We start from the raw sequence: 107,612 nt of genomic DNA, 5'->3' as shown, positions 1-107,612 counted from the left end.
TGGCGCATATCGCGCTCGTTGATCATCTGTCGCCGCGACAGTTCCCGTGCACGCCCGACCTTTCCAAGCATGGCGACTTCAGCATCCATCGTCGCCACCAGCGACTCCGGGCTTGCCAGCGCCTGCTCCACCTCCGCCGCGACCTTGGAGTACTCAATCGCGCTTTGGGCCATCAGCACATTGGCATCGGCTTGCGCGATGTTCCCTTTGGCCAGCAGGCTGTTGTACTCGGACATGTTGCCGAGGTGCTTACCCATGGCCTCGGCCAATGGGCCCTCCATGGCCCCAGCAGCTTCCTCTGCCTGGCGATGATATCGGGCAATCTCGTCTGCGCGACGCTTTGCGTCTGCGTCTGCCTTGTCCCGTGCGCCCTTGTCGATGTTCCCGGTCGAACGATAGCCAACTCGATCTGACTTTAGGGCCGAGTCGGGCATCCTCTGCCCGTTCTCGAGCAACGTCACCTGCGGCCCATACCGGCGCGTCAACTCGCGCTGGATCCGCAAACGCTCGGCCAGCAGCCGCTCGGCCTCTTTGTCCCTCTCAGGCGATGGTGCTTCAACCGAAAGCAGCAGGCGCCGCCGCGCGAAGAGGTCACCCATTTGCTCATTCAGTGCGTCTTCGGTCGCGCCGCTCAATGCCGTCGGGGTGGCCCCTTCTAGAGCCTGCAGCTCTGCGTACTTCGAGATCAGATTGACAATTTGAACCGCGCCTTCTGCCATCTGACCAGTTAATTCTGCGGCCCACTTGGTTACAGTGGCGAAGGCGTTTCGCGTTTGCTGTGACGCCATGAACTCCGTCAGGTTGTTCAACGTTGGCAGCAACTCTTCCGCCACGCTGACCTTCAGCCCCATCATCGCCAGATCCGCCTGTTGTGTCATCTCGCGCAGGCGATTCGTTGCCTTCGTAGTTTTACTGTCGATGATCGCGCCCGCCGCATCCGCAGCCTCACCCCATTGTCTGAAGCCGGCACTGTTGTTACGGAGGAGCGGTATCAACATGGACGAGTCGCTGGCAATGGCCTCCATGTAGAAGGTCAGCTCAGATTGAGAGAGATTCGCTCTCTCAAGGCTCTTGAAGTAGAGTCCAAGCGCATCGGGGCCAGACAACTTCCGCATCTGCTCAGCGGTTACACCGGTCCGCCTGGCGATGTTGTCGAAGAAGTCCTTCATGGCGCCGCCGCCCGTCTGGACGTAGTCGCCGATCTTGTCCTGCACGTCCTTCAAGATATCGGCGAGCTTCTCGTGGCTGATCCCAACTACGTTCGCCCCCGCAGCCATTCGCTGAAACGATTCTGAGCTGGTGCCTGACAGGGTGGCCAGACGATCGTACTGGATGCTCAGTTCCGCTACTTGGCGGGACCAAGCAACGGCCGTAGCGGTGGTACTTGTCAGACCCGAAGATATCGCAAGGCCGATGGCAGTCCCTGCCTTTCTGGCGACAGCCTGCATCCGATCCATAGACTGCGAGAACTGTCGCTCTGCCTTTCCGGTGTCCTTAACGAAAGAACCCGTCTTCATCAGCAAATCAACGGTGAGGGTGTAGAGAGACATATCGGCTCCAGAAACGAGAAAGCCCCGCGCAAGGCGGGGCTTTTGATTGGGTGCCGATTGATCGGCTATTCACCCATGGTCTTAGAATGATGGCGTTCTGCCTGAATCACGCGGGCCAGTGCGACTAAGAAGACGCCGAATGCAATAGCACCGACACCCATGGTCCCCTGGGTGAGCATTAGCAGTCCGGCTATCGCTGCCAACATTCCAAGAACGGCCAGCACGATGTACATCGCTTCCCCTCGATTGTGATAACGAGGAGGATGATGCCATCGTTCCAGACAGAGGTCAGGCTGGCACGTCCTCAAACTCCATGTATCCGCTGAAGTACTGCCGGCTGATGTTCTCCGCCGACGGCAGCTGTGTCGGATAGCCGTAGAGCGCCGAGCGCGCCGCCAGCAGCGGGTCGAACGCCTTGCTGACCATGTCCCGGTACTGCGGCACAACGCAGGAGCGCCTGCGTCCCGCGATCGCTGCCGCCACCGTCTCCCAATCGGACCCGCCAAGTCCACCGCCGCGCACTGCAGCAGTGGTCCGACCCGACAGGGTGCACGTCAGCCGGCGGTACAGAGGTCCAGGAACCGTGTTGACCTGGCCGCCCTTGGTGCGGGTGTGCACGCTGGTGTCGATTGTGGACACCGCCCAACCGTCGCTGATACCCACCTCGACTGCCCGGAAGATCGCAATTTCGCCCACGTCGACGTTCGTGGCAGTTGTGTAGATCTCGACGGACACCGTTGATACCAAGGCGCTGGCCTTCGGGAAGAGCCAGGCGCAGACACTGCCGTCTGGCAGTCGCACGGTGGTGGCACTCGCGCCGGCGGCGCTCACCTGGACGCCGGGCGGAATGTTGAGGCCGAGAATCGCGATGATCCCCGGCACAACAGCTTCGGCCAGGGTGATCGTGATCGCCAGCGAACTGGTGCGGCGGATCCGAGACGCCCTGCCAGGCTTTCCGTCGAACAGCGCCGAGCCGTGGTCCGCACTGAGCCACGTGCCACCAGTGAGGGTCACCGTCGTGACAGCCGGCATGCCATATCCAATCAACACGTCATCATCCCCACACCGTCAGCACCACGTCCCCCGTGGCAGGGTTGCGCTCTACACGGCGCACCAGCACCGGCTTGCCGTCGTCAAGACCGTAACGTCCGTAAGTGATCCGGCCGATCTGTCCAGGCAGCGGCGCCAGGTCCTGATCACCACGCACCGCCAGCTGATAGAAGTGCCGCTGCACCCCATACAGGGCGAGGACGCGATCAATCTCCTGTTGCGCGTCGGCCGCATGCCAGAACAACGAGATGACCGGGTCAGCAGCCTCTGCCCGCTGGTAGTGGGCGTGCAGCGGACCAGCGCCATACACCTGTCCCCGGTAGAGGCCGGTCAGCTCATCGCGCCGGGATTGCGGCACGTCGACAACGTCGGTGACCAGGTCCGATGCGCCCAGCGCCTGGCCGTTGGGTCGGTAGGCCATGCGTCGAGTCAGGTTCGGAGCATCATCGGGCACCATGACCAGATCAGCCGCCAGATCATCCTCCGACAAGTCGAAGGCGAACGCGCCGGCATAGGTCTCGGGCGCGGTAACGCGGGCGAAGCGCAGCAACCCGGATGGATCCTGATAGCAGCCGGCGCCGTAGCTGGGTAGCAGCGCATTCAGCGCAGCGCGGCCGGTGATGGCTGTTCCTGCGTAGTAGCCGACGCCCATGTAACCCGTGGCTTGGTCGATATCCGCACAGTCGCTGGCTGACCACGCCGCTTTCCCCAACCGGACCATCACGTCCGCCACTGCCTGCTCCAACCGCGCCGGCAGCATGCCCGCGCCAATGCTGGACGCATCCACCACCACCGGCGCTACGGGCGGCGACTTCATCAGCAGCTGCTGCCCATCCGGCGCTTGGGTGTAGGTTCCTGCCTCCATCAGGTCGCCGCGGTCCATCACGGCATCCACGTATACCCGTCCGTCAGCAACGAACATCGAGGTGCCGTCCGAGTTGGCTCCCATTGCCGGAATACTGGCCACCGCACCGATAACGACGGGCTGTGGCTTCCATGCCAGTGACGCCACATTCGGCAGGAACACGCCCCGGTTGATGGTTTCTTCCAGGTAGTCGTGCGCATCACGCAGGTGCAGCGTCTTGGTGCCGTCGTCGTTGATCTCGATCTGCTCGATCGCGCAACGGAAGGCCGGGACCGCGTCGGCCCGCATCCCGTTTTCGGGCGCAAGCAGGATCTGCACCGAGCTGCCAGAGGCACCAGTGCCCGCCATCCCGTCCAGCAAACCTTCCGCATCGACCACGACGCACTCGGCGGCCGCGGCCTGGGACACCGGGTCACCGCCCCACGGCCAGAAGGCCAGCTCCTGGATCAGGTTGACGCCCTCGGCCACCAATCCCTCGTAGCGAACGTTCGCCGGGCTATCGCCGGGGGCAGACAGCCAGTCCACGTCGGCCAAGCGCGCGGTGCTGGCGGTAGAGCTGGGAAGCCGCCAACCGGCTGCAGCCGCGTCGCTTCGCGGCCCCCACTGCCCAGCGTTGACCGCAAGGCACAGCCCACCGGCCTTGGTGGCGGCAAGCGACGCGGCGAAGAACAGCGGCCCGGACAGCTGCAGCTCGCGCACCAGGATCTGCGCGCCGTTGAGGTAGAGCCGCAGCTGGCGAGGGGTCGAGAACACCACCTGCAGCCCGACAATGTCGCCGTGGGTCGCTGTCGGCAGGCCAGTGGCGATCGCACCGCCCGCCTGCAGCAGGCGCCCGGCCGCGAGATCCCAGCCGATGCTGGCGAGGTCCGCACCCAGCGCCTTGTTCAGCGCTGCGGGGCCGGTGGCGAAGCCTACGAGGGCTGCAACGGCGTCATCGCCCCACACGGCAAACTCCACGCCCACCGTGCCGGCATCAAGGCCGAAGTCGGAGCGCGCGTGGCTGGCCAGCGTGGTGGCGCCGGTGGCGGCCAGGGTAAGCCCGCCATCTCGCGCAGCGAGTAACGGGCCAATGGGCGTGGCGGCGAACCGCCCGAAAGTGTCGGTCATGGTCATCCCAGTCCATCGAACCAGTCCTGCGCCTCGTCCTCATCGGACCGTGGCACGAGAGCGTCGAGGTAGTGCTGAAAGGAGCGCTTTGTCCCGCCTTGGCTGTGCGAGGCGGTTATATACGCGGCGAAGGCAGCGGGCTTGATGTACAGGCTCACAGGGTCGATGGGGTTCCGCTTGTGGAACTCCCACCATTCCAGGAACTCGCGGCGCGACATAGTGGCCCGCAGGTCCGACACCGTCCGGTGCAGGTGACCGGCGAGGACCTTCCAGAACCAGTCCTCGCCGCGCTGCCTTAGCCGTTTCCCGCGTCGGCCTGTGCCTGGGCAGCTTCGTCACCGAAACCGGAGTGCTTCATGGCCACGCGCTGCAGCTCAGCGGCAACGAGCGGTTTGAGCTGGGCGGCCTGCTCCACGTTCATTACCGGCTTGCCGTCCTCGTCGCAGATGGTCGCTGCGATCAGCTTGGCGCGGTCGCCTTCACCCCACAGCTTGCGGAACTCCGCATCCGGCAGCTCGCGGACATGGAACTGCGCCTTGGCTCCGTTGGGCAGGGTGATCGTGTCGGCGTGCACGTCCTTGGACGCGAACATGCCCAGGTTGGTGAACGACTGCAGGACGCTCAGGGGCTGCTGCGACTGGGTTTGGGGGGTGTCATTGGTCTTGCTCATTGGCCGTTTCCTCGAATGGCGACAGGGCGCGCGGGCCGCGCACGGCTAACACGCGGAGGATCCGCGCGCCCCGTCAGAGAGATGGCCCGCCGAAGCGGGCCTGGGTGTGCGCCGTTGCCGCAGCCTTACGGCGTCGGGCGGTGCGTGGTGACGGCGCCGGAGCCGCGGATGGTGATCGTCGCCTTCCAGACGTCGTTGTCCTGGCTGGTCACGGCGAAGTTCTGCACGAAGCCGTCGAACTGCTTGGACAGCACGTCAGTGGGCGGGGTGATCTTCCCGGCGATTGCGGCCGGCTTCGCCGCTCCTTCGGTTTCCGACTTCGGCGCGGTCACCAGCCAGTTCACGACGGCGCCGGTCTCGTGCAGTTCTTCCAGCTTCTCGTGGTCGACGCTGTCGTAGATGATCTCGATGCTGGTGCTGCCGGTCTGCTTGCGGCCAGCGACGAACTGATCCCAGTCGTCGTCGTAGTCGGAAATATCGATCTCCGATGCCTGGCCATCGGGGAAGCCGACCGAACGAAGGCGGGTCACCTTGATGACCTCGGCCGCGCCGATGGCGACGAACAGCTGCGAGTGCTTCGACTTGATTACCTGTCCCATAGAGATTTCCTTGTGTTGCGCCCGTCGCCGGGCATGAAAAAGGCCCCTTGCGGGGCCGGTGGATTGCCGTTGTGGATCAGCGCAGTTGCAGGAGCCTGGCGTCGAAGGAGATGCCAAAGGCGTCCGTGCCGTCGCTGTCAGGCGTCGGGTTGTAGGACTCGATGCTGCCTACGCGCTCGATCGCATCGCGGATGGCGACGGCCGCGCCGTTGGCCTGAGTCAGGGCTTCTCCCCACACAGTCAATCGGACTCGCCAGCCGTCGGCCGGCGGCACCTCGGACAGCATCGCGGTGGGCGAACCGCCGACCACCTCCCATGTCGCGTAGGGCAGCGTCGCATCCTGCGGCGCAGTACCTGGCCACAGCCTGATGGGATCGCCGAGCACCAGGCGGACGCCTGCTGCGTCCTGCAGCAGGGATTGGATCAGGGGAACCATCATTTCCAGCCCCCCTTCTTCAGTTGCCTGTCCAGTGCTGACCAGGTCTCGTTGATGATCACCTGCGCCGCCTCCGGGCCCTTAGCCTCACCTGCTGGCGTGAGGAATGGCTCGGCCCTCATTTTCCTGGTGCCGAACTCCTTGAACCGCCAGTAGTAGGCCCAGCCCGCCTCCTCGTAGACCTTCCCTACTCGGCCGCGGCGGCGGTTGCGCTTGGTGTTGGCGTACTTGCGGCGGCGACCGGTCTTAACCCCAACCGTGAAGTACTCGCCGCCTTGGCCTACACCTGCCCGCTGCCGGCTTTTGGTGTTGGCCCGGCGGGTGACGATCTGCGAGACCATGAACCCCGATGATCTCGGAGCCCGCCGCCGGGCGTCGTCGCGAATGACGTTGCCGCCCTTGCGCATACCGGCTTGCACGGCTCGCCCTTGAATCGCCTTGGGTGCCTCCCGCAGTGAACGCAGGAGGCCGTCCAGGCCGTCGATCTTCACCTGCTCAGCCATCGGACACCCCAGCATCGACCATCAGCGTGATATGCCCACGTGCTGACGCATCCGGCAGCACCGCGCGAATCGCGTACACATGCCCGTCGAACACCACACGCATGGTCGGCACTACCCCGGGCAGGTAGGGGATCTCGATGCGTGCAGTCACCTGCCCATGCTCGGCGGAGGCAGCAGTGAACTCTCGACCCGAAAGCGGAACCACCTCTGCCGGCACGTCAGCCCGCCATCTATGCCATTGCTTCACGTCCCCGCCAAGCGGATCACGCACCGGGCCGTAATCCTGCAGCTCGATGCGATGCCGGTACTTGCCCGCCCGCCTCACGGCAGCACCCGTCGGTAGGGGAACATCAGCCGGTCAAGCGTCGGGTTCTCGGCCAGTTGCGAGCCGGCCACCACTGCCTCGCGGTTGGCGTACAGGTCACCCAGCAACAACAGCACGGCCGCGCGCAGCGGCCCCGGAAGCGGGCCAGGTGTCGTCGTGAACTTAACGGGATAGGCGCCCGGTTCACTGTCGAGCGTGGCCGGCTCGATCGGCAGCGGAGAGCGGCCCTCGCCAACCGGGGTCCACTCATAGGTCGCTGCTGCCAACGCATACCCCGTGGTGCGCTCCACCGACTCACGCGAGGCGGTGACGAAGGCGCCGATCAGCGCGTCGTCCGCATCGTGGATAACTACCAGGTGCGCCTTCGCTTCGCTCAGCGACACGGGTTCCTCTGCCGCCGGGGTCAACGTGCGCAGCATGGGTCATTCCTCCGGCGTGGCCGACTTGATGGCATTGGGGTGGGGGTCGATCAGCCCGCCAAGGCGCAGCGCCTCAACGTGTGCCGCGTTGACCTGGATCACCTGGCCAACCTTCCCGAGGTGGTTGTTACTGAGCACCAGCGCCGGCACGGTTTCGCCCTCCGGCGGAGCCGGTACTTCATCCGATGGCGGCAGGTCGTTGTCCGCCTCCACGGTTTCGGGCCTCTGGCTGTCTCCGCCCTCGTCCGTCTCCGGCTCACTGACGGCATCTGCCGCGTCAGCGTCGTGGCTTTCGGCGTCCGTCTGCTCGCCCTGGCCAGCCGCTGCGTCCACTACCGCAGCGGGCGCTTCCCGCGCGTCGGCCGGACCGCTGGTCGCCTGCGCGGAGGTGTTCTTCTGCTTTGCCATGATCGTCTCCGAGGGACGCCCGCGCTGGAGCGTCCCTCCGTTCGTGGGCCGAGGCGGTTAAGCCGCAGCGCCGTGCTTGAAGGTCTTCACCGCGCCGCCCACGTCAACCAGGTTGCCGCCAGAGCGCATCCAGGCCATAAAGCCGACCTGGCCCTTCTTCACGTAGGCCGAGTCGTTGAAGCGGAACAGGGTCACGGCCATCACGTCGCGGATCTTGTAGTAGCTGAAGTCGCCGAACGCGATCGAGGTGGCGCCCGCGGCCGGAGCCGGAGCGTGCTGGTTGATCTGGATATCGCGGTTCAGCAGACGATCCGGCGCACCGCCCGGATTGCCCTGCTCGTAACCCGGCACGAAGATAGGCCGGCCCTGGTCGTCCTTCACCTTGCGGATCAGCTTCAGCATGTCGTCGTGGAACATCCACTTGGCCAGCTGGCGATACGCCGGATCGACGCTGTGCTCCAGATCGACCAGGTCGTCGTAGGTGATGATCGGCAGCGCCGAAACCGCACCGATCTTGCCCACGGCCGCTGCGGTGAAAGCGCCCATCGGCTGACCCACGCCGGTGCCGACGGTGTAGTTGCGATTGGTGACACGGCCCAGGCGGGTCTGCAGACGCTTTTCGATGAACCCGGCGATATCGGCGGTGCTGTCCTGCAGCAGCTCCCACGGCACGGTCACCACCTTGGAGCTGAACTTGTAGACCTGCAGACCCTTGGTGCCGAAGGCCACGTCCTGATCGGTCGCCGACTGGTTCTCGGCGACCAGCTCACCCTCTTCCGAGGTGCCATCGCTGGTCGGGTACTGCATCGGCTCGCCGCCGGCCGTGCTGAATACGTCGGCGACCTGGCGCATACCGCCGAACGCCTTCAGGGCGTCCAGGATCTGCTTGGCCAGCGTGGTCGGCACGGTGTAGCCGCCCTGTTCCGGGTTGACGGCCGGGTTGCCCGACATGGCGGCGTTGACCTGCTTCCAGTCCTCTGCGCTCAGGGCGCTGTCACCGGCACGTGCCCAGCGGTCGAACAGGCGCATCTCGTTGGACAGCTCCCGGCCGCCGCGGTTGGAGGCGTCGTGTTCACGCACGCCCTGCTCGCGCAGTGCCTCGTCGGCTGTCAGGTCCATGACCTTCTGATGACGCTCGATCGCCGCGTCGATGCGCTCGATCTCGGCGATGTTGTCGTCGTACTTGGCCTGGTTCTCCGGCGTCCACTTGTTGCTGTCACCGGTGCTGGTGTCCAGCAGGTTGCGGGTTTCCTTTGCCAGCGCGGTGCGGCGCTCCCGCTCGGCCTGAATGTTGAAGGGCATTGGTGATTTCCTCGTGTCGAAAAAAAACCGCCTTTCGGCGGTCGGGATGAACTGCGGGCGGGAGTCGCTTACGCAGCGGAGCGTTCCAGCAGCGCCAGACGGCGCGACAGGTTGGCCTTGTGGGCGGCGGCGGCGCCGTCGTCGGGGTCGGGGGTACGGTTGGCCAGCGCGGCAGGCGCGTTGTCGTAGGCGGACAGGTCCCAGGTGTTGGATGCCTTCTTCTTGCCCACGATCTCCACCACCTCGTCTGCGAAGCCGTGTTCCTTGGCTTCGTCGGCCGTGAACCAGGTCTCTTCGTCCATCCACTGGACGATCTGCGCCTGATCCTTCCCAGTACGGCGGGTGTAGTCGCCGGCAAGGCCGGCATCGATCTTGGCCAGCAGTTCACCGGTCTTGGTCATGTCGGCCTTGTTGCCGACCGTGATGGTCCATGCGTTGTGGATCATGAACGCACCACCTTGGCTGATCTCGACCTTGTCGCACGCCATGCAGACCCCGGTCATAGCCGAGGCAGCCAAGCCATCGATGTGGGCGATGACAGTTGCCTTGTGCTGGGCGATGGCGGTCATCATCGATCGGGCCGCAAACACGTCACCACCGGGCGAGTCGATGCGCAGATGGATCACGTCCGCGTCGATTCCGGCCATGGCCTGGGCAAACATCGTCTCGTCAATATCGCCCCACCACCCGCCGATGACGCCGTGCAGGTAGATGGTCGCCTCCTTACCTTCGGTCTCCGCCCGGATGGGCTTGGACTGGCCGGCGTTGTTCTTGGCCAGCTGCAGCAACTTAGGAATCGGCATCTTCAGGGTTCCTTTCAGGGTCGTCGCTGTCCGGCTTCGCCGGTGGCGCGGGGTCTTTCGGTTGGTAGAGCTTGTCGCCGCCCTCGATGGGAGGCAGGTTCTTGAGGCGGCGGACTTCGTTGACGACCATCCAGCCTTGGGTGCCAGGGCCACCCAACGCCTTGCTGAAGTACTCGGCCTGCGTCTTCGAGTCGCCGGCCATGAACATGTCCACGTTGTGCTCAACGAAGTAGCGCGGCGTGCGGAACAGCTTGCGGTTCAACTCGTCCTTGATCCGCTTCAGGTGCGGGCCCAGCGTGTACTTCACGAAGCCGATGCCCATGCTCTCGATGCCACTGCCCCAGCTGGTCGACTTGGTGGTTTCACCGATCATGTGGGGCGGCACACCGAAGGCGCGGGCTACGTCGATCACCTGCCACTGACGCGACTCCAGCAGCTGCTGGTCGACCGCTGACATGGTCAGTTCGTGAACCTCCAGCCCCTCGGTCAGGACCAAGGGGATCCGACGGTTGCCCTGCACCCCGCCGTACTTCTTGACCCAGGCGTCGCGGAAATCATCCTGCTGCTCCTTGGTCATCTTGTTTGGCGTTCGGATGGCCACTTCGGGCTTGCCACCCTCGCTGAAGAACTTGCCGGCGTGCTCGTCACCCTGGATGGCGATGCCGATGCCGTTCCGCGCGCCCCACTGGATCACCGACATGCCGTGCACGCTGTTGAAACCGAAGCCGGGGAAGTGGAGCACATCGTCCTGGTCAACGGTGAAGTAACCGTCCGCGTCGTGGAACGTGTACTGCAGGCGCGTCGGCTCCCGCGGGCTGGTTTTCTCCTGCTTGAGGATCATCACCCTGTCGCGTGGCCAGGGGATCAACCCGGTCGCCACCCCGGCACGGTTGCGCGTCACGTACACCACGCCATCACCGCGCAGCAGCATCTGGCCGACGATGAACTCCCAGCCGGTGGCGCTCGACCAGCCGGAGGAGAACTGCTCGTTCAGCAGCCACCAGTAGTCATGCTCCGCCCGCTTGCGATGGCCGTCCACCCGCTCGAATACAGGCAGCGGCAGCTGTGCGATCGCGCCGGCCAGCAGCGAAACGGCAGCGAACACCGCCGAAACCCGCATCGCCGATTCCGGGCTGACCACGGCTCCGGAGGCCGTCGTCGGGTTCCCGAACACCTCGAACATGCGCATGTCGGAGGACTGGATCACCTCGCCGTTGACCAGGTTGCTGATCGTCGGCTCGATACGGTCGCGGGCATCGGCCCGCCGGTTCTTCTCGAATAGTCCGAACATCAGTCGATCACCACGAAGCCTTGTTGGGTTGTGCCGGTGTCCCGCGCCTGCATGGCGCGGCCCATGGCCATTATCAGCGCCACCGCGCCGTCGATCTTGCTTTCCATCTTTTCCTTGCGGGGATAGACGTGTTCCTTGGCATCCACGCGCGCCACTACGTTGCCCATCATCCAGGTCATGGCCGCGTTGCCGTCGTGCCACAGGCGCCGCGACAGGATGAGCGCCTCCACTTCTTTCATGGGCTCGGACAGATTGCGCACTGACTGCGCCATCTCCACGGTCGGCAGCCCTTCCTGTTCAAGGCGCGTCATCAGGTACGCCGCTTGGGCCGGGTCAAAGGCAATGTCCCGCACGTCGACGCCCTGTGCCGCAAGCTCTTTCAGCTCCTCTTCGATGAACGCGTAGTCCGTCATGTTCCCCGGCGTGGACACGATCAGCTCGTCCAGCAGGAACTGCTGGTACTTCTCGCTTTCCTCCACGGCCGCCTCCGGCACGTAGAACCGGGGAATGACGTAGTAGCTATCGCCCTTCTCGAACAGCAGCACTACGGCAGCCACGTCCAGCTTGGATGCCAGATCGACGCCGACCCAGCACGGACAGCCCGCAAAGTCGGACACCTCAAACCGTCGCTTCTGCCGCTGCCAGGCCAGCATGTTCATCCATGCCAGCTTGGCGCCGACCCAGTCGTTCAGGTGCTTGGTACGGAACGCGCTTTGCTTGCTGGCCGACCGCTTTGCCTTGGCGAGCTGGTCGAGCAGGAACTGCTCGAACACGGAAACGCCGTAGTTCGGGTTGGCCTTGCGCAGGCTCGCCGGATCGTCCCAGCGGTCGCCCTCGTCTATGCAGTAAATCGCCGCGAACACTGTCTCATCGGTCACCTCGCCGCGCAGGATCCGGATGGCATCGCCTGGCATCTCGAAGCATGGGCCGGAGAGGTTGGTGCCTGCCGTGGTGATGATTGACAGCAGGGGCTGCTCGCGCGCGCCCATGCCGGTTTCCATGGCGTCGACCATGTGGTCATCGTCATGTTCGTGGTACTCGTCCACCAGCGCCGCGTGCGGGCTCGAGCCATCGCCGGGCTTGCCGATCATCGTCTCAAACTTGGACATGTCCTCCATGACGAACAGCGGCCCCGGGTTCTTCGGGTTGCCCGCCTGTTCGATACCGAAGCGGGCGCGCAGGGCCGGCAGTTTCTGGACCATCTGCCAGGCCGGGCGGAACACCTCGTACGCCTGTTTCTCGCTGGTAGCGCCCGAATAGACCTCCGCGCCCGCCTCGCCGTCAGCGCAGAACAGGTACAGCCCACGAGCAGCCAGTCGCAACGACTTGCCGTTCTTGCGCGGGATCTCCTCGTATGCGCGGCGGAAGCGCCGGTGCCCGGTCTTCTTGTGGACCCAGCCGAACAGATTGCACTCGATGAAGTGCTGCCAGGGCTCCAGCACCAGCAGGCGCTTCTGCGCCGCCCACTTTCCTTTCGTGTGCGGCATCTTCTCCATGAACCGCACCGCGCGGTCCGCCTTCTCTGCGTCGTACTTGTAGGGCCAGACGGCCCCCTTGCGCTTCAGGTCATCCAAGAACCGCTGGCACGCCAGACGGATGAACTCGCCGGCCGGGATCTTTCCTGACGTGACGCCCTTGGCGTATGCCTTGGCTGATTCGCTCGGCGTCATGGATCAGAACTCGTCGAATGGGTTGCCCTCCGGGGTCTTTTCGGTCCCCAGCTTCTGACGGTCAGCCGGGGTCAGGCCCAGGCGCGCCAGGCAGCCGATCAGGTGGGAGTACTTGGCCGCAACGAACTCGCCGCGGTTGGCACGGAACTCGGAAAGCAGCGATGACGCCACCTCCATGATGAAACGGTCGGCGCTGGTCAGAACGCCAGGCAGGGCGCACTTCTCCAGCTCCTTCCAGACTACTGCGACCTCGGTCGGTAGGTGTGCCGGTGCCTTGCCCAATGGAGCATTCGCCTTGGGCGCTTCCTTCTTGTAGCGCTGCGGATCCTTCCTGGTCGCGCCCTTCAGCTCGGCCAGTTCCCTCGGCTGTCGATGGCGAGCCATCGGACCTCCCATTTCTGAAATTCAAATTCTGCGGACGCGAGAGGAAAGGGGGGCGCGCGTATCGAGCGGGGAAGGCCCTCAACTTTGACCCTCCCCCCTCCCTTTCCGTTCAGCATTCGGTGGATAACTCGCCGCTCGTTCAGCTCCGCCGGGCTGGCGGGCATCCCTGCCGAACCCGCCGTTCTCCCGTGCAGTCTTAGCGCTATGGCACGGTCGGCACAGCGGCTGCAGGTTGGTGTCGGCGTTGTTGCCGTCGTCCCCGTTGATGTGGTCGACCTCAGTGGCCGCCCGCACCCTGCCCTGCTCAGCACAACATCTGCACAGCGGCTCACGAGCCAGCACTACCGCACGGATCCGGCGCCACAACGAGGAATTGGTGGGCAGCGCGCGGCGCGCCTGTCTCTTGCGAACCTGGGCGCTGGTCTCCTTGTAGGGGCGCCAGCCAGCCGCACGGTGCTGGGGTGGCCGGGTTGGCATCAGTAGGACTTCCCGTCCAGATCGACACGCTCAGGCTCGGCACCTTCATCCTGCACCGGTGCACCGGCCTCCTCGCCCAGCAGCTGCGCCACTGCCTGCACCAGCAGCCCCACGTGTATTGCCAGCTCGGCGATCTGCTTGCCCTGCTGCTCGATGATCCCGACCAGTCGGTCGATGCGGCTGTCGGTGCTGCCCTCAATCGTCCCTGCCAGCGCAGTCGCAACAGCAGCGCGCGCTACCTCTTCAATCCATGCAGCGTCCATCACCAACCCTCGTCGTTCGCAGTACCAGGCCGCGGCGTATCCACCGCTCGACCCGCTCCCAGTCCGGTTCCATGTCCGTGGTCCGGGCAAACCACACCACAGCAGCCAGATACCACCGCAGCCACCAGCGCGGGCGCACCGATGCAGTCACTGTCGCGTGCATCAGAACTCCTCCACTTCCCAGCCACTGCCATCGCGCTTACGCCGCACCTTCACCGCAATGAAGCGGAACGGGTACATGGCCGCGGCAATCTTGATCTTGGCCCTGGCATCGTCCTGCCAGTGCCCTTTCACCTCGTGGCACTCCATGACGCCGTCGGCAGCCATGACTGCAAAGTCCGGGGTGTAGAACGTGTTGTCCGCCAGGCGCAGCTTCATGCCCTCGAACCGGTGCCATTGGACCTTGCCCACAGCCTGCAGCGCGCGCAGCCGCTCGGCATACGCCGCCTCGGTCTTGTTCATCTCGCCCGCCTTCAACCGGCCCAGCGCCAGCATCCGGCGGTTCATGGCGTCACCGGTAGCCGGTCAGCTGCGATCACGGCTTGGCAGGCCCGGACGTGGTCGTCGGCGTCTCGTCCGATTTGAACAAGAGCGCCCGCGACCTCTGCTCGTAGTTGGGCTGCTTGGTCACGTTCGATGGTGCCGGCGACAGCTTCGGACAGGCGAGCGGTATTGCAGGTAGCGAGGTCGTCGCGCAGCTGGAGGCTGCCAGCGCGCACGCCAGCAACAACAGCAACAGGGACGGTCGCTGCCGCAGTACGGTCCTCTTCATACTTCGCTCCGATCTGAGCCAGCTCCCGGCCCATGGCTTGTTCCGTTGCACGAGCGCTCTCCTCGGCCCGTACTTGGCTAGTGAGCTCCTTCACTTTCACCCTGCCCGCGTCAACGTCCGCGGTACGGTCACGCCACTCCCACCCGCACCAACAGGAAACCAGCAGGCTTGTCAGCCACACCGTGGCGAGGAACTGGGCGCGGCTCACGGCTGACTAGTCCATGGCTGCACGGCGAGATGCAAATTCAGCTCGATCTCCATACAAGGCCGATGAGTGACCAACGATTTATTCCGGTGGAATGACATGTGTGCTTTGATCTCCAATGTTGCATCTGCCGCATAGACACCAACTGCTTCGGCAGATGGGTCTGCGATAAGCTCTTGCAGATCCGCGTCATAGAGGGTCACGTTGTGGCGGGCTCGGCCCTGGCGCGCTGCACGGGTCCTCGGCTTCACTCGAACCTCCACGTCCCTAAAGACAGCAATAAAAAAGCCCGCACAAGGCGGGCTTACTGCTATCACATTGTCAATGTCGCTACGAAGTCGGCTTGCTAGCGAACTTAACCTTGACCTTTACCGTCCCCTTTGTGCCAACGGTAAAATCCATGGGAAATTCCTTCGCAGTGGACTTCAGCGAAACTCCGGCGCTTTCATCCATCTCGATCTCGACTTCTTCAGCACCTTGCTCCGCGCATGTTCGGATCAAATCCTCTGCGCAACGCGCTTGTTCCGCCGCTACAGGGCTGCCACGAGATGCCATTAGCTTTCCTGCGAGGTAGTACAGGCCGTACGCAGCCAAAACTGCGGTAGGAACCATCCCACCTCCCAAGACGCCAACAACACGCCTTAAGCCCTCTTCCGTTGTCAAGTCAAACGAGTTTTCTAGGATCTTGTGCGCGCCAACCATGCATCCCTCTGCTGCCCCTGTGTGAAGGCCGCAGTGAAGCATAAATCTCATACGCCGAGAAGCCGAATTTCGCTTCGCCACGGAATCAACAATTCAGGAACAGCGACGACAGCTGCTGCCCGATCAGTAGCTAGGACATTAGTCGCTCACGCCGACCCTGATCGTGTCGCTGTCAGGGTCGAACGGCGGCGGCTCTAGGCTGGCCGCGCGCATGAGCCCCTCAAGCCTATAGATATGGCGGATCAGGCGAAGCTCCCTGGCTTCCATGCGGCCAACCCGTTCGCCCAGCCGGGTCACTTCCTCGCGCATCAGCTGGATCACGTTGACCTCGGCCCCTTCCCTGGCTGTCTCTACGAACTGCTTGCGCCACCACAGCGCGACGCCACCAGCGCCGACCATCAGACCGCCAATGGCCGTGCCAATGGCCTGCCAGTCCACGTCGACCCCGATCATGGCACCACCGTCCCGCCGGCCTTGCGGTACACGGCCAGCAGGTCGACAAGTTTCTGTTCGTGCTGGCCGTAGCCAGCGCCCGGCAGGCTCGCCCAGATGTTGCTGACCGCCTTGATTGCCTCCGGGATCTTGCCCGCCTGGATTAGTGGCAGCGCGCGACGCTCCCGGATCTGCTGCAGCGCGATCAGATCCTGGCTCAGCGGAGAGAAATCCTTCAGGCCGAGCGTCTTCTTGTAGGCGTAGTAGTAGCGGCGCAGCAGCTGATAGCGGCCGGCAGCGGTGGACTGGATCTTGAGCTTGGGCAGATCCACCAGCACGCGCGGATGGTCGGCGTAGCTCTTGAACAACTGCCCGCCAACGATCACGTCATAGCCGCGGTCCTTGGTGGCCTGCTTGCCGTTGTCCGTACCTTCGGACCAAGCCAGCATGTCAAGAAAGGCCACGACGTTCACGCCGCCAGCCTGTTGGGGAGTGATCTGCGCCATGGGCTTTCCCAAAAAAAAGACCCCGGAGATCCGGGGTCAGAATGATTAAAAATTCGAGTCTCGCCTTACTCTGCGAGCGCGGAGAGGGTCCTCATCTCGGAACCGTCTCTTGTCTGCTCTACCACCAAATGAATCCCGCCGCGACCATCGATAATTCTCACCTCGGGCGCGTCGTCGCCGGCAACTTCTTCAAAAGCCTCCGCGATGCCCCGATAGGGTGCCTTCGCAATCTTCTCGACATCGAACCAAAGGTACAGCTCTTCATAGGTCACGTGGCTCACGCCATGCAGCCAAGCCTTTTCGATACGGCTAAGCAGTGCAGAACGGTGTCTCTTTTCCTTTGGCAACGGCATTAGATCACCTCAAAAAATTTGAGGCTCTAGATTAAACAAAAAATCTAATTTAAACAAGATTTTTTGATTTATCTCTGCTGCCCACAGAAAAAGCCCCCGAAACGCCCCGGATGCTTCTATGTCATCGTGCCGGAATTAAACCCCTTGCAGGTGGCACCTGTCAAGCTGTCTCGCGCGCGCGTTAGGCAGCCAAAGCAATGCCTGCAAGCATCCCGTGAATCCGGTCCTCCCCGCGCCGCGCCAGCTCCAAGTAAGCCTTCACGTGCATCATTGGCTCCCCCGCGTTGGCTAGAAGCAGCTGGGCCGTCTCGTACCGCTCGTTCTTCACCCTGCCCCTTCCGCAGAACCGCGCGCGCAGGACGCAGGCCATTGCCTTGCTGTCTCGTGCAATCACGGTAACTAGGTCCTCGACGCGCTGGGCTCGAGTGTCTACGGTCATCGGTTTGAATCCCTGAGCCTGGCCCGGCAGGTCCCCTTGGTAGTCGATCAATGCCTGTAGGACGTTGCACGACTGGTGCCCTAGGTAGTCGCAGTCCCGGTGTAGAGCAAACTGCACCCCCCAATACTCGAGTTCCGCCCGCACGTAGGCCCCGAAGGTATCAACCTGCATGACATTGCTCCCAGCTGGCCGTCAGGTACTGCACCCGCCCGCCGCGCGCCTTGAATTCCTCCACCGTTTCAGCCGAACCAGTTGCGACCGGCCTGGCCTTCACCCGCTTCGGGCGGGAAACCGTGTTGTGGTCCATCCGACGCTCGCGTGGCGCACGCTGGGGGTTGATCCTGGGCGCCATGGCCTTCGTCTTCTTCATGCTGCCGCCCTCAGTTCGTTGATGTAGGTCTGGTTTGCGATCAGCTCGTCGTCGGAGCCGTATGTCTCGTGGAACGTCCGCGAGCCATCCATCAGGCTCGGGCCGTAGATCTGGCGCATCGTCGCGAAGGTGTTCCCCTCCATCGGATGCCGCATGTGGTGCCACTTGCAGAGCGCGTAGCCGAGCAGGTGGCCGCGCCGCAGGTTCCCGCTCTTGGCGTGGTTGTAGTCGCAGCCGTAGACCACCAGCTCCGGCTCCAGCAACTCCTGCAACTGCAGCGCTAGGCAGGCCATGCACGGGCCGGTCTTGGCCAACTCGATGCGGGCACCCTCTTCCCTCGTCGGTGGCGGTGCCTTCGACCACATCAGCGCAGCTCCGGGATCGGGCCGGCATAGCGGGTGATAGGTATCTGGCGCATGCCGTCCCGCCACACCGTCATCCCGCGCGAGGCGTACATCACCAGCGGCTTCACCCCGTAGCCATACGCCAGATACCAACCGGCCACGGCCACTGGCTCGCTGACCAGGCGCACTTCCAGGTCGAAGTGATCGGGGCTAGTCATGCGGCCTTGCCTGCAAGCAGCTCCGCGATTTCCATCAGACGCGCACGCGTCCTGGAATCGGCGGTCGGCGAGGCCTCAACGGTTCCAGCCAGCAGCGCCACCGGATTGAACGCGGGCGTAGCTGGAGGCAGCGCAAGGTGTTCCGCCACCTGCTCGTGCGTCAGCTGGCCAGCGGCCACGGCCTGCAGCAATACCCCATCCCGGCCAGACGCGTCGGCGCCAAGGGACAGCTGATAGGTCGCCGTGCGATGTGCAGCGCGCGCTTCCTTCACCAACCGGGCGTACACCTCCAGGAACGCCGGGCGGGCCGCGATCTTGTCGCCCGCCAGCACCAGCGGCAGTGCCGCAGCCCACGCATCGCGCGTTTGCTCGGTCCAGACCACGGTTGCGCCTTCGTCCGCGGCACGTATCGCATTGGCCCAAGCCTCATTTGGCGCCGGGTGTCCGTCCTCGATGCGCTCAAGAACTGCGGCCAGCGACAGACGGCCTTTCAACTCCCGGCGACACGCTGCCAGCGCGCGCTCCAGCATCGGCAGCGGGTACTGCGCCAGATCCGACACCATGAACACGGCCGCGCTCGGGCTGATCCGGTCGCCGATAACTTCGGCCGTGGCAACCAGCAGCTCAACAAGCCGATCCTGCTCAAAGTCACTGAGCATTGCTGGCTCCCTTGATCTTCCGCAGCAGCGCCTTGGCTTCGTCGGCCGCGTTGGCGTTGGACTGCGTCTGGTCCTGCTGCTGGGCGCTGGCCTGCGTCATCTGACGGCCGGTGGCCCACTGCGTGCGGTATGCCTCGCACTTCGTCAGCAGCGCGCCCAGGTCGTGCATGTTCTGCACCACGTAGCGCTCGTTGACGGTCAGGAACCACGCGGCGACCAGCGGCGCCTCGCTATGGCCCAGCCGCTGCACGATCTGCCGGACGTTGCTGTTCACCTTTGCGTTGCGCACCGGGGCCACACCGTGGCGGGTGCGGTAGGCGCTGGCATAGGCCCCCCAGGTGGCCCGACAGGCAGCCTGCAGGTCGGTCTCGGAATCCACCACCGGCGGCGCGGCCATCAGGCCCGCCGGAAATGGCGGTTCTCCTGACGGTTCCTTGAGGGTTATATGACGGTTAGGCGGCACGGGGCGCACCCCCAGAGCTGCGCCCGGTGCATCCCCTCCTGCACGGGGCGCATCCCCTCCTGCAGCGGGCGCACCACCTGCAGGGGGCGCATCTCCTGCGCCCGGTGCAGCCCCTGCTTTTCCTGCCTTTCGCCCAGCCTTCGACGGCGCAGCAGCTTTGTCGAAGTTGACGGGGGTCACCTTGTAGACCGTGCTGCTGTTGAAGCGGCGGTCACGAGTAAGCAGACCCACAGCCTCCAGATGATCCATTGCCGTGCGCACAGCGCGCGCCGACATGCAGCAGCGCGCGGCGATGGTGCCCACCGCCGGCCAGCACACACCGTCGTCGTTCGCCTGATCAGCCAGCGAGATCAGCACAGCCTTCTGCGTGACGCTCAGGCCCTGCAGCGGCCAGCATTGCGACATGATGATGGTCGACATGTCAGAGCCCCAGCGTCATGTTTTCGCCCGGCGCCACTGGCCACCAGGTGCAGGCGCTGCGGCCCGAGACGGAGCAGGGCTTTTTCGGGCCACGCCAAACACGGCCGGTTTCTGCCAGCTCGGGCAGCCGGCGTGCGAGCACGTAACGACACATGCCGGTCTGTTGGGCCAGTTCATTGCTGGTGAGGCCGGGATGGCGCTTCACGGCGGACGCTGCTGCGGCCTGCTGGTCACCCTGCAAGCCGGATTGAACGACGTACTGTGCGGCCTCGTGACTGGTGCTGAGGTCGGTTGCTCGGGCCGGATGATTCATCGACGCGCCCTCCCCTTGGCAGCAGCGCGCGACACGTTGCGGATCAGCCGGTGCGCCATGGTGATCAGCGAGTTGGCCTCTTCCACCATCAGCTTCGCTTCGTCGCTGTCGATGTGGCGATCGGTCATCGCCTCCACAGCGGTGCCGGACAAGCGCCCTACCCGCGTGGTGATCTCCAGCAACTTCGTCTGGATGGCGCCAATCTCGTCCGACCAGCCGCCCTCCGGTGGCGGCGGCACGGTAGCCACCGCCATGCCGAACTGGCCTGCCAGCGCCTGCATCCAATCCAGGGCGTAGTCGCTGCCGCCCGCCTTCTCCTGCATCCACTCGGTCAGCAGTTCGGCGATTTCCAGCGTTACCGATTCGCCCTCCAGCCCGCGCAACTTCGCGCGCAGCGTCTCCGGGTGCATGGACTTGCCGCGGCGGTCGGCTAGGAAAGCGGCCGCGTCCACGACACCGCCGGGCGTCTTGCGCACGGAGTTGTAGAGAACGTCGAGCCAGTTGAGAGCGGATGTGCGGCAGGTCATGGGTCACCTTGGGAGGGACGGTTTTTCAAGGTTTCGGGCTGTGCTCGGGTGGCGCAGGATTGGCGCCATGGAGATCAACAACTCAGGGACGACGGCCGGAAGTCACTTGCTCGAAAAGCGCGGGCCGCAGAGTGCGGGCGGCAGCCAGCCCAGCATTGAAGATCAGTGCGATATCCTCGCCAGCGAGGTCGTGCTGCACCGCGTATTCGCGGATGCGCGACAGGTGGTGCTCCCGCACCTGCTCGGGGGTCTGGTCAGACATTGGGGTTCTCCATGGAGACGGAACAAATCGAAACTCGCGGCGCGGACGGCCGCAGGGTGTGGGTCATCAAGCACTTCACTCGCATCGACACTTCGGACTTGGACGGGCCAAGCTGGGTCGAGGGGATGGCAAGGCACACACTCGGAGACGGCAGCGCCGTCAATGCCGACGCAGACGGATTTGAAGTGGTTGCTACTGGCGAGCGCCTGGTTCGGCTGTAGCCCATCACGCCACCTCAATCGGGGCTATGCGGTCTGCATCGGGATCGTCGTTTGCCGGCTTGGCCGGCTCCTGCTGTTCGGGGTGCCCAAGCAGCTTCATTACCTGCGGCAAGGCTGGGATAGGCGCGTCATCCCCCCAATCGGCCACTTGAGCGGCTGGCAGGTCCAGCACCTTCGCCAAGTGCGCCGTGCTGGTCATACCCAAGCGGTCGAGCAGCGCGCGTTTGGTGACAGCGAATGTGCCGACAACGTTCCCGGACCCGTAGCTGAACTGCTCCGGCTTCATGGCTGCCAGCCGAAACGCGGCGTCCGCGCGTGGCGAACGGGTTCGGCCAGCACGGATTTCCCTGATCGCGTTGGGCGTGACGCCCATCCCGCGCGCCAGCTGATCAACAGTGGCGCCAGCGCTCAATAACCCTTCGATATGAGATTTCCAGTCCATGGACCACGAAGCTACAGGATTCTGTAGATTCAATCAACAGCATTCTGTTACAGATTTCTGTGAGCATGCAGGGATGCAGACGATCGGTGACCGAGTAAAGGAAGCCCGTGCCCAAAAGGGGATCTCTCGATCCGCCCTGGCGACGGCATCGGGGGTGGGCTACAGCACGATTTCCGAGCTGGAGCGCGGCGGTATGCAAACAAGCACTAAGCTGCGGGTTCTGGCCGATGCCCTCGGCGTCTCCCTCGCGTGGCTGGAAACCGGCAAGGGCTCGATGCACGGCAGCGTAGAAGAGCGCCCTATCTCATACGTCGCGGAGATTGAGACACCACCTGGCTATGTTCGCTTCGACTTGTTCGAAGGGGGTGCGGGGATGGGTGCAGGGATGGTCAACCAAGACTACCCGGAGGTCGTAAAGACCATTGAAGTCGCCGAATGGGAGGTCCGCCGCAAGCTCGGCTACCTGCCACAGCCTGGCAGGATCCAGATCATCACCGGCCGCGGCCCGTCTATGCGCCCCAAGCTGGAGGACGGCGATATCGTCTGGATCGACACCAGCTGCGACTACTTCGATGGTGACGATTACTACCTCATCAACATTGGTGGCGAGACTCAGATCAAGATGCTCCAGAAGCGCGGTGATGGCCTCTACGTGGTGAGCGTCAACACTGATTTCCCGCCTTTCAGACCAGACTCGGACGACCTATCGGTCTTGGGAAAAGCCCTGATACATGCAGGCCTACGGAAATTCTGAGCATAAAAAAGCCCCTGACAAGCAGGGGCTTTTTTATGAACGAAGTATGAACCAAAGCTGAGAATCTTTTTAAAATAAGTCTTGCATTTCAAGAGCGCTTGACTTAGGGCTTATCTCGTGGTTAACTTCCTGAACTGGAACGCAAAGCGCTCAAACAACCATGGGTCGTCTGAGCGTTCTAGGCTAGCACTAGGTTAGAGACGCCACATCTTTAACCTTAAAACAACTCGTCGAATGCCTAATAGAGTTGTTGGAACCAATCTCGTAAAGCAACTGTAAGCCTAATTCTTGAGGATTGCAAATCTAAAGATGAATGCTCGTTGTGGGTTCTCGCTAGCGAATGGGCAAAACCTGAAACACCCATCGTCTATAGAGGAGAACCCAAATGACGAAACGCAGTGCAAAGAAGAAGCGCAGTAGGAAAAATAGCAACCGCACCAACTTGGCCCGTCCGAGCCGATTCTGGTCGAGCAAGAGGCCAAGGGCAACGAAGCATGCAACCCCCAAGGCCTGGTGGCGTTCGCTATGGGACAAGATTCCCTGGCGCTTTGCTGGCTTCAGGCTAGCGGAGTGGCTGTGGAGCAATCTAGCCAAGGTCTGGGACTGGCTGAGGGATCTGATTTCTTCATAAGTCCCCAGAGCAAAAGACAGGCTGCTGTACGGCAGCCTGTCCTAAAGCGTGCGTAGCCAAGAAATCGACGGTCCGCCGTAGATCTTTGCTATTTGAAATTTACAGCATTCTGTTGACTTGATTTACAGTATTCTGTAGTTTCTCTAATGCGCTTTGATCATCCCTCACGCCTTGGGGGAAACGGCGCAGGAGATCAAACATGGCCAGCCTGTCCCTCGGCGCATTCAAACAACTGCAACCCACCGCCACGTCGATGCCAGACGTCAGCACCGGCATCGTCGCCCTCAGCGTTGGCTGCGTCAGCATCCACCTCGGCCCGGAAGAGGCCGACCAGCTGGCCGTAGGGCTCCAGCGCGCAGCGCAGCAACTGCGCTCCGAAAGCCAACGCGCCGCCGCATGAACGCCGTCATCGCCAAGCACTCCCAGGCACAGCGCGCCGCTGCCACCGCAGGCATCGTCGCCCGCGCCGGTAAGCGCTGGGGCCTTCTCCCCTATCAGGTCGTCGTCGCAGCAAGCGTCGCCGCCAATGCCGTTCTGCGGCACGGCCACAGCGCTGCAGGCGCCGTCGCTGCTATCCGCAGCGCAGCGCGCGCCCAAGACGGAGCAGCCTGATGCGCCACCTGCCCCTGCCCTTCTACTGCGCCGTCATCGTCGGCCTACTGCTGGCGCTGCTCGCGCGCGCCATCTACACCGGTGCCGAATCGTTCGTTCTGGTCTTCCTGGCCGGCACCGTCCACTTCATCTGGTGCGGCATGCGCGACCTGTGGCGCAACTGGCCGGCCTTCCGCCACGAAATGCGGCGGCGCACGGCAGAACGACAGCGCGCGCCGATGCCGGCCGACGACACCCACTGACCCCCTGCCCTGCGCTCTCCCCCTGCAGCGCAGGGAACCCGCGCCGGCCGGGTTCCAACAGCCGGCAACCCATCCCAGGAGTCCAGCGTGCGTAACCAGCTCGACATCTTCGATCACGACCCAGCCCGCATGGCAGCGGCCAACCGCGCCGCCGCGTCAGGTCCTGTCCGCCAACTCCTCGTAATTGGAGTAATCGTACTGTTCAACACCGCCATATGCGCGAAAGCGGTTCGCAAAGTCGATGGCCAAGCCGAGGAATACAGCCAGGTACTTACGGAAAAGTTCTATGTCCTTCTCGTTCCCGGTATACGAAAAACTCGGCAATCCGCTCAAGTTTGGGATCGGCGAACTAACCACCATCGGCAGGAGATCTTTGCTCATCTGGTTGATGGTTCGGTTGTAACCAACCAATGTGGCGAGGTCATCGCCGATTTCGTCTCGAAGATTTGGAATTCGATCGAGTACCTGCTCTGTGCCAGGCAAAAACGAGCCACCCGCTGCCCGCAGCGCTCGAACAAAAGAGTCGACACGGTACTTGGGAGCTGTGCCCTGAGAATCCATGCCCACCCGTCTTTCGCATCGCTTTATTTGAATCGCAAGTTGGACCGGGAGCTCAGAGACTTCGTGCAACAGCAGTCTGACGACAATTCGCGCGTTCGCTTCGCGATTGTCCACCGCCTCTTGATGCTGCTGAGCTGCGATCCGGGTCGCTTCCTCCGCGATCTCAGCCGCTCGCTTGGAGGTGCGGTAAGCGAGCATCGCTACCACGGTCGTAGCCACTGCTGCTCCGACACCGACACCTACCGCGGCCCAGTCGGCCACGTTCCCCCAGTCCACCGCGAGCGGGCACATCGCCATCGCGTAATCCCCCTGTCCATGTTGAAGCCGATTCTGCCATGACCTGCATCCATCCAAACGAGAGCTTGGCCGCCTCGACCGACAGCCAGGCGGTGGGCAATGCCTAGGCGCCTATTCCTGCAGCTTGTCTATGGCAGCGCGCGCGGTGACCTGAGCATGTTCGAGAGCTTCCTCCCAGCTATCGAATCGGCCATCACAAAGAACCCACGGGTCAGTCGCAGCAAGCCCAATACGGTACTCGGCCGCGTATCCGCCTTGAACGGAAAAGCGACCCTTGGCGCTGTACGTCGTTCCTTTGTACACGGCCGAACTCGATCGGCCCATTTCCTTCAGCGACATCCTTGCCTCTCGCACATTCATGGAGAAGGGAGAGTAGCTGCACGCAGCAGCTATTGCCAAGAACGCGAGGGACTTCATTGAACTACTACAGCGAATGGGATGCCTACGCCGCGCAGTGGATCCGCAACCTCATCGATGCCGGCCTGATCCCGCCCGGCCACGTCGACACCAGGAGCATCACCGATGTTCAACCATCAGACCTCGCCGGATATCGGCAATGCCACTTCTTCGCCGGCATCGCCGGTTGGTCCCTTGCAGCTCGACTTGCTGGGTGGCCCGACGACCGCGAGCTCTGGACCGGCAGCGCCCCGTGCCAGCCGTTCTCCGTCGCGGGCAAAGGAAAAGCCCAGGATGACGATCGGCACCTGTGGCCCCACTTCCTTCGCCTCATCCGTGCCCGACGGCCCGCTGTCGTCATGGGAGAACAGGTTGCGGCGGCGGTTGGCAAGAACTGGCTCGACGGAGTGTCTGCTGACCTGGAAGCAGAGGACTACGCCTGCCGGGCGGTCGTTGTCCCAGCTTGTGCCGTCGACGCGCCCCATCGCCGGGATCGACTCTGGTTTGTGGCCCACGCCAATGGCGCACGAACCGCGGCTGGGCTATCAGCGTCGGCGTGGGGACACGAAGGGCTCGCAGGAATCGCTGACCACGGTGGTGGTGAACGTGTCTGCGCCGCTGGACGACCCCCGTATTGCGGGCCTGTGGCCGACGCCGACCGCCTCGCTCGCCGACAAGGGCGTGCGATCAACGGAGGGCGCGATCAGGGAGGCAGCGCGGAACCATGGGCCGGATCTGGCTGCGGTGTCGCAGGCAGCAGTCGCGCTATACCCAACGCCACGAGCGTCGGCCAACGAGAACCGGACGACCAAAATCCCGCCCTCGCAGCTGGACGGTCGGCACGGCCTGTACCTGTCGAGCGTGGCCATTGGGATGGAGCCTGCTGGCTCATCGGCCACGACGGAAAATTCCGGCGCGTTGAATCCAGCATTCGTCTGCTGGCTCATGGGGTTCTGGCCCGAGTGGGACGCCTGCGCGCCTACGGCAACGCCATCGTCCCGCAAGTCGCCGCGGAAGTGATCGCCGCCTACATGGACGGCTACCCGGATCCAGACGAGCAGCTGCGCGCTGCGCTGGCCACGAACTGAAGGATTAGAGCATGACCGCACCACTGCCCATTTCCCCGGCCACGGCTGTCGAGGCCACCAAGGCATCGTCGCCTGTCGCCGCAGTTGTCTCTGCGATGCGGCGTGTCGATCCAGCCACCGCTGTTGACGGGCGCCAGGTGCGCGCTTGGGCTGACACCCTTCTGAAAGAGCTCTACACCGCTCAGCCAGTGCGCTGGGAGTGCCGCAACAAGGACGATCACCGGCCTGGCTGCTGGATGCAGGCCGACGCAGGGCACGTCTATGCCGCCCATCAGCGTGGGCTCGTTGTCCGGGCACTGTTCGAAACGCCGCGCGTAATCCAGCCCGAGAAGGTCCATGACTTCCAGCGACGAGTGTGCACGCGCTGCGGGATGAGCGAGGACTGGGCAGGGCCGGATTGCTTCCCACCTGACAACAAGCCCGACCCGCGCAAACTGCTGCCTGTCCACCCGAGCTGGTTCCTTGAGCCGCTGCAGTGGATCCGGGACGCCGGGCCCGCTCCGGTTAGCACGCACGAGCGCCGCCGCAGGGCCACCGAAGCCACTTTCCTGATCGAGCAGCTCGAAGCCCACATCGAGGAGTGCAACAAGCCATGACCCAGGAACATATCAGCCACCCGGAAGGGTTGCCGAACTGCGCCGCCGGCCACCGCGCGCGCCACATCCACGACAAGCGCTACGCCTCCGCCGGCGGAGGCCACCTGGTCGAGTGCGCCTGCAGGTCGACCAGCAAGCATGCCGATCCCGAGAAGGCCATTGCGGCGTGGCGCCGGCTCAACCGCCCCGAGCGCAGCGCGCGCCCGGCCGCGGTGCCCGCGGCGGCCGACAACGTCCTGCAGTTCCAGCTCGGCCTCGCCGAGCGCAAACCCAAGACCCAGCGCGCGGCGCTGGCGTCGACCTGAAGGAGGAAGCCATGGCTACCGAGCCGCTCGTTTTCATCAAGATGCCCGAGGTCAAGCGCCGCACGGGGTTGGGCAAGACCACGATCTACGACCGGATCAGCGCTGGCACCTTCCCTGCGCCTGTGCCGCTCGGTGGCAACGCAGTAGGCTGGATCGAGGCTGAGGTGGACGCCTGGCAGGCTGCCCGGGTGGCGGAGCGGAATGGAATTGAAGCCGCCAAGGCTGCATAGGATGGGGGTATAGGTGGGGGTATCGCTCTCGCGCCCCACCACTAACCACTAGCCCCATCAACAACTTACTTTCACATTGCGGTAGGGCCCACCCCACCATCTGTATGGCCTGTCGAGGCCGCAAGAAGCCGGATCTCCCGTCAATGGAGTTCCGGCTTTTTTGTGCCTGCACGTCGCGCAGGACGCGTGGCGCATAATCGGGATGACACCTCCACACTGCAGCCCCACCCCGCGACCGCCAGAAGGATCTGCCATGAAAGCTGCTTTCACGATTTCCGTACTCCTTACCGCCCTCGCCGCAACCCCAGCCACGCACGCCGCGGCACCGGCCATCGCGCCCCCCGGCACCGCCACGCTGGAAGCCCTGCTGGCCTGCAAGGCCGGCTCGGACTTCAGCGAGGCCGACGCCATCGATGCACTGCAGGCCGCTGGCCTGGCCAGGAAACCGGGTGGCACCTTCGAGCCGGAGGACAAGCCGGTCGCCCTGCTCGGCGGTACCGTCACCAGTGCCGATGTGAACGTGGCCGAGGGCGAGAAGAGCCTCTTCGTCTACTTGAACGGCGTTGACGCCACGCATCTGGCCAAAGCGTGGTCAGTGAACACGGTCAACGAACACGCCAACACGGAGGAACCTTCATACGTGAAGACCATCGACAAGCGCCACACCCTGCACGTGATCGCAGGCGATGACTACGAAGGCTATTCCGCTGCCGTGAAGTGCCAGATCTCGCGATAACGGGTGAAGCCCGCTACAGCCAACGCCGCACACGTTGGCGGAACATCGGATACACGTCGGGGAAGCGGGCCAGCAACGCCCGCTCTTCCGGCATGATCTGCAACCAGGTGATGTAGAGCACGAACAACGGCACAGCCAGCAACGCGATCGTGTTCTGCAGGTACAACATTGCGCCAGTGAGGATCGTTGCCTGGCCCAGGTACATCGGATTGCGCGTGTAACGGTACATGCCGCGCGTGACCAGCGCGCTTGATGCCGAAGGGCGCAGCGGATTGACCGTGGTGCGCGCCCGCTGGAACGCAAGCTTCGGCAGCAGGTTCAGCGCCACACCGATCCCAATCACCCCGCCTGACATCAGCGCCCGCATCGGCAGTGGCAAGACCGCCTCCGGCCACAGTCGGCTCCCAAGCCAGCCGATCCCCGCGCACAGCAGCATCACCAGCGGCGGCGGGATCCGGGTCTCAAGCCACGTCATCGCAGTCCCTGCATAACTCCATTCACCCCAGTGTCACACGGAACCGGCTGAATCGCTTGGATGGCAGCGCCTGAGCGCCCCAAACCGACCGCCCGGTATCTTCCGCTTTGACATGCCGACCGCTAGAGTGGCGCCACCGCGCAGGAGGATCGTATGGCAACCACGGGCTTGGGCTTCATCGGCCGCACGACCCTCATCATCACTGTGCTGCTCACCCTGGGCGGCTGCGCCACGTTGCGCCAGTTCGGGCCGTCGGTGCAGGTGGCCTCGGTCACGCCCGGTCAGTACATCGCGCTCAAGCGCGGTGACATCCTCACTTCCGGCAAGCTCAGCGCGGCGACCACGGAGACCTTGCGGGTGGCCGGCCTCGATGAAGGCGTATGCGCCAAACCGGGCCTGCCCTGCATCGAGGCGATGGAAAGCAGCATCGTGGTGCGCGAGGAAGACAAACGCTCCAGCCTGGCCGAGTTGTGGCTGCAGTATGCGATGACCCTGCCGGCGCCGAAGCGTGAGTACTCGGCATCCGGCCGCGCCAAGAGCGCGATCACCGAGCTGGATGCCGATTTCCAACCGCGCCTGGATGCGTGGATGCAGGTCGCGCGCCAGGCCTATGCGTATCTGTTCTTCACCGAGCGCACCGCCAACCAGCGCGGCTTCGAAGATCGCCAGACCCAGGTGCGCGACTACTACAACCTGGCCGTGCAGGAAGCCTCGGTACAGCTGTACGACGCCTATGCCACGGGCCGCGTGCACGGCCAGGCCAACCACTTCCAGCTGGGCCGCTGGACCTTCGTGCTGGCCCCTTCAGGCGAAGCATCACCGCTGGATACGCGTACCCCTACCGAACTGGTACCGGCGGCCTCGCTGTCGTTCACTGGCACGCTGCGCAGCGTGCATCGCCGCGATGGCTTCGGTGCCGAGCTGGTGGCGGTGATGAACGATCCGGCTGGCAGCACGGCCACCCCGCCTTCGGCAGCGACGCCCGCCGCGCAGGCAAGCACCTCGGCCGCGCAGAGCTGGAGCGAGATGCCCTCCCCTTCGATGACGGTGCTGCTGCGCTTCTCGGGAAAGAACCTGTGGGAAGTGCTGCACGACGACGAGCCGGAGCTGGAGATCCACGATCCCTACCAGGTCACGGAAGTCACCCTGCATGGCCAACAGGTTCCGCTGGCCGCGAACTTCACCGCCGGCTATGCGTTGTGGCTGGCCCGTTCCAACTTCAGCCACCAGTCGCTGCGCTCGCTTTTCGGTGGCAAGGGCGGCATCGACACGCCGCACCTGTACATGATGCAGCCCTACGATCCGAACCGCCGCGTGCTGCTGATGATCCATGGCCTGGCCAGCAGCCCGGAAGCCTGGGTGAACGTCGCCAACGAACTGATGCGCGACGACGAGATCCGCCAGGACTTCCAGGTCTGGCAGTTCTACTACCCGACCAACATGCCCATCGCGATGAGCCACGATGCGATGCGTCATACGCTGTCCGAAGTGCTCAAGCATTTCGACCCCAGCGGCAAGGCGCAGGCTTCGCATGACATGGTGCTGGTCGGGCACAGCATGGGTGGCGTGATCGCGCGGCTGATGATCTCCTCTTCCGGCGATCATCTGGTCGACACCCTGCTGGAGACTGCGCAGATGACGCCGGCACAGCGTGAACTGCTGCGTACCAAGGGCGCGCCGGTGCTGACTTTCCTGCCGGAACCGGAAGTATCGCGCGTGGTATTCATCGCCACGCCACACCGCGGCACCGACGTGGCGGGCACCCGCCTGGGCCGCTGGATCGGTCGCCTGGTGCGGTTGCCGCTGACCGTGCTGGAAGACGTCGCCACCATCGCCAACGACGGCCAGATCGACCGCAATGATGGCAAGCACGGTTACCAGATGAACAGCATCCAGAATCTGGACAAGGACGATCCTTTCGTCCGCGCGGTGGCCGACCTGCCGATGTCGCCGAAGGTGCACTACCACTCGATCATCGCGCGCGCCAAGGCCGATGGGCCGCTGGAAAAGACCGACGACGGGCTGGTGCCCTACTGGAGCTCGCACCTGCCGCACGCGGATTCGGAGAAGGTGATCGTATCCGGGCACAGCGTGCAGGAAGCCACGCCGGCCATCGTCGAACTGCGGCGGATCCTGCATGAAGACATGCAGCAGCATTCGGCCACGGTGAAGTAGCTGCGCGCGGCTGAGGGAAAACCCTCATCGCCTGTACGCATCAGCCCTTCTATGCTGGATTCCACCACCCCACTGGAGGTCCGCATGAACACGCAAGAGCCCAGCCGCCAGCCCAGCCCCGACCCGGCCGAGCGCGATGCCTTCTTCCCGTCGCCCTACTCGCTGTCGCAGTTCACATCGCCCAAGAGCAACCTGTCCGGTGCCGACTATCCGGACGCACGCCGCGATGGCCGCTGGAAGGTGCTGATGATCGCTGCGGACGAACGCTATCTGCCCACTGCCAACGGCCACCTGTTCTCCACCGGCAACCATCCGGTGGAAACCCTGCTGCCGATGTACCACCTGGACAAGGCCGGCTTCGACATCGATGTGGCCACGCTGTCGGGCAACGCCGCCAAGTTCGAGTGGTGGGCGTTCCCGCGTGAGGACACGGAGATCGGTGGACTGTACGAACGTTACGAGTCGCGCTTCCGCCAGCCGCTGCCGTTGGATGAGGTGGTGGCAGGCCTCGATGCCGCATCGGATTATGCCGCCGTGTTCATTCCCGGTGGCCATGGCGCCCTTATCGGACTGCCGCAGAGTCGCGCGGTAAAGGCAGCCCTGCACTGGGCGATGGCCGAGCAACGTCACATCATCACCCTTTGCCACGGCCCGGCCGCATTGCTGGCCGCAGGCGTGGACGAGGCCGATGGTGGTTCGCTGTTCCGCGGCTACCGCATCTGTGCCTTCCCCGATGCGATGGACCGGCAGACGCCGGAGATCGGCTACATGCCCGGGCAGCTGCCGTGGTTCTTCGGTGAGCGCCTGGCGCAGCAGGGCGTGCAGATCGTCAATGACGGCATCGATGGCAGCGTGCTGCAGGATCGCCTGCTGCTGACCGGCGACAGCCCGCTGGCCGGTAATGCGCTGGGCAAGCTGGCCGCACGCACGCTGCTCGACGCCTTGGCCAGCCGCTGACCCGGATGAGCGAACTGGTGCAGGCGTTGCTGGAACTGGAACGCGCCCGCTCACTGAGTGCGGTGGGCGCCGTACTACGCAGCATCTCTGCACCGCTCGGCTACGACCGCGTGCTGGTGTTCGCCACCGGCACGGGGTTGGAGCGCGGTACACAGCGCGTGTACTGGATCGAGGGCGACTGGTTCGGCGACGGCAGCAGTACCGACCTCGCGCGCTACCTGCACGCCTGCCCGGTCAATCGCCACGTACTGGACAGTGACGCGCCGTTCTTCTGGAGCAAGCGCCAGGGTGTTCGCGGCGAACGCTATCAGGTGGTGAAACAGCCACGTGGTGAAGGCCTGCACGGTCTGCAGGTGCCGGTGTTCGGCACCACCGGTCTGGAAGGCGCGATCAGTTTTGCCGGGACAGCGATCGATGCATCGGCCAGCGCGCGACTGCAGCTGGAAGCTGCTGCAGCTGCAGCATTCCGTGCCGCGCGCCATCTGGCCGAATCGCCTGCCGAGCTTTCGGGAAGCGCACTGAGCAACCGCGAGCGCGAAGTGCTGCGCTGGGTCGCCGCTGGCCGTCGCCAAGCTGAGATCGCGGCCACGCTTGGGCTTTCCACGCGCACCGTGGAGAACCACCTGCGCCACGCGCGGCAACGGCTGGGTGTGGCGACCACCGCGCAGGCAGTGCGTGCTGCCAGCCGTCGCGGCGAGATCGAAGACTGATCACGGCGAGACACTTCCGGCGGCCTGGTTCGCGTGTTACACACGCCATGCGCATGTGCGCGATTGCAGAAGCAAGGATGATGCTTATGAAACTGCAACTGGCCGCGATGGCCGCATTGATGTTGGCATTGGGTAGTGTGGTACCGGCAACCGGCCACGCGGCCGGGTCCCCCGGATCGACGACCGATTGCGTACCCGTAAGGCTTGGGCCCAACCTCGTGCATCAGCGCTGCACCGTCACCCGCACTCTGGCAGACGGCACCGTTCTCACGTCGGTGTACTGGATAGACGAGAACGGTCAGTGGTACCTCCCGGCAGACTGATCTGCATCGGACACCGACTACGACTCCAAGGAGTGTGATCAATGACGCTGCACAATCGAATGACCGCTTTTTCTTTCGCTGCAGTAGTTGCACTTGCCGCCCTGGTGCCCTCGCCGCCGGCGAATGCAGCCGAAGAGGTCGGCCTGCAGGAGGAGTGCGTGCCCTTCCGCATCAGCGGCAACGTGTTCCACCAGCGTTGCACGCTGTACGTGGTCCATGACGACGGCACCCGCGTAGTCAGTGACCACTACAACCGCGACGAGAACGGGATGATCTACGACCCCTGATCGGGCAAGGGGCATCTGCCGGGCGGAGCGTCCAGCGCCCGTCCGGCATCTCCCAGTCGCCCATCCCGGCATACCGCTGCCCTCGCCTTCCATGGCATGCTTCATGAAACCGTTTTCATGGAATGGAGGGATTCCACGATGTTGTCGCGTTTCCGTCGCCCCGCGCTGTGTGCGCTGCTGGTGCTTGCGCTGCCTGCCGTCGCCTGGGCTGCTGCACCGGCGCCACTGAAAGTAATGTCCTTCAACGTACGCACCCCGGCCGATACCGAAGCGGGCAAGCGCTGGCCCGACCGCCGCGATGCCATGGTCAAGGTCATCCTCGATGCGCACCCGGCTGTGATCGGCACCCAGGAACTGGTGAAGGAGCAGGCCGACTACCTGTCCGAACACCTGCCCGGCTACCGCTGGTTCGGCGAAGGCCGCCGTGGTGGCAGCGGTGACGAACACATGGGCGTGTTCTACGACAGCAAGGTGCTGGCCATCGAGGAGTCCGGCAACTTCTGGTTGTCCGATACACCCGACGCACCCGGCAGCATCACCTGGGGCAACCTGTACCCGCGCATGGTCACCTGGGCCCTGTTCCGCCGCCTGGACGATGGCCGTCGTTTCTATTTCATGAATACCCACCTGCCCTACCGCGACGAGGATGAACCGCGCCGGGTGAAGGGTGCCGAGCTGATCGGCAAGCGCGTGGAAGCCCTGCCGGCCGATCTGCCGGTGGTCCTGACGGGTGACTTCAACAGCGAGCCCGGTGGTGACACCTACAAGGCATTCACCCGCCTGCTGCAGGACACCCGTACCCAGGTGAAGGTTCCGCAGGGGCCACGCCTGACCTTCCACGATTTCACCGGCAAGGCCACCGTGCAGCTGGACTGGGTGCTGGTGCGTGGCTTCCATGCACGCAGCTTCCTGACCGATGACCGTCGCATCGATGGCGTGCTGCCGTCGGATCATTTCCCGCTGGTGGTCGAGCTGGACTGGCCGAAGCACTGAACCTGTACGGCAGCCGCAGCTACGGCGGCGGCTGTCGCGACATCAGCCGGTACAGCGCCTGATGCTGGTTGCGTGCCTGGCAGATGCGGGCACCGACCGCCAGAAACACGGAGATGCCGATCAGGCCCAGCCCCAGCATCTGGTCCGGCAGGCGCATGAAGCCGATCGCAGCCGCCATGGTAGCCAACACCATCAGCACTACGACCGCTACCGACAGCCCTGCGCCAGGCGGTCCCGGATCACCAAACAGCATGCGCTGGGTATCACGTTTGTCGTCGCTCATCGCCATCCCTCCCGGAATCTGCCCCACTAGTTACACCGCAGGCCCCGGTTCTGGCAGAGTCAGAAACGTCATGACTGTGACAACGTCCACAGCAAGCGACGCGCTACCCTTCCTCCATTCCCGATCTGCGGAGGACGTCATGGCGCACCAGAGCCGTCTGGCCGGATTCATCATCGACTGCCAGGACACGCCCGCAGACGAAGGCGCACGCTTCTGGGCGGCCGCACTCGGTCTGCAGGCGCAGCCGTCGTATGGCGAAGATGGCGCCGAGTACGCCGACCTGCAGGGCGCACCCGCGGGCCTGAACGTGGAAGTGCAACGTGTCGCTCACCCCTCACGGGTGCACTTGGACATCGAGAGCGACGACATCGATGCCGAGGCAGATCGACTGGAAAAACTCGGCGCGCGCCGGATCGGCTTCGTCAAACGCTGGTGGGTGATGGAAGCACCCACCGGCCATCGCTTCTGCATCGTGCGCATGCGCGAGCGCGACACACCGGCCAATCACTGGCCCTGACAGAAGAAAGGGACGGAAGCCAGTGCTTCCGTCCCCTGCGGTTACTGCACCTGCGCCACGCTCGGCGGCTGCGGTGATTGCCCCCAGCCACCCAGTGCCTTGTACACGCCCACCACGCTGACATTGACCTCGGACTCAGCCGCCGCCAACGCATCGTCGGCCGCCAGCTGCGTGCGCTGCGCATCCAACAGGGTCAGGAAGTCTTCCGAGCCCTCGCGGTAGCGGATCTGCGCCAGCGACTCAGCCCGGCGTGCCGCCTGCGCCTGCTCGACCACGATCGCCAGCCGCGCCTGCTGCTTGGAATAGCGGGTCAGCGCGTTCTCGGTGTCTTCCAGCGCCAGCAGCACGGCCTGCTCATACTGCGCAGCCACACCCTCGGCTTCAGCCTTGCTGGCACGCAGGCGTGCACGCACGGTGCCGAAGTCGAACGCGGCCCAGCTCAGCGACGGCGTCAGCGACCAGGCCTTGTTGTTGCCATTGACCAGGCCACTGGCGTCGCCGCCAAGGAAGCCGACGAAACCGGACAGTGACAGCCGCGGGAACAGGTCCGCAGTGGCCACGCCCACCCGCGCGGTGGCAGCGGCCAGGCGACGCTCGGCCACGCGCACGTCGGCGCGTTGGCGCAGCAGCTCGCGGGTATCGCCCAGCGGCAGGGCCTTGGCAAATGCCGGCACGTCGTGCGGCGCAAGCATGGCGGTCAGCGTTTCCGGACGCTGGCCCAGCAGAACCGCCAGGCGATTGCGCGACTGCGTTTCGGCCACTTCCAGCAGCGGGATATCGGCCTCGATCGCCTTCAGCCGCGCGCGACTGCTCTGCACGTCCAGCTCGCTGCCGGCGCCCAGCTCCCAGCGCGCCTCCGTCAGCTTCTGCGTATCGCGCAGGTTGACCAGGGTGTGCTGGGCCACCGCGATGCGCTTCTGCGTACCGCGCAGCTCGAAGTAGTTGCGTGCCACTTCGGCGGCGACCAGTACCTGCGCATCGGCCAGGTTGGCCTGCTCGGCGTCCAGGTCGGCGCGCGCGGCTTCTGCTGCACGCCGCTTGCGGCCGAACAGATCCAGCTCCCAGCCGGCATCGAAGCCGAGCTGGTAGCTTTCACTGAACACCCGCTGCCCACCCAGCTGCGGATCGGGTTGCTTGCGGCGGTCGTAGCTGCCGCCCGCGGTGATGTGCGGCGCCTGGTCGAGGCGGCTTTCGACGAACACCGCGCGGGCCTGGCTGACGCGGGCCACGGCCACGCGCAGGTCCAGGTTGTCCGACAGTGCGCCGTGCACCAGTTCTTCCAGCACCGGATCATCGAACTGCGCCCACCAGCTGGCCACCGGCGAGGTAGTGCTGAACACCGGCTGCTGCGCCCCCTGCAGCACCACCGGTTCCTGCACCGGCGCCTTGTAGTTCGGACCGACGCTGACACAGCCCGCCAGCACCAGGCTGGAGACGGCCATCGCCAACGTGCGGATCACCATGGCAGCACCTCGCCCAGGTAGGTGAAGCTGCCGCTGGCACCGGATTCACCGATGAGTGCCATTTCCACGCTGGAACGCGCGCCTTCGCTGATTTCGATCTCGCCGTTGCCGCCGTTCATGTCGGTCTTCACGTAACCCGGATGCACGGTATTGACCTTGATCGGCGTGTTGCGCAGTTCGTAGGCCAGGCTCAGGGTCCAGCTGTTCACCGCGGCCTTGGAGGCGTTGTACGCCGGAATCTTGAAGTCATAGATGCCCGAGGAGGGATCCGCGTGCAGGGTCTGCGAGCCGAGCATGCTGGACACATTGACGATGCGGCCGGACTTGGCCTGCTTGACCAGCGGCAGGAATGCCTGGGTCACCGCCACCAGCGCATACACGTTGGTGTCGAAGGTGCGCTTCCAGGTCTCGAGCGATTGCTCCGACGGCGCCTGCGCGGGATTCTCGATCATGATGCCGGCATTGTTGACCAGGATGTCGAGGCGGCCATGGCGCTGGCGTACCTGCTCGACTGCTTCGGCGATGCTGGCCGCGTCGGTCACGTCCAGTTGCAGGGCTTCGACCGGCAGGCCTTCAGCCTGCAGCTTCAGCGCCAGCTCAACGGCGGTCTCACGCTTGCGACCGGCCAGCAGCGTGTGCACGCCCGCCTGGGCCAGCTGGCGCACGGTTTCCAGGCCGATGCCACGGGTGGCGCCGGTGACCAGCGCGATCTTGTTCTGATGGGTATTCATGGATGCATGCCTTGTGAGGGGGAAGCCGCCGCCGGGCATTGACCGGCGACGACGGGGTTCCATGTCAGTGGTGGATGGTCGGCTCGCCGTGCTGCACCAGCTGGCCACCACCGTTGCGGGTGACGAACTTGCGCAGGGCCACGTAGAACACCGGGGTGAGGAACAGGCCGAACAGGGTCACGCCCAGCATGCCGGCGAACACGGTGATACCGGTCACCGAGCGCACCTCGGCACCTGCACCGTGCGACAGCACCAGCGGCACGGTGCCGGCGATGAACGCGATGGAGGTCATCACGATCGGGCGCAGGCGCAGGCGGCAGGCTTCCAGCGCAGCTTCAACGATTCCCTTGCCGCCCATCTCCAGTTCTCTGGCGAACTCGACGATCAGGATCGCGTTCTTGCACGCCAGGCCCATCAGCACCACCAGGCCGACCTGCACGAACACGTTGTTGTCACCGCCGGTCAGCCAGACGCCGAACAGCGCGGACAGCAGGGTCATCGGCACGATCAGGATCACCGCCAGCGGCAGCGACCAGCTCTCGTACAGCGCGGCCAGCACCAGGAAGGCCAGCATGATCGCCACCGGGAACACGATGAAGGCGGCTTTGCCCTGGGTCGCCTGCTGGTAGCTCAGGTCGGTCCATTCGGTGGTCATGCCCACCGGCAGCACCTTGCCGGCGATCTCGGTCAGCTTGGTCATCGCCTCGGCCGAGGACAGCAAACGCGGGTCGGCTTCACCGGCCAGGTCCGCTGCCGGGTAGCCATTGAAGCGCAGCACCGGGTCCGGGCCGAAGGTCTGCTTGATGGTGACCATCGAACCGATCGGCACCATCTCGCCGCGGTCGTTGCGGGTACGCAGCTTGCCGATGTCCTCGACCGTCTCGCGGAACGGACCGTCTGCCTGGGCGATCACCTGCCAGGTACGGCCGAACTGGTTGAAGTCGTTGACGTAGGCCGAACCCAGGTAGGTCTGCAGGGTGTCGAACAGTTCGGTGAGCTGCACGCCCTGTGCCTTGGCCTTGACGCGGTCGACCTCGGCATCCAGCTGCGGCACGTTGGCCTGGTAGCTGGAAATCGGGAAGGCCATGCCCGGCGTCTGCGCCACGGTGCCCTGCATCGCCTGCACCGCATTCTGCAGCGCGCCGTAGCCCAGGTTGCCGCGGTCCTCGATGAACATCTGGTAGCCGTTGCCGTTGCCCAGGCCGAGGATCGGCGGCGGCATCATCGCGAAGGCGAAGCCTTCCTGCAGGCCGGCGATCTTCTGGTTGATCTCGGCATTGATCTGCGCAGCGGTACGGCCATGACGCTCGGCGAAGGGCTTGAGCGGAATGAACGCCACACCGGTATTGGGCGTATTGGTGAACTGCAGCGCGTTCAGGCCCGGGAACGAGATGGTGTGGGCCACGCCATCGGTTTCCTGGGCGATCTTGGCCACCTTGAGCAGCATTTCATCGGTACGCGCGATCGACGAACCTTCCGGCAGCTTCACGCCGGCGATCAGGTACAGCTTGTCCTGGGTCGGGATGAAGCCCGGCGGCACCAGCTTGAAGATCACGCCGGTACCGACCAGCAGGATCGCGTAGACCACGAACACCGCGCCACGTCGGCCGAGGATGCGGGCCACGCCACGCTCGTACTTCTCCGAGCTGGACTTGAAGAAGCGGTTGAACGGACGGAACACCCAGCCGAACAGGCGGTCGATCAGGCGGCTCGGGCCATCCTTCGGTGCGCCGTGGGCCTTCAGCAGGCGCGCGGCCAGGGCCGGCGACAAGGTCAGCGAGTTGATCGCCGAGATCACCGTGGAGATGGCGATGGTGACCGCGAACTGCTTGTAGAACTGGCCGGTGACACCGGACAGGAACGCCATCGGCACGAACACGGCACACAGCACCAGCGCGATCGCCACGATCGGGCCGGACACTTCGCGCATGGCCTGGTGGGCCGCGGCGGTGGGCGACAGGCCTTCCTCGATGTTGCGCTCGACGTTCTCCACCACCACGATCGCGTCGTCGACCACGATGCCGATCGCCAGCACCAGGCCGAACAGGCTCAGCGTATTGATCGAGAAGCCCAGCAGGTACAGCGCGGCGAAGGTACCCACCACCGACACCGGCACGGCGATCAACGGGATGATCGAGGCACGCCAGGTCTGCAGGAACAGGATCACCACCAGCACCACCAGCGCGATCGCTTCCAGCAGCGTGGAGACCACGGCCTTGATCGAGTCCCGCACGAAGATGGTGGTGTCATACACCGCTTCGTACTTCACGTCGGCCGGCATGGTCTTCTGCATCTCGTCCATCGTCGAGATGACCTGGTCACGGATTTCCAGCGCGTTCGCACCCGGCGACTGGAAGATGCCGATACCGACCGCGTTCTTGCCGTCCAGCTGCGAGCGCAGGGTGTAGTCACCGGCACCCAGTTCAAGGCGGGCCACGTCGGCCAGGCGCACGATCTCGCCATCGGTGCCGCTCTTGAGCACGATGTCGCCGAATTCCTTTTCGGTCTTCAGCCGGCCCTGGGCATTGATCAGGGTCAGGAACTTGCTGTCCGGCAGCGGTTCGGCGCCGAGCTGGCCGGCCGACACCTGCACGTTCTGCTCGCGCATGGCGCGCACCACGTCGCTGGCGGTCAGGCCGCGCGAAGCCACCTTGTCCGGATCCAGCCAGGCGCGCATGGCGTAGTCGCCACCACCGAAGATCTGCGCATCACCGACGCCCGGAATGCGCGCCAGCGCATCCTTGACGTGCAGGCGGGCGTAGTTGCGCAGGTACAGGGTGTCGTACTTGCCTTGCGGGGAGGTCAGGTGCACCACCATCAGGAAGGTCGGCGACTGCTTCTGCGTGGTCACGCCCTGCCGGCGCACGTCCTCGGGCAGGCGCGCCTGCGCCTGCGCCACGCGGTTCTGCACCTTCACCGCCGCTGCGTCCGGGTCGGTGCCCGGGCGGAAGGTGACGGTCATCTGCAGCACGCCGTCGGAACCGGCGACCGACTTCAGGTACATCATGCCTTCGACGCCGTTGATGGCTTCTTCAAGCGGCGTGGCGACGGTCTCGGCGATGACCTTGGGGTTGGCGCCCGGATAGACCGTGCGCACGACCACCGACGGCGGCACCACTTCCGGGTACTCGCTGATCGGCAGGATTGGAATCGTGATCAGGCCTGCGGCGAAGATCACGATCGACAGCACCGCCGCGAAGATCGGCCTGTCGATGAAGAAACGGGAAAAGTCCATGGAGGAATTCCTGGGAAAGGCATTCGGCGGGCAACAGCCACCCTGCCCCTCGCCGAAATGACGAAGGCAGGGAAGGCTGCCGCTGGCGCCGGCAGCTAAGCGGGGACGCGGATCAGTGCTTCAGGGCGGCGGTGGCATCGCGGCCCGGTGCCGGCGCCGGCTGTGGCTGCATCGCCACCGCCTTGGCCTGCACCGGCATGCCCGGCATGAAGACCTTCTGCACGCCGTCGATGATCACCTTGTCGCCCGCAGCCAGGCCGTGTTCGACAATGCGCAGGCCATCAGCGGTGCGACCGAGCTGGATGTCGCGGCGCTGGGCCTTGCCATCCTTGTCGACCACGTAGACGTACTTGCGGTCCTGGTCGGTCAGCACGGCCTTGTCATCGATCAGCAGCGCCTGGAACTGGCCGCTGCCGAGCAGCTGCACGCGGGCGAACAGGCCCGGCGTGAACTGGCGGTCGGCGTTGTCCAGCAGTGCGCGGACGCGGATGGTGCCGGTGCTGCGGGCGACCTGGTTGTCGAGGAAGTCGACCTTGCCTGAGTGCGGGTAGCCCTCTTCGCCGGACAGGCCAACCTTCACCGGCAGTTCGCTGTCACGCTCGCTCGGGCGCTCGCCCTTGCGTGCCATCTGGGCGTAGCGCAGGAAGGTGCTTTCGTCGGCATCGAAGTAGACAAAGACGGTATCCAGCGAGACCAGCGTGGTCAGCACGCTGGCACTGTCGCCGGCGGTGACCAGGTTGCCGGCGGTGACCATCGCGCGGCCGGCACGGCCGTCGATCGGTGCACGCACCTTGGTGAACTCCAGGTTGAGCCGGGCCGCGTCCAGCGCAGCCTGCGCGGCCTGCACGGCGGCACCGGACTGGTCGGCGGCCGCGCGACGCTGTTCGGCGGTCTCGGTGGAGATCGCCTGCTGCTCGGACAGTCGCTTGGCGCGCTCGGACTCGCTGCGGGCCAGCGTGGCCTGGGTGCGGGCGCGGGCCAGCTCGGCAGCCGCTCGATCGTACTCGGCCTGGTAGCTGCGCGCGTCGATGGTGAAGAGCACTTCGCCCTTCTTCACTTCCTGGCCTTCGACGTAGTTGACCTTGTCGATGTAGCCGGACACGCGCGGGCGCAGTTCAACGCTCTGCACCGCTTCGACGCGGCCGCTGAACTCGTCCCACTGGCTGACCTGCTTGACCAGTACCGGCGCGGCGCTGACCTGCGGCGGCGGCGGTGCACCGGCTTCTTCGGCGTGGCCGCCGCTGCAGGCCGCAAGCACGGCTGCGGCGAGGATCGACACGCCGACCATCGCAATGCGATGGCCGAAACGATGTGGGGTGGTATTGGGGGAAGTCATGGCATGCATCCGTACGGAGGGGTGGTACAGCTATATGAGAACGTGTTGCAAAAACCGGCGGCGTATCCTGCGACCTCAACCATGGTCGAGGTCAAGCAACGCCTGCGGTATCGCGCCACAAAGGGGGAACTTCCAGGTGCAGCAGGCCGCGCGGCAGTTCGGCATCGCTGCTGTCACAGCGGACGATGGCACGGTTGTCGCGGCAACCATCCAGCAGCGACACAACGCGACGACCCACCAGCAGCGAGCTGGGCCACTCGATGCAGGCATTGGCCGCATTGGCCGGGGTGCACACCGGGCTGCAGACTTCCAGCATCTGCGCGCGCACGCCCAGCGCCTGCGCTTCCTGGTGCACGACCTGCGCGTACATGCGCAGCGCGGCGGTGGTGATCGAGGTCTCGCCGTAGCCCGCCCATGGCTTGGCGTTGGCCGGGCTGCCGATCATCACGTAGCGGCGCGCATGCACGTTGTCCTGCAGCAGCGGCAGCAGGTGACGCACCGCGTGCACGTGCGGCATCAGATCGGCCTGCATCGCGCCCATCAGTTCGTCACCGTTGCGGTCGACCACGCGACCGCGGCGGTACGGTCCACCCATTGCGGCGATCACCGCCGCCAACGGGCGCGGGCGCTGCGCGATGCGTTCGGCCAGCGCGCGCGCCGATCCGTCGTCGCTGAGCGACCCCAGCAGCGTCTCCAGGCCCGGCTCGTCAGCGAACTGCTCGTGCAGCGCCGCCAGCCGGCCCGGATCGCGGCCGACAACCAGTACCGGGCTGCCGGCCTCCAGCAGCGCGCCAACCACACCCTGGCCGACGGCACCGGTGCCGCCCAGGACCAGGACTTCAGGCGTCAGCATCCCATTCACGGGACATTTCCTCCCAAATCCGGGATAGTCCCGATTCGGCGCAGGCGGTCACCCTTGTGAGGGGCCAGGCGGATGGCACCGCCACGCTGCTGACGCATGGGCGCGGTAAACTCACGAAAGTCCTTGTGTACCAAGGAACTCGGACGGGCTTCGACGGTCATCGCCAGGTCCAGGGTGTTCTGGCCGGCGTTCCGGAGTCGGGCAAGAATGTTGCGCAGGCTCATGGCGGACGGGCTCCAATTAACGAATGGCGCCACGATAGACCTCAAACCTTTACTTGATTAGTCCTGATTAAGGGGAATAATCATCCCGCTCCCGGTCCAATCGTTCTGTCACGATTGTCCCATCCCCGACGTCCAGGATCCCCGACCATGTCCCACGATCTCAACGAGACGCTGATCTTCGTCAAAGTGGTCGAGCAAGGCAGCTTCATTGCCGCTGCCAAATCGCTCGGCCTGCCCAAGACCACGGTCAGCCGCAAAGTGCAGGAGCTGGAAACGCGCCTGGGCGCGCGCCTGCTGCACCGGACCACGCGCCGCCTCGGCCTGACCGAAGCCGGTTCGATCTACCACGAACATTGCCAGCGCATCGCGCGCGAACTGGAAGAGGCCGAGAGCGCGGTGAGCCAGCTGCAGTCCGGCCCGCGCGGCTGGCTGCGCTTCACCGTGCCCTATTCGATCGGCATCACCTGGATCGCCCCGCTGCTGGGCCAGTTCCATGCGCAGTATCCGGAGATCCGCCTGGACATGCACATGGGCAACGAGAAGCTGGACCTGATTGCAGGTGAAGCGGACCTTGCGCTGCGCGTGGGGGCCCTGCCCGATTCCAATCTGGTCGCACGCAAGCTCGGCAGCCTGCGCACGCAGGTGTTCGCCAGCCCGGCCTACATCGAGCGCTATGGCGAGCCGCTGCATCCGGAGGAGCTGCAGTTCCATCGCATCCTGGCGATGCGCAAGCCGTACCACACCGGCAATTCGCCGCGCTTCACCTGGCAGCTGGGCGAGAACGGCGGCGAGCTGCGTGACTTCCCGGTCACCCCGCTGATGACCGCCAACGACATGTCTGCGTTGAATGGTGCATTGGTCTGTGGCGAAGGCCTGCTGCTGACCGGCGACGTGATGGCCAAGCCGTTCGTTGAATCGGGCATGGTGCGCCGCGTGCTGGCCGGCTGGACCGGCCCGGAAGTGGACTTCAACGCCGTGTTCGCCGGCGGCCGCCTGGTCTCGCCAAAGGTGCGTGCGTTCGTCGACTTCCTGGTCGAAAAGCTCAACTTCGACGCCAATTACATGCTGGCGCAGTGCCCGGGTGCGAAGCTGGCGCAGCAGCAGAAGGAAAAGGAAGACGCCGCACTGGAAAGCAGCGGCAAGCGGATCCTGGAGAAGGTGGCCGCTTCGGCGGCGTAGCCTGCAACAAGAGCGCCTACCCATCTCCTGGTAGTTGCCGACCTTGGTCGGCATGGCTTACAGAGGGATGCGCTATCGGCGTGCCGAGCAACGCTCGGCACCCACAAAAATGCCGCCTGCAAGGGCGGCATTTTCGTTCCGGCCGATGGCCGGACCGGCTCAAGCAGTAACGCTACGCGTTATTGCTTGAGCGGAATCACCCGGATCTCGACGCGGCGGTTCTTGGCGCGGCCGGCGTCGGTGCTGTTGTCGGCAATCGGGTACGACTTGCCGGCGCCCAGCGTTTCGATGCGCACGCTCTGCACGCCCTGGCCGATCAGGTACTGCGCGACCGAGTCGGCACGTTCCTTCGACAGGCGGTTGTTGACCGCATCGCTGCCGATGCTGTCGGTGTGGCCGACCACTTCGATCATGGTCTGGTTGTAGTCACGCAGGGTGCCTGCCACGCCATTGAGCGCGCCGTAGAACTGCGGCTTCAGGGTCGACTTGCCGAAGTCGAAAGTGATGCCGTCCGGCAGGTTCAGCATGATGTTGTCGCCCTGGCGCTGCACATCGATGCCGGTGTTGGCAGTGCGCTCGCGCAGTGCGCGTTCCTGGCGATCCTGGTACTGGCCGACGGCGGCGCCGCTGAGCGCACCGATACCGGCGCCGATCAGGGCATGCTGGCGGCGCTCGGTGGCGCTGTCGCCGGTCAGCAGGCCGGCTGCCACGCCGATGGCGGTACCGATCAGGGCGTTACGGCCAGTACGGTTCTGCTGCTCGGTGGGGTTGCCGTACTGGTCACTCTGTACGTAGGAGCCGCCGGTGGCGCAGGCCGACAGGACGGCCGCGCTCATCAGGGCCAGTGCGACGTTGCGGATGGTGTTGCGGATCATGAGGTTCTCCTTGGTTTCCGGTCGGCCGGCGGCCTGCGGGCGCAAAGAGAATAAACAGCCCGATGCGATGCCGGAATGATGATCGGGCACACCGACAGGGCCGCGTTCAGCTAACTGACCAGATCGCCCAGGTCGCCCTGTACCCCGCCCCCCGACTGGCGGTACGCCGCCAATGCGGCGTCGCGGCCCGCAGCCAGGTCCACCAGCGGCGTAGGCGGATAGCCCGGGGCATGTGCCGCCAGCAGCAGCGGATGCTGCCAGGGCGCAAACCGGGCCTTCACCGGCAGCGCGGCCAGTTCGGGCACCCAGCGGCTGATGTACCGTGCCTGCGGATCGAACTTCTCGGCCTGGGTCACGGGGTTGAACACACGGAAGTACGGTGCCGCGTCGGCACCGGTCCCGGCCACCCACTGCCAGCCCATGGTGTTGTTGGCCAGGTCGGCATCGACCAGGGTGTCCCAGAACCAGCGTGCGCCATGCAGCCAGTGCGCGCGCAGGTGCTTGCACAGGTAACTGGCCACGATCATCCGCACCCGGTTGTGCATGTAGCCGGTGTGCCACAGCTCGCGAAGGCCGGCATCGACGATCGGCACGCCGGTGTTGCCGCGCTGCCAGTCGTGCAGCTGCGCGTCACTGGGCGTTGCCCATGGGAAGCGATCGAAACGCGGGTTGAGGTTGTCGGTGGGCGTCTTCGGGAAGTGATGCAGCAGGTGGTAGGCGAAGTCACGCCAGCCCAGCTGGCGCAGGTAGCCGTCGATGTCGGCGTCGGTGCCAGCACTACGCAGCCCTTCCAGCGCATGGGCAATCCGCCAGGGTGCGATTTCGCCGAAATGCAGGTGCGGCGACAGCCGCGAGGTCCCGACACGGTCCGGCAGGTCACGCTGCTCGCGATACCCGCGCAGGGCACCGTCTTCAAAGACGGACAGTGCTTCCAGCGCACCGGCTTCACCCGGCTGCCAGTGCTCCCAGAAGCCGGTATCCCAGTCCAGCGTCGGCGCCAGCTGGAGATCATCCAATGCCAGGCTGTCGGCCGCGTGCGGCGCCAGTGCTTCCGGTGCGGCCTGCAGTGCCGGCAGGCGCCAATGACTGAGTACATTGCGCCAGTACGGGGTGAATACCTTGTACGGCTGGCCCTGCTGGGTGGCGATGTCCCAAGGCTCGAACAACAGGCTGCCATTGCAGCTCTGCGCATCGATGCCCTGCTCGCGCAGCATGCGCTTGATGGTGGCGTCGCGTGGCTGGGTGGCCGGTTCGTACTTGCGGTTCCAGTACACCGCCTCGGCGCCGGTCTGCGCGATCAGCAACTGCAGGGCCGGCAGGCTGTCACCACTGCGCAGCACCAGCGAGGAACCGCGCGTGCGCAGGTCCGCATCCAGCGCGGCCAGTGAACGGTGGCGCCACGCATCGGAGGCGGCACCCGGCGCCCACTCACCTTCTTCGTGCGGCGCATGGATGTAGACCGGCACCACGTCGTGACCGGCATCCAGCGCGGCCTGCAGGGCCGGATTGTCCTGCAGCCGCAGATCACGGCGGAACCATACCAACGCTACCGACACAGGTACCGCCTTCGTTGTGGAAGGCGCACATGATAGCCAGCGGTGGTGAAGGGGATGCGCGCAGACGCCGTCTGCTAGGCTGCACGGCCGCTACCCGTTGGACTCTGACATGGATGATCTGCACGCCTCATTCGCCCGCTTCGGGCTGCTGCATGCGCAGCACGAGCGTGACTGGCAGGGCCCGTTCCCGCTGCCCCCGGTGCTGGCGCGCTTCTACGCGCAGATCGGGCCGCTGGGCGAAGAGATCAATGCCAGGGTTGGCCGCGCCGGCATCACCGTTCCCGGCCTTGATGTCTGGATACCGTCACTGCAGCGCCTGTGGAGCCAGCAGGCCGGCTATCGATGGCATGGCGTCAGCGGCGAACGGATCAACGACTGGCCATCGAACTGGCTGGTGATTGCCGATCGCGGCGCTGATCCGTTCATCCTCGACCTGGACGACGGCCGTGTGCTGTTCAGCCACCACGGCGCCGGCCTGCTGGATGCCGGCGAGATCACTGCCGATGTGCCGACCTTGATGGCGGCTCTGGCTGCTGCAGGCACGGTGTACCTCGATGCCGGCGATGACCTCTACAACGACGATGACGATGGCGGCATCCGTCCTGAACACCAGGAGGCAGCCGTACAGGCGGTGGCCCGGGTACTGGGCGACCGCCTGCAGGCCGAGTCGTTCATCGAGACGTTGCTGGACTGAATCCAGCCATGGCGTGGATCTATTTTTCGAAGCGCTTCATCGCTTCGCTGATCAGCGTCCGCGCCTCGGCAGCGTTGCCCCAACCGTTGAGCTGCACCGGGTTGCGCCCGGCCGGCAGGTCCTTGTAGACCCGGAAGAACGCTTCGATGCGCTGTCGTTCGATCTCCGGCAGATCGGCCAGGTCGCGGATGTTGGCGTAGGTCGGGTCAACCTTGTCGGTCGGCACGCCGATGATCTTCTCGTCGTGCTCGCCGCCGTCGACCATCTTCAAGTAGCCGATCGGCCGGAAGCGCACGATCACCCCCGGATGCAGGGGTTCACGGGTCAGCACCAGCGCGTCCAGCGGATCGTTGTCGCCAGCCAACGTGCGCGGCATCGAACCGTAGTTGGCCGGATAGGCGACCGGCATCGACTGGAAGCGATCCACATGCACCAGGCCGTCCTCCTTGATCTCGTACTTGGTGACGCTGCCGGCCGGAATCTCCACCGCCAGGTTCACTTCCTGCGGCGCCTGCTTCGGCTGCGCCACCAGGAACGGGTGCAGCACGCCATCGGCGGCGGCCACCGCGGTCGCGAGCAGGAGCAGGGCCCCGCCGATGGCAGCCATGGGGACAAGACGGTGTACGGTTTTCATCTGGATCTCCTCCTCATTCCCAGCAGCGATCGGCGCGGCCCTTGGCAGTCTGCGCGCGCGGGCAGTCACGCGGCGTGATGCGGCCTTCGGTCAGCTCCGTGCGCTGCTTGCCGCCCTTGGTGTCGCGACGCAGCTCGAAGGCATCGTAGAGTCGCCCGGTCACCGTGCGGGCTTCATAGCGCAGGTGCTGCGGATCGATGTGCAACACCTGGAACAGCTGGGTGTCCTCGGCCACCGGATCCATCGTCCTACGTGCCTCGTCGGAGAGACGGTACTGCTTCGGCCCCGCCACGGTCACCACATACTGCGGCGTCGCAGCCTGTCCTTCACCACGGCGGCCATAGGTGTGATCGTGGCCCTGCAGCACCAGATCGACGTTGTGGCGACGAACCACCGGCAGCAGCACGTCACGCAATGCGGCGTTCTCGCGCCCTTCGCGCGGCGAATAGAACGGCTGGTGCAGCAGCACGAGTGTCCACGGCTGCGGATTGCCGGTCAGTACCTTGTCCAGCCACTGCGCCTGCTCCTTGGCCGTGCCAAGGTCGAGTGCCGACGTGCCATCGACCACGGCGACGCGCACGCCCTGCGCATCGAACCAGTAGCTGGTCTGCTGTGCGGCGGATGCCCCATTGCCCGGCAGCGCGAACGTCACCGGCCAGTGCCTGCCCAGCACGCGGCGTTCCTGCGGAGTGCCCTCGAACTCCTCGACATACTCGTGGTTGCCGATCGCCGGCGCGACCAGGGTTTCCTGCGCCAGCCAACCGGCGGCGGCAAACCATTCGTCCCACTCGCTGTCATCGGCACCATCGCCCCCACTGACCAGATCGCCAGCGAACAGGCTCAGGCGCGCCTCGGGTGCGGCCTTCTGCGCGGCGCGCACCACGCGGCTGACATGGCTCACGTTCTTGTTCTGGGTATCTCCAAAGTACAGCAGGGTCAGCGGCTGGTCGGGCGCAGCCAGCGTGCGCAGCTGGTTCCAGGCGCTCCAGCTGCCGTTGCCCTGCACGCGGTAGACGTACAGGGTATCGGGCCGCAGGCCGCTGACATCAGCGCGGTGGTGGTGCGACAGCCCGTTCTCGGTCTGCAGCGCGCGGGTCGTGGCGCGCACCTGGCGGATGCCCTCGATGGCCGGTGAATCACCGGCAAGGGCAATCTCCAGCAGCGGCGCCTGCACGCTGCCGTCGGTGCGCCAGGCCACGGCGAACCCATGGCCGGGATCGACTGCCGGCGAAGCGACAATGCGGTCCGGCACCGTCGTCGCTGCGTAGTGGCGGCTGCCTGCCGGCACCTGGATGTTCGCTTCAGCCGCCGCGAAGCACAACGACGGCACCGCCAGCAGCAGGCCCAGCGCCAACGTATGCATCAGGCAACGACCGCTCACGAACCACACTCCAGCGGCAATGCCAACTGCTTGGCGATGCTCTCCCAGTCGAACGCCACCACGCCCTGGTCGTCATGCACCGCATACAACGCGCCGTGCGGGAAGCGCGCGCTGGGCTGCTGCATCATCCAGATGCCATCGGTGTTGGCCACGGTATTGCCCTGGAACGCGCCGACCGGCCTCAGGGTGTGGCGGTCGAACAGGTGGAACACGCTGCGCTGCTTGCCCTGTTCGGTGGTGATCCACCAACCATCCTTGCCGCAGGTGCGCAGGGTTACGCCTTCGGCCTGCGCCTTGAACACGTCGCGGCCGAAGGTGGTGCCGGTGAAACGCCCGGCCAGCGTGTAGACCTTGAACTCGCTGGCGTAGCCCTCGTCCTCTTCGGCGATCAGCAGGCGATCGTTCTCGGGGTCGCCCCAGATCGACTCGACCACGCGCAGGGCACCCGCCTCAGTGGTATCACCGATGCTGGCCACAAGCTTCGCTTCGACCTTCGCGCCATCGCGGGTCACCTGGTACTGGCGCACGCGCTTGTCCAGCTCGGTCAGCGGCGGCAGGATGTCACGGCCCTGTGCATCCTCGCCGTTGTCCCAGGAGTCGGTCACGTAGACGCTGTAGCCATCGGCACGGCGGTCGACCCACAGCCCGTACGGCTTGCGCAGATCGTCCGCAGCGAAGGTCGCCAGTGGAGTGAAGTCCGGCAGGCTCAGCACCTGCACGCGGTGATTGTCGCGCTCCACGATCCACAGCAGATCGTCGGTCACCGCGATGCCGTTTGGGCGATCGAACTGCCCTGGCGCGGTGCCGCTGCTGCCTACGTCGCGCAGGTGCTGGCCGCTGCTGCCGTCGTAGACCACCAGCTTGTCGGTGGCCTTGGCAGTGGCGATCAGCCACAGCTTTCCGTCAGGTGCACGCCAGGCGGCAGGCGAATCGATGTTGTCAGCCGGCGTCATCGGTGAAAGGAATGCCTCGGCGATGGTGGTCACCGCACGCTCGTTCATGGCCTTCGCCCCGGGCTTGGCCACGGCCGGATCATTGCCGTTGGCCGGCGTGCAGCCTGCCACCAACGTCACGGCCAGCATGGTGGCCAGCAGGGTGATGCGAGGCCCGCTCACAGTGCCACCTTCAGGCCCAGTGCGTAGGTGCGGCCATATTCTTCCATCTGCAGGGTGCGCGAGCGCGTGCCCTGGTACAGCTCCAGCGGCTTGTCCAGCAGGTTCTGTGCCTCGAAATACATGCTCACGCGCGGAGTGAACCTGTAGTCAAGCGAGAAGTCGAGCTGGGTGTTCGGCGCTACGTAGATGTCGAAGGCACGGCCGGCACCAAGGGTATCCAGGTACTCGCTGCGGTGCACGGCTGCCACGCGGGTGCTCAGGCCGTACTTCTCGTAACCGATGTGCGCGCTGTACACGTTCTTCGAGGCGCGCGGCAGGGTGAAGTCCTCACCGGCGCGCTTGGCCAGGCCCGGGTCGAAATCAGTGTCCAGCCAGGTGCCGCTGGCACCCACCAGCAGGCCATCCCAGCCAGCCGGGAGGAACGACAGCTGCTGCTGCCAGTTGAATTCGGCGCCGCGCACCTTGGCCTTGTCGCCATTGATCGAGGTCACCACCGGCAGGCCGTCGTAGATGCCGTCGGCGCCGGCCTGGCGGACCTGCACGATGTAGCCGTCGATCGACTTGTGGAACACGCCCAGCGAGAGGATGCCGCTGTCGCCGATGTACTTCTCCACCGACAGGTCGATGTTGGTCGACTCGTACGGATCCAGCTCCGGGTTGCCCAGGCGCACTTCATTGTCGTTGCGGGCCAGGCCGATGCGCGGCGAGGCATCGCCGAAGCCCGGGCGCGCCACCGTCTTGTTGGCAGCGAAGCGGAACACCCAGTCGTCGCTGGCGTCGTAACGCAGGTGCAGGCCCGGCAGTACGTTGTTGTAGCTCTTGCTGGCGGTGACCCGGGTCGCGGTGTAGGAGCGCCCGTCCTTGGCCACGTCCACGCGATTGCCGGTGGCGCTGAAGCGGGTGTTCTCCACACGCACGCCGCCGATCACGCGCAGCGCACCGATGTCCCAGGTGCCCATCGCATAGCTGGCGAACACGTCTTCGCGCGCGGTGTAGTCGCCTTCCAGAGACGTCGCGGCGTTGCCACCGACGTCCTGCGGACGCGCGCTGTATTCGCCACCGTGCTGCGACCAGTAGCTGCGCATCGCCGACGAGTCCATGCCCTGCCCCATCGGGCCGTGGCGATGTTCCGGCGAGCCGGTGGTCCAGTCACTGAGCTTGATCGCCGGACCCACGCGCAGCGACGCTTCATCGACATTCACGTCACGGTCGCGCCAACGCCCGAGCAGGCCGAACTTGTAGCTGCTGTTGTCACCGTCGAAGCGGATGTTGACCTGCGCGCTGCGCTCCTCGTCGTCCACCTTCTTCGGCTTGGCCACCACACGGTCGAATTTGTAGTTGGCGTTGTCCAGCCACTGGTCGTTGTCGAAGGTGTAGGTGGGCAGGCGGCTGCGCTGGTCCAACGTGCCATTGAAGGCCTTGCCGTTGAGCTTGAAGCGCGACTCGATCTCGTCGTCCACGCGTTCTTCGGTGCGGGTATAGCCGATCTTGTAGTCCAGTACCGCGTCGGTCAGCTTGTTCTCGCCACCCAGGCTGGCGGCGAAGGTGTTCTCTTCCTTGGTCCGGTAGCGCATGCGCTTGTCGATCGAATCCTTCGGCATGCCGGCAAGTCGATACTGGTCGGTGCCGGTGGCGATCATGTCGGCGCTGTTGAAGTTGAAGATCACGCGCTGGCGGGTTTCGGCATCGTCGAACTGGCTGTACAGCGTGCGCAGGTAGTAACGGCTGTCCTCGTTCGGGCGCCAGTCGAAATTGAGGTTGGCGCCGATGCGCTTGCGCTCGATCTCGTACTTGCGGTTCTGCAGGTTCAGCGCGGTGATTTCGCCCGGGCGGGTGGTGGTCGGATCCTTGTTCCCGCTGACATCACCGTACTCCACTTCGCTGTTGTCCGATTCGAACGTCCGCTTCTGGTAGTTCACGCCGGCGGCGATGCCGAAGGTGTCGTTGAACACTTCGCTGTAGTTGAACGCGGCCTTCGGGCTGGTCTCGCCCGAAAGCTGCTGGTGGCTGCCTTCGATCTTGCCACGCAGGCTGCGGCCCTCGCGGTCGAACGCCGAGGCGGTCTCGACCAGGATCGCGCCGCCAATGGCGTCGCCCGGCATGTCCGGGGTCGGCGATTTGACCACGCGCAGGCGCTCGGTCGAATCGGACGGGATCACGTCCATCGGTGCGGCGCGGCTGGAGTTGTCCGGTGTGCCGATGGCGATGCCGTCGACGCTGACGCTGTTGAGGTTGGCATCCAGTCCGCGCACGACCACGTAGCGGCCCTCGCCCTGGTCGCGCGTCACGCTGATGCCCGGCAGGCGTTGCAGCGACTCGGCCACGTTCTTGTCCGGGTACTGGCCCAGCGCGTCGGACGACACCGCATCCTCGATGGCGTTGCTGCTGCGCTTGAGGTCCACCGCGCGGATCTGCGATTCAAGCTGGGCGCGCACTTCAATGCGGTCCAGGTCGACCGCATCGGCGGCCACTGCGCCGGTGGCGGCGACCGCCTGCTGCCCGGCGGCCTGCAGTGGTGCAGCAGCCCCCATCGCCAGGGTCAGGGTGATGGCAACGGCCAACGGAGTCTTGATATGCACTGGGAATCCCCATTCCTGTTAAGAATGGGTCTGCACGGTATGTCCGCAAGGTTGCATGGCAATGACATGCATCTGCACATTTCATGCAGGCCGTCTCCGGCCCCGGTTTGGGGTTGGGCGCCCAATCCGGCAAAATGGCGTCCTCTCTCCTTATCCCCCTTCCCGACCATGAAGATCGTCGAAGTGCGCCACCCGCTGGTGCAGCACAAGATCGGCCTGATGCGCAACGCTGCGCTCAGCACCAAGGATTTCCGCGAACTGGCCAACGAGCTCGGCACGCTGCTGGCCTACGAGGCCACCGCCGACCTGGACACCGAGCCGCACACCCTGCCCGGCTGGGCCGGCCCGGTCACCGTGCAGCGCATCGCCGGTGCCAAGATCACCGTGGTGCCGATCCTGCGCGCCGGCCTTGGCATGCTCAGCGGCGTGCTGTCGCTGATCCCGGCGGCACGCGTCAGCGTGGTCGGCCTGCAGCGCGATGAGGAAACCCTGCAGCCGGTGCCCTACTTCGAGCGCCTGACCGGCCGCCTGGAAGAACGCGACGCGCTGATCCTGGACCCGATGCTGGCCACCGGCGGCACCCTGATCGCCACCATCGACATGCTCAAGCGTGCCGGCGCCCGCCGCATCAAGGGCATCTTCCTGGTGGCCGCGCCGGAAGGCATCGAAGCAGTCAAGGCCGTGCATCCGGACGTGGAAATCTACACCGCGGCCATCGATGCCCAGCTCAACGACAAGGGCTACATCCTGCCCGGCCTGGGCGATGCCGGTGACCGCATCTTCGGTACCCGCGTCGGCTGATCCGGTGAACCGGGGTCGGATCCCTTTCGCAGAAAGGGCTCTGACCCCACCCCGGATGCCGGCCTACAGGCCGGCCGCGAACGCTTCCAGCTGGCCGATGACGGTGTTCCAGCCGTCGAAGAAGCCCATCTGCTCATGCTGGTCGCGCAGGGCCTTGTCCGGGTGCATCACCTGCGCGGTGTAACGACAGCCCTGGCCCTCATCCTCCATCGAGATGATGGCGGTGAAGCCCAGCCACGGTGACTGCGGCCGCCAACCCGGTCCCAGCATCGAGGTGAACACCAGACGCTGCTGCGGCACGATCTCCAGAAAGCTGCCCGGGTTGTCACTGCTGCCGCCGTCGGGGCCCTGCATGAAGGTGTGGAAGGCGCCGCCCGGGCGCAGGTCGAAGGCACGCACTTCGGTGGACCACGGCTTCGGGCACCACCACTGGCGCAGCAGCTCCGGGTCGGTCCACGCCCGCCACAGGGCGGCGCGCGGTGCGTTCAGTACGCGACTGATGACCAGATCGGTCTCGGGGTTGTTACCTGCGTCTACGGCCATGGGCCTGCTCCTGTCGGTGAAGGGTTTCGACAAACTCGACCATGCGGTCGGCGCGCGCTGCCCACACGACGCGCTGCGCGGCCAGCCATTGCTCGGCCTGGCCCAACCGTTCCGGCACCAGTTCGCAGGTGCGTACACGCCCCTGCTTGCGACTGCGCACCACGCCACTGCGCTCCAGCACGGCCAGATGCTTCATCAGCGAGGGCAAGGCCATCTCAAAAGGCTCGGCCAAGGTCGACACCGTGCGCGGCCCCTGCCCCAGCGCCGCCACGATCGCGCATCGGGTGGGGTCGGCCAGTGCCTGGAACACGTCTTGAATGGCGGGATCATACTTACCCATATGGCTAAGTAATACGCCGATCTGAATGCCCCTGCAAGCGGTCGCTGCCGAGGCACGATTCTTCACGTGGCCTTGCTGCCTGCAGGCCAATGCTCCGCGCACCCGCCACCGCTTGGAGTGCTCTCGATGAAAGCTTCTTTCCTGCTGGCCGCTGCCCTGCTGGTCGGCCTGCCCCTGGCTGCCAATGCCACCACGCCGCAGCAGCAGCGCATGGCCGACTGCTCGGCCAAGAACAAGGGCTTGAAGGGTGACGCCTACAAGACCGCGCAGAGTTCCTGCCTCAGTGGCCACGCTGCCGAAGCCAAGCCGGCCAACGCGCAACAGGAACGCATGCGCAAGTGCAACGCTGACGCGGGTGCCAAGAAGCTGGCCGGTGACGCGCGCAAGACCTTCATGAGCAGCTGCCTGAAGGCGTCGTAGCATCGCTCGTCCAGTTCAATCGAATGGGGGCAGAGCCCGTTGCACAGCAATGGCATTCGACCCCATTTGAATATCGATATCTGACAGATGTGCCGACCAACGGTCGGCACCCACCAATAGCCACCGGCCACCTGTCAGAGGTGGGGGCGGTGTGGGTGGGCAGGCGCCGTGGATGGCGCCATCGAGCCCCATGGATGGGTTTACGGCGTGTCCTGACCACCCACACCGCCCCGCCATCCCACGGAATGCCGTTCTTGATCTTGCTTCGGCTTCTGCAGGTGCAGGGAGCAGCCCTGCCGAACACCCGTCACCCCAGCGCGCGCGCCTTCAGTTCACCCTGCTCGTGCAGGGTCACGAAACGCCCCTTGTCATCGCGACCCAGCTGCGCCAGCGCCACCTGCGGGTCGTGGGTGAAAAACAGATGCACGTTGCGCGCCAGCTTGTCCTCAAGGAACTGCCGCTTCTCGTCGATCAGGAGCTCGGCATTGCGGTCGTAGCCCATGGTGATCGGCACGTGTACCCATGAGCGCCCCGGGATCAGGTCGGCACAGAACACCACCCCGCCGTGCGCATCTTCGCCGGCGTGCGCGTGGCCGACGATCTCGGCCAGCATCAACCCCGGCGTGTGGCCATCGCTGTAGCTGAAGCGAACGCTGCGACCCAGAACCTTCGAATACTCGCCGTCCACCACTTCCAGGCGACCGCTGGCCTGCAGCAGGCCAGGCAGCTCCGGAATGAAGCTGGCACGGTCGCGCGGATGCGGCTGCATGGCGCGCTGCCAATGCTGCGCACCGACCACATAGGTCGCATTGGGGAACAGCAGTTCCGGCTCACGCCCTTCGCTCCATGCCGCCAGCAGGCCACCGGCATGATCGAAATGCAGGTGGCTGAGCACGACGACATCAATGTCCTCGTGCTCGAAACCTGCTTCGCGCAGCGAATCGATCAGTACGTGCTGGCTTTCCTGCACGCCATAGCGCTCACGCATGCGCGGATCGAAGAACGCCCCGATACCGGTTTCAAACAGCACGGTCTTGCCTTCCAGCGGGCTGGCAAGCAGCGCACGGCAGGCCAGCTCGATGCGATTGAGCTCGTCCGGTGCCGCCCATTTTTCCCACAACGCGCGCGGCGCGTTGCCGAACATCGCGCCGCCGTCGAGGCGCTGCGAGTTTCCACGAATAGACCAGAGTTTCATGTGTCGATTATCGGCGCCGGCTCGTTAAATAATCGCTAGAAAGGAAACAGAAAACCCCGCCGTCAAGGGCGGGGTTTCGGTAAACAGCCAGATTGGCGGCCAGCGGCCGGCCCGACCGGATCAGCGTGCCGGCACGACCAGGGCGCTGCCCACCGGGTTGCGCGGGTCGCTGCCGCCAAACAGCTTGTTGGCCTTCCGGTCCCATTCCACGGTCTGCAGGTTGCCCCACACGTGGCTGGACCCGCGGCCCCCGGCGGCCACATTGCCCGGCAGGTCGATCTTGTGACCCATCGCCTGCAGCTGCTTCACCGTGGCCGCGTCGAATGCATCGTCCTCGGCTTCGATCAGGTCCGGCAACCACTGGTGGTGGTAGCGCGGCAGCGCGGCAACCTGCTGCGCGTCCAGGCCGGCGTCGTAGCCGAGGATACCCAGCAGCACCATGGTGATGATGCGGCTGCCACCCGGGGTGCCCAGCACCACCACCTTGTCGGCGTTCTCCATGAAGGTCGGGGTCATCGAGCTGAGCATGCGCTTGCCCGCCTTCGGCGCATTGGCCTCGTAGCCCATCACGCCGAACGCGTTGGGCGTGCCCGGCTTCAGCGCGAAGTCGTCCATCTCGTTGTTCAGCAGCACGCCGGTGCCCTTCGGAATCAGCCCCGAGCCGTACAGCAGGTTGACGGTCTGGGTCGCGCCGACCCGGTTGCCGTCACGGTCGATGATCGAGAAGTGCGTGGTCTCGTCGTCTTCCAGCGGGGTCGGGTTGCCCGACAGCAGGTCGCTGGGCGTGGCCTTCTCCGGATGGATGGTCGCCCGCAGGCCCTGTGCGTAGTCCTTGCTGGTCAGCACCTTCTGCGGGATCTGCACGAAGTCCGGATCGCCGAGGAAGAAGGTGCGGTCGCGGTAGGCACGGCGCATCGACTCCACCACCAGGTGGGTGCGGTGCGCCGGGTCCATCTTGTTGATGTCCCAGCCTTCCAGGATCTGCAGCATGCTGGCCAGCGCGATGCCACCGGACGACGGCGGCGGCGCGGTGGTGATCTTCCAGCCGTTGTAGTTGAACACGATCGGTTCGCGCTGCTTCACGCGATAGCCGGCCAGCTCTTCAGCGGTCCACTTGCCGCCGGCCTGCTTCACGCCGGCCAGCAACAGCTTTCCGGTCTGGCCCTTGTAGAAGCCATCGAAGCCACCTGCGGCCAAGCGCTCCAGCGTCTGTGCCAGCTCCGGCTGCTTGAACAGGTCACCGCTGGCGATCGGCTTGCCGTTGCGCAGGTAGACCTCACGGGTGCCGGGATAGCGCTCCATCACCTCACGGCGAGAGGCATAGCCCTTGGCCATGCGGTCGTAGACCGGGAAGCCTTCGCGCGCGATGCGGATCGCCGGCTGCAGCGATGCAGACAGCGGCAGCTTGCCGTGCTTGGCCGACAGCTCGACCAGCGCCGCAGGCAGGCCCGGAATACCGGCCGACCACGCACCGTTGACCGAGCGGTCACGGTCGAGGTTGCCCTGCTTGTCGAGGAAGGCCTGCGGCGTTGCCGCGGCCGGCGCGGTCTCGCGCGCGTCCAGCATCACGTCCTTGCCGGTGGCCGCGTCGTGCAGCAGGAAGAAGCCACCACCGCCCAGCCCGGAACTGATCGGCTCGACCACCGCCAGCGTGGACGATACCGCCACCGCGGCGTCGAAGGCATTGCCACCCTGCGCCAGGATGTCGATGCCGGCCTGGGTCGCCAGCGCATGGCCACTGGCAATGGCCGCGCCATCGGGGCGTTCGGCACGGGCCGGGCTGTCAGCCCAGGCGATCGGGCTCAGCAGCAGGCCGAGCAGCAGCAGGGGTCGGACGATCAGCGTCTTCATTCGGATGGGGGCTCCGCATAGAGTTCGGGGTGATCGTGCTGCAGCTGGCGCAGCTTGGCCAGCAGCTGGTCTTCCGTTTCCACGATCTCCGGGTCCGGGTCGATGCACTCGACCGGGCAGACGACCACGCACTGTGGCTCGTCGAAATGGCCCACGCATTCGGTGCAGCGCGCAGGGTCGATCACGTAGATGGTTTCACCCATCGCAATGGCCTGGTTCGGGCAGGCCGGCTCGCATACGTCGCAGTTGACGCAGAGCTCGTTGATTTTCAGCGACACGGCGATACTCCTCGCCCGCGCCCTGGGACAAAGGACCGGCCAGCGCGGGCGCGCGGGCCGGTCAGGTCATCAGCGGCGCCCTTGCAGGACGCCGCCCGGGCCATGCCGGAGCATGGCCGCCATGGCTCGGTCTTACTTGGCTTCGACGAAAATGTACTCGGCGCCGGTCGGCTGGATCGCAGCCTGCACACGGGCGTTGTCGGCCGACTGGCCGATGAAGACGACGCGCACGCCCTTCATCGAATCCGGCGACACGTCCTTGAACACGGCCTGGATCATGTCAGCCATCTTGCCCGAGGCCGACGAACCGAAGGCCAGCATGTTGCCCGGCTGCACGCCACGGGCCACGGCCTGGGTCGCGCTCTCGGTCTGGCGCTCGTACTTGGACTGGAAGTCCGGGTCCGATTCCGGGGAGAGGTAGTACAGGAACGGGCTGTTGTTGATGTTGCCCATGTTCTGGATCGCCACTTCCTGCAGGTACTTCTTCCAGCCTGCATCGTCGTCCTTGGCCGGGGCGACCAGGGCCTGCTTGGCCTCGTCGACCGGAGCGGCCTCTTCCTTCTTGCAAGCGGTGAAGGCCAGGGCCAACGAAGCGATCAGCATCGCGCGCATGGTGGTGTTCATGGGTTTCCTCCCGGAATGGTGCGTGGTGTTGTACGTAATGGGGTGCGGGTACAGCGGGGCTTACGACTGTGCCGCCTTCGCTTCGCGGACCTTGCGCAGGGCTTCGAGCACCGCGGCCGGCACGAAGCCGGACACGTCGCCGCCCAGGCGCGCGATCTCGCGGACCAGCGAGGACGAAATGAAGCTGTGCTGCTCGGCCGGGGTCAGGAACAGGGTCTCGACCTCGGGGATCAGGTGGCGGTTCATGCTGGCCATCTGGAACTCGTACTCGAAGTCGGACACCGCGCGCAGGCCGCGCAGCAGCACCCCACCCTGGACCGAACGGACGAAATGGGCCAGCAGGGTGTCGAAGCCGATGACCTCGACGTTGCCATGGTGGCCCAGTGCGCCACGCGCCAGCTGCACGCGCTGCTCCAGCGGTAGCGCCGGGCCCTTGGACGGGCTCTGCGCCACGCCCACCACGACCTTTTCAAACAGCGGCGCGGCCCGGCTGACCAGGTCGATATGACCGTTGGTGATCGGGTCGAACGTGCCGGGATAGACGGCAATGCGGCGGTTGGCCACGGTCATGGGCGGATGCAGATGTTCAGATGAGGTCAAAGTGTAGCAGTGGCGCGGCGGTACAGGGCAAAGCGCACCTCGCGGGTACCGCCCTCGCGGTGCAGCAGCCAGTCCGGCGGCAGCACCGGCACGTGGCCGGCCGGCGATTCCAGGTACAGCCAGGCATCGGCGGCCAGGTGCCGCGGCAGCTGCGCCAGCACGTCCTGCCACAGGCCATCGGCGAACGGCGGGTCGATGAAGACCAGATCGGCCTGCTGCGCGGGTGCGCCCTGCAGCCAGCGCAGGGCATCGGCCTGCACCACGGTGATCTGGTCGGCGGCCTGGAGCTTGGCCACGGCCGCGGTCAGGTTGCGTCCCAGCTGCGCGTCGCGCTCGACCAGGATGGCGTGGGCGGCACCGCGCGAGACCGCCTCCAGGCCCAGCGCGCCACTGCCGGCGAACAGGTCCAGCACCCGCGCGCCGCCCAGTCTGGGCATCAACCAGTTGAAAAGGGTCTCGCGCACGCGGTCACTGCTGGGCCGCAGCCCCGGCAGGGTCGGCACCGGCAGGCGGGTATTGCGCCAGCGACCGCCGATGATGCGGACCTGGCCGTCGTTGCTCCCACGGCCGCTCACAGGCGCCCCCGGCGGGGTTCATTCGAGAATTTCAGCATGAGCGGGATTGTAGTTCGGCCGGCCCGCGGCCGGCACCCGCAGAAGCCACAGCAACGGCCGAAGCAACTTCAAAAGCTGGTTTCCTGTGGATTGGCGGGGTGGGTCCGGTCGAGGGGGACGCTGCAAGTACGTCCATGTAAGCTCGGTCGCCGCATCCATGCGGCTCACGCCCCCTCAACCGGCCCCACCCCGCCTTCGACAGTTTCCTGCGATCTGCAGTAGATCCACGCCATGCGTGGATGAACATCTGTCAGATATCGAAGGAATTGATGAGATCAGAAGCCCAGCCGTTGCCACCGTCACCGGGAACCTGTCAGAGGCGGGGCGGTGTGGGTTGGCAGGACCGTTGGCGCCATGGATGGCGCCATCGAGCCCCCAGGGACGGGTTCACGGCGTGTCCTGCCCACCCACACCGCCCCGCCATCCCACGGATAGCCCGCTGTTGCTGTTGCTGTTGCTGCTGCTTCGGCCTCTGCAGGTGCAGGGCTGCAAGCCCTGCCGACCAACCCTTGATTTCGGGACAATCAGCCATACCCCTTGGCGAGGCCGCACGCGCTGGCGCGGCATTGCACATGGAGCCTTATCGATGACCGAGACCACCCAGACCGAAACCCTTGGCTTCCAGACCGAAGTCAAGCAGCTGCTGCAGCTGATGATCCACTCGCTGTACTCCAACAAGGAAATCTTCCTCCGCGAGCTGGTCTCCAATGCCGCCGACGCCGCCGACAAGCTGCGCTTCGAAGCCCTGACCCAGCCGGCCCTGCTGTTAGGCGACAGCGAGCTGCGCGTGCGCGTCAGCTTCGACCCCGCCGCCCACACCATCACCATCGAAGACAACGGCATCGGCATGAGCCGCGCCGAAGCCATCGCCCACCTCGGCACGATCGCCAAGTCCGGCACCGGCGATTTCCTCCGCCAGCTGTCCGGCGACCAGAAGAAGGATTCGCAGCTGATCGGCCAGTTCGGCGTCGGCTTCTACAGCGCCTTCATCGTCGCCGACGAAGTGGAAGTGACCTCGCGCCGCGCCGGCCTGGCCGCCGCCGAGGGCGTGCGCTGGACCTCGCGTGGCGAAGGCGATTTCGATGTCGCCACCATCGACAAGGCCGAACGCGGCACCCGCATCGTCCTGCACCTGAAGGACGGCGAGCACGACTTCGCCGATGGCTGGCGCCTGCGCAGCATTCTCAAGAAGTATTCGGACCACATCGGCCTGCCGATCCAGATGCCGAAGGTAGGCGAAGACGGCGCTGCCGGCGAGTGGGAGACCGTCAACCGCGCCAGCGCGCTGTGGACCCGCCCGCGCACCGAGATCAGCGACGCCGAGTACACCGAGTTCTACAAGCACGTGGCACACGACCACAGCGATCCGCTGGCGTGGAGCCACAACAAGGTCGAAGGCAAGCTGGAGTACACCTCGCTGCTGTATGTGCCCGGCCGCGCGCCGTTCGACCTGTATCACCGCGATGCGCCCAAGGGCCTGAAGCTGTACGTGCAGCGCGTGTTCGTGATGGACCAGGCCGAGCAGTTCCTGCCGCTGTACCTGCGCTTCATCAAGGGCGTGGTCGACTCCAACGACCTGTCGCTGAATGTCTCGCGCGAGATCCTGCAGTCCGGCCCGGTCATCGATTCGATGAAGGCGGCGCTGACCAAGCGCTCGCTGGACATGCTGGAGAAGCTGGCCGCCGACAAGCCCGAGCAGTACGCCACGTTCTGGAAGGAATTCGGCCAGGTGCTGAAGGAAGGCCCGGCCGAGGACTACAACAACCGCGAGAAGGTGGCCGGCCTGCTGCGCTTCGCCTCCACCCGTGGCGACGGCGATGCGCAGAGCGTGTCGCTGGCCGATTACCTCGGCCGCATGACCGAAGGCCAGAACAAGATCTATTACCTGACCGGCGAGAGCTACAGCCAGGTGCGCAACAGCCCGCACCTGGAAGTGTTCCGCAAGAAGGGCGTGGAAGTGCTGCTGCTGACCGACCGCATCGACGAGTGGCTGATGGGCTACCTGACCGATTTCGACGGCAAGGGCTTCGTCGACATCGCTCGTGGCGACCTGGACCTGGGCGCGCTGGAAACCGAAGCGGACAAGCAGGAGCAGGAAGCGGCAGCGAAGAACAAGCAGGGTCTGGTCGAGCGCCTGAAGGCGGTGCTGGGCGATGACGTGGCCGAAGTGCGCGTGTCGCACCGCCTGACCGATTCGCCGGCGGTGCTGGCCATCGGCGAACAGGACCTGGGCCTGCAGATGCGCCAGATCCTGGAAGCCAGCGGGCAGAAGGTGCCGGACAGCAAGCCGGTGCTGGAGATCAACCCGGGCCACCCGCTGATCGCCAAGCTCGATGCCGAAGCCGATGGCGCGCGCTTCGACGATCTGGGCCGGGTGCTGTTCGACCAGGCCGCGCTGGCCGCCGGCGACAGCCTGAAGGACCCGGGCGCCTATGTGGCGCGCCTGAACAAGCTGCTGCTTGAGCTGTCGGCCTGATCGACAGGGGGGGCGCCGGGCATGGCCCGGTCTACCCGGCGATGCTCTGGTAGAGGCCAACCTTGGTTGGCGCCCCAAAAGCGTGCCAACCAAGGTTGGCACCTACCAGGCGAGTCGAGCGTGCCAACCAAGGTTGGCACCCACCAGGCGGATCGAGCGTGCCAACCAAGGTTGGCACCCACCAGGGGGGCGAGCGTGTCAACCAAGGTTGACACCCACCAAAGCCGGGCGGCTCAGACCTCCCGATCCAGCAGCGAGCCCAGCATCTGGTCCTGGCGGCGGATCACCGTGGCATTGGCGGCGAAGGCCACCACTTCGGCTTTCGCTGCCAGCAGATCACCCAGTGGTGCACTGACATCGGCGCCGGTAGGGGTCACCGCGGCCTGTACCCCGCCCTGCTCCACCGCACTACGCTGCAGCTGCAGGCGCTGGGCATCGGGAGTCGCCAGGTTGGCCACGTTGTGCGCAGCCACCTGCACGCCCTGCTGGGCCGCGCGCATCCCGCTGAGGGCGATTCCCATCACGTTGTTCATGGCGGTCTCCGGGCCGCTCCGCGCAGCCCTCCGGACCGGTTAACGGCCGGCGGGCCGCGACCTTGAGTCCACATCGGCCCGACAGGCCCGAGTGGTAGCATATCCCTCTGATTTCAGCGCCTTTTGCCAATGCTCAGTTTTTTCCGCCGCAAGAAGCCCCAGGATGCCCCCGCAACGGAGGCTCCCAAGACCCAGCACTACTCGGCTGAAGAGCTGGCGGCGGCGTTCCCGTCGACCGCGCCGGTCGAGGACAAGGAGCCGGCACCGGTAGCCGTACCGGCCGAGCCTGCACCAGTCGAGCCGCCACCGGCAGCCGCCGTTCCGGTCGCTGTCGAGCCCACCCCGGTGATTCCGACCCCAGCCGCACCGGTTCCGGCAGCTCCTGCGCCGACGGCGCAGATCGACGTCGCCCCCATCGCGACCCCGGCCATCGAACCGGCACCCGCACCGGTGCCTGAGCCCTCCCCGGCACCGGTACCGGCCACCGACGACCTGCCGGCCGCCGCCTCGGTCGATGCCGTGCCTGCAACTGCCGGCAAGCCCGGCTGGCGCGAACGCCTGCGCAACAGCGTCATCGCGCGCAGCTTTGGCGGCCTGTTCTCGCGCAACCCCAAGCTCGACGACGACCTGCTGGACGAGCTGGAAACCGCATTGATCACCGCCGATGTCGGCGTGGGTGCCACCACCGATCTGGTCGAGGGCCTGCGCAAGCGCATGAAGGCGCGCGAGTTCGCCGATGCCAACGCCCTGCTGGCCGCACTGCGCAGCGAACTGATCGCAATCCTGCAGCCGGTGGCCAAGCCGCTGGTGATCGACCGCAACGCCAAGCCCTTCGTGGTGCTGACCGTCGGCGTCAACGGCGTCGGCAAGACCACCACCATCGGCAAGCTGGCCAAGCGCTTCAAGGATGAAGGCCACAGCCTGATGCTGGCCGCCGGCGATACCTTCCGTGCCGCCGCCGTGGCCCAGTTGCAGGCCTGGGGCGAGCGCAACGGCGTGGCCGTGGTCGCGCAGGGACAGAACGCCGATGCCGCTTCGGTGGCATTCGATGCGCTGCAGGCCGGCAAGGCCCGCGGCACCTCGGTGCTGATCGCCGATACCGCCGGCCGCCTGCACACCCAGTCCGGCCTGATGAACGAGCTGGGCAAGATCCGCCGTGTGCTCGGCAAGATCGACCCCACCGCACCACACGAAGTGCTGATGGTGATCGACGGCACCACCGGCCAGAACGCGCTGTCGCAGCTGCGCCAGTTCAATGCCGCGGTGAACGTGACCGGCCTGGTGGTGACCAAGCTGGACGGCACCGCCAAGGGTGGCGTGGTGTTCGCGCTGGCCCGCGAGTTCGGCATTCCGATCCGCTTCGCCGGCATCGGCGAGCGCCCGGAAGACCTGCGCGTATTCGACCCGGAAGCCTTCGTCGACGCCCTGCTGCCCGAAGCGCTGGGCGGTTGATACACCGTGCAGCCACGCATGGCGTGGCTCTACTGCGCTCCGGGCCACGCGGGGTTCATCGCGGCGGCACCCACCACAGTAGAGCCACCCCATGGGTGGCTGCCCACCTCCGGAATACCGATGCCCCGCCAGCCGCACGCCAGCGCCGGAACCGCGCAGACCGACGACTTCGTCGCCCGCCTGCTGCACTGGTTCGACGACCACGGTCGCCACGATCTGCCCTGGCAGCATCCGCGCAGCCCCTATCGGGTCTGGTTGTCGGAAATCATGCTGCAGCAGACCCAGGTGAACACGGTCATCCCGTACTTCCAGCGGTTCCTGCAGCACTTCCCGATCCTGCCCGACCTCGCTGCCGCCAGCAACGACGCGGTGATGGCGCAGTGGGCGGGGCTCGGCTACTACGCCCGCGCACGCAACCTGCACGCGGCAGCCAAGCGCTGCGTCGAACTGCACGACGGCGACCTGCCACGTGACTTCGACGCGCTGCATGCCCTGCCCGGCATCGGCCGCAGCACCGCCGGTGCGATCCTCAGCCAAGCCTGGAACGATCCGTTCGCGATCCTCGATGGCAACGTCAAGCGCGTGCTCAGCCGTTACCACGGCATCGACGGCTTCCCGGGCCTGCCGGCCATCGAGAAGCAGTTGTGGGCGATGGCCGAAGCACACGTGGCGCAGGTGCCGAATGGGCGCATGGCCGACTACACCCAGGCGCAGATGGACCTGGGCGCGACCGTGTGCAGCCGCGCCAGACCCGCCTGCGTGATCTGCCCACTGCAGGACGCGTGCGTGGCGCGCCGCGAAGGCCGCACTGCCGAACTGCCGACGCCCAAGCCCAGCAAGACCCTGCCCGAGCGCGAAGCAGTGGCCCTGCTGCTGCGCGACGCCCAGCAGCGCGTGCTGCTGCAGAAGCGACCGGACACCGGCATCTGGGCGCAGCTGTGGACGCTGCCGCAGGCCGACGCCGGCAGCGTGCTGCAGGACTGGTTCGATGCCCATGTCGACGGCTCGCTGGAAGATGCCGAAGAGCTGCCGGTACTGCAGCACACCTTCAGCCACTACAAGCTGCATCTGCAGGTACTGTCGCGCCGGGTGAACGGCCTGCGCGTGGAAGAACCCACGCTGCGCTGGGTCGCCAGCGACGAACTGCCCGCGCTGGGCCTGCCGGCGCCGATCCGCAAACTGCTCGACGGCGCCACGATCAAGACGCCGAAACGAACTACCAAGAAACCCCGCAACCACGAGTGAGTGCCATGCCCCGAACCGTCTTCTGCCAGTACGAACAACGCGATGCCGAAGGTTTGGACTTCGTGCCCTACCCCGGCGAGCTGGGCCAGCGCATCTTCAACAACATCGGCAAGCAGGCCTGGGCCGCATGGCTGGCGCACCAGACCATGCTGATCAACGAAAACCGCCTGTCGCCGCGCACGCCGGAACATCGCGCGTTCCTTGAAGGCGAACTGGTCAAGTTCCTGTTCGAGAAGGACGCGGAAAAGCCGGCAGGCTTCACCCCGGAAGCCTGACGCACAGGTAGTGCCGGCCGCTGGCCGGCAACCTGGCATCTGCGCGATGCCGGCCAGCGGCCGGCACTACCGCGCTATTTCGTGTTTTCCTCGCGCTCCTGCACCTGCGCCTGGCGCAGCTCCTGCTCCGACGTGCGCAGCGCCTTCACGTCCAGCTTGCGGATTTTGTCGATGAAACATGGCATGCGCGGGCCGCCCGTGGGGTCGCGCACCAGCACCTTGTCGAAGCGCGCCGAAACACGATTCATCTGACTGGTCAGGCCGATGGCCGTGGCATATGGCAGGTCCTGGCACGCCCCCCTCAATTCCAGCAGATAGGCCTCACTGGGACGCGTCCATACCGCCAGCGCGCTGTCGCCCAGTTCGGTCCAGCCATTGAGGGTGCCGAAGAACTGCATGTCGTTCTGCGGCGCACCGGCGTGGGCACGGTAAAGGTCAAGCTTCTCGGCGCTGCTGAGCCGGCCGGTGGTCGCGCAGGCGGCCAAGGCCAGGCAGAGTCCGGCCATCAGGATCGGGGTCTTCATGGCGATCTCCTCGGGGAACTGTCGCCATCATGCGCCTGGGCCGGCAGTGCCGGCGCGACGACCGGCAGCCCCATTCAGGCGCCGGTCGGCGGTCGACCAAGGTCGGCCTCTACCAAAGCAGACCCAAGGCTCCGGATTCCGGTAGTCACCAACCTTGGTTGGCGCTTGCCCTACAGGAGCAGCCGACCAAGGTCGGCTTCCACCAAAGCGGGCCCGGCGCCTCAGACGTCGGCGTGGGCCAGTGCGTGCAGGCGCCCTTCGCGCAGCTCCAGCACCCGGTCCAGGCGGCGCGCCAGGCTGCGGTCGTGGGTGACCAGCACCAGGCTGGTGTGGCGCGCACGATTCAGTTCCAGCATCAGCTCGAACACCGTGGCCGCCGTGCGGTCATCCAGGTTGCCGGTCGGCTCGTCACCGAGCACGCAGGCCGGGTGATTGACCAGTGCTCGTGCCACCGCAGCACGCTGCCGCTCGCCACCGGACAGCTCGCCCGGCTTGTGGTCCAGGCGATGGCCGAGGCCGACCGCTTCCAGCAGCGTGGTGGCCCGGCTGCTCGCCTCGGCCACCGCGGTGCCGGCCAGAAGCACCGGCATCATCACGTTTTCCAGCGCCGTGAACTCCGGAAGCAGGTGATGGAACTGGTAGACGAAGCCCAGCGCCTGGTTGCGCAGCAGGCCACGCGCGGTGTCCGACAGCGCCGACATGCGCTGGCCGGTCACATAGACCTCGCCGGCGGTCGGAATGTCGAGGCCGCCCAGCAGGTGCAGCAGCGTGCTCTTGCCGGCGCCGGAGGCGCCGATGATCGCCACGGTTTCGCCGGCGGTCACGGTCAGGCCCAGGCCATCGAACACCGGGGTCTGCATGCGCCCTTCGGCGTAGGTCTTGCCCAGTGCTTCGGCGCGGATCACCTCATCGCCGCGGTTGAAGACCTTATTCATAACGCAGGGCCTCCGCCGGCTGGGTGCGTGCTGCCCGCCAGGCGGGATACAGGGTGGCCAAGAAGCTCATCAGCAGCGCGACCACGGTGATCGCCACCACGTCGCCGGTCTGCATGTCGGTCGGCAGGCCGGTGATGTAGTACACATCCTCCGGCAGCAGCTTGACGTTGAACACGCTCTCGATGGCGCCGAGGATGCGCTCCAGGTTGAGGGTCAGGGTAATGCCGCCGATCAGGCCGGCCAGCGTGCCGAAGATGCCGATCAGCGAACCCTGCACCATGAACACCTGCATCACCCCGCCCGGGGTCAGGCCAAGGGTGCGCAGGATGGCGATGTCGGCCTGCTTGTCGGTGACCAGCATCACCTGCGACGAAACAAGGTTGAAGGCGCCCATGGCGATGATCAGCGACAGCAGGATGCCCATCACCACCTTCTCCATGCGCAGCGAGTGGTAGAGGTTGGCGTTCTGCTGGGTCCAGTCACTCACGCGGTACGCGCCACCAAGGTTCTGCGCCAGGTCCACACCCACTTCCAGCGAGCGGTCCATGTCGTGCAGTTTCAGCCGCACGCCGGTGGCACCATCGCTGCGCAGCACGCGCTCCAGATCCTTCATGTTGGCGAAGCCGACGCCGCGGTCGACCTCGTTGTAGCCGGCCTCGAAGGTGCCGCTTACGGTGAAGCGTTTCATTCGTGGCACCGCGCCGGCAGGCGTGCCCTGCACTTCGGCGAACGTCACCAGTACCTGATCACCCACGTCCACGCCGAGCCAGATCGCCAGCTCCTTGCCCAGCAGCAGGTTGAAGCTGCCCGGCGTGAGGCTGTCATAGCTGCCCTTGGTGACCTTCCTGTCGATCACCGAGACTTTCGGCTCCAGCGCCGGATCGATGCCCTGGATGATCGCACCCTGCACGCGCGGGCCGCTGATCATCGACTGGATCTCGATGTACGGCGCGGCACCGGCCACGCGCGGATCCTTGCGGGCCACATCGACCACGCGCATCCAGTCCGGCATCGGCTCGCCGTCACGGCTGATGGTGGTGTGGGCGGTCATCTGCAGCAGGCGGCTGCGGATTTCCTTCTGGAAACCGCTCATCACCGCCAGCGTGGTGATCAGCACCGTAACGCCGAGCGCGATGCCCAGGATCGATGCCATCGAGATGAAGGAGATGAAGCCGTTGCGGCGCTTGGCGCGCAGGTAGCGCAGGCCAATGGCCACGGGAATGGGTTTGAACATGCAGGCACGCCGGTCAATTCAGCTTATGGTGCCATCGACCGGGGCCTACGGGAAACGCCGCGTGCGGCCACGGCCAGTCGCAGTTCACGTCGCTGCCCGGAATCGAGCACATCCGGCCAGAACAGCAGGCGCCGGCGGCGCCTATCCTCACGCCAGAGCAACAACAGCCATGGGCCACGCACGATCAGTTGTGGTGCATCGGCGTCCTGCCCGGCCACCTGCAGCGGCTCGGGTGGTACCGGCAGAAGCACCTGCACGCGTGGCCTGCGCTGGCACCAGGCCAGTTCAGCCAACCCGATGACCCAGGCCAGCACCACCGCGGGCATCAGCAACCGTGAAGGCAGATCCGATGCGCGCAGCAGCCAGGGCGCAGCCAGCAGCACCGCCAACTGGGCGGCGGCCTGCAGCCGCGAGGGGCGCCACTCAAGGCTTGAGGGCGAGGATCTTCTGCATGAGGGGGATCGCGTGCGCATGCGGGCAGGCCTCATAGCCCATGAACCAGCGCCACAACTTATCGTCCTCGCAGTCGAGCAGGAACAGGAAAACCTCGCGCTCTTCGGTCGGCGCAGTGCTCCATTCACGGTCCAGGTAACGGCCGAACAGCTGGTCCAGCTCGCGCATGCCGCGACGGCAGCGCCAGCGCAGCTTCTTCAGCAGAACGTCTTCTTCCATCATGTTTCTCCAGATACAGCAAAGCCACGCATGGCGTGGCTCTACTGGGGTGGCAAAGCCACGCGTGGCGCGGCTGTACCGGGTACGGCCAGAGCCGATCAGGCGCGGCGTTCCATCATCAGCTTCTTGATCTCGGCGATCGCCAGCGCCGGGTTCAGGCCCTTCGGGCAGGTCCGGGCGCAGTTCATGATGGTGTGGCAGCGGTACAGCTTGAACGGATCTTCCAGATCGTCCAGGCGCGCACCGGTGTCCTCATCGCGCGAGTCGATGATCCAGCGGTAGGCCTGCAGCAGGATCGCCGGGCCCAGGTAACGCTCGCCGTTCCACCAGTAGCTCGGGCAGCTGGTCGAGCAGCAGGCGCACAGGATGCACTCGTACAGGCCGTCCAGCTTCTTGCGGTCTTCCGGCGACTGCAGGCGCTCACGGTCCGGCGGTGCCGGGGTCTGGGTGCGGATCCACGGCTTGATCGACGCATACTGCGCGTAGAAGTGGGTCAGGTCCGGAACCAGATCCTTGACCACGTTCATGTGCGGCAGCGGGTAGATCGGCACTTCCTTCTTGCCGCAGTCCGAGATGGCTCGGGTGCAGGCCAGGGTGTTGGTGCCGTCGATGTTCATCGCGCACGAACCACAGATACCTTCGCGGCAGGAGCGGCGGAAGGTCAGGGTCGGGTCGATCTCGTTCTTGATCTTGATCAGGGCGTCCAGGACCATCGGGCCACAGGCGTCCAGATCAACTTCATAGGTATCGGTGCGCGGGTTGCTGTCGTCGTCCGGACTCCAGCGGTAGATCTTGAAGGTGCGCACGTTCTTGCCGCCGTTCTTGACGGGGAAGTGCTTGCCCTTCGTGATCTTGGAATTCTTGGGGAGTGAAAACTCGGCCATGGCTGCTCTCGTTGGCTCAGGCGGCCCGCGCCCGTGGGCGCGGATTGCATGGTAGGCGGGGTCGGATCAGTACACGCGCGGCTTCGGCGGCACTACGGACACGTCGTCGGTCAACGTGTACATGTGCACCGGACGGTAGTCGAAGCTGCACTTGCCCTTCTCGTCGACGCTGACCAGGGTGTGCTTCTGCCAGTTGACGTCGTCGCGGTCCGGGAAGTCCTCGTGCGCATGCGCGCCGCGGCTTTCCTTGCGCTGTTCGGCCGAGTTGATCGTCGCCACCGCGTTGAGCAGCAGGTTGTTCAGCTCGTAGGTCTCGATCAGGTCCGAGTTCCACACCAGCGAACGGTCGGAGACCTTCACGTCCTGGAACGAGTCGAAGATCTTGTCCATCTTCTCGCAGCCTTCCTTCAGCGTCTGGCTGGTGCGGAAGACCGCCGCGTCGGCCTGCATGGTGCGCTGCATGCGATCGCGGATGACCGAGGTCGGGGTATCGCCGTTGGCGTGGCGCAGCTTGTCCAGCAGGCCCAGCGCCTTGTCGCAGGCATCGGCCGGCAGCGGCTTGTGCGATGCGCCCGGCTTGATGGTCTCGGCGCAGCGATTGGCCACCGCACGACCGAACACCACCAGGTCCAGCAGCGAGTTCGAGCCCAGGCGGTTGGCGCCGTGCACCGACACGCAGGCCGCTTCGCCGATGGCGTACAGGCCCGGCACCACGGCATCGGGGTTGTCGCCGACCTTGCGCACGACTTCGCCGTGGTAGTTGGTCGGGATGCCGCCCATGTTGTAGTGCACGGTCGGGATGACCGGAATCGGCTGCTTGTGCACGTCGACGTCGGCGAAGATGCGGGCGCTTTCAGCGATGCCCGGCAGCTTCTCGTCGATCACGCCCGGGCCGAGGTGGGTCAGGTCGAGCAGGATGTGGTCCTTGTGCTCGCCGACGCCGCGACCTTCGCGGATCTCGATGGTCATCGAACGGCTGACCACGTCGCGCGAGGCCAGATCCTTGTAGTGCGGTGCGTAGCGCTCCATGAAGCGCTCGCCGCTGCTGTTGCGCAGGATGCCACCTTCACCGCGGACACCCTCGGTGATCAGGCAGCCGGCGCCGTAGATGCCGGTCGGGTGGAACTGCACGAACTCCATGTCCTGCATGGCGATGCCGGCACGCATGGCCAGGCCGCCACCGTCGCCGGTGCAGGTGTGCGCCGAGGTGGCGCTGAAGTAGGCACGGCCGTAGCCGCCGGTGGCCAGCACCACGCCCTGGGCGCGGAACAGGTGCAGGGTGCCGTCGGACATGTCCAGGGCCAGCACGCCGCGGCAGGCGCCTTCATCGTCGAAGATCAGGTCGAGCGCGAAGTACTCGATCATGAAGCGCGCGTCGTGCTTCAGCGACTGCTGGTACAGGGTGTGCAGCATCGCGTGACCGGTACGGTCGGCCGCCGCGCAGGTACGCTGCGCCGCCGGGCCTTCGCCGTACTTGGTGGTCATGCCACCGAACGGACGCTGGTAGATCTTGCCTTCGGCGGTGCGCGAGAACGGCACGCCGTAGTGTTCGAGCTCGATGATGGCCGGGATGGCCTCACGGCACATGTATTCGATGGCGTCCTGGTCGCCCAGCCAGTCCGAACCCTTGATGGTGTCGAAGAAGTGGTAACGCCAGTCGTCCTCGCCCATGTTGGCGAGCGCGGCCGAGATACCGCCCTGGGCGGCAACGGTATGCGAACGGGTCGGGAAGACCTTGGTCAGGCACACGGTCTGCAGGCCCTTGGCGGCCAGGCCGAACGTGGCGCGCAGGCCGGCACCGCCGGCGCCGACCACGACCATGTCGTACTTGTGTTCGGTGATCTTGTAAGCGGACATCTAATCTGGATTCCTGTGTTGGTGCCTGGGCTCAGGCAACGCCGAGGGCGATGCGGCCCACCGCAAACACACTGACGATCATGCCGAGCACGGCGACGAACTTCACCGCGGTCTGCAGCACCAGGGCCAGCAGCGATTCGTGGATGTAATCTTCCAGCACGACCTGCATGCCGAGCTGCGCGTGCCAGAACATGGCGATCAGCAGGCCGATCAGCGGCACGGCATTCCACGGCTTGGCCACGGCAGCGGCGGCGGTCGCGTAGTCCGAGCCCAGCAGGCTCAGCACGAAGACCAGGAACCAGATGCCCAGCGCCACCAGGGCGGCGGCGGTCAGGCGCTGGTGCACGAAGTGCTCGGTGCCGGTCTTGGCCGAGCCCAGGCCGCGCACGCTCTTCAACGGGGTACGGAACTTGCTCACGCGGCACCTCCGAACATCACATAGGCCCACACCAGCAGGGTGATCACCAGGCTACCGATGACCGACAGCCAGCTGCTGCGGATGAAGGCGGGGATGCTGAAGCCGATGGCGAAGTCCTGCACCACATGGCGGATGCCATTGCACAGGTGATAGGCGAACGACCATGTCCACGCGAACAGGAACACGCGGCCATACCAGGCCCCGGCATGGCCGGTGAAGCAGTTCCAGGACTCGGGCCCCATCATCAGGGCCAGCAGGCCGGCGGCGATGATGAGGGCACCAACAGACAGAAAGACGCCAGTGGCTCGATGCAGGATCGAGGTGGCCATCTGAATCTGCCAGCGATACACCTGAAGGTGCGGGGAAAGTGGGCGTTGTCTGGTCGCCATTCGCTGGGCTCGTTGTCTCGGCTGGGCGGCACGCGGCCGCGTTGGCTCAATGCTGATCAGAAATCGATGCAGCGTCCGTTTTTCTCCCAATCGCCGTACCGCACCGGATCAAGTCCGCCGCGGCCGCCGAATTCCTCTGCTTTTTCCTGTTCCACGGGCACGGGTGCCGCGGGGACCAGCGGGGCTTCAGATTCGTCGTCGGGAGTGGGGGTTGTTTGGCCTATCATGTTCGGTCTCGCAACGCACAAATTTTAGACCTCGTTCACGTGCCTGACAACCTGCCCCCTGCTTTCGTCGGATATCCGCGCCTGCCCGGCCACCAGCTGCTGAGCCTGCAGGGCGCGGATGCGGCCGTTTTCGCCCACGCCCAGTTCAGCAGCGACGTCACCGCCCTGCCCCTGCTGCACTGGCAGTGGAGCGCCTGGTTGAGCGCCAAGGGCCGCACCCTGGCAGTGTTCCAGCTGCTGCGGCTGGCCGAAGACCACGTGCTGCTGGTGTTGGCCGACGGCAATGCCGATGCGATTGCGCCGCAACTGCAGCGCTTCGTGTTCCGCCGCAAGGTGAAGGTGCTGGTGCGCGATGATCTGGCGGCGGCCGGGGCATTCACTGCGCCGGAGGCCGCCAGCGGCGCCGCAATTGCGCAGGCCGCAGGTGATGGCTGGGAACTGGACCTGGGCAGCGATGCCCTGCCGCGCACCCTGCGCATCGGCGCCGCCGATGCCTTTGCGGCCGGCAGCGAAACCGATGAGGCCGCTTTCGCCCTGGCCTGGCGCCAGGCCGACCTGCGCTACGGGCTGCCGCGGCTGGAAGAAGGCCAGCGCGAGGTGTGGACCCCGCAGCAGCTGGGCCTGGACCGTCTGAACGGCTACAGCGTGAAAAAGGGCTGCTATCCCGGCCAGGAAATCGTCGCCCGCACCCACTTCCTCGGCAAGGCCAAGCGCGCGGTGCAGCTGCTGCATACCGCGGCACCGGCGCAGGCCGGCGATGGCGTGCAGCAGGACGGCGCGGCGCTGGGCACGATCGCCTGCGTGGCCGGCGACCTGGCACTGGCGGTGCTGCCACTGGAGGCCGGTGATGCTGACCTGCAGGTGGGTGATGCCATCGCGCAGCGCGTGCCGTTGCTGGATGGATTGGCACGCTGAAGCAGGTTGGTGGGGATCTGCACTGGTGGGTGCGGACCGTTGGTCCGCACGCCTGAAATGGTAGTGCCGGCCGCTGGCCGGCAACCAAGCACGGTTGAGATAGCCGACCAGCGGCCGGCCCTACCCCTTACAGGCGCTCGCCGGTTTCCGCGCTGAAGAAATGCAGGCCCTGCGGGTGGATCGCCACGCGGATCTGCTCGCCCACCGCCGGCAGCGTCTGCGGCGCCACGCGCATGGTCAGCGCATGCTGGCCGCTGCTCAGATTGACGAAAATTTCGTTGCCGACCGGTTCAATGCCTTCGATGCGCGCGGTGAACCCATGCGCATCATCGGTGGCCGCCGGCTGCAGGTGTTCCGGACGCACGCCCACCGCAATCGGCTTCTGCAGCCAAGCCGGATCGATCGTGGCCTGGCCCAGCGGTGCACGCCACTCGCCGTCGACCACGGTCACGCCACCGGCATCGCCCTGCAGCGTGCCACGCAGCACGTTCATCGCCGGGCTGCCGAGGAAGCCGGCCACGAACAGGTTGGCCGGGCGGTCGTACAGCGCCATCGGCGTATCGATCTGCTGGATGATGCCGTCCTTCAGCACCACGATGCGCTGGCCCAGGGTCATCGCTTCAACCTGGTCGTGCGTCACGTAGATCATGGTGGTGCCCAGCTTGCGGTGCAGCTGCGCGATTTCGGTACGCACGCTGTGGCGCAGCTTGGCATCCAGATTGGACAGCGGCTCATCGAGCAGGAACACCGCCGGCTCGCGCACCAGCGCCCGGCCCAGCGCAACACGCTGGCGCTGGCCACCGGACATCGCCTTGGGCAGCTTGTCCATCATCTCGGTCAGGCCCAGGGTCTGCGCTGCTTCGGCGATGCGCTTGTCGATGGTCGCCTTGTCATGGCCGCGCAGCTTCAGGCCGAAGGCCAGGTTCTCGGCCACGGTCATGTGCGGGTACAGCGCGTAGCTCTGGAACACCATGGCGATGTCGCGATCCTTCGGCGCCACGTCGTTGACCACGCGGTCACCGATGGTCAGCGTGCCGCCACTGATCTCCTCCAGGCCGGCCACCATCCGCAGCAGGGTCGACTTGCCACAGCCGGACGGTCCGACCAGCACCATCAGCTCGCCATCGGCGACCTCGAAGCTGGCGTCCTTCACCGCGACCTGGCCGTTGTCATAGACCTTGCGCACACCCTGCAACTGCACTTTTGCCATATCACCTATCCGGTCCGCCCGAAGCCGGGCTGTCTTTTGGGACTGCCTCGGCCCTCCCGATGGCAGTGATGATTGCGCGCCTGCCGCATGACGGCGAGCACTGCAATCGAATACAGTTGCCCATTCTGCCATGTAAACGTTTTCACGTGGCACTATCCGATGATCGGTGCGCACCGATCTGCGTCGGCGATTGAACGAAGGTTCCGCCGAGGTAGTGGTTTCGAATGGAACGGTCTTCCAGTACCCCGGAGACCGCCCCCGACGAACCTCGGACAGGCAGTTGCGCGGATGTCCCCCGAACCCAGCCATGAAGCGATTGACAACGATGTCACCCGGATCTGAAACTCGAGCGATGCACGACACCCTCTTCCTGTTCGGTGCCACAGGTGATCTGGCCCAGCGCTACCTGTTCCCTTCGCTGCTTCGCCTGCTTGGCGACGGCCTGCTGCCGGAGGACTTCCGCATCCGTGCGCTGGCCCTGTCCGGGCATGACACCGAAGCCTTCCATGACATCCTGCGGCCGCGCCTGCAGCAGGCCATGCCGATGGCCACGCAGGACGACATCAGCGCCCTGCTGCGCCGCATCGACTACCGTTCGGTGGACCTGCGCGACGTCGACTCGGTTGCCGCCGCGGTCTCCGACCTGGTGCACCGCAAGTGCGTCAGCTACCTGGCCATCCCGCCGGGCCTGTACATCTCCACCTGCGAAGGCCTGGCCAAGGGCGGTGCGCTCGCCGCACCGGCACGCCTGATGCTGGAGAAGCCGATCGGCAGCGACAGCGAGAGCGCCGAGGAAATCATCAGCACCATCGGCCAGTGGATCGACGAGGACCGCGTGTTCCGTCTCGACCATTACCTGGGCAAGGCCGCGGTGCAGAACCTGATCGCGCTGCGCTTCGGCAACACGCTGCTGGAAGCAGTGTGGAACCGCAACTACATCGAATCGGTGCACATCCTGGTGGCCGAGAGCGAAGGCGTGGACGGCCGTGACGCCTACTACGCCCGCTCCGGCGCGCTGCGCGACATGGTGCAGAGCCACATCCTGCAGCTGCTGTGCATGGTGGCGATGGAACCGCCGGCCTCACTGGAAGCCGACCGCATCCGCGACGAGAAGGTCAAGGTGCTGCGCGCCCTGCGTCCGCTTGATGCCAAGCACGCCGCGCGTGACAGCATCCGCGGCCGCTACACCGCCGGCACCATCAACGGCCAGCCGGCCCAGGCCTACCAGCCGCCGGAAGGCAGCGACGTGGAAACCTTCGCCGGTGTCACTGCGCATATCGACAACTGGCGCTGGAGCGGCGTGCCGTTCCACCTGGTCACCGGCAAGCGCCTGCCCGAGCGCACCACCCGCGTGGTGGTCACGCTGAAGCCGGTCACCCACTGGCTGTTCGAGCGCCCACAGCGCGCGCAAGCCGCGCCGAACCGCCTGGTGTTCCAGCTGCAGCCGCAGGAAAACATCGAACTGGGCCTGATGAGCAGCCTGGCCGGCCCGGAATGGGGCGCGCTGGAACTGCATCCACTGGAACTGGAACTGTCGGTGCCGACCGGCCTGCACCGCCGCATCGCCTACGAACGCCTGTTCCTGGATGCCTTCAACGGCAATCACACGCTGTTCGTGCGCGACGACGAAGTGCGTGCAGCGTGGGCCTGGATCGACAGCGTCGCCGACGCCTGGAAGGACGCCAAGCTGCCGCTGGAGCCCTACCCCGCCGGCCAATGGGGGCCGAGCAATGCCGGCGAGTTCCTGCCGCAGGGCGTGGACGCGCCGGACAGCGGAGCGTCGGCATGAGTGCCAGCTCGCAGCCGGTGCTGGTCGCCGACATCGGTGGCACCAACGCTCGCTTCGCCCTGGCTGACACCTCGCAGGACGCACCACTGCAGAAGGACAGCATCCGCGAGTACGCGGTAGCGGAGTTCCCGTCGCTGGGTGATGCTGCGCGCCACCATCTGGAACAGATCGGTGCCACCGCCAGCCGCGGCGTGTTCGCGGTTGCCGGGCGTGTTGATGGTGACGAAGCGCGCATCACCAACCATCCGTGGGTGATCTCGCGCAGCCGCACCGCAGCGATGCTCGGTTTCAACGAGCTGCACCTGATCAACGACTTCGCCGCACAGGCAATGGCGATTTCGCTGCTGCAGCCCGATGACGTGGTCCAGGTCGGCGGCGCTGCCTGGGTCCCGGGCAAGCCCGGCCAGCCGCGCAACTACGCGGTGATCGGGCCGGGTACCGGCCTGGGTGTCGGCGGCCTGATCCTGCGTCATGGCCGCTGCTACCCGCTGGAAACCGAAGGCGGCCATGTCAGCTTCCCGCCGGGAACCCCGGAGGAGATCCGCATCCTGGAAATCCTCTCCGAGCAGTTCGGCCGCGTCTCCAATGAGCGCCTGATCTGCGGCCCCGGCCTGGTCAACATCCATCGCGCCGTGTGCGAGATGGCCGGTATCGATCCCGGCCAGCTGCAGCCGGTGGACGTGACCGCCCGTGCCCTGCACGGTGATCCGCAGGCAATGCGCACCGTGGATGTGTTCTGCGCGGTGTTCGGCGCCATCGCTGGCGACCTGGTACTGACCCAGGGTGCCTGGGACGGCGTATTCCTGACCGGCGGCCTGACCCCGAAGATGCTCGATTCGCTGCAGCACTCCGGTTTCCGCCAGCGCTTCGAACACAAGGGGCGGTTCTCTTCGATCATGGCACGGGTTCCCTCGTTGGCCGTGATGCACCCCCACGCCGGCTTGCTGGGCGCCGCCGCCTATGCCGCCGACGCCGAACGTGACGTACCTGGAGTTGCCGCATGAGCCCCACCTTCCACGACGATCGCATCGAATTCATCAACCACGGCGATGCCGATGGCTGGATCGAGGCGGTGGCCGCCGAGATGGCGCAGACCCTCAACCACGACATCAACGAAGTGGGCCGCGCCCGCATCCTGTTGTCTGGCGGCACCACGCCGGCGCCGGTCTACCAGGCGCTGGCCGAACTGGACGTGCACTGGGACCGGGTGGAAGTGAGCCTGGCCGACGAGCGCTGGCTGTCGCCGCAGGATCGCGACAGCAATGCCTGGCTGGTACGCGAGAACCTGCTCAAGCGCGCCGAAGGTGCGCATTTCGATCCGCTGGTACGGATCGGCAAGCCGCTGCCGGAATGCGTCTACACCGCCAACCTGCAGGCCCAGCACAGCCAGCCGCCGAGCCTGGTGGCGCTGGGCATGGGCAACGATGGCCACACCGCCTCGCTGTTCCCGGGCTCCAGGGACCTGGCCCGTGCACTGGAAAGCACCCTGCCCTACGCGGCACTGGATGCCACCGGCTGCCCGGGCGCGAACCAGTGGCCGCTGCGCATCACGCTGACCCCGCACGGCCTGCGCCAGTGCCGCCAGCGCCTGCTGCTGCTGCGGGGCAAGCAGAAGCTGCAGGTGCTGCGCCAGGCACTGGACAGCAACGACGCCCAGCAGTACCCGATCCTCAACGCGATCAACCTGGAAGGCGCGCGCCTGCGCGTCCACTGGGCTGATTGATGTCGGCGGCGGCGCCGTGCCGCCGCTTGCCTCTCGCCACCACGAACGCCGGTAGCCAATGAGCCTCCATCCGCAACTGCAAGCCATCACTGAGCGTGTCATCCGCCGCAGCGCCGCCTCGCGTGCCGCCTACCTGGCCGCGATCGACGCCTCCCTGCGCGAGGGCCCGTTCCGCAGCCGCCTGAGCTGCGGCAACCTCGCCCACGGGTTCGCCGCCTGCGGCGGCACCGACAAGAGCCGCCTGCGTGGCGGGGTGACGCCGAACCTCGGCATCATCACCGCCTACAACGACATGCTGTCGGCGCATCAGCCGTTCGAGACCTATCCGGAACAGATCCGCGACATCGCCCGCGAGCTCGGTGCTACCGCACAGGTGGCCGGCGGCGTGCCGGCGATGTGCGACGGCGTCACCCAGGGCCGCGGCGGCATGGAACTGTCGCTGTTCTCGCGCGATGTGATCGCGCAGGCGACCGCGATCGGGCTCAGCCACGATATGTTCGACAGCACCGTCTACCTCGGCGTGTGCGACAAGATCGTACCCGGCCTGCTGATCGGTGCGCTGGCCTTCGGCCACTTGCCGGCGGTGTTCGTGCCGGCCGGCCCGATGACCCCGGGCATCCCCAACAAGCAGAAGGCGGAAGTGCGCGAGCGCTACGCCGCCGGCGAAGCCACCCGCGAAGAGCTGCTGGAAGCCGAGTCCGCCTCATACCACGGCGCCGGCACCTGCACCTTCTACGGCACCGCCAATTCCAACCAGGTGCTGCTGGAGGCGATGGGCGTGCAGCTGCCGGGCGCGTCGTTCGTCAATCCGGGCACGCCGCTGCGCGACGCGCTGACCCGCGAAGCGACCGAACGTGCACTGGACATCACCGCACTGGGCGACGACTTCCGTCCGCTGGGCCGGATCATCGACGAGCGCGCGATCATCAACGCGGTCATCGCGCTGATGGCCACCGGCGGTTCGACCAACCACACCATCCACTGGATCGCGGTGGCGCGTGCCGCCGGAATCGTGCTGACCTGGGACGACTTCGACGAACTGTCGCAGCTGATTCCGCTGCTGGCCCGCGTCTATCCGAACGGCGAGGCCGACGTGAACCGCTTCGCGGCCGCTGGCGGCCCGGCGTTCGTGTTCGGCGAGCTGATCAAGGCGGGCCTGATGCACGGCGATCTGGTCAGCGTGGCGCGCGGCGGCATGGCCGACTACGCACGCGAACCGCAGCTGCGCGATGGCCAGCTGGTCTACCTGCCGGGCCTGGAACGCAGCGCCGATGACGAAGTGGTGCGTGGCGTCGACAATCCGTTCGAGCACCAGGGCGGCCTGCGCCTGCTGCGCGGCAACCTCGGCAAGTCGCTGATCAAGCTGTCGGCGGTAAAGCCGCAGTACCGCACGATCGAAGCGCCGGCCGTGGTGGTCGATGCACCGCAGGTGCTGAACAAGCTGCACGCCGGTGGCCTGCTGCCGCAGGACTTCGTGGCGGTGGTGCGTTACCAGGGCCCGCGTGCGAACGGCATGCCGGAACTGCATTCGCTGGCGCCGCTGCTGGGCCTGCTGCAGAACCAGGGCCGGCGCGTGGCGCTGGTCACCGACGGTCGCCTGTCCGGCGCCTCGGGCAAGATTCCGGCGGCGATCCACGTGACGCCGGAAGCGGCACGCGGCGGTCCGCTGGCCAAGGTCCGCGAGGGCGACATGATCCGCCTGGATGGCGAGGCTGGCACGCTGGAAGTGCTGGTGGACGCGGCCGAATGGGCGGCACGTCCGCTGGCGCCGAACACAGCACCGGCTGCGCATGATCTGGGCCGCAACCTGTTCGCGATCAACCGTCGCGTGGTGGGTCCGGCTGATCAGGGTGCGATTTCGATTTCGTGCGGGCCGGCGGCGGCTGATGGCGGGCCGTGGGAGTATGACGCGGAATATGAGCTGGGGCACGATGCCGCGGCGGCGGCGGCGCCGCATGAGGCAAAAGACGCCTGAAGCGAAAAGCCGCGGCAGGCTTCCCGGCCTGGGCAGTAGAGCGCCCTGGCCGGGACACGCCGTAAACCCATCCATGGGGGCTCGGTCGCGGCATCCATGCCGCTCACGGTCCCGGCCAGGGCGCTCTACTGCCCTTGGACAATTCCCGGCGCGTCATTTGCGCTGCGGCCACTGAATCAAGAAGAGCAAAAGGCAAGGGCAAAAGCATGGGTATCGAACAACATCAGGTGAAGGCGGCGGAGCTGTTGCGTGCGGCGGGCATCCTGCCGGTGGTGACGATTCATACGCTGGACCAGGCGCGGGCGGTCAGTGCGGCGCTGCTGGAAGGTGGCTTGCCGGCGATCGAGCTGACCCTGCGTACGCCAGTGGCGATGGAAGCATTGGCGATGCTCAAGCGCGAGCTGCCGGACGTGGTGGTGGGTGCCGGTACGGTGCTGACCGTGGAGCAGATGCAGCAGTCGATCGATGCGGGTGCGGACTTCCTGGTGACCCCGGGTACGCCGCCGGCACTGGCTGATGCACTGGCCGCCGCACCGCTGCCGGTGGTGCCGGGTGCGGCCACCCCGACCGAGCTGCTGTCGCTCTACGCCCGCGGCTTCCGCGTGTGCAAGCTGTTCCCGGCCACGGCTGTGGGTGGCCTGGCAATGATCAAGGGACTGGCCGGCCCGGTGGCGGACCTGAAGCTGTGCCCGACCGGCGGCATCACCGAGAACACCGCCGCCGAATACCTCGAGCAGAAGAACGTGGTCTGCATCGGTGGTTCGTGGATGGTGCCGGGCAACTGGATCGCCAACGGCGAATGGGACAAGGTGCGCGCCAGCGCCGCAGACGCCGCCAAGATCATCCAGCGCGTACGCGGCCACTGAGCCCGACAAAGGTGCAGAGCCGAGCCCACGCTCGGCTCCGGCATCATCAGGGGTCAGAGCCCTTTCCCACCGGGAAAGGGATCCGACCCCGGGCGACGAGTGCGCAAAGCGCGCGACCCGCTCCTGCTCTTCCTTCTTCATTCCGCAGTGGCGGCGCACGGAAACCGTCCGTGGCCCTGCGGAGGGATTGCGCAGGGGCGTAAGCGCCATGGATGGCGCGCCCGAGCCTCCAGGGATGGATTCACGGCGTCCCCTGCGCAGAGGGGCTCAGCCGTTGGCCGGACCCCTTACAGCGGCCGTGCCGGATCCACCAACCCGTACTGGCTGGCCATCCGCGCCAGCGCGATGTTGTCGTGGATCCCCATCTTCTCGAACAGCCGCGCCTTGTGCGTGTTCACCGTCTTCGCACTCAGGCTCAGGCGCCGCGCGATGTCTTCCTGGCGCAGGCCCTGGGTCAGCAACAGCGCCACCTCAAGCTCGCGCGGCGACAGGTTGTCGAACGGCGAACCATTGCCTTCCACTGTCGACAGCGCCAGATTCTGCGCGATGCTGGTGCCCAGGTAGCGACGACCGGCCGCCACATCACGCACCGCACGCAGCAGTTCCTGCGCATCGCAGCCCTTGCCGATGTAACCGGCCGCACCGGCTTCGAGCAGGCGCTTGGGCAGCGGGCCGTCTTCCAGTACCGACACGATCACCACGCGGGTATTGCGGTGGCTGCGGACGATGCGCTCGGTCACTTCCATGCCGCTCACGCCCGGCAGGTGCAGGTCGCACAGCACCACATCCGGCAGCAGCTGGCGGACTTCACGCAGCGCGTCTTCGCCGGTCTCGGCTTCGCCCACCACCTCGATGTCGGTTTCCCCCGACAGAATCATCTTCATACCGGTGCGGACCAGCGCGTGGTCATCCACCAGGTAGACTCGAATCGTCATTCATGTACCTCTTCGAATGCGGCCATTGCAGGTCAAGCTAGGCAGGGTGCCGATACCCTGCAAGCGCGTCCGGAATGCGGCATCGGCGATCTGCCTTGCGCATCACAGTACCGCGCGTTGTGCTTGCCCCCTGTCTTGCAGAACCTGCTGCAACGAAACAACTGATCTATCACGTAGACGTCCCTCAAGGGCCATCCACGTCAAACCCCCTGTGTTGGTGCTTCGCTGGCCTTCGCTGGCGGCGGGCCGTGACGTCGCCAAGGGTGCCGGCGACTGAACATGACCAGATAGCACCCTACCACCCAAACCAGCGCGGCACACCATCCGGCCAGGATGTCGGAGGGGTAATGCACCCCCAGATAGACCCGCGACACGCTTACCAGCAGGCTGAACGCGGGTGCCAGCATCAGTACCGGCCAGCGCCAACGGGTGTTCCAGGCGAGCAGTACCAAGGTCACGGCAAGGGTCATCGAACCCATCGCATGCCCGCTGGGGAAGCTGAACGTCGATTCCGGCGCGATCGATTCCCACAGGCTGGGGCGCTGCCGCTGGAAGAACTGCTTGCTGCCCATGTTCAGCAGCGCCGACCCTACGAAGCTGACCGCGACGAAGGTCGCCTCGCGCCAGCGCCGGTAGCCCAGCAGCACGCCGATGATCAGCACGTCGGCCGGGATCAGGAACCACTCGTAGCCCAGTTTCGAGATGAGCACGAAGAAGCGGTCCAGCCACGGCGAATGCAGGCCATGCATCTGCCACAGCAGGGGCGCGTCGAAATGGAACGATTCAAACTCGTGCACTTCGTCCGCCAGGGCAACAAAGCCTGCCAACGGCAGCAGCACGCCACCGAACAACAGGACCAGGCGCCAGGCGTTGCGCGCCATCCAGTGGCGGAAGCCGGAGGCGGACTCCGGTGCGGCGAGGATCGCAGGCTTATCCGGCGCTTCGGACATACGTGTGTTCGACGTAATCGTCGATCAGGGCGACGAACTCCTGGGCGATGTTGTCGCCACGCAGGGTCACCTTCTTCTCGCCATCGACGAACACCGGTGCCGCAGGCGTCTCACCCGTGCCCGGCAGCGAGATGCCGATGTTGGCATGGCGCGACTCACCCGGTCCGTTGACGATGCAGCCCATCACCGCCAGGGTCATGTTCTCCGCACCCGGGTGATGGATCTTCCACAGCGGCATCTTCTCGCGCACGTGGTTCTGCACCACCTTGGCCAGCTCCTGGAAGAACTCGGAGGTGGTGCGGCCGCAGCCCGGGCAGGCCGTGACCAGCGGCGTGAAGGCACGCTGCCCGGTGGTCTGCAGCAGTTCCTGGGCGACGATCACTTCCTGCGTACGCGACTGGCCCGGTTCCGGGGTCAGCGAGATCCGGATGGTGTCACCGATGCCTTCCTGCAGCAGCACGCCCAGCGCCGCGGACGATGCCACGATGCCCTTGCTGCCGATACCGGCCTCGGTCAGGCCCAGGTGCAGGGCGAAGTCGGAGCGCTGCGCCAGGTCGCGGTACACCGCGATCAGCTCCTGCACGCCACTGACCTTGGCCGACAGCACGATGCGATCGCGCGGCAGGCCCAGCTCCACCGCCTGCTCGGCCGAATCCAGCGCCGAGCGGATCAGCGCCTCGCGCAGCACGCGGCCGGCGTCCCAGGGCTGTTCGCGCAGGTTGTTCTCGTCCATCAGCTTCGCCGCCAGGGCCTGGTCCAGCGAGCCCCAGTTGGCGCCGATGCGCACCGGCTTGTTGTAACGGATGGCGAATTCGATCAGCTGGGCGAACTGCAGATCCTTCTTCTTGCCGAAGCCGACGTTGCCCGGGTTGATGCGGTACTTGGCCAGTGCTTCGGCACATGCCGGTTCGGCGGTCAGCAGCTGGTGGCCGTTGTAGTGGAAATCGCCGATCAGCGGCACGTCGATGCCCATCATCGCCAGCTTGTCGACAATGCGCGGGATCGCCGCAGCGGCTTCCACGGTATTGACGGTCAGCCGCACCATCTCCGAACCGGCACGCCACAACTCGGCCACCTGCTTCACGCTGGAGGCGACGTCGGAGGTGTCGGTGTTGGTCATCGACTGCACCACCACCGGCTTGCCTCCGCCCACGGTGACTCCGCCGATCTGGACGGCATGGGTCTGGCGGCGCGGCCAGGCAGTGGCATCGGAGGGCGGAGTCGGGCGGGTGACGGCGTCGTGCATGGGCGCATTCTACCGCCCGGCCCTGCATTCGGGGTGACTCGCATTCAGCCGGCGGCACGGCTGCGGCCGATTGTCGCAGGCACGGTCACGCGCGAACGCATACGATGAGCGTGAATGACCGGTCCCGACGCCCCGTTTCTCCGAACCCTGTGCAGCCTGCGCTGGCTTGCAGTAGGCGGCCAGGCCGCCACCATCCTGGTCGCCACCTGGGTGCTGGGGCTGCCGTTGCCGCAGCTGCCGCTGTGGGCCGGCGTGGCGGTGCTGGCCCTGTTCAACATCTATACCCAGCTGCGCCCGGAAGCGGCCGACACCGCACCGCTGACTGCATTCGGCCACATCCTGGTGGACGTGATCATCCTGACCTGGATGGTCGGCTGGAGCGGTGGCATGGCCAATCCGTTCAGCTCGCTGTTCCTGATCCTGATCGCACTGGCCGCGTTCGCCCTGCCCCTGCGCTGGGCGCTGGCGGTCGCGCTGGCCTGCCTGCTCGGCTACGCCGCCAGCGGCATCTTCGGCCAGCCCCTGCCGGACGGCTATTTCCGCGCGCAGGACCTCAACCGCTGGGGCGTGGTCGCCAATTTCCTGATTTCCGCGGCGGTCGTACTGGCCTTCTCCACCCGCTTGGCGCTGGCGCTGCGCCAGCGCGAACTGGAACTCTCGGCCCTGCGCGAACGCTTCGCCCGCAACGAGGGCATCGTCGCCCTGGCCACCCATGCCGCCTCGGTGGCGCATGAACTGAACACGCCGCTGGCAACCATGACCCTGCTCGCCGACGACGTGGCCGAACGCAGTGAAGAGCCGGAAGTGCGCGAGGACATGGAAACCCTGCGCGAGCTGCTGGTGCAGTGCCGTGAGCGCGTGCTGGCGCTGGCCGCACCGGCCTCGGCCGATGCGCCCGGACGCAGCCATTCCAGCGCGCAGCAGGTGCTGGAGCAATGGCGCCTGGTGCGACCGACCATCGACCTGCACCGCAACGATGATGCGCCGCTGCGGCTGCCGCTCGACCCGGGCGTGGGCCACCTGCTGATGGTCCTGCTCAACAATGCCGCCGATGCCGGCGAACAGGCCGGCCGGCCGCGCGTGGACCTGGACCTGCGCATCGAAGGCGACGATCTGATCGGCGAAGTACGCGACTACGGCCACGGCTTCAACGCGCGCGCCGCGGTGCTGCCGGGCAAGCTGTTCGGTAGCAGCAAGAGTGAAGGCATGGGGGTCGGCCTGGCCCTGTCCCATGCCACGATCGAACGCCTCGACGGCGAGATGTGGATGCGCCCGGCCCAGGGGGCCGGCAGCCGCGTCGGCTTCCGCCTGCCGCTGGCCCCACGCGAGGAAACCCCATGAGCGCCTCAACCCTCGGCCTGCTGGTCGACGACGACGAACTGTACCTGCGCACCCTGCAGCGCAGCCTGGCCCGCAAGGGGCTTGAAACGCAGACCGCGCAGGATGCCGCCAGCGCGCTGGCACTGGCGCGCCAGCACCCACCCGCGTTCGCCCTGATCGACCTGAAGCTGGGCAGCGATTCCGGCCTGGCGCTGATCCAGCCGCTGCGTGCGCTGCGCGCGGACATGCGCATCCTGCTGGTGACCGGCTACGCCAGCATCGCCACCGCGGTGGAAGCGATCAAGCTCGGTGCGGACGATTACCTGCCCAAGCCAGCCACGGTACCGATGATCCTTCGCGCTTTGGGCGAGGAGGATGACGGCCCGGCCGACGATGGCGAAATGGAAGTGCCCGACGCGATGACACCGATCAGCCGCCTGCAGTGGGAACACATCCAGCAGGCGATGCACGAGACCGGCGGCAACGTGTCGGCAGCCGCGCGCCTGCTCGGCATGCACCGGCGCTCGCTGCAGCGCAAGCTGGCCAAGCGGCCCAGCCCGGAACGCGACCCGAGCCGCTGAGGCACCACGCCCTTCATGGTAGTGCCGGCCGCTGGCCGCCAACCCGTCCGCTCTGGTAGTGCCGGCCGCTGGCCGGCAACCCATCCGCTCCGGTAGTGCCGGCCGCTGGCCGGCATCCAGGTGATGCTTCAATCGTTCATGAGGTTGCCGGCCAGCGGCCGGCACTACCAGAGCCTCAGCGCTTCAGCTGCGCAAGGATCTCGCGGGTCATCGGGTCGGCAACGGCCACATCCTCGCCCTGCAGTGCCGGCAGCAGGCCGCTGGCCAGCTGCTTGCCCAGTTCGACACCGAACTGGTCGAAGGCGTTGATGTTCCAGATCACCGACTGCACGTACACGGCGTGTTCGTACATGGCGATCAGCGCACCCAGCGCCTGCGGGGTCAGCGCGTCGAGCAGGATCAGCGTGCTCGGGCGGCCGCCCGGGTAATCACGGTGCGGGTCGTCGCTGCCCTGGCCATTGGCCAGTGCTTCGGTCTGCGCCAGCAGATTGGCCAGCAGGGCCTGATGATTGATCGTGTAGGGATCGTCGTTGTGCACGCAGCCGATGAAGTCGGCCGGAACGATGCTGGTGCCCTGGTGCAGTGCCTGGAAGAAGCTGTGCTGCACATCGGTGCCCGCCCCGCCCCACCACACCGGCACGGTATCGGTGGTGACCGGCTGGCCATCACGCTGCACACGCTTGCCCAGGCTTTCCATCACCAGCTGCTGCAGGTAGGCCGGCAACAGCGCCAGGCGCTGGTCGTAGGTCATCACCGCATGCGTGGCATGGCCCAGCAGGTTGCGGTTCCAGATGTCGGTCAGGCCGTGCAGCACCGGCAGGTTGCGCTCCAGCGGTGCATCCAGCGCATGCGCATCCATCTGCGCAGCACCTTCCAGCAGCTGTTCAAAGCGCTCGAAGCCGATCGCCAGCGCGATCGGGAAACCGACCGCAGACCACAGCGAATAGCGGCCGCCGACCCAATCCCACATCGGCAGCACACGATCGGCGGCGATGGCAAAGGCCTTGGCGGCACGTTCCGGATTGGCACTGACCGCGTACAGGCGGTCGCTGCCCCCCAGCCAGTCGTGCAGGATCTGGCCGTTGAGCAGGGTTTCCTGGGTGCCGAAGGTCTTGGAGATCAGGATGCCGGCGGTCTTGGCCGGATCCAGCGTGGCCAGCGTACGCTGCATGGCCGCGCCGTCCACGTTCGATACGAAATGCACGCGCAGGCGCGCACCGCTGACCGGACGCAGCGCGTCGGCGACCAGGCGCGGGCCAAGGTCGGAACCACCGATGCCGACGCTGACCACGTCGGTGACGCCACTGTCTTCCAGCGCGCGCACCAGCACGCCCATGCGCTGGCGGATCTCGCGCGCGGTGGCATAGGCCTCGGCCGCCACCGGCGCATCGACCACGTCGCCGCGCAGTGCGGTGTGCAGCGCGGCGCGACCTTCGGTCAGGTTGACCTGCTCGCCACGGAACAGGCGGGTGATGGCACCACCGACATCACGGTCGGCAGCCAGCGCCAGCAATGCCTGCAACGCCGCGGCATCGTATTTCTGCCGGGCGAAGTTGACGTACAACGGACCGACCCGCAGCGCCAGGTCCTGCACGCGGCCGGGTTCGGCGGCGAGCAGGCCGGGGATGCTTGCGCCCTTCAGGCGCTGGGCGTGGGAATGCAGCGAGTCGAATCCGTTGTTCGTTGTCATGCGGCCTGGGTCGGGATCGTGTCGTTGGTGTGGGTGATCTGGTTCTTGCCATCAACGTACACCAGCTTCGGCTTGAAGCTGTCGGCTTCCTGCTCGGTCATGCTGGCGAACGCGGCAATGATGATGATGTCACCGACCTGCACGTGGCGCGCGGCGCCACCGTTGAGCGATACAACGCCGCTGCCGGCTTCGGCACGGATGGCATAGGTCGAGAAGCGCGCACCGTTGGTCACGTCCCAGATGTGCACCTGCTCGAACTCGCGGATGCCGGTGGCAGCCAGCAGGTTGTCATCGATGGCGATCGAGCCTTCGTAGTTCAGCTCGGAATGGGTGACGGTGGCGCGGTGGATCTTGGTCTTGAGCAGGGACAGGTGCATGGGGGCGCTGCAACGGCAAAGGAAAGAGCGGATTCTAGCACCCGCTTGGCCGTCGTCAGGGGCCTGCGGCAGGACGCTGAAGGCCGTTCAGGCGCCCTCGCCCGGCGGCGGCGCCGTGGCATGGAGGGCACCGCCCTGCAGTGACAGCCTGAACACCGTATGGAAGGCCAGCCCGGAGGCCAGGCCCAGGCCCCCTGCAGCCAACACCGTCAGCCCATAGCTGATCACATCGAAGGTATCCACATAGCGCAGGCGCTGCAGCAGCGGCCCATGGATCGCGCCCGGCCATTCATGGATGGCCACGGCCAGCGCGCCCAGAGCAGCCCCTGCAAGCACGAAGCGGGTCCGGCGCAGGAGCCGCCGAGATCGCGGGAGCAGCGCCATCGGCAGGAACATCGCGATGGCGACGCAGACACCCAGCCCGAACATCAGTCCACCGCCGGTGAGCGCGGGCATCGGCGTGCGCCTGAATTCGAGCGCGAACAACAGGCCGCCAAACAGCTGCGCCGGCAGCATGCCGGCAGCCAGCACGGCCAGGATCAACGCCTGCGCAAGCCGACCAGCGTCAGTGGAGGGTGTCTTCATTGCCGTTCTCCCGTCCATGGGAAGGTGCGAGGCGCCCATTGTGGGCGCCCCCGGGCCGCATGCGGCTCAGAACTCCAGGTTGTCGATCAGGCGGGTGGAGCCCAGGCGCGCGGCGATCAGCGCTACGCGGCCACCGCCATCGAACGTCGGCTCGGCCAGCTCCGGGGTGCGCAGCACCGCATAGTCGACCTGGAAACCGGCCGCCTGCAATGCCGCCGTGGCATCGGCCTCGATGCGATCACGCGCCTGCCCGGCCACGTAGCCTTCGCGCATGCCCAGCAGGGTGCGGTGGATGGTGGTCGCGACCGGGCGCTGTTCGGCGCTCAGGTACTGGTTGCGCGAACTCTTGGCCAGACCATCCTCGTCGCGCACGATGTCCGCGCCGACGATCTGGATCGGGAACGACAGCTCAGCCACCATCTGCCGGATCACCGCCAGCTGCTGGTAGTCCTTGCGGCCGAACACGGCCACGTCCGGCTGCACCTGCAGGAACAGGCGCGCCACCACGGTGCAGACGCCATCGAAGTGGCCCGGGCGGCTGGCACCTTCCAGCACCTCGCTCACGCCGGGCGCGTGCATCTGCGTGGTCTTGTCCACGCCCAGCGGGTACATGGCCTCGACGCTGGGCAGCCACACCGCATCGCAGCCGACCTGCTCAAGCCCGGCCACATCGGCCTCGGGCGTACGCGGATAGCGACTGAAATCCTCGTTCGGCCCGAACTGGGTCGGGTTGACGAAGATGCTTGCCACCACCTTGTCGGCGTACTGGCGGGCCAGGGTCACCAGCGAATGATGGCCACCGTGAAGGTTGCCCATGGTGGGCACCAGCGCCACGCGCAGGCCCTCGCGCTTCCACTGGGCGATCTGCCCGCGCAATGCGCCGAGCTCGTTGAAGGTCTGGATCATGAGGCGTAAGCGTGCTGTTCGTCGGGGAAGCTGCCGTCGCGCACGGCGTCGGCGTAGGCGCGGGTGGCACCGGCCACCGAACCGCCTTCGGCAAGGAAATCCTTGACGAACTTGGGGCGGCGATGGCCACTGTCCAGGCCGAGGAAATCGTGCAGCACCAGCACCTGGCCGTCGCACTGCGGGCCGGCACCGATGCCGATGGTCGGCACCTCCACCGCAGCGGTCACCTCGGCGGCAACCGGGGTCGGCACGCACTCAAGCACCATGATGCTGGCGCCGGCAGCGGCCACGGCCCTGGCATCTTCCACCAGCTGGCGCGCGGCATCGCCGCGGCCCTGGATCTTGAAGCCGCCCAGGCGCAGCACCGACTGCGGGGTCAGGCCCAGATGCGCACAGACCGGAATCTCACGCTCAACCAGGTAGCGGATGATGTCGACCTTGAAGCCGGCACCTTCGATCTTGACCATCTCGGCACCGGCCTGCAGCAGCTGCAGCGAAGCATCCAGCGCGCGCTCCGGAGTGGCATCGGCACCGAACGGCAGGTCGGCCACCAGCAGCGCGCGCTGCAGCACACGGGCCACGGCGCGGGTGTGGTAGACCATGTCGGCCACGGTCACCGGCAGGGTCGAATCATGGCCCTGCACGACCATGCCCAGCGAATCGCCGATCAGGATCAGGTCGACACCATTGGCATCGAAGGTGCGGGCAAAGCCAGCGTCGTAGGCGGTCAACATGACCAGCTTCTGGCCATTGCGCTTGGCCTCGGCCAGGGCGGGAACGGTCCAGGGCTTGCTGTCTGCGTGGGTGCTCATGTGCTGATAACCGGGGGAGATAACCCGGGCATTATCACCCTATCGGCGCGATCCCGCAGGCATCCACCCGCATCACTGCATCCCGCACGCGGCCATGGCCGGGGATGGCCAGATCCGGCGCGATTTCGGCCAGCGGCACCAGCACGAAGGCACGCTCGTGCATGTAGGGGTGCGGCACCTGCAGGCCGGGCTGGTCGAGCACCTGCGCGCCATACAGCAGCAGGTCCAGGTCCAGCGCGCGCGGCCCCCAGTGCACCGCCGGATCGCGCACGCGACCAAAGCGCTGCTCCAGCGCCAGCATCGCCTGCAGCAGTTCATCGGCTGCCAGTGACGTTTCGACCGCGGCCACCGCGTTGACGAACGGTGGCTGGTCTTCATTGCCCCAGGCCGGCGTTGCGTACAGGCGCGAGGCCTGCAGCACGCGGGTCCCAGGCAGGCCGTCCAGCGCAGTGATCGCCGCGCCGACAGTCGTGGCCGCATCGCCGAGGTTGGCGCCGAGGCCGATCCACGCTGGCATCATTGCTTATTCGCCAGCTGCACCGGCCGAGGCCCCCGGGCGGCGGCGACGACGGCGACGCTTGAGCGGTGCTCCGTTCTCGTCATCGCCCTCTTCGCTGTGCATCGCGTCCAGCGACGATTCCAGCTCGCGGCCGGACTGGGCCTGTGCCTCGCGCCAGAATTCAACATCGGCAGCGTGCTCGGCCGAGGCCACCTGGCGCAGGCTGAGGAAGTCGAACGCGGCGCGGAAGCGCGGATGGGTGAGCGTGCGGAACACGCGCTTGCGCTGGCGCGAGCTGAAACGCGACTGCAGCAGCCAGATTTCCTGCATCGGCAGCGAGAAGCGGCGCGGCAGCGCGATGGTGCTCAGCTGCTGCACGGTGACGCGGTCGGCGGCACGACGCTGCGCCTCTTCCGGCGCCACGCCCTGCTTGAGCAGGGTCGCCTGGGCGCGGCAGAACGCCGGCCACAGCAACAGCGCGAACAGGAACGCCGGCGAGACCGGCTCGTCGTTGGCCACGCGGGCATCGGTATTGGCCAGGCCCTCTACCAGCATGCGGCGCAGCGCGCCGGTGCGGTTGGACTTCAACGCCCTGGCGCTTTCCGGGAACAGCACGTCGAGCAGACCGTAGCGCTCCAGGCCTTCGAAGCTGGCCACGCCGTGCCCGGACAGGAACAGCTTCAGCACTTCCTCGAACAGGCGTGCCGGCGCGGCTTCGTTGAGCAGGCCAGCCAGCTGCGGGATCGGCGCGGCGGTGCCCTCTTCGATCTGGAAGCCGAGCTTGGCCGCCAGGCGCACGGCGCGCAGCATGCGCACCGGGTCTTCCTGGTAGCGCTGTACCGGGTCGCCGATGAGCTTCATCAGGCGCGCCTGCACGTCTTCGAAGCCACCGGTGTAATCACGCACCGAGAAGTCCTCGATGGCGTAGTACAGGGCGTTGCAGGTGAAGTCGCGGCGGACGGCGTCGTCTTCGATGGTGCCGTACACGTTGTCGCGCACAAGCATGCCGTTTTCCATCTCGCGGTCGCCACTGCCGTCATCGCTGTTGGCGCGGAAGGTGGCGACTTCGATGATCTCGCGGCCGAACACAACGTGGGCGAGGCGGAAACGGCGGCCGATCAGGCGGCAGTTGCGGAACAGCTGCTTGACCTGTTCGGGCGTGGCGTCGGTGGCCACGTCGAAATCCTTGGGTTGGCCATTGACCAGCAGGTCGCGCACCGCGCCGCCGACAAGGTAGGCGCCGAAGCCGGCATCGCGCAGGCGATAAAGCACGCGCAGGGCGTTCGGGCTGATGTCCTTGCGGGAGATCGTGTGCTGGTCGCGCGGGATGACGCGCAGGCTGAACGGTGATGTAGCAGAGGAAATGATGTTGGCGCTTCCGGTTGAAGTTTCGGGATTGCCCAATGGCATCGAGGTGCATATACTAGCGCTCCTGCCTCGGCAGCGACACAGTTACGCTCCCTTCGTCTAGTGGTTAGGACGTGGCCCTCTCAAGGCTAAAACAGGGGTTCGAGTCCCCTAGGGAGCGCCAGTCGCCGCAGCAGGAACCGAAAAAGCCCGCCTTGTGCGGGCTTTTCTGTTTTCCGGGATTGCAGTGGTTGCGGTCGGGTTGGTCGCTTTGGCGCCCCCCTGCAATCGGCTTGAGCCGGTGGGGTCACCCAGGGCAGGACACGCCGTAAACCCATCCATGGGGGCTCTTGCGTGTCCTGGAGAGGGCGGCCTGCCCCCTCACACTCTGGACAAGCAGGCGCCAACGGAACGCAACCGAAGCCAGTCGCCGTCAGCCTTCCATCTGCTCCAGCTCCTTGCCCTTGGTCTCGCGCACGTAGCGGACCACGAAGACGATCGAGAGGATGGCCGCCACCGTGTAGATGCCATAGGCGCCGGCCAGGCCGATGCCGGCCAGCAGCATCGGGAAGGTCACGGTGATCGCGAAATTCGACGTCCACTGCGCCGCACCGGCAACAGCCAACGCCGGGCCGCGGATCTGGTTGGGGAACATCTCGCCCAGCATCACCCACATCACCGGGCCCCAGGACATGTTGAAGAACACCACGTAGACATTGGCCGCGACCAGCGCCAGCCGGCCCATGCCGTCGGACAACTGCAGTCGACCGTCGGGCAGGCTTCCACTGGCGAACGCGACCACCATCAGCACCAGCGCCACCGACATGCCGACCGAGCCGATCCACAGCAGCGGCTTGCGCCCGATGCGGTCGATCAACAGCACCGTCAGCAGGCAGGCACCGATGCTCAGCCCACCGGACAGCACGTTGATCAACAGCGCGTCGCTTTCCGAAAAGCCGACCGCCTGCCACAGCACTGCGCCGTAGTAGAACACCACGTTGATGCCGACCAGCTGCTGGAACATGGCCAGGCCAATACCCACCCACAGGATCGGCCGCAGCTTGCGGCTGACCGTGTCGCGCAGGTCGCTGAAGCGCGGCTTGTGCTGGTCCTGGGCCAGGCTGGTTTCGATCTCGGCCTGCTTGGCCGCCGCTGCGGCCTCGCCGTACAGCCGCGCGAGCACCGCCCTCGCCTGCTGCTGGCGCCCCTTCAGGACCAGGAAGCGCGGGCTTTCCGGAATCACCAGCAACAACAGCAGGAACAGCCCCGACGGCAGCGCCTGCATCCAGAACATCCAGCGCCAGGCCTCATGACCCAGCCACAACGGCTCGGTCGACGCCCCGGCGGCGCGGGCCAGCAGGTAGTTGCTGAGGAACGCCGCGAACAGGCCGCAGATGATCGCCATCTGCTGCACTGTGGCCAGGCGCCCGCGATAGCGCGCCGAGGCCACCTCGGCGATGTAGGCCGGCGACATCACGCTGGCCGCCCCTACTGCAAAGCCGCCCAGCACGCGGGCCGCGATGAACAGCCACGAGGCGTGGGCTGCGCCGGCGCCCAGCGCCGAAACCAGGAACATCAGCGCCGACACGATCAGGACGCCGCGGCGTCCCAGGCGGTCGCCCAGCCAGCCGGCCAGGAACGCACCGATCGCGCAGCCCAGCAGCATCGAGGCGACTTCGAAACCGAGCGCCGCCTCGCTGGAGTTGAAGGCCTGACGCAGGCCATCGACGGTGCCATTGATGACACCACTGTCGAAGCCGAACAGGAATCCACCGAGCGTGGCCACGCAGCTGATCAGGACGATGAATGCAGTGTTCTCACCGCCATGGAGTGCGATGCTGGGCTGGGCTGGTGACATTGACGATCCTGCTGGGAAGGGGGCCGGCCACCCGACGCAGCCGGCTGACCCGCAGCGTCGCACAGGCCCCGCCCTGCCGCCAATGACTGCCACGGCCGCGCCTGCCAGACGCCCGATTTCCGCCCCGCGCCGACAGCGGGGGCCAACCTGTTCTAGAATTGGCGGGTTCAGGAATCGATCCACCCCCAGCCCATGCCCTTTGTCGTCACCGAAAACTGCATCAAGTGCAAACACACCGATTGCGTGGAAGTGTGCCCCGTGGATTGCTTCCACGAAGGCCCGAACTTCCTGGTGATCGACCCGGATGAGTGCATTGACTGCACCCTCTGCGAGCCGGAGTGCCCGGTCAATGCGATCTTCCCGGAGGACGATGTCCCCGCCGGCCAGGAAGGCTTCGTCGCCCTCAACGCCGAGCTGGCGAAGGAGTGGCCGGTGCTGACCGTGCGCAAGGACCCGCCCGCCGACGCCGGCGAATGGGATGGCAAGCCGGACAAGCTGAAGCTGCTGGAGCGCTGAAGCGCCCACGGCGGCAACGAAAAGGGCGCCCACGGGCGCCCTTTTCTGTTTTCCGGTGAACGCCAACCGCAAGATCCGGCATGCCAACCTTGCGATCCGGTATGCCAACCTCGCGATACGGCATGCCAACCTTGCGATCCGGTAGGTGCCAACCTTGGTTGGCACAGAAGCGCCGACCAAGGCCAGCCTCTACCAGAGGCAGCCCTTACTGGGCCAGCTTCGCCTTCAGCGCGGCGATCAGCTTCACCGGCGCTTCGGCGGTGGCCGGCAGGCCACGCGGGTCGACCGCGGAGATGTAGGCGCCGGCATCGACGGCGACCACGCGGACCAGGAAGTTGCTGCCTTCGTAGGCCACGTCATACGAGCCGAGCAGCTGGGCGCGGCTGGCGATGGTCACGCCCTCCACGCCTTCCAGCGCGGTACCGACCTTGGCGAAGGCTTCATCCTTGCCACCAGCAATGGTGAAACCGGTATTGCCAACGGCCGGAGCCGCGGCCGCCGGTGCTGCCGGCTTGGTGGCCGACACCAGCGCCGGCACCTTGTTGTCACCGGTGGTGGCCGGCAGGTTGAGGTCCGGCGGCACTTCCAGCGGACGCATTTCCGGGGCCAGGGCATAGTCGCCCTTGACGCCACGCTTGAAGCAGCCGGTGGTGCCGGCGGCAACGGCCACCGCAAGCAGGGCGTAGGACAGCACGCGGACAGTGGAAACGGATTGACGCATGTGAATCTCCTGGGTCAGACCAAGACGAAAGGTCAGTGGCTGGAAAGGGCTTCAAGGGCGGCGATGTCGCCGGCAAGATGGTCGGCGGCCGCGTGGTGCGGCGCCGACAGCGGCAGCAGCGGCAGGCGCAGGTCATGGCCGATGCCGATACGGCGCAGCAGCGCCTTGACCGGAATCGGGTTCGGTTCAACACCGCAGAAATCATGGAACGGCTGCAGGCGCGCATCCCAGGACTCGGTGGCTTCGTGGTCATGGGCGGCGGCCAGCTCGCACATGCGGCGGTAGGCGCCGGGCAGCACATTGGAGCCGACCGAGATCAGGCCGTCGATACCGGCCCGGATCGAACGCGCGGCCGTACCGTCGTCGCCGCTGAGCACGGCGAACTGCGGGCTGCGCAGTGCGAGCAGCGCCTGCACCCGGCCGGTGTCGCCCACCGCCTCCTTGATGCCGACGATGTTGGGGTGGCTGGCCAGTTCGGCCACGGTCTCCGGCTGCATGTCGCAACCGGTACGGCCGGGCACGTTGTACAGCACGACCGGCAACCCGCCCTGGTCGGCGACCGCACGATAATGGGCAATCAGGCCGGCCTGGGTCGGCCTCACGTAAGGCGGGGTGACCACCAGTGCATGGCTGGCGCCAAGCGCGGCCGCACGACGGGTCTGTTCGATGGTTTTGGCGGTACCGGACAGGCCGGTGCCGGCCATGACCGGGATGCGGCCGCCAATGCGTTCGACCGCGCTGGCCAGCAGCAGGTCGTACTCGGCATCGGTGAGGGTTGCCGCTTCGCCGGTCGAGCCGGCAACGACAACGCCATGGACGCCACCTTCCAGTTGCAGGTGCAGCAGGCGCTGCCAACCGTCGGGATCGAGGGCGCCGTCGGCCCGGAACGGGGTCGCCAGCGCGGTGATGAGGCCGGAAAGGGACAAGGACGTGCTGCTCTTGGCTGGAAAGGGAAAACGCCCGCCACGAAAGGCCGGGGGCGACCTGAATGTTACTTGCGGCGCGAAAGCACGGGCAAGTATGCTGGACACCGGTGGATCCCCGCCTCTGGCGGGCATTCAGACTAACGCATGCATTACCCGGAATCGCCTTGACCGACACCACCCCGCGCCCCGCGCCGAGCGAAAACCACCTCCTGATCAACGCCTATACGACGCATCCGGAGTCCCCCCTGCTGTCCGTCACCCGCCGCATCGCCGACAGCGGCTGCAATCTGGTGGACGCACGCCTGGCCACGGTCGGCCGCGATGTGTCGGTCACCGCCCTGGCCACCGGCTCCTGGGACTCGGTGGCCAAGCTCGAGGCGATGCTGACCCGGCTGGAGCGCGAGGAAGGCCTGAAGCTGGTCTGGTACCGCACCGCGGCCAAGCAGGCGCAGTCCAACCTGCTGCCGTACATCGTCGAAGTGATCGCCGCCGACAAGCCGGGCATCCTGTTCCAGCTGGCCGATTTCTTCGACCGCCAGGGCATCACCATCGAGAACCTGCAGAGCACGCGCTACCGCGCCATGCAGACCGGTGCGGAAATGTTCAGTGCACAGGTCACCATCGGCGTGCCGGCCAACATGCACATCGCCGCGCTGCGCGACGATTTCCTTGAGTTCTGCGACCACCTGAACCTGGACGCGATCATGGACCCGATGAAATTCTGATTGGGAGTGCGGATTTTTCGCGCGCCTCTCACGGGCGCGTGGCGTTTCATGCAATTGTCGTAGAAACAACCCAGGCTCGACAGAAGGACCTCATGAACAACGGCGATACCCTGGACAGCACCACCCTCTCCCTGCCGCTGGCGCTGTCCGGTGGCAACCAGGCCACTCTCGGCGACTATGCCGGCCAGTGGCTGGTGCTGTACTTCTACCCCAAGGACAGCACTCCCGGCTGCACCACCGAAGGCATCGACTTCAACGCCCTGCTGCCGAAGTTCAAGAAGGCCGGCGCGGTCGTGCTCGGCGTCTCTCGCGACTCGGTGAAGTCGCACGACAACTTCTGTGCCAGGCAGGGCTTCAACTTCCCGCTGGTCAGCGATGGCGACGAAGCGCTGTGCAGCGCCTTCGACGTGATCAAGATGAAGAACATGTACGGCAAGCAGGTACGTGGCATCGAACGCAGCACCTTCCTGATTTCCCCCGACAGCCGCATCGTGCAGTCCTGGCGCAAGGTCAAGGTTGCCGGCCATGCCGATGCCGTTCTCGCCGAACTGAAGGCCTCCCAGTCCAAGTGAGTCCCACTGCCTACTGTGTCTGCCATCACCCTGCCCCGCAGCAGGCCGTGGTGGTTTTTCCCTGTCCGTAACCAGGAATCGACGATGACCCGAGGCAAGCGCATCTACGTGCTGGATACCAACGTGCTGATGCACGATCCGACCGCGCTGTTCAAATTCGAGGAGCACGACATCTACCTGCCCATGCAGGTGATCGAGGAGCTGGACAACGGCAAGAAGGGCACCTCCGAAGCGAGCCGCAACGCCCGCCAGGTGAGCCGCTTCCTCAACGAGCTGGTGCAGGAATCCGGCCTGGACAACCTGGCCGACGGCATTCCGCTGCAGCGCCCCAACGGCCTGCAGCTGCGCGGCAAGCAGAGCGCCGGCAAGCTGCGCTTCCAGACCAGCCACTTCGACGCGGGCAAGAGCTTTGGCAAGGTCATTCCCGACAATGCCATCCTTGGCGCGATCCTGGCGCTGAAGGAAGAAACGCCGGACCTGCCGGTGGTGTTCGTTTCCAAGGACATCAACCTGCGGATCAAGGCCGCCATCGCCGGCATCGTGTCCGAGGACTACGAAAACGACCGCGCGCTGGACGATTTCAGCCTGCTCTACACCGGCGCCACCGAGCTGCCGGAAGACTTCTGGAAGCGCCACGGCGACGACCTGCGCAGCTGGAGCGACAAGGGCCGCAGCCATTACGAAATCCAGGCGCAGGACGGCGAGGAGTGGTACCCGAACCAGTACGTCTACCTGCCCGGCGAAGACGAAGTCGAACTGCGCGTCAGCCGCGTGGTCGGCGACGGCAAGGTAGTGCTGTCGCTGGTCGATGATTTCCGCCACGGCAGCCACGCCGTGTGGGGTATCAGTGCGCGCAACCGCGAGCAGAACTTCGCGCTCAACGCACTGATGGATCCGGAGATCGACTTCGTCACCCTGCTGGGTACCGCCGGTACCGGCAAGACCCTGCTGGCACTGGCCGCCGGGCTGGCGCAGACGATGGACCAGCAGCGCTACCGCGAGATCATCATGACCCGCGCCACGGTCAGCGTCGGCGAGGACATCGGTTTCCTGCCGGGTACCGAGGAAGAGAAGATGACGCCGTGGATGGGCGCGCTGACCGACAACCTGGAAGTGCTCACGCACAACCAGGAAGGCGGCACCTGGGGCCGCCAGGCCACCAACGACCTGCTGGCCAGCCGCATCAAGATCCGCTCGATGAACTTCATGCGCGGCCGTACCTTCCTGTCGCGCTACCTGATCCTGGACGAGGCGCAGAACCTCACCCCGAAGCAGATGAAGACGCTGATCACCCGTGCCGGCCCCGGCACCAAGATCGTCTGCCTGGGCAACGTCGAGCAGATCGACACCCCGTACCTGACCGAGACCACCTCGGGCCTGACCTACGCGGTGGATCGTTTCAAGAACTGGCCGCATAGTGCGCACATCACCCTGCGCCGAGGCGAACGCTCGCGCCTGGCCGATTACGCTTCGGAGGTGTTGTGAACCGCTGCACCCGCCTGCTGCTGCCCACGGCTGCGATCACCCTCGCAGCCGTGCTCGGTGCCTGCACCACCACGCGCGGCCCGGCCAGTGTGCCGACCGCCGAGCGCACCGGCCAGTCCTGGGTGGTCACCCGCCCGATCATCGCCGCGCAGGTGCTCGACACCTGCTCGCGCGCCAGCCCCGGCCGCGAGGCCGGGCGGGTCAGCGGCTACTGGGCGCCCAGCCGGCAGCAGATCGATCAGCTGGAAGCACAGCTGTCGTCGTTGGAGGCACAGGTACCAAAAGTGCTGGACTTCGACCGCCAGTACGTCGGCATCGAAAGCGCCGGCAAGCGGCTGATCTACGTCAACGCCTTCCACCTGCCCGACGACAGCGGCATCAATCCGGCGCGCGAAGCGATCCGCGTCTGTGACGGCGGCACGCAGTTCTGGGGCGCGGTGTTCGACCCGGCCAGCAACACCTTCAGCGAGCTGCAGTTCAACGGCGGCTTCGGCGAGCTCTGAGGGGCCCCGCCGATGGGAATACGCCTGCCCACCTGGGTCTGGATCGGCGCGGTCGCGCTCTCGTGCGTGGCCGGCATGGTCAACGTGGTCGGCTTCCTCGGTTTCGAGCACCAGGCGGTCAGCCACATGACCGGCAGTACCAGCCAGTTGGGCATGGCGCTGGCGCAGGGGGACTGGCGCGCCGTCGGGCACCTGTGGGGGCTGCTGATCGCGTTCTCGCTGGGCGCGATGCTCAGCGGCCTGCTGATCCAGGACAGCGCCCTGCAGCTGGGCCGGCGCTATGGCGTGGCACTGGCGCTGGAATCGGCGCTGCTGCTGGTGGCCATTCCGCTCTTTGAACAACACCAGATCTGGGGCGCGCTGGCCGCCGCCATGGCCTGCGGCCTGCAGAACGCGATGGCCACCACCTTCAGTGGCGCAGTGGTGCGCACCACCCACCTCAGCGGCATGTTCACCGACCTCGGCATCGGCCTCGGCCACCTGCTGCGTGGGCTGCCGCTGCAGGTACGGCGGCTGACCCTCAGCGGCCTGATCATCAGCGGCTTCCTCGCCGGCGGCGTCCTCGGCGCCTGGCTGTTCATGCGCTGGCAGTACGACGCCCTGCTCGCCCCCGCCCTGCTGACTGGCCTGACCGGGCTGGGTTATGTGCTGTACCAGCAATGGGCGCGTTGGCGGTGTTGAATCAAGGACATCCACGCATGGCGTGGATCTACCTTCCCCTGCGGGACCACGGCACAATCAACCGATGAGCCCGACCACTCCCGTTTCCGCCCTCACCATCGCCGGCTCCGACTCCGGCGGTGGCGCCGGCATCCAGGCTGACCTCAAGGCCTTCGCCGCACACCGCGTGCATGGCCTTTCCGCGATTGCTGCACTGACCGCGCAGAACACCCGCGGCGTCATCGCCGTGCACGTGCCACCCATCGAATTCCTGCGCGCGCAGCTGGATGCCTGCTTCGACGACTTCGACATCCACGCGGTGAAGCTGGGGATGCTGGCCAACGCCGAAGTGATCCATGCCGTCGCTGATGCACTCGAAAAGCACCGCCCGCCACACGTGGTGCTGGATCCGGTGATGGTCGCCACCAGTGGGGCACGCCTGCTGGAAGACAGTGCATTGCAGGCCATGCGTGAGCGCCTGATCCCGCTGGCCACGCTGATCACCCCCAATACGCCGGAAGCAGAACTGCTGGTCGGCCGGAAGATCAGCAACGGCGAAGACGCAGAACAGGCCGCCTCGGCCCTGCTCCACCTCGGTGCCGGCGCAGTGCTGCTCAAGGGTGGCCACCTGCATGAGGGCAATCGCGTGATCGATCGCTACTTCGACGGCGTCAGCAGCGAAGAATTCATCCACGCCCGCCTGCCCCTGGACGCACATGGCACCGGCTGCACGCTGGCCTCGGCCATCGCCGCGCAGTTGTGCAACGGCTTGAGCCTGGCCAATGCCTGCGAAGCCGGTATCGACTACGTTGCACGCGGCCTGCAGCAGGGCTATGCCCCCGGCCGCAGCGAGGTGCTGGTGCTGGATCACTTCGGCGCGGCACCACACGCATGAGCCTCACACCCGACATCCTTGCCGTGCAGTGCGCTGATGGCCATCGCTACGAAGTGATCGCCTGCGTGCCTGCACAGCCCATCGCGCGCCTGCTGTGGTTGCCTGCGCTGGGCGTGGCCGCACGTCACTACCTGCCACTGGCGTTGGCGCTGGCGGCGAAGGGCGTGGCGGTGTACCTGCATGAGTGGCGAGGCAATGGCAGCAGTTCGCTGCGTCCGTCACGCACGCAGGATTGGGGCTATCGCGAGGTACTCGAACAGGATCTGTCGACCAGCCAGGCCGTCCTGGCCGCAGCGGATGACGAAGGCGACGCCCTGCCCTGGATCATCGGCGGCCATAGCCTGGGCGGGCAGCTGGCCTGCGTGCATGCCGGCCGCAACCCGCAGCACTTCAACCGGCTGTGGCTGGCCGCCAGCGGCTCACCGTTCTGGCGCGGATTCCCACCACCGCGTGGCTGGCTGCTGCCGCTGGTCTACCGCTTCCTGCCGTGGATCGCACAGCGCCAGGGCGTGCTGCATGGCCGTCGCCTCGGCTTCGGTGGCACCGAAGCGCGCGGGCTGATTGCCGACTGGGCGCGCGTCGGCCTGAACAACCATTACGCCGCCGTCGGCATGGACGAAGACCTCGATGCGCAGATGGCGCGTGTGCATGGCAGCGCACAGGCGGTGCTGATGGAACACGACTGGTTGGCCCCCACCGGATCGATGCAGACGCTGCTGGCGAAGCTGCCGAATGTGGACGCGCAGCTGCGCGTGCTGTCCGCGCAGGAACTGGGCACGCGCGCCGATCATTTCGCGTGGCTGAAGGCCCCTGATGCCGTGGCTGACAGCTTTTTCATTCAGTTGGATGAAAATTTTCACAAAACTGTTGACGGTACGCGCCGACATCCGCATAATTCCGCTCCTGTCGCAGGGCGCCCGTAGCTCAGTTGGATAGAGTACCTGGCTACGAACCAGGCGGTCGGGAGTTCGAATCTCTCCGGGCGCACCACTCGACAGGTTTCCAGCATCCGCCGCTGGAAATGCAGTAAAATTTGATTGTGTACCGCGCGCCCGTAGCTCAGTTGGATAGAGTACCTGGCTACGAACCAGGCGGTCGGGAGTTCGAATCTCTCCGGGCGCACCATACACAGTCAGCACAACAAGTTCATGTAATTGGCGCCCGTAGCTCAGTTGGATAGAGTACCTGGCTACGAACCAGGCGGTCGGGAGTTCGAATCTCTCCGGGCGCACCATTACACCGAAACAGCAGGCCTCGGCCTGCTGTTTTTTTATGCGTGTTTTTCGGCAGGGCTGCGCCCTGCATCCTGGTAGTGCCGGCCGCTGGCCGGCAACCTCAACGGCCACGGCAACGGCAACGGCAAAAGCTGGCATTCCGTGGGCTGGCGGGGCGGCATGGACACGCAGGACACGCCGTAAACCCCGCTCCGCGGTCCGGCCCAGCCGCTGGCGGCTGTGCGTTCGGGCGCTTGCGAAGCAATGCTTCGCAAGCAAAGCGCCCTCACCCATGGGGGCTCGATGGCGGCATCCATGCCGCCAACGGTCCTGCCTGCCCATGCCGCCCCACCTCTGACAGATTTCCGCAATCTGATGGATCCACGCCATGCGTGGATGAATCTCCATCGAGTTCGAGTATTTCGATAATTGATCGAAGAGCATCCACGCATGGCGTGGATCTACCGTGTCGACCAAGGTCGACACCTACCAGAGCAGTACGCCGTTCCGACAGATCGCGGAAACTGTCGAAGGCGGGGTGGGTCCGGTTGCGGGAGTGTCCGCGGCATGGATGCCGCGGCCAAGCCCCCAAGGACGGGTTTACGGCGTCTCCCGCAACCGGACCCACCCCGCCATCCCTCAGGAAACCAGCTTCTGCTGTTGCTGTTGCTGTTGCAGTTGCTGTTGCTGTTGCAGTTGCTGTTGCTGTTGCTGTTGCTGTTGCTCTGGATCGTAGCGGGTGCAGGGCGCAGCCCTGCCAAACCCCTACCCCCTGGCCATTGCCTGCCACCACTGCGACAACAGCTCCGGCCTGCGCAGGCGCTCGCGCCACCAGCGCAGTGCTGCACCATCCTCGCCGGTCCGCCAGGCCAGCCAGAAGGTCTCTTCCGGCTTGTGTTCCTCCACCTCGCGGATCACCAGTTGGCCGCGCGCCACCGCAGCGCGTGCGCACGGCTCGGGCAGGAAGCCGAAGCCCACGCCTTCGCACTGCAGCTTCAGTTTGCTGGCCATGTCCGGCACCGTCAGCATCTCCTGCCCCATCAACAAGCCGACCGTGCGCGGCAGCAGCCTGCGCGCGGAATCAGAGACCGCGATCGCGCAGTGCTCGACCAGCTGCTCGCGACCCAGCACACCCGGCACTGCGGCCAACGGATGACCGGGCGCGACCGCGAACACGAACTCCACCGTGCCCAGCGGCTCGACCACGTAACCACCGCCACTGGGGCCCTCACCCGGCGCGCCGACCAGCAGGTCGGCACGGCGGTCCAGCAGGGCCTCCCAGGTGCCGGACAGGGCCTCGCCGATCAATCGCAGCCGGGTCGGTGCCTCGGCCTCACGAAACGCGGCGATGTCCGGGCCGAGCAGCCAGGTCGGGAACACCGAATCCACCGCCAGCGTCAGTTCGGTCTCCCAGCCCGACGCCACCCGGCGCACCCGCAGTTCCAGCTCGCGGGCGGCGCGCAGCAGGTGCCGGCCTTCGTCCAGCAGCGCGCGGCCAGCCTCGGTCGACTCGGCGCGCGGACCGACCCTGTCGAACAGCTGAACGCCCAGGTCCTCCTCCAGCTTGGCCACGGTGTAGGAGATGGTCGAAGGCACCTTGTGCAGGGCCTTGCCGGCGCCAGCAAAGGAGCCGCGGCGGTCGATGGCATCCAGGATCTGCAGGGCATCGAGACTGAGCTTGAGCATTCGAATTTTTCGATGATGGCTGTCAAAACTATCCGTTTTTCAAACCCAAGGCGCAAGCGGATACTTCTCTCCAACGGGGAAACACAGCGGCTACCAGCCCACCCCGCCCCATCGAAACCATCGAACAAGGAGATTCCATCATGCTGCAGATCCGCAAGAGCGCTACCCGTGGCCTGGCCGAGCATGGCTGGCTGTCCTCGCGCCATACCTTCTCCTTCGCCAACTACTACGACCCGCGCTACGTCAGCTTCGGCCCGCTGCGGGTGATCAACGAAGACAAGGTGATCGGCGGCCAGGGCTTCGGCACCCACGGCCACAGCAACATGGAAATCATCTCCTACGTGCTGGGCGGTGCGCTGGAACACAAGGACTCGATGGGCACCGGCTCGGTGCTGCGCTACGGCGACGTGCAGCGCATGAGCGCCGGCAGCGGCGTCACCCACAGCGAGTTCAATCACTCCGCCGACGAGACCGTGCACTTCCTGCAGATCTGGATCTTCCCGGACACCGAGAACATCACGCCGTCGTACGAGGAGACCCACTTCGCGCCGGAGACCAAGCGCGGCCAGCTGCGCCTGATCGCTTCGCCGGACGGTGCCGACGGTTCGCTGCGCATCCACCAGGATGCCCGCATCTTCGCCACCATCCTCGACGGCGGCCAGAAGCTGCACCATGCGCTTGGCAACGGTCGTGGCGCCTATGTGCAGGTGGCCCGTGGGCAGCTGCAGGTCAACGGCATCACCCTGGAAGCCGGTGATGCGCTGCAGGTCAGCGACGAAGCCCAGCTGACGCTGGAAAACGGCAACGATGCCGAAGTGCTGGTGTTCGACCTGCCGCTGTAACCACATCGCCCGCGATGCTGCAGAGCATCGCGGGCGCATCTGCGTCAGAACCTGTAATTCAAGCTCAACCGCACGTTGCGCGGCTCGCCCCAGGTGTAGGTGCTGTACCAGTTGAAGATCGTGTAGTAACGCTTGTCGAGCAGGTTGTTGACGTTGACCGTGGCCGACAGGCGATCGTTGAACTGGTAGCGCGCCATCGCATCGAGCAACCAGTACGGCTGCGTGCGATGCACCACCTTGCCCCGCGTGGCCGGGTTGGTGATCTCGCCGAAAGTCGAATCCTGCCAGCGTGCGCCACCACCCAGCGTCAGCCCCTGCCAGGCGCCACGCAGACGGTAGCGGGTGTGCAGGCTGAACTGGTTCTCCGGTTCCAGCGTGGTCACCTTGGTGCCCGCCTGGCGGGCAATCTTGTGGGAGAACCCACCCTGCACCTGCCAGCCGTCGGCCAGCTGACCCGACATTTCAAGCTCGTAACCCTTGGTCCGCACGCCCATCAAGGCACGGTAGGCATCCTGGCCATCCGGTGTCTTGCCGCCGGTGGGCTGGGCGAAGTTGTCCTGATCAAGCTGGAACAGCGCCGCACTGGCATTGAGGCGTCCATCGAAGAACTCAGCCTTCAGGCCAACCTCGTAGCTGCGGCCCTCCAGTGGATCCAGTGCCTTGCCCTGCTCGTCACGCTCGCCCTGCGGCTTGAAGATGGTGCTGTAGCTGGCATACACCGAGTAATGCTCGCCGAGGTCGTAGACCACGCCGGCATAGGGCACATGGACGCCGGTCTCTCGCGTGTCCGGCGAGCGGTAACTGGCCAGGCGGCTGCCGACGATCAGCTTCAACGGATCGGCCAGATCGAAGCGGCCAACCACGTACAGCCCATTCTCGCGGGTCACTTCATTGTTGTCATAGGTGCGCTGCCACTGCGGTTCGGCAATGTCGCCATTCCAGGTCCTGTAGTCCGGCACGGTATCCGGGAACCCCGCCTGCGGGCCGTAGCCGGTATTGGTCCAGCGCTTGCGCGAGGCACTGCCACCGACCACCAGCTCATGCTCTCGCCCGAACAGGCCGAAACGCCCGCTCACATAGAAGTCGGCGGCATTGCTGACGGTCTTGCCAACGTACTTGCCGAGCCACAGGCTGACGCCCTCGCCGGTCAACGGATCAGGATTGCCGGCGGCGGCACCGGCCAGTGCGGCGTCATAGCCGTTGACCTGGTGGTTGAGCTGCAGCTTGGCAATCCAATCGTTGGCGAACGTGTGCTCCAACGTGGTGAAACCGGTACGCACGTACTGGCGCCAGCCGGCCCATTGCGCACCATTGTTGAACGAGCGCGGCATGCGGTTGAAGTTGCCGGCGCTGTCCAGCAGCGGAATGCCGCCCCACGTCGACCCCTTCGGGTCGCTGTCCATCACGTCGCCACCGACCGACAGCAGCGTGCGATCGCCCAGATCGGCTTCCACCACGGCATAGCCGACCTTGCTGGTTCGCTGGTAGTTGTCCAGGTTGGAGCGCTTGTCTTCCCAGGCCCCCACGGCACGGCCACGCACGCGGCCATCGGCAGTCAGCGGGCCCCCCACATCGAGCTCGGCGCGGTAGTCGTCCCAGCGGCCGACACCCAGTGAAGCACTGCCGGCGAAGTCCTTGCCCGGCTTCTTGCGCACCAGGTTGATGGTCGCACCCGGATCGCCCATGCCGGTCAACAGGCCGGTCGCGCCCTTGAGCACTTCGATGCGGTCGTAGATGGCGGTATCGCTGAGCGTGTTGCCGGCGGAGTACGCCGAATTGCGCGACATCGGAATGCCGTCGTACTGGAAGTTCTGGATCGCGAAACCACGCGCGTAGTACTCGGTGCGTTCGCTGTCGTAGGTGACGATGCTGATGCCGGGGGTCACCCGCATCACGTCGTCGATGCCGTGCAGGCCGAAGTCATCCATCTGTGCGCGGGTGATCACGCTGATGGTCTGCGGGGTCTGCCGTGGCGTCAGCACCAGGCGGGTCGCGGTGGCAATAGTGCCGGGCGTATAGGCGCCGCTGCCCTCGGTGATGGTACCGAGCAGGTTGGCCGTGACCTGCACGGTCTGCAGGGTCTGTGATGCAGGC

126 protein-coding genes, 4 tRNA genes and 1 pseudogene (2 of these 131 only partly in view) are annotated in these 107,612 nt (G+C 65.8%); 46 read left to right on the top strand and 85 right to left on the bottom strand.

Going from position 1 to position 107,612, the window contains the following annotated elements; genetic code table 11:
* The 34 genes from CKW06_RS10165 to CKW06_RS23800 form a co-directional block, all read right to left on the bottom strand.
* Positions 1-1,550: the beginning of a hypothetical protein gene (locus CKW06_RS10165; RefSeq protein WP_024956480.1), read on the bottom strand. Its footprint begins 2,191 nt before the window's first position; the window shows 1,550 of its 3,741 coding nt (coding positions 1-1,550); it begins with the start codon at positions 1,548-1,550; its stop codon lies off the left edge, out of view.
* A 65-nt stretch (positions 1,551-1,615) separates the two neighbouring features.
* Positions 1,616-1,783 (bottom strand): hypothetical protein, encoded by a 168-nt coding sequence (locus CKW06_RS23565; RefSeq protein WP_154699826.1) that lies wholly within the window; start codon positions 1,781-1,783, stop codon positions 1,616-1,618.
* A gap of 55 nt (positions 1,784-1,838) precedes the next feature.
* Positions 1,839-2,582, bottom strand: a complete 744-nt coding sequence (locus tag CKW06_RS10160; protein WP_024956479.1) for a hypothetical protein — start codon at positions 2,580-2,582, stop codon at positions 1,839-1,841.
* 22 nt (positions 2,583-2,604) lie between these two features.
* Positions 2,605-4,572 (bottom strand): SPRY domain-containing protein, encoded by a 1,968-nt coding sequence (locus CKW06_RS10155; RefSeq protein WP_231910925.1) that lies wholly within the window; start codon positions 4,570-4,572, stop codon positions 2,605-2,607.
* Between the two features lie 295 nt (positions 4,573-4,867).
* Positions 4,868-5,242, bottom strand: a complete 375-nt coding sequence (locus CKW06_RS10145; protein ID WP_024956477.1) for a hypothetical protein — start codon at positions 5,240-5,242, stop codon at positions 4,868-4,870.
* Positions 5,243-5,367: 125 nt separating this feature from the next.
* Positions 5,368-5,841 carry a phage tail tube protein gene (locus CKW06_RS10140; protein ID WP_024956476.1) on the bottom strand — a complete coding sequence of 158 codons (474 nt, stop codon included), beginning with the start codon at positions 5,839-5,841 and terminating at the stop codon, positions 5,368-5,370.
* Positions 5,842-5,917: 76 nt separating this feature from the next.
* Positions 5,918-6,280, bottom strand: a complete 363-nt coding sequence (gene gp17, locus CKW06_RS10135) for a tail completion protein gp17 (protein ID WP_024956475.1) — start codon at positions 6,278-6,280, stop codon at positions 5,918-5,920.
* A complete protein-coding gene (locus tag CKW06_RS10130) occupies positions 6,277-6,780 on the bottom strand; it encodes an HK97-gp10 family putative phage morphogenesis protein (RefSeq protein WP_005408963.1) in 504 nt (167 codons plus the stop codon). The genes gp17 and CKW06_RS10130 overlap by 4 nt, the downstream gene beginning before the upstream one ends.
* Positions 6,773-7,051: a phage head closure protein gene (locus CKW06_RS10125; RefSeq protein WP_231910922.1), complete on the bottom strand. Its 279-nt coding sequence runs from the start codon at positions 7,049-7,051 to the stop codon at positions 6,773-6,775. Before CKW06_RS10125 ends, CKW06_RS10130 begins: the two co-directional genes overlap by 8 nt.
* Before the next feature lie 50 nt (positions 7,052-7,101).
* Positions 7,102-7,524 carry a head-tail connector protein gene (locus CKW06_RS10120; protein ID WP_024956473.1) on the bottom strand — a complete coding sequence of 141 codons (423 nt, stop codon included), beginning with the start codon at positions 7,522-7,524 and terminating at the stop codon, positions 7,102-7,104.
* Between the two features lie 3 nt (positions 7,525-7,527).
* Positions 7,528-7,932, bottom strand: a complete 405-nt coding sequence (locus CKW06_RS10115; protein ID WP_024956472.1) for a hypothetical protein — start codon at positions 7,930-7,932, stop codon at positions 7,528-7,530.
* Positions 7,933-7,989: 57 nt separating this feature from the next.
* Positions 7,990-9,234, bottom strand: coding sequence for a phage major capsid protein (locus tag CKW06_RS10110; protein ID WP_024956471.1), 1,245 nt, complete (start codon positions 9,232-9,234; stop codon positions 7,990-7,992).
* Positions 9,235-9,302: 68 nt separating this feature from the next.
* Positions 9,303-10,022: a head maturation protease, ClpP-related gene (locus tag CKW06_RS10105; RefSeq protein WP_231910920.1), complete on the bottom strand. Its 720-nt coding sequence runs from the start codon at positions 10,020-10,022 to the stop codon at positions 9,303-9,305.
* Between the two features lies 1 nt (position 10,023).
* Positions 10,024-11,328, bottom strand: coding sequence for a phage portal protein (locus CKW06_RS10100; RefSeq protein WP_024956469.1), 1,305 nt, complete (start codon positions 11,326-11,328; stop codon positions 10,024-10,026).
* On the bottom strand, positions 11,328-12,998 hold the full coding sequence (locus tag CKW06_RS10095) for a terminase large subunit (RefSeq protein WP_024956468.1): 1,671 nt from the start codon (positions 12,996-12,998) through the stop codon (positions 11,328-11,330). The genes CKW06_RS10100 and CKW06_RS10095 overlap by 1 nt, the downstream gene beginning before the upstream one ends.
* A 3-nt stretch (positions 12,999-13,001) precedes the next feature.
* Entirely contained in the window at positions 13,002-13,382 is a 381-nt protein-coding gene (locus CKW06_RS10090) for a hypothetical protein (RefSeq protein WP_024956467.1), read from the bottom strand.
* A gap of 78 nt (positions 13,383-13,460) precedes the next feature.
* Positions 13,461-13,859, bottom strand: a complete 399-nt coding sequence (locus CKW06_RS10085; protein WP_024956466.1) for an HNH endonuclease signature motif containing protein — start codon at positions 13,857-13,859, stop codon at positions 13,461-13,463.
* Complete coding sequence (locus CKW06_RS10080) at positions 13,859-14,122, bottom strand: hypothetical protein (protein ID WP_024956465.1); 264 nt, start codon at positions 14,120-14,122, stop codon at positions 13,859-13,861. The genes CKW06_RS10085 and CKW06_RS10080 overlap by 1 nt, the downstream gene beginning before the upstream one ends.
* Before the next feature lie 162 nt (positions 14,123-14,284).
* On the bottom strand, positions 14,285-14,629 hold the full coding sequence (locus CKW06_RS10070) for a hypothetical protein (RefSeq protein ID WP_024956464.1): 345 nt from the start codon (positions 14,627-14,629) through the stop codon (positions 14,285-14,287).
* Positions 14,626-15,102 carry a lysis system i-spanin subunit Rz gene (locus CKW06_RS23805; RefSeq protein ID WP_024956463.1) on the bottom strand — a complete coding sequence of 159 codons (477 nt, stop codon included), beginning with the start codon at positions 15,100-15,102 and terminating at the stop codon, positions 14,626-14,628. The genes CKW06_RS10070 and CKW06_RS23805 overlap by 4 nt, the downstream gene beginning before the upstream one ends.
* A 327-nt stretch (positions 15,103-15,429) precedes the next feature.
* Positions 15,430-15,801: a hypothetical protein gene (locus tag CKW06_RS10060; RefSeq protein ID WP_024956462.1), complete on the bottom strand. Its 372-nt coding sequence runs from the start codon at positions 15,799-15,801 to the stop codon at positions 15,430-15,432.
* Positions 15,802-15,939: 138 nt separating this feature from the next.
* Positions 15,940-16,254: a hypothetical protein gene (locus tag CKW06_RS10055; RefSeq protein ID WP_024956461.1), complete on the bottom strand. Its 315-nt coding sequence runs from the start codon at positions 16,252-16,254 to the stop codon at positions 15,940-15,942.
* On the bottom strand, positions 16,251-16,739 hold the full coding sequence (locus tag CKW06_RS10050; protein ID WP_024956460.1) for a glycoside hydrolase family 24 protein: 489 nt from the start codon (positions 16,737-16,739) through the stop codon (positions 16,251-16,253). Before CKW06_RS10050 ends, CKW06_RS10055 begins: the two co-directional genes overlap by 4 nt.
* A gap of 65 nt (positions 16,740-16,804) precedes the next feature.
* Positions 16,805-17,092, bottom strand: a complete 288-nt coding sequence (locus CKW06_RS10045; protein WP_024956459.1) for a hypothetical protein — start codon at positions 17,090-17,092, stop codon at positions 16,805-16,807.
* Positions 17,093-17,273: 181 nt separating this feature from the next.
* Positions 17,274-17,702 carry a hypothetical protein gene (locus CKW06_RS10040; protein ID WP_024956458.1) on the bottom strand — a complete coding sequence of 143 codons (429 nt, stop codon included), beginning with the start codon at positions 17,700-17,702 and terminating at the stop codon, positions 17,274-17,276.
* On the bottom strand, positions 17,692-17,901 hold the full coding sequence (locus CKW06_RS10035) for a hypothetical protein (RefSeq protein WP_024956457.1): 210 nt from the start codon (positions 17,899-17,901) through the stop codon (positions 17,692-17,694). The genes CKW06_RS10040 and CKW06_RS10035 overlap by 11 nt, the downstream gene beginning before the upstream one ends.
* Entirely contained in the window at positions 17,898-18,266 is a 369-nt protein-coding gene (locus CKW06_RS10030; RefSeq protein WP_024956456.1) for a Ref family recombination enhancement nuclease, read from the bottom strand. Before CKW06_RS10030 ends, CKW06_RS10035 begins: the two co-directional genes overlap by 4 nt.
* Positions 18,266-18,463 (bottom strand): hypothetical protein, encoded by a 198-nt coding sequence (locus tag CKW06_RS10025; protein WP_024956455.1) that lies wholly within the window; start codon positions 18,461-18,463, stop codon positions 18,266-18,268. The genes CKW06_RS10030 and CKW06_RS10025 overlap by 1 nt, the downstream gene beginning before the upstream one ends.
* A complete protein-coding gene (locus CKW06_RS10020) occupies positions 18,460-19,122 on the bottom strand; it encodes a hypothetical protein (RefSeq protein WP_024956454.1) in 663 nt (220 codons plus the stop codon). Before CKW06_RS10020 ends, CKW06_RS10025 begins: the two co-directional genes overlap by 4 nt.
* A complete protein-coding gene (locus CKW06_RS10015) occupies positions 19,112-20,005 on the bottom strand; it encodes a helix-turn-helix domain-containing protein (protein ID WP_024956453.1) in 894 nt (297 codons plus the stop codon). The genes CKW06_RS10020 and CKW06_RS10015 overlap by 11 nt, the downstream gene beginning before the upstream one ends.
* A gap of 1 nt (position 20,006) precedes the next feature.
* Entirely contained in the window at positions 20,007-20,318 is a 312-nt protein-coding gene (locus CKW06_RS10010) for a MarR family transcriptional regulator (RefSeq protein ID WP_024956452.1), read from the bottom strand.
* A complete protein-coding gene (locus CKW06_RS10005) occupies positions 20,315-20,845 on the bottom strand; it encodes a phage regulatory CII family protein (protein WP_024956451.1) in 531 nt (176 codons plus the stop codon). Before CKW06_RS10005 ends, CKW06_RS10010 begins: the two co-directional genes overlap by 4 nt.
* A gap of 82 nt (positions 20,846-20,927) precedes the next feature.
* Positions 20,928-21,107, bottom strand: coding sequence for a hypothetical protein (locus CKW06_RS10000; RefSeq protein ID WP_024956450.1), 180 nt, complete (start codon positions 21,105-21,107; stop codon positions 20,928-20,930).
* Between the two features lie 225 nt (positions 21,108-21,332).
* On the bottom strand, positions 21,333-21,770 hold the full coding sequence (locus CKW06_RS23800; protein ID WP_024956448.1) for a helix-turn-helix domain-containing protein: 438 nt from the start codon (positions 21,768-21,770) through the stop codon (positions 21,333-21,335).
* Here CKW06_RS23800 and CKW06_RS09985 point away from each other — a divergent pair.
* The 4 genes from CKW06_RS09985 to CKW06_RS09965 all read left to right on the top strand — a co-directional run bounded on the left by CKW06_RS09985 (position 21,769) and on the right by CKW06_RS09965 (position 24,009).
* Positions 21,769-22,524 (top strand): S24 family peptidase, encoded by a 756-nt coding sequence (locus tag CKW06_RS09985; RefSeq protein ID WP_231910918.1) that lies wholly within the window; start codon positions 21,769-21,771, stop codon positions 22,522-22,524. The genes CKW06_RS23800 and CKW06_RS09985 overlap by 2 nt on opposite strands.
* An 830-nt stretch (positions 22,525-23,354) precedes the next feature.
* Entirely contained in the window at positions 23,355-23,555 is a 201-nt protein-coding gene (locus CKW06_RS09975; protein ID WP_024956445.1) for a hypothetical protein, read from the top strand.
* Positions 23,552-23,767, top strand: coding sequence for a hypothetical protein (locus CKW06_RS09970; protein ID WP_024956444.1), 216 nt, complete (start codon positions 23,552-23,554; stop codon positions 23,765-23,767). The genes CKW06_RS09975 and CKW06_RS09970 overlap by 4 nt, the downstream gene beginning before the upstream one ends.
* Complete coding sequence (locus CKW06_RS09965) at positions 23,767-24,009, top strand: hypothetical protein (protein ID WP_024956443.1); 243 nt, start codon at positions 23,767-23,769, stop codon at positions 24,007-24,009. Before CKW06_RS09970 ends, CKW06_RS09965 begins: the two co-directional genes overlap by 1 nt.
* A 156-nt stretch (positions 24,010-24,165) precedes the next feature.
* On the opposite strand, the gene CKW06_RS09960 is transcribed toward CKW06_RS09965, so the two are convergent.
* Both CKW06_RS09960 and CKW06_RS09955 read right to left on the bottom strand, forming a co-directional pair.
* Complete coding sequence (locus CKW06_RS09960; RefSeq protein WP_024956442.1) at positions 24,166-24,867, bottom strand: hypothetical protein; 702 nt, start codon at positions 24,865-24,867, stop codon at positions 24,166-24,168.
* A 111-nt stretch (positions 24,868-24,978) separates the two neighbouring features.
* A complete protein-coding gene (locus CKW06_RS09955; protein ID WP_024956441.1) occupies positions 24,979-25,206 on the bottom strand; it encodes a hypothetical protein in 228 nt (75 codons plus the stop codon).
* Between the two features lie 2 nt (positions 25,207-25,208).
* Here CKW06_RS09955 and CKW06_RS24190 point away from each other — a divergent pair.
* The 6 genes and pseudogenes from CKW06_RS24190 to CKW06_RS09930 all read left to right on the top strand — a co-directional run.
* A pseudogene (locus CKW06_RS24190) lies at positions 25,209-25,733 on the top strand (DNA cytosine methyltransferase); the annotation flags it as partial.
* A 49-nt stretch (positions 25,734-25,782) separates the two neighbouring features.
* Entirely contained in the window at positions 25,783-26,283 is a 501-nt protein-coding gene (locus CKW06_RS23930; protein ID WP_231910914.1) for a hypothetical protein, read from the top strand.
* A gap of 79 nt (positions 26,284-26,362) precedes the next feature.
* Positions 26,363-26,947 carry a hypothetical protein gene (locus CKW06_RS09945; RefSeq protein WP_024956438.1) on the top strand — a complete coding sequence of 195 codons (585 nt, stop codon included), beginning with the start codon at positions 26,363-26,365 and terminating at the stop codon, positions 26,945-26,947.
* Complete coding sequence (locus CKW06_RS09940; RefSeq protein WP_024956437.1) at positions 26,944-27,252, top strand: hypothetical protein; 309 nt, start codon at positions 26,944-26,946, stop codon at positions 27,250-27,252. Before CKW06_RS09945 ends, CKW06_RS09940 begins: the two co-directional genes overlap by 4 nt.
* Before the next feature lie 11 nt (positions 27,253-27,263).
* Complete coding sequence (locus tag CKW06_RS09935; protein ID WP_024956436.1) at positions 27,264-27,482, top strand: helix-turn-helix transcriptional regulator; 219 nt, start codon at positions 27,264-27,266, stop codon at positions 27,480-27,482.
* A gap of 253 nt (positions 27,483-27,735) precedes the next feature.
* On the top strand, positions 27,736-28,218 hold the full coding sequence (locus CKW06_RS09930) for a hypothetical protein (RefSeq protein WP_024956435.1): 483 nt from the start codon (positions 27,736-27,738) through the stop codon (positions 28,216-28,218).
* Between the two features lie 13 nt (positions 28,219-28,231).
* Here the strand turns inward: CKW06_RS09930 and CKW06_RS09925 are convergent, their stop codons facing one another.
* Positions 28,232-28,693 (bottom strand): methyltransferase family protein, encoded by a 462-nt coding sequence (locus tag CKW06_RS09925; protein ID WP_024956434.1) that lies wholly within the window; start codon positions 28,691-28,693, stop codon positions 28,232-28,234.
* 153 nt (positions 28,694-28,846) lie between these two features.
* Here CKW06_RS09925 and CKW06_RS09920 point away from each other — a divergent pair, with 153 nt between their 5' ends.
* The 6 genes from CKW06_RS09920 to CKW06_RS09895 all read left to right on the top strand — a co-directional run bounded on the left by CKW06_RS09920 (position 28,847) and on the right by CKW06_RS09895 (position 34,138).
* On the top strand, positions 28,847-30,868 hold the full coding sequence (locus tag CKW06_RS09920; protein WP_024956433.1) for an esterase/lipase family protein: 2,022 nt from the start codon (positions 28,847-28,849) through the stop codon (positions 30,866-30,868).
* Positions 30,869-30,952: 84 nt separating this feature from the next.
* On the top strand, positions 30,953-31,825 hold the full coding sequence (hchA, locus tag CKW06_RS09915; protein WP_024956432.1) for a glyoxalase III HchA: 873 nt from the start codon (positions 30,953-30,955) through the stop codon (positions 31,823-31,825).
* A gap of 5 nt (positions 31,826-31,830) precedes the next feature.
* A complete protein-coding gene (locus CKW06_RS09910; RefSeq protein ID WP_024956431.1) occupies positions 31,831-32,535 on the top strand; it encodes a PA1136 family autoinducer-binding transcriptional regulator in 705 nt (234 codons plus the stop codon).
* 86 nt (positions 32,536-32,621) lie between these two features.
* On the top strand, positions 32,622-32,858 hold the full coding sequence (locus CKW06_RS09905) for a hypothetical protein (protein WP_024956430.1): 237 nt from the start codon (positions 32,622-32,624) through the stop codon (positions 32,856-32,858).
* A gap of 59 nt (positions 32,859-32,917) precedes the next feature.
* Positions 32,918-33,145 (top strand): hypothetical protein, encoded by a 228-nt coding sequence (locus CKW06_RS09900; RefSeq protein ID WP_223846394.1) that lies wholly within the window; start codon positions 32,918-32,920, stop codon positions 33,143-33,145.
* A 138-nt stretch (positions 33,146-33,283) separates the two neighbouring features.
* Positions 33,284-34,138, top strand: a complete 855-nt coding sequence (locus CKW06_RS09895) for an endonuclease/exonuclease/phosphatase family protein (protein ID WP_005409116.1) — start codon at positions 33,284-33,286, stop codon at positions 34,136-34,138.
* Between the two features lie 19 nt (positions 34,139-34,157).
* Here CKW06_RS09895 and CKW06_RS09890 read toward each other — a convergent pair whose 3' ends face one another.
* A complete protein-coding gene (locus tag CKW06_RS09890) occupies positions 34,158-34,421 on the bottom strand; it encodes a hypothetical protein (RefSeq protein WP_005409115.1) in 264 nt (87 codons plus the stop codon).
* A 139-nt stretch (positions 34,422-34,560) separates the two neighbouring features.
* Between CKW06_RS09890 and CKW06_RS09885 the strand changes: the two genes are divergently transcribed.
* Positions 34,561-34,938, top strand: a complete 378-nt coding sequence (locus tag CKW06_RS09885; protein WP_005409114.1) for a VOC family protein — start codon at positions 34,561-34,563, stop codon at positions 34,936-34,938.
* A gap of 41 nt (positions 34,939-34,979) precedes the next feature.
* Here the strand turns inward: CKW06_RS09885 and CKW06_RS09880 are convergent, their stop codons facing one another.
* The 6 genes from CKW06_RS09880 to CKW06_RS09855 all read right to left on the bottom strand — a co-directional run bounded on the left by CKW06_RS09880 (position 34,980) and on the right by CKW06_RS09855 (position 42,789).
* Positions 34,980-36,401: an efflux transporter outer membrane subunit gene (locus CKW06_RS09880; RefSeq protein WP_024956428.1), complete on the bottom strand. Its 1,422-nt coding sequence runs from the start codon at positions 36,399-36,401 to the stop codon at positions 34,980-34,982.
* Positions 36,395-37,132 (bottom strand): SDR family oxidoreductase, encoded by a 738-nt coding sequence (locus CKW06_RS09875; RefSeq protein ID WP_005409112.1) that lies wholly within the window; start codon positions 37,130-37,132, stop codon positions 36,395-36,397. The genes CKW06_RS09880 and CKW06_RS09875 overlap by 7 nt, the downstream gene beginning before the upstream one ends.
* A gap of 64 nt (positions 37,133-37,196) precedes the next feature.
* Positions 37,197-40,367: an efflux RND transporter permease subunit gene (locus CKW06_RS09870; RefSeq protein WP_024956427.1), complete on the bottom strand. Its 3,171-nt coding sequence runs from the start codon at positions 40,365-40,367 to the stop codon at positions 37,197-37,199.
* 112 nt (positions 40,368-40,479) lie between these two features.
* Positions 40,480-41,703 (bottom strand): efflux RND transporter periplasmic adaptor subunit, encoded by a 1,224-nt coding sequence (locus CKW06_RS09865; RefSeq protein WP_005409110.1) that lies wholly within the window; start codon positions 41,701-41,703, stop codon positions 40,480-40,482.
* A gap of 91 nt (positions 41,704-41,794) precedes the next feature.
* Positions 41,795-42,565 (bottom strand): SDR family NAD(P)-dependent oxidoreductase, encoded by a 771-nt coding sequence (locus tag CKW06_RS09860; protein ID WP_005409109.1) that lies wholly within the window; start codon positions 42,563-42,565, stop codon positions 41,795-41,797.
* Positions 42,562-42,789: a hypothetical protein gene (locus CKW06_RS09855; RefSeq protein WP_005409108.1), complete on the bottom strand. Its 228-nt coding sequence runs from the start codon at positions 42,787-42,789 to the stop codon at positions 42,562-42,564. The genes CKW06_RS09860 and CKW06_RS09855 overlap by 4 nt, the downstream gene beginning before the upstream one ends.
* 147 nt (positions 42,790-42,936) lie before the next feature.
* On the opposite strand from CKW06_RS09855, the gene CKW06_RS09850 reads away from it, so the two are divergent.
* Complete coding sequence (locus tag CKW06_RS09850; protein ID WP_005409107.1) at positions 42,937-43,968, top strand: LysR family transcriptional regulator; 1,032 nt, start codon at positions 42,937-42,939, stop codon at positions 43,966-43,968.
* Positions 43,969-44,147: 179 nt separating this feature from the next.
* On the opposite strand, the gene CKW06_RS09845 is transcribed toward CKW06_RS09850, so the two are convergent.
* Together CKW06_RS09845 and CKW06_RS09840 are read right to left on the bottom strand one after the other, a co-directional pair.
* Complete coding sequence (locus CKW06_RS09845; protein WP_024956426.1) at positions 44,148-44,843, bottom strand: YiaD family glycine zipper/OmpA-like lipoprotein; 696 nt, start codon at positions 44,841-44,843, stop codon at positions 44,148-44,150.
* 110 nt (positions 44,844-44,953) lie between these two features.
* Positions 44,954-46,399: a cryptochrome/photolyase family protein gene (locus CKW06_RS09840; protein WP_024956425.1), complete on the bottom strand. Its 1,446-nt coding sequence runs from the start codon at positions 46,397-46,399 to the stop codon at positions 44,954-44,956.
* A gap of 109 nt (positions 46,400-46,508) precedes the next feature.
* Here CKW06_RS09840 and CKW06_RS09835 point away from each other — a divergent pair, with 109 nt between their 5' ends.
* The gene (locus tag CKW06_RS09835; protein WP_032963227.1) at positions 46,509-47,093 is read left to right on the top strand and encodes a hypothetical protein; all 585 of its coding nucleotides are present in this window, start codon (positions 46,509-46,511) and stop codon (positions 47,091-47,093) included.
* A gap of 19 nt (positions 47,094-47,112) precedes the next feature.
* Here CKW06_RS09835 and CKW06_RS09830 read toward each other — a convergent pair whose 3' ends face one another.
* From CKW06_RS09830 to CKW06_RS09815, 4 genes are read right to left on the bottom strand one after another with little or no spacing between them, the layout of a single operon-like run.
* The gene (locus CKW06_RS09830) at positions 47,113-47,727 is read right to left on the bottom strand and encodes an inorganic diphosphatase (RefSeq protein ID WP_024956423.1); all 615 of its coding nucleotides are present in this window, start codon (positions 47,725-47,727) and stop codon (positions 47,113-47,115) included.
* Between the two features lie 13 nt (positions 47,728-47,740).
* Positions 47,741-49,090 carry a purple acid phosphatase family protein gene (locus CKW06_RS09825; RefSeq protein WP_231910952.1) on the bottom strand — a complete coding sequence of 450 codons (1,350 nt, stop codon included), beginning with the start codon at positions 49,088-49,090 and terminating at the stop codon, positions 47,741-47,743.
* A 14-nt stretch (positions 49,091-49,104) separates the two neighbouring features.
* Positions 49,105-50,190 (bottom strand): phytase, encoded by a 1,086-nt coding sequence (locus CKW06_RS09820; RefSeq protein WP_032963236.1) that lies wholly within the window; start codon positions 50,188-50,190, stop codon positions 49,105-49,107.
* 29 nt (positions 50,191-50,219) lie between these two features.
* Positions 50,220-52,754, bottom strand: a complete 2,535-nt coding sequence (locus CKW06_RS09815) for a TonB-dependent receptor (protein ID WP_264301586.1) — start codon at positions 52,752-52,754, stop codon at positions 50,220-50,222.
* Positions 52,755-52,970: 216 nt separating this feature from the next.
* Between CKW06_RS09815 and upp the strand changes: the two genes are divergently transcribed.
* The gene (upp, locus tag CKW06_RS09810; protein ID WP_005409099.1) at positions 52,971-53,603 is read left to right on the top strand and encodes a uracil phosphoribosyltransferase; all 633 of its coding nucleotides are present in this window, start codon (positions 52,971-52,973) and stop codon (positions 53,601-53,603) included.
* A 63-nt stretch (positions 53,604-53,666) separates the two neighbouring features.
* Here upp and CKW06_RS09805 read toward each other — a convergent pair whose 3' ends face one another.
* Together CKW06_RS09805 and CKW06_RS09800 are read right to left on the bottom strand one after the other, a co-directional pair.
* On the bottom strand, positions 53,667-54,146 hold the full coding sequence (locus CKW06_RS09805; RefSeq protein WP_024956419.1) for an SRPBCC family protein: 480 nt from the start codon (positions 54,144-54,146) through the stop codon (positions 53,667-53,669).
* On the bottom strand, positions 54,127-54,552 hold the full coding sequence (locus CKW06_RS09800) for an ArsR/SmtB family transcription factor (RefSeq protein ID WP_229295627.1): 426 nt from the start codon (positions 54,550-54,552) through the stop codon (positions 54,127-54,129). The genes CKW06_RS09805 and CKW06_RS09800 overlap by 20 nt, the downstream gene beginning before the upstream one ends.
* A 60-nt stretch (positions 54,553-54,612) precedes the next feature.
* Here CKW06_RS09800 and CKW06_RS09795 point away from each other — a divergent pair, with 60 nt between their 5' ends.
* Entirely contained in the window at positions 54,613-54,906 is a 294-nt protein-coding gene (locus tag CKW06_RS09795; protein ID WP_005409096.1) for a PsiF family protein, read from the top strand.
* A gap of 307 nt (positions 54,907-55,213) precedes the next feature.
* Here the strand turns inward: CKW06_RS09795 and CKW06_RS09790 are convergent, their stop codons facing one another.
* The 6 genes from CKW06_RS09790 to rsmD all read right to left on the bottom strand — a co-directional run bounded on the left by CKW06_RS09790 (position 55,214) and on the right by rsmD (position 60,029).
* Entirely contained in the window at positions 55,214-56,101 is an 888-nt protein-coding gene (locus CKW06_RS09790; protein WP_005412984.1) for an MBL fold metallo-hydrolase, read from the bottom strand.
* A gap of 120 nt (positions 56,102-56,221) precedes the next feature.
* Positions 56,222-57,952, bottom strand: coding sequence for a gamma-glutamyltransferase (gene ggt, locus CKW06_RS09785; protein WP_024958359.1), 1,731 nt, complete (start codon positions 57,950-57,952; stop codon positions 56,222-56,224).
* Positions 57,949-58,230, bottom strand: coding sequence for a YfhL family 4Fe-4S dicluster ferredoxin (locus CKW06_RS09780; RefSeq protein WP_004153175.1), 282 nt, complete (start codon positions 58,228-58,230; stop codon positions 57,949-57,951). The genes ggt and CKW06_RS09780 overlap by 4 nt, the downstream gene beginning before the upstream one ends.
* Before the next feature lie 132 nt (positions 58,231-58,362).
* Positions 58,363-58,854: a hypothetical protein gene (locus CKW06_RS09775; protein ID WP_024958358.1), complete on the bottom strand. Its 492-nt coding sequence runs from the start codon at positions 58,852-58,854 to the stop codon at positions 58,363-58,365.
* A 60-nt stretch (positions 58,855-58,914) separates the two neighbouring features.
* Positions 58,915-59,424 (bottom strand): pantetheine-phosphate adenylyltransferase, encoded by a 510-nt coding sequence (gene coaD / locus CKW06_RS09770; RefSeq protein ID WP_005409091.1) that lies wholly within the window; start codon positions 59,422-59,424, stop codon positions 58,915-58,917.
* A gap of 26 nt (positions 59,425-59,450) precedes the next feature.
* On the bottom strand, positions 59,451-60,029 hold the full coding sequence (rsmD, locus tag CKW06_RS09765; RefSeq protein WP_024958357.1) for a 16S rRNA (guanine(966)-N(2))-methyltransferase RsmD: 579 nt from the start codon (positions 60,027-60,029) through the stop codon (positions 59,451-59,453).
* A 625-nt stretch (positions 60,030-60,654) separates the two neighbouring features.
* Between rsmD and htpG the strand changes: the two genes are divergently transcribed.
* Complete coding sequence (htpG, locus tag CKW06_RS09760; RefSeq protein ID WP_024958610.1) at positions 60,655-62,544, top strand: molecular chaperone HtpG; 1,890 nt, start codon at positions 60,655-60,657, stop codon at positions 62,542-62,544.
* A 233-nt stretch (positions 62,545-62,777) separates the two neighbouring features.
* On the opposite strand, the gene CKW06_RS09755 is transcribed toward htpG, so the two are convergent.
* A complete protein-coding gene (locus CKW06_RS09755) occupies positions 62,778-63,077 on the bottom strand; it encodes a hypothetical protein (protein ID WP_024958611.1) in 300 nt (99 codons plus the stop codon).
* A gap of 129 nt (positions 63,078-63,206) precedes the next feature.
* On the opposite strand from CKW06_RS09755, the gene ftsY reads away from it, so the two are divergent.
* From ftsY to CKW06_RS09740, 3 genes are all read left to right on the top strand, one after another.
* On the top strand, positions 63,207-64,529 hold the full coding sequence (ftsY, locus tag CKW06_RS09750; RefSeq protein ID WP_024958612.1) for a signal recognition particle-docking protein FtsY: 1,323 nt from the start codon (positions 63,207-63,209) through the stop codon (positions 64,527-64,529).
* Between the two features lie 120 nt (positions 64,530-64,649).
* Positions 64,650-65,774, top strand: a complete 1,125-nt coding sequence (gene mutY, locus CKW06_RS09745; RefSeq protein WP_024958613.1) for an A/G-specific adenine glycosylase — start codon at positions 64,650-64,652, stop codon at positions 65,772-65,774.
* A gap of 5 nt (positions 65,775-65,779) precedes the next feature.
* Positions 65,780-66,049, top strand: a complete 270-nt coding sequence (locus tag CKW06_RS09740) for an oxidative damage protection protein (protein WP_014036808.1) — start codon at positions 65,780-65,782, stop codon at positions 66,047-66,049.
* 74 nt (positions 66,050-66,123) lie between these two features.
* Here CKW06_RS09740 and CKW06_RS09735 read toward each other — a convergent pair whose 3' ends face one another.
* The 10 genes from CKW06_RS09735 to CKW06_RS09690 all read right to left on the bottom strand — a co-directional run bounded on the left by CKW06_RS09735 (position 66,124) and on the right by CKW06_RS09690 (position 73,189).
* Entirely contained in the window at positions 66,124-66,573 is a 450-nt protein-coding gene (locus CKW06_RS09735; protein WP_024958614.1) for a DUF6491 family protein, read from the bottom strand.
* A 221-nt stretch (positions 66,574-66,794) separates the two neighbouring features.
* Positions 66,795-67,508, bottom strand: coding sequence for a lipoprotein-releasing ABC transporter ATP-binding protein LolD (gene lolD / locus CKW06_RS09730; protein ID WP_024958615.1), 714 nt, complete (start codon positions 67,506-67,508; stop codon positions 66,795-66,797).
* Positions 67,501-68,742, bottom strand: coding sequence for a lipoprotein-releasing ABC transporter permease subunit (locus CKW06_RS09725; RefSeq protein WP_024958616.1), 1,242 nt, complete (start codon positions 68,740-68,742; stop codon positions 67,501-67,503). Before CKW06_RS09725 ends, lolD begins: the two co-directional genes overlap by 8 nt.
* 23 nt (positions 68,743-68,765) lie before the next feature.
* A complete protein-coding gene (locus CKW06_RS09720; RefSeq protein ID WP_032964741.1) occupies positions 68,766-69,215 on the bottom strand; it encodes a hypothetical protein in 450 nt (149 codons plus the stop codon).
* Positions 69,166-69,414 (bottom strand): FAD assembly factor SdhE, encoded by a 249-nt coding sequence (locus CKW06_RS09715; protein ID WP_004153155.1) that lies wholly within the window; start codon positions 69,412-69,414, stop codon positions 69,166-69,168. Before CKW06_RS09715 ends, CKW06_RS09720 begins: the two co-directional genes overlap by 50 nt.
* 98 nt (positions 69,415-69,512) lie before the next feature.
* The gene (locus CKW06_RS09710; RefSeq protein WP_005409079.1) at positions 69,513-70,298 is read right to left on the bottom strand and encodes a succinate dehydrogenase iron-sulfur subunit; all 786 of its coding nucleotides are present in this window, start codon (positions 70,296-70,298) and stop codon (positions 69,513-69,515) included.
* 66 nt (positions 70,299-70,364) lie between these two features.
* Positions 70,365-72,155, bottom strand: a complete 1,791-nt coding sequence (gene sdhA / locus CKW06_RS09705) for a succinate dehydrogenase flavoprotein subunit (RefSeq protein ID WP_024958618.1) — start codon at positions 72,153-72,155, stop codon at positions 70,365-70,367.
* Between the two features lie 31 nt (positions 72,156-72,186).
* A complete protein-coding gene (gene sdhD, locus CKW06_RS09700; protein ID WP_024958619.1) occupies positions 72,187-72,573 on the bottom strand; it encodes a succinate dehydrogenase, hydrophobic membrane anchor protein in 387 nt (128 codons plus the stop codon).
* On the bottom strand, positions 72,570-72,962 hold the full coding sequence (gene sdhC / locus CKW06_RS09695; protein WP_024958620.1) for a succinate dehydrogenase, cytochrome b556 subunit: 393 nt from the start codon (positions 72,960-72,962) through the stop codon (positions 72,570-72,572). Before sdhC ends, sdhD begins: the two co-directional genes overlap by 4 nt.
* 56 nt (positions 72,963-73,018) lie before the next feature.
* Complete coding sequence (locus CKW06_RS09690; protein ID WP_005409075.1) at positions 73,019-73,189, bottom strand: DUF1674 domain-containing protein; 171 nt, start codon at positions 73,187-73,189, stop codon at positions 73,019-73,021.
* Positions 73,190-73,228: 39 nt separating this feature from the next.
* Between CKW06_RS09690 and ygfZ the strand changes: the two genes are divergently transcribed.
* Complete coding sequence (ygfZ, locus tag CKW06_RS09685; RefSeq protein ID WP_024958621.1) at positions 73,229-74,104, top strand: CAF17-like 4Fe-4S cluster assembly/insertion protein YgfZ; 876 nt, start codon at positions 73,229-73,231, stop codon at positions 74,102-74,104.
* Positions 74,105-74,231: 127 nt separating this feature from the next.
* On the opposite strand, the gene CKW06_RS09680 is transcribed toward ygfZ, so the two are convergent.
* The gene (locus CKW06_RS09680; RefSeq protein ID WP_024958622.1) at positions 74,232-75,314 is read right to left on the bottom strand and encodes an ABC transporter ATP-binding protein; all 1,083 of its coding nucleotides are present in this window, start codon (positions 75,312-75,314) and stop codon (positions 74,232-74,234) included.
* A gap of 352 nt (positions 75,315-75,666) precedes the next feature.
* On the opposite strand from CKW06_RS09680, the gene zwf reads away from it, so the two are divergent.
* The 5 genes from zwf (at position 75,667) to eda (ending at position 81,667) form a co-directional block, all read left to right on the top strand.
* Entirely contained in the window at positions 75,667-77,103 is a 1,437-nt protein-coding gene (gene zwf / locus CKW06_RS09675; protein WP_010484333.1) for a glucose-6-phosphate dehydrogenase, read from the top strand.
* The gene (glk, locus tag CKW06_RS09670) at positions 77,100-78,107 is read left to right on the top strand and encodes a glucokinase (RefSeq protein WP_024958623.1); all 1,008 of its coding nucleotides are present in this window, start codon (positions 77,100-77,102) and stop codon (positions 78,105-78,107) included. The genes zwf and glk overlap by 4 nt, the downstream gene beginning before the upstream one ends.
* Positions 78,104-78,826 carry a 6-phosphogluconolactonase gene (gene pgl / locus CKW06_RS09665; RefSeq protein ID WP_024958624.1) on the top strand — a complete coding sequence of 241 codons (723 nt, stop codon included), beginning with the start codon at positions 78,104-78,106 and terminating at the stop codon, positions 78,824-78,826. The genes glk and pgl overlap by 4 nt, the downstream gene beginning before the upstream one ends.
* A gap of 58 nt (positions 78,827-78,884) precedes the next feature.
* Positions 78,885-80,801, top strand: a complete 1,917-nt coding sequence (edd, locus tag CKW06_RS09660) for a phosphogluconate dehydratase (RefSeq protein ID WP_024958625.1) — start codon at positions 78,885-78,887, stop codon at positions 80,799-80,801.
* A gap of 206 nt (positions 80,802-81,007) precedes the next feature.
* Entirely contained in the window at positions 81,008-81,667 is a 660-nt protein-coding gene (gene eda / locus CKW06_RS09655) for a bifunctional 4-hydroxy-2-oxoglutarate aldolase/2-dehydro-3-deoxy-phosphogluconate aldolase (protein ID WP_005409068.1), read from the top strand.
* 287 nt (positions 81,668-81,954) lie between these two features.
* Here eda and CKW06_RS09650 read toward each other — a convergent pair whose 3' ends face one another.
* The 3 genes from CKW06_RS09650 to ispG all read right to left on the bottom strand — a co-directional run bounded on the left by CKW06_RS09650 (position 81,955) and on the right by ispG (position 84,798).
* The gene (locus CKW06_RS09650) at positions 81,955-82,602 is read right to left on the bottom strand and encodes a response regulator (RefSeq protein WP_005409067.1); all 648 of its coding nucleotides are present in this window, start codon (positions 82,600-82,602) and stop codon (positions 81,955-81,957) included.
* A gap of 200 nt (positions 82,603-82,802) precedes the next feature.
* Positions 82,803-83,552: a phosphatase PAP2 family protein gene (locus CKW06_RS09645; protein WP_005409066.1), complete on the bottom strand. Its 750-nt coding sequence runs from the start codon at positions 83,550-83,552 to the stop codon at positions 82,803-82,805.
* Positions 83,533-84,798: a flavodoxin-dependent (E)-4-hydroxy-3-methylbut-2-enyl-diphosphate synthase gene (ispG, locus tag CKW06_RS09640; RefSeq protein WP_005409065.1), complete on the bottom strand. Its 1,266-nt coding sequence runs from the start codon at positions 84,796-84,798 to the stop codon at positions 83,533-83,535. The genes CKW06_RS09645 and ispG overlap by 20 nt, the downstream gene beginning before the upstream one ends.
* Positions 84,799-84,912: 114 nt before the next feature.
* Between ispG and CKW06_RS09635 the strand changes: the two genes are divergently transcribed.
* Entirely contained in the window at positions 84,913-86,139 is a 1,227-nt protein-coding gene (locus CKW06_RS09635) for an ATP-binding protein (protein WP_005412965.1), read from the top strand.
* Positions 86,136-86,699, top strand: coding sequence for a response regulator transcription factor (locus CKW06_RS09630; protein WP_005409063.1), 564 nt, complete (start codon positions 86,136-86,138; stop codon positions 86,697-86,699). Before CKW06_RS09635 ends, CKW06_RS09630 begins: the two co-directional genes overlap by 4 nt.
* A gap of 175 nt (positions 86,700-86,874) precedes the next feature.
* On the opposite strand, the gene pgi is transcribed toward CKW06_RS09630, so the two are convergent.
* From pgi to pcnB, 7 genes are all read right to left on the bottom strand, one after another.
* Complete coding sequence (gene pgi, locus CKW06_RS09625) at positions 86,875-88,389, bottom strand: glucose-6-phosphate isomerase (protein ID WP_024958626.1); 1,515 nt, start codon at positions 88,387-88,389, stop codon at positions 86,875-86,877.
* Complete coding sequence (panD, locus tag CKW06_RS09620; protein ID WP_005409061.1) at positions 88,386-88,766, bottom strand: aspartate 1-decarboxylase; 381 nt, start codon at positions 88,764-88,766, stop codon at positions 88,386-88,388. The genes pgi and panD overlap by 4 nt, the downstream gene beginning before the upstream one ends.
* Before the next feature lie 87 nt (positions 88,767-88,853).
* On the bottom strand, positions 88,854-89,351 hold the full coding sequence (locus tag CKW06_RS09615; RefSeq protein ID WP_024958627.1) for a hypothetical protein: 498 nt from the start codon (positions 89,349-89,351) through the stop codon (positions 88,854-88,856).
* Positions 89,352-89,417: 66 nt separating this feature from the next.
* The gene (gene panC / locus CKW06_RS09610; RefSeq protein ID WP_005409059.1) at positions 89,418-90,257 is read right to left on the bottom strand and encodes a pantoate--beta-alanine ligase; all 840 of its coding nucleotides are present in this window, start codon (positions 90,255-90,257) and stop codon (positions 89,418-89,420) included.
* On the bottom strand, positions 90,254-91,069 hold the full coding sequence (panB, locus tag CKW06_RS09605; protein ID WP_005409058.1) for a 3-methyl-2-oxobutanoate hydroxymethyltransferase: 816 nt from the start codon (positions 91,067-91,069) through the stop codon (positions 90,254-90,256). The genes panC and panB overlap by 4 nt, the downstream gene beginning before the upstream one ends.
* Positions 91,070-91,103: 34 nt before the next feature.
* On the bottom strand, positions 91,104-91,589 hold the full coding sequence (folK, locus tag CKW06_RS09600) for a 2-amino-4-hydroxy-6-hydroxymethyldihydropteridine diphosphokinase (RefSeq protein WP_005409057.1): 486 nt from the start codon (positions 91,587-91,589) through the stop codon (positions 91,104-91,106).
* A gap of 3 nt (positions 91,590-91,592) precedes the next feature.
* Positions 91,593-92,972, bottom strand: a complete 1,380-nt coding sequence (gene pcnB, locus CKW06_RS09595) for a polynucleotide adenylyltransferase PcnB (protein ID WP_024958628.1) — start codon at positions 92,970-92,972, stop codon at positions 91,593-91,595.
* Positions 92,973-93,024: 52 nt separating this feature from the next.
* On the opposite strand from pcnB, the gene CKW06_RS09590 reads away from it, so the two are divergent.
* Positions 93,025-93,099, top strand: a tRNA-Glu gene (locus tag CKW06_RS09590).
* 249 nt (positions 93,100-93,348) lie between these two features.
* Here the strand turns inward: CKW06_RS09590 and CKW06_RS09585 are convergent.
* Positions 93,349-94,773, bottom strand: a complete 1,425-nt coding sequence (locus CKW06_RS09585; RefSeq protein ID WP_024958629.1) for a sugar porter family MFS transporter — start codon at positions 94,771-94,773, stop codon at positions 93,349-93,351.
* Between the two features lie 192 nt (positions 94,774-94,965).
* Between CKW06_RS09585 and fdxA the strand changes: the two genes are divergently transcribed.
* Positions 94,966-95,289 carry a ferredoxin FdxA gene (fdxA, locus tag CKW06_RS09580; protein ID WP_005409054.1) on the top strand — a complete coding sequence of 108 codons (324 nt, stop codon included), beginning with the start codon at positions 94,966-94,968 and terminating at the stop codon, positions 95,287-95,289.
* Between the two features lie 205 nt (positions 95,290-95,494).
* Here the strand turns inward: fdxA and CKW06_RS09575 are convergent, their stop codons facing one another.
* Positions 95,495-96,010, bottom strand: a complete 516-nt coding sequence (locus CKW06_RS09575) for a hypothetical protein (protein ID WP_005409053.1) — start codon at positions 96,008-96,010, stop codon at positions 95,495-95,497.
* Positions 96,011-96,042: 32 nt separating this feature from the next.
* Complete coding sequence (gene dapA / locus CKW06_RS09570) at positions 96,043-96,936, bottom strand: 4-hydroxy-tetrahydrodipicolinate synthase (RefSeq protein ID WP_005409052.1); 894 nt, start codon at positions 96,934-96,936, stop codon at positions 96,043-96,045.
* A gap of 164 nt (positions 96,937-97,100) precedes the next feature.
* Here dapA and CKW06_RS09565 point away from each other — a divergent pair, with 164 nt between their 5' ends.
* The 10 genes from CKW06_RS09565 (at position 97,101) to CKW06_RS09520 (ending at position 103,010) form a co-directional block, all read left to right on the top strand.
* A complete protein-coding gene (locus tag CKW06_RS09565; protein WP_005409051.1) occupies positions 97,101-97,661 on the top strand; it encodes a glycine cleavage system transcriptional repressor in 561 nt (186 codons plus the stop codon).
* Between the two features lie 92 nt (positions 97,662-97,753).
* Complete coding sequence (locus CKW06_RS09560; protein WP_024958630.1) at positions 97,754-98,233, top strand: peroxiredoxin; 480 nt, start codon at positions 97,754-97,756, stop codon at positions 98,231-98,233.
* 84 nt (positions 98,234-98,317) lie between these two features.
* Positions 98,318-99,718: a PhoH family protein gene (locus CKW06_RS09555; protein ID WP_005409049.1), complete on the top strand. Its 1,401-nt coding sequence runs from the start codon at positions 98,318-98,320 to the stop codon at positions 99,716-99,718.
* Positions 99,715-100,221, top strand: coding sequence for a hypothetical protein (locus CKW06_RS09550; protein ID WP_024958631.1), 507 nt, complete (start codon positions 99,715-99,717; stop codon positions 100,219-100,221). Before CKW06_RS09555 ends, CKW06_RS09550 begins: the two co-directional genes overlap by 4 nt.
* A gap of 12 nt (positions 100,222-100,233) precedes the next feature.
* Positions 100,234-100,902 (top strand): YoaK family protein, encoded by a 669-nt coding sequence (locus CKW06_RS09545; RefSeq protein WP_024958632.1) that lies wholly within the window; start codon positions 100,234-100,236, stop codon positions 100,900-100,902.
* A 64-nt stretch (positions 100,903-100,966) separates the two neighbouring features.
* Positions 100,967-101,776, top strand: coding sequence for a bifunctional hydroxymethylpyrimidine kinase/phosphomethylpyrimidine kinase (gene thiD, locus CKW06_RS09540; RefSeq protein ID WP_024958633.1), 810 nt, complete (start codon positions 100,967-100,969; stop codon positions 101,774-101,776).
* On the top strand, positions 101,773-102,699 hold the full coding sequence (locus tag CKW06_RS09535) for an alpha/beta hydrolase family protein (RefSeq protein WP_024958634.1): 927 nt from the start codon (positions 101,773-101,775) through the stop codon (positions 102,697-102,699). The genes thiD and CKW06_RS09535 overlap by 4 nt, the downstream gene beginning before the upstream one ends.
* Positions 102,690-102,766 (top strand) — tRNA-Arg (locus CKW06_RS09530). Before CKW06_RS09535 ends, CKW06_RS09530 begins: the two co-directional genes overlap by 10 nt.
* A 58-nt stretch (positions 102,767-102,824) precedes the next feature.
* Positions 102,825-102,901, top strand: a tRNA-Arg gene (locus tag CKW06_RS09525).
* A gap of 32 nt (positions 102,902-102,933) precedes the next feature.
* Positions 102,934-103,010: transfer RNA gene (locus CKW06_RS09520), tRNA-Arg, on the top strand.
* A gap of 745 nt (positions 103,011-103,755) precedes the next feature.
* Here CKW06_RS09520 and CKW06_RS09510 read toward each other — a convergent pair.
* Positions 103,756-104,676, bottom strand: a complete 921-nt coding sequence (locus CKW06_RS09510; protein ID WP_024957584.1) for a LysR family transcriptional regulator — start codon at positions 104,674-104,676, stop codon at positions 103,756-103,758.
* A gap of 140 nt (positions 104,677-104,816) precedes the next feature.
* On the opposite strand from CKW06_RS09510, the gene CKW06_RS09505 reads away from it, so the two are divergent.
* A complete protein-coding gene (locus CKW06_RS09505; protein WP_005409043.1) occupies positions 104,817-105,518 on the top strand; it encodes a pirin family protein in 702 nt (233 codons plus the stop codon).
* Between the two features lie 44 nt (positions 105,519-105,562).
* On the opposite strand, the gene CKW06_RS09500 is transcribed toward CKW06_RS09505, so the two are convergent.
* Positions 105,563-107,612, bottom strand: partial view of a TonB-dependent siderophore receptor gene (locus tag CKW06_RS09500; protein ID WP_024957583.1) — the 3' portion only. 155 nt of this gene lie beyond the right edge of the window; only the last 2,050 of its 2,205 coding nucleotides appear in the window; its start codon lies off the right edge, out of view; its stop codon occupies positions 105,563-105,565.

The organism is Stenotrophomonas maltophilia (genome assembly GCF_900186865.1).
GTDB classification, from domain to species: Bacteria; Pseudomonadota; Gammaproteobacteria; order Xanthomonadales; family Xanthomonadaceae; genus Stenotrophomonas; species Stenotrophomonas maltophilia.
Note: the sequence above shows the minus strand (reverse complement) of the source record. Positions and strands in the feature narration are given on the sequence as shown.

Coding starts and splice junctions, on each gene's coding strand:
- CKW06_RS09905 (WP_024956430.1), top strand. CDS start 32,622: ATGAAACTGCAACTGGCCGCGATGGCCGCATTGATGTTGGCATTGGGT.
- CKW06_RS09835 (WP_032963227.1), top strand. CDS start 46,509: ATGGATGATCTGCACGCCTCATTCGCCCGCTTCGGGCTGCTGCATGCG.
- CKW06_RS10060 (WP_024956462.1), bottom strand. CDS start 15,801: ATGGTTGGCGCGCACAAGATCCTAGAAAACTCGTTTGACTTGACAACG.
- CKW06_RS10005 (WP_024956451.1), bottom strand. CDS start 20,845: ATGACCTGCCGCACATCCGCTCTCAACTGGCTCGACGTTCTCTACAAC.
- CKW06_RS09545 (WP_024958632.1), top strand. CDS start 100,234: ATGGGAATACGCCTGCCCACCTGGGTCTGGATCGGCGCGGTCGCGCTC.
- CKW06_RS09970 (WP_024956444.1), top strand. CDS start 23,552: ATGAACGCCGTCATCGCCAAGCACTCCCAGGCACAGCGCGCCGCTGCC.
- CKW06_RS09895 (WP_005409116.1), top strand. CDS start 33,284: ATGTTGTCGCGTTTCCGTCGCCCCGCGCTGTGTGCGCTGCTGGTGCTT.
- CKW06_RS09790 (WP_005412984.1), bottom strand. CDS start 56,101: ATGAAACTCTGGTCTATTCGTGGAAACTCGCAGCGCCTCGACGGCGGC.
- CKW06_RS09740 (WP_014036808.1), top strand. CDS start 65,780: ATGCCCCGAACCGTCTTCTGCCAGTACGAACAACGCGATGCCGAAGGT.
- zwf (WP_010484333.1), top strand. CDS start 75,667: ATGCACGACACCCTCTTCCTGTTCGGTGCCACAGGTGATCTGGCCCAG.
- CKW06_RS10050 (WP_024956460.1), bottom strand. CDS start 16,739: ATGGCGCAGATCACTCCCCAACAGGCTGGCGGCGTGAACGTCGTGGCC.
- CKW06_RS23565 (WP_154699826.1), bottom strand. CDS start 1,783: ATGTACATCGTGCTGGCCGTTCTTGGAATGTTGGCAGCGATAGCCGGA.
- CKW06_RS09755 (WP_024958611.1), bottom strand. CDS start 63,077: ATGAACAACGTGATGGGAATCGCCCTCAGCGGGATGCGCGCGGCCCAG.
- sdhA (WP_024958618.1), bottom strand. CDS start 72,155: ATGTCCGCTTACAAGATCACCGAACACAAGTACGACATGGTCGTGGTC.
- CKW06_RS09930 (WP_024956435.1), top strand. CDS start 27,736: ATGAAAGCTGCTTTCACGATTTCCGTACTCCTTACCGCCCTCGCCGCA.
- CKW06_RS09725 (WP_024958616.1), bottom strand. CDS start 68,742: ATGTTCAAACCCATTCCCGTGGCCATTGGCCTGCGCTACCTGCGCGCC.
- CKW06_RS09870 (WP_024956427.1), bottom strand. CDS start 40,367: ATGGACTTTTCCCGTTTCTTCATCGACAGGCCGATCTTCGCGGCGGTG.
- CKW06_RS09720 (WP_032964741.1), bottom strand. CDS start 69,215: ATGCGCACGCGATCCCCCTCATGCAGAAGATCCTCGCCCTCAAGCCTT.
- upp (WP_005409099.1), top strand. CDS start 52,971: ATGAAGATCGTCGAAGTGCGCCACCCGCTGGTGCAGCACAAGATCGGC.
- CKW06_RS10095 (WP_024956468.1), bottom strand. CDS start 12,998: ATGACGCCGAGCGAATCAGCCAAGGCATACGCCAAGGGCGTCACGTCA.
- lolD (WP_024958615.1), bottom strand. CDS start 67,508: ATGAATAAGGTCTTCAACCGCGGCGATGAGGTGATCCGCGCCGAAGCA.
- CKW06_RS10030 (WP_024956456.1), bottom strand. CDS start 18,266: ATGTGGTCGAAGGCACCGCCACCGACGAGGGAAGAGGGTGCCCGCATC.
- ftsY (WP_024958612.1), top strand. CDS start 63,207: ATGCTCAGTTTTTTCCGCCGCAAGAAGCCCCAGGATGCCCCCGCAACG.
- CKW06_RS10160 (WP_024956479.1), bottom strand. CDS start 2,582: ATGCCGGCTGTCACGACGGTGACCCTCACTGGTGGCACGTGGCTCAGT.
- CKW06_RS09615 (WP_024958627.1), bottom strand. CDS start 89,351: ATGAAGACACCCTCCACTGACGCTGGTCGGCTTGCGCAGGCGTTGATC.
- CKW06_RS09945 (WP_024956438.1), top strand. CDS start 26,363: ATGACCGCACCACTGCCCATTTCCCCGGCCACGGCTGTCGAGGCCACC.
- CKW06_RS09925 (WP_024956434.1), bottom strand. CDS start 28,693: ATGACGTGGCTTGAGACCCGGATCCCGCCGCCGCTGGTGATGCTGCTG.
- CKW06_RS10130 (WP_005408963.1), bottom strand. CDS start 6,780: ATGGCTGAGCAGGTGAAGATCGACGGCCTGGACGGCCTCCTGCGTTCA.
- CKW06_RS09985 (WP_231910918.1), top strand. CDS start 21,769: ATGGACCACGAAGCTACAGGATTCTGTAGATTCAATCAACAGCATTCT.
- CKW06_RS09940 (WP_024956437.1), top strand. CDS start 26,944: ATGACCCAGGAACATATCAGCCACCCGGAAGGGTTGCCGAACTGCGCC.
- CKW06_RS09935 (WP_024956436.1), top strand. CDS start 27,264: ATGGCTACCGAGCCGCTCGTTTTCATCAAGATGCCCGAGGTCAAGCGC.
- CKW06_RS09960 (WP_024956442.1), bottom strand. CDS start 24,867: ATGGCGATGTGCCCGCTCGCGGTGGACTGGGGGAACGTGGCCGACTGG.
- CKW06_RS09805 (WP_024956419.1), bottom strand. CDS start 54,146: ATGGCCGTAGACGCAGGTAACAACCCCGAGACCGATCTGGTCATCAGT.
- CKW06_RS10010 (WP_024956452.1), bottom strand. CDS start 20,318: ATGAATCATCCGGCCCGAGCAACCGACCTCAGCACCAGTCACGAGGCC.
- CKW06_RS10045 (WP_024956459.1), bottom strand. CDS start 17,092: ATGCCGTTGCCAAAGGAAAAGAGACACCGTTCTGCACTGCTTAGCCGT.
- mutY (WP_024958613.1), top strand. CDS start 64,650: ATGCCCCGCCAGCCGCACGCCAGCGCCGGAACCGCGCAGACCGACGAC.
- CKW06_RS09975 (WP_024956445.1), top strand. CDS start 23,355: ATGGCCAGCCTGTCCCTCGGCGCATTCAAACAACTGCAACCCACCGCC.
- CKW06_RS10035 (WP_024956457.1), bottom strand. CDS start 17,901: ATGAAGAAGACGAAGGCCATGGCGCCCAGGATCAACCCCCAGCGTGCG.
- CKW06_RS10155 (WP_231910925.1), bottom strand. CDS start 4,572: ATGACCGACACTTTCGGGCGGTTCGCCGCCACGCCCATTGGCCCGTTA.
- CKW06_RS10080 (WP_024956465.1), bottom strand. CDS start 14,122: ATGGACGCTGCATGGATTGAAGAGGTAGCGCGCGCTGCTGTTGCGACT.
- folK (WP_005409057.1), bottom strand. CDS start 91,589: ATGATGCCAGCGTGGATCGGCCTCGGCGCCAACCTCGGCGATGCGGCC.
- CKW06_RS10110 (WP_024956471.1), bottom strand. CDS start 9,234: ATGCCCTTCAACATTCAGGCCGAGCGGGAGCGCCGCACCGCGCTGGCA.
- CKW06_RS10145 (WP_024956477.1), bottom strand. CDS start 5,242: ATGAGCAAGACCAATGACACCCCCCAAACCCAGTCGCAGCAGCCCCTG.
- panC (WP_005409059.1), bottom strand. CDS start 90,257: ATGATCCAGACCTTCAACGAGCTCGGCGCATTGCGCGGGCAGATCGCC.
- CKW06_RS10000 (WP_024956450.1), bottom strand. CDS start 21,107: ATGTCTGACCAGACCCCCGAGCAGGTGCGGGAGCACCACCTGTCGCGC.
- CKW06_RS10120 (WP_024956473.1), bottom strand. CDS start 7,524: ATGCTGCGCACGTTGACCCCGGCGGCAGAGGAACCCGTGTCGCTGAGC.
- sdhC (WP_024958620.1), bottom strand. CDS start 72,962: ATGGCGACCAGACAACGCCCACTTTCCCCGCACCTTCAGGTGTATCGC.
- CKW06_RS10015 (WP_024956453.1), bottom strand. CDS start 20,005: ATGTCGACCATCATCATGTCGCAATGCTGGCCGCTGCAGGGCCTGAGC.
- CKW06_RS09820 (WP_032963236.1), bottom strand. CDS start 50,190: ATGCTGGCCGTGACGTTGGTGGCAGGCTGCACGCCGGCCAACGGCAAT.
- CKW06_RS09630 (WP_005409063.1), top strand. CDS start 86,136: ATGAGCGCCTCAACCCTCGGCCTGCTGGTCGACGACGACGAACTGTAC.
- CKW06_RS09920 (WP_024956433.1), top strand. CDS start 28,847: ATGGCAACCACGGGCTTGGGCTTCATCGGCCGCACGACCCTCATCATC.
- panB (WP_005409058.1), bottom strand. CDS start 91,069: ATGAGCACCCACGCAGACAGCAAGCCCTGGACCGTTCCCGCCCTGGCC.
- CKW06_RS09965 (WP_024956443.1), top strand. CDS start 23,767: ATGCGCCACCTGCCCCTGCCCTTCTACTGCGCCGTCATCGTCGGCCTA.
- CKW06_RS09510 (WP_024957584.1), bottom strand. CDS start 104,676: ATGCTCAAGCTCAGTCTCGATGCCCTGCAGATCCTGGATGCCATCGAC.
- thiD (WP_024958633.1), top strand. CDS start 100,967: ATGAGCCCGACCACTCCCGTTTCCGCCCTCACCATCGCCGGCTCCGAC.
- CKW06_RS10020 (WP_024956454.1), bottom strand. CDS start 19,122: ATGCTCAGTGACTTTGAGCAGGATCGGCTTGTTGAGCTGCTGGTTGCC.
- CKW06_RS09875 (WP_005409112.1), bottom strand. CDS start 37,132: ATGAATACCCATCAGAACAAGATCGCGCTGGTCACCGGCGCCACCCGT.
- CKW06_RS10040 (WP_024956458.1), bottom strand. CDS start 17,702: ATGCAGGTTGATACCTTCGGGGCCTACGTGCGGGCGGAACTCGAGTAT.
- panD (WP_005409061.1), bottom strand. CDS start 88,766: ATGCACCTGTCCCTGCTCAAGACCAAGATCCACCGCGCCACCGTCACC.
- CKW06_RS09855 (WP_005409108.1), bottom strand. CDS start 42,789: ATGAGCCTGCGCAACATTCTTGCCCGACTCCGGAACGCCGGCCAGAAC.
- gp17 (WP_024956475.1), bottom strand. CDS start 6,280: ATGATGGTTCCCCTGATCCAATCCCTGCTGCAGGACGCAGCAGGCGTC.
- edd (WP_024958625.1), top strand. CDS start 78,885: ATGAGCCTCCATCCGCAACTGCAAGCCATCACTGAGCGTGTCATCCGC.
- ggt (WP_024958359.1), bottom strand. CDS start 57,952: ATGAAGACGCTGATCGTCCGACCCCTGCTGCTGCTCGGCCTGCTGCTG.
- coaD (WP_005409091.1), bottom strand. CDS start 59,424: ATGACCGTGGCCAACCGCCGCATTGCCGTCTATCCCGGCACGTTCGAC.
- ispG (WP_005409065.1), bottom strand. CDS start 84,798: ATGCACGACGCCGTCACCCGCCCGACTCCGCCCTCCGATGCCACTGCC.
- eda (WP_005409068.1), top strand. CDS start 81,008: ATGGGTATCGAACAACATCAGGTGAAGGCGGCGGAGCTGTTGCGTGCG.
- CKW06_RS09650 (WP_005409067.1), bottom strand. CDS start 82,602: ATGACGATTCGAGTCTACCTGGTGGATGACCACGCGCTGGTCCGCACC.
- CKW06_RS10115 (WP_024956472.1), bottom strand. CDS start 7,932: ATGGCAAAGCAGAAGAACACCTCCGCGCAGGCGACCAGCGGTCCGGCC.
- CKW06_RS23930 (WP_231910914.1), top strand. CDS start 25,783: ATGGCGCACGAACCGCGGCTGGGCTATCAGCGTCGGCGTGGGGACACG.
- CKW06_RS09560 (WP_024958630.1), top strand. CDS start 97,754: ATGAACAACGGCGATACCCTGGACAGCACCACCCTCTCCCTGCCGCTG.
- CKW06_RS09825 (WP_231910952.1), bottom strand. CDS start 49,090: ATGCATACGTTGGCGCTGGGCCTGCTGCTGGCGGTGCCGTCGTTGTGC.
- CKW06_RS09680 (WP_024958622.1), bottom strand. CDS start 75,314: ATGGCAAAAGTGCAGTTGCAGGGTGTGCGCAAGGTCTATGACAACGGC.
- CKW06_RS09575 (WP_005409053.1), bottom strand. CDS start 96,010: ATGCGTCAATCCGTTTCCACTGTCCGCGTGCTGTCCTACGCCCTGCTT.
- CKW06_RS23800 (WP_024956448.1), bottom strand. CDS start 21,770: ATGGACTGGAAATCTCATATCGAAGGGTTATTGAGCGCTGGCGCCACT.
- CKW06_RS09645 (WP_005409066.1), bottom strand. CDS start 83,552: ATGTCCGAAGCGCCGGATAAGCCTGCGATCCTCGCCGCACCGGAGTCC.
- CKW06_RS09775 (WP_024958358.1), bottom strand. CDS start 58,854: ATGAACACCACCATGCGCGCGATGCTGATCGCTTCGTTGGCCCTGGCC.
- CKW06_RS09735 (WP_024958614.1), bottom strand. CDS start 66,573: ATGAAGACCCCGATCCTGATGGCCGGACTCTGCCTGGCCTTGGCCGCC.
- glk (WP_024958623.1), top strand. CDS start 77,100: ATGAGTGCCAGCTCGCAGCCGGTGCTGGTCGCCGACATCGGTGGCACC.
- hchA (WP_024956432.1), top strand. CDS start 30,953: ATGAACACGCAAGAGCCCAGCCGCCAGCCCAGCCCCGACCCGGCCGAG.
- CKW06_RS09900 (WP_223846394.1), top strand. CDS start 32,918: ATGACCGCTTTTTCTTTCGCTGCAGTAGTTGCACTTGCCGCCCTGGTG.
- CKW06_RS10070 (WP_024956464.1), bottom strand. CDS start 14,629: ATGAACCGCCGGATGCTGGCGCTGGGCCGGTTGAAGGCGGGCGAGATG.
- CKW06_RS09690 (WP_005409075.1), bottom strand. CDS start 73,189: ATGATAGGCCAAACAACCCCCACTCCCGACGACGAATCTGAAGCCCCG.
- CKW06_RS10140 (WP_024956476.1), bottom strand. CDS start 5,841: ATGGGACAGGTAATCAAGTCGAAGCACTCGCAGCTGTTCGTCGCCATC.
- CKW06_RS09795 (WP_005409096.1), top strand. CDS start 54,613: ATGAAAGCTTCTTTCCTGCTGGCCGCTGCCCTGCTGGTCGGCCTGCCC.
- CKW06_RS09505 (WP_005409043.1), top strand. CDS start 104,817: ATGCTGCAGATCCGCAAGAGCGCTACCCGTGGCCTGGCCGAGCATGGC.
- CKW06_RS09910 (WP_024956431.1), top strand. CDS start 31,831: ATGAGCGAACTGGTGCAGGCGTTGCTGGAACTGGAACGCGCCCGCTCA.
- pgl (WP_024958624.1), top strand. CDS start 78,104: ATGAGCCCCACCTTCCACGACGATCGCATCGAATTCATCAACCACGGC.
- CKW06_RS09555 (WP_005409049.1), top strand. CDS start 98,318: ATGACCCGAGGCAAGCGCATCTACGTGCTGGATACCAACGTGCTGATG.
- CKW06_RS10025 (WP_024956455.1), bottom strand. CDS start 18,463: ATGACTAGCCCCGATCACTTCGACCTGGAAGTGCGCCTGGTCAGCGAG.
- CKW06_RS09815 (WP_264301586.1), bottom strand. CDS start 52,754: ATGGGGGCTGCTGCACCACTGCAGGCCGCCGGGCAGCAGGCGGTCGCC.
- CKW06_RS09850 (WP_005409107.1), top strand. CDS start 42,937: ATGTCCCACGATCTCAACGAGACGCTGATCTTCGTCAAAGTGGTCGAG.
- CKW06_RS10090 (WP_024956467.1), bottom strand. CDS start 13,382: ATGGCTCGCCATCGACAGCCGAGGGAACTGGCCGAGCTGAAGGGCGCG.
- CKW06_RS09890 (WP_005409115.1), bottom strand. CDS start 34,421: ATGAGCGACGACAAACGTGATACCCAGCGCATGCTGTTTGGTGATCCG.
- htpG (WP_024958610.1), top strand. CDS start 60,655: ATGACCGAGACCACCCAGACCGAAACCCTTGGCTTCCAGACCGAAGTC.
- CKW06_RS09845 (WP_024956426.1), bottom strand. CDS start 44,843: ATGATCCGCAACACCATCCGCAACGTCGCACTGGCCCTGATGAGCGCG.
- CKW06_RS10055 (WP_024956461.1), bottom strand. CDS start 16,254: ATGATCGGGGTCGACGTGGACTGGCAGGCCATTGGCACGGCCATTGGC.
- pgi (WP_024958626.1), bottom strand. CDS start 88,389: ATGACAACGAACAACGGATTCGACTCGCTGCATTCCCACGCCCAGCGC.
- CKW06_RS09955 (WP_024956441.1), bottom strand. CDS start 25,206: ATGTCGCTGAAGGAAATGGGCCGATCGAGTTCGGCCGTGTACAAAGGA.
- fdxA (WP_005409054.1), top strand. CDS start 94,966: ATGCCCTTTGTCGTCACCGAAAACTGCATCAAGTGCAAACACACCGAT.
- CKW06_RS09585 (WP_024958629.1), bottom strand. CDS start 94,773: ATGTCACCAGCCCAGCCCAGCATCGCACTCCATGGCGGTGAGAACACT.
- CKW06_RS09885 (WP_005409114.1), top strand. CDS start 34,561: ATGGCGCACCAGAGCCGTCTGGCCGGATTCATCATCGACTGCCAGGAC.
- CKW06_RS09535 (WP_024958634.1), top strand. CDS start 101,773: ATGAGCCTCACACCCGACATCCTTGCCGTGCAGTGCGCTGATGGCCAT.
- CKW06_RS09715 (WP_004153155.1), bottom strand. CDS start 69,414: ATGGAAGAAGACGTTCTGCTGAAGAAGCTGCGCTGGCGCTGCCGTCGC.
- CKW06_RS10100 (WP_024956469.1), bottom strand. CDS start 11,328: ATGTTCGGACTATTCGAGAAGAACCGGCGGGCCGATGCCCGCGACCGT.
- CKW06_RS09880 (WP_024956428.1), bottom strand. CDS start 36,401: ATGGTGATCCGCACGTTGGCGATGGCCGTCTCCAGCCTGGTGCTGGCG.
- CKW06_RS10085 (WP_024956466.1), bottom strand. CDS start 13,859: ATGCCAACCCGGCCACCCCAGCACCGTGCGGCTGGCTGGCGCCCCTAC.
- CKW06_RS09865 (WP_005409110.1), bottom strand. CDS start 41,703: ATGACTTCCCCCAATACCACCCCACATCGTTTCGGCCATCGCATTGCG.
- CKW06_RS09710 (WP_005409079.1), bottom strand. CDS start 70,298: ATGGCCGAGTTTTCACTCCCCAAGAATTCCAAGATCACGAAGGGCAAG.
- CKW06_RS09830 (WP_024956423.1), bottom strand. CDS start 47,727: ATGAAAACCGTACACCGTCTTGTCCCCATGGCTGCCATCGGCGGGGCC.
- CKW06_RS09635 (WP_005412965.1), top strand. CDS start 84,913: ATGACCGGTCCCGACGCCCCGTTTCTCCGAACCCTGTGCAGCCTGCGC.